This is a genomic window from Amycolatopsis vastitatis (assembly GCF_002234595.1).
Classification (GTDB): Bacteria; Actinomycetota; Actinomycetes; order Mycobacteriales; family Pseudonocardiaceae; genus Amycolatopsis; species Amycolatopsis vastitatis.
This window is the reverse complement of sequence record NZ_NMUL01000005.1, coordinates 168,799-281,036: the sequence shown is the minus strand read 5'-3', so window position 1 is coordinate 281,036 and position 112,238 is coordinate 168,799. Positions and strand designations below refer to the sequence as shown.

At 70.7% G+C, this 112,238-nt stretch carries 110 protein-coding genes, 2 tRNA genes and 1 other RNA gene (2 of these 113 only partly in view); 42 read left to right on the top strand and 71 right to left on the bottom strand.

Annotated elements, in window-relative coordinates; all coding sequences use genetic code 11:
* Window positions 1-971, bottom strand: the 5' portion of a protein-coding gene (locus CF165_RS04955) for an RtcB family protein (RefSeq protein WP_093946201.1). Its footprint begins 220 nt before the window's first position; only the first 971 of its 1,191 coding nucleotides appear in the window; the start codon lies at window positions 969-971; its stop codon lies beyond the left edge, outside the window.
* A gap of 468 nt (window positions 972-1,439) precedes the next feature.
* Between CF165_RS04955 and CF165_RS04950 the strand changes: the two genes are divergently transcribed.
* Window positions 1,440-2,918, top strand: coding sequence for a M48 family metalloprotease (locus CF165_RS04950; protein ID WP_093946200.1), 1,479 nt, complete (start codon window positions 1,440-1,442; stop codon window positions 2,916-2,918).
* A 9-nt stretch (window positions 2,919-2,927) separates the two neighbouring features.
* Window positions 2,928-4,025 carry a DUF4034 domain-containing protein gene (locus tag CF165_RS04945; RefSeq protein WP_093946199.1) on the top strand — a complete coding sequence of 366 codons (1,098 nt, stop codon included), beginning with the start codon at window positions 2,928-2,930 and terminating at the stop codon, window positions 4,023-4,025.
* A gap of 50 nt (window positions 4,026-4,075) precedes the next feature.
* Here the strand turns inward: CF165_RS04945 and CF165_RS04940 are convergent, their stop codons facing one another.
* Complete coding sequence (locus CF165_RS04940) at window positions 4,076-5,116, bottom strand: aspartate-semialdehyde dehydrogenase (RefSeq protein WP_093946198.1); 1,041 nt, start codon at window positions 5,114-5,116, stop codon at window positions 4,076-4,078.
* Window positions 5,116-6,381 carry an aspartate kinase gene (locus CF165_RS04935; protein WP_093946197.1) on the bottom strand — a complete coding sequence of 422 codons (1,266 nt, stop codon included), beginning with the start codon at window positions 6,379-6,381 and terminating at the stop codon, window positions 5,116-5,118. The genes CF165_RS04940 and CF165_RS04935 overlap by 1 nt, the downstream gene beginning before the upstream one ends.
* Before the next feature lie 228 nt (window positions 6,382-6,609).
* Between CF165_RS04935 and CF165_RS04930 the strand changes: the two genes are divergently transcribed.
* Window positions 6,610-7,200: a nitroreductase family protein gene (locus CF165_RS04930; RefSeq protein WP_240521454.1), complete on the top strand. Its 591-nt coding sequence runs from the start codon at window positions 6,610-6,612 to the stop codon at window positions 7,198-7,200.
* On the opposite strand, the gene CF165_RS04925 is transcribed toward CF165_RS04930, so the two are convergent.
* A complete protein-coding gene (locus tag CF165_RS04925; RefSeq protein ID WP_093946195.1) occupies window positions 7,195-7,572 on the bottom strand; it encodes a hypothetical protein in 378 nt (125 codons plus the stop codon). The genes CF165_RS04930 and CF165_RS04925 overlap by 6 nt on opposite strands.
* A gap of 236 nt (window positions 7,573-7,808) precedes the next feature.
* Here CF165_RS04925 and leuA point away from each other — a divergent pair, with 236 nt between their 5' ends.
* Window positions 7,809-9,572 carry a 2-isopropylmalate synthase gene (gene leuA, locus CF165_RS04920; protein WP_167441356.1) on the top strand — a complete coding sequence of 588 codons (1,764 nt, stop codon included), beginning with the start codon at window positions 7,809-7,811 and terminating at the stop codon, window positions 9,570-9,572.
* A complete protein-coding gene (locus CF165_RS04915; protein WP_093946194.1) occupies window positions 9,569-10,540 on the top strand; it encodes a helix-turn-helix transcriptional regulator in 972 nt (323 codons plus the stop codon). Before leuA ends, CF165_RS04915 begins: the two co-directional genes overlap by 4 nt.
* A 142-nt stretch (window positions 10,541-10,682) precedes the next feature.
* Here CF165_RS04915 and CF165_RS04910 read toward each other — a convergent pair whose 3' ends face one another.
* Window positions 10,683-11,585 carry an SDR family oxidoreductase gene (locus tag CF165_RS04910; RefSeq protein WP_093946193.1) on the bottom strand — a complete coding sequence of 301 codons (903 nt, stop codon included), beginning with the start codon at window positions 11,583-11,585 and terminating at the stop codon, window positions 10,683-10,685.
* 128 nt (window positions 11,586-11,713) lie between these two features.
* On the opposite strand from CF165_RS04910, the gene CF165_RS04905 reads away from it, so the two are divergent.
* Complete coding sequence (locus CF165_RS04905) at window positions 11,714-12,265, top strand: DedA family protein (protein WP_093946192.1); 552 nt, start codon at window positions 11,714-11,716, stop codon at window positions 12,263-12,265.
* On the opposite strand, the gene CF165_RS04900 is transcribed toward CF165_RS04905, so the two are convergent.
* The gene (locus tag CF165_RS04900; protein WP_093946191.1) at window positions 12,252-12,893 is read right to left on the bottom strand and encodes a peroxiredoxin-like family protein; all 642 of its coding nucleotides are present in this window, start codon (window positions 12,891-12,893) and stop codon (window positions 12,252-12,254) included. The two genes, CF165_RS04905 and CF165_RS04900, sit on opposite strands and share 14 nt — an antisense overlap.
* Window positions 12,894-12,953: 60 nt before the next feature.
* Here CF165_RS04900 and CF165_RS04895 point away from each other — a divergent pair, with 60 nt between their 5' ends.
* Entirely contained in the window at window positions 12,954-13,559 is a 606-nt protein-coding gene (locus CF165_RS04895; RefSeq protein WP_093946190.1) for a TetR/AcrR family transcriptional regulator, read from the top strand.
* On the opposite strand, the gene CF165_RS04890 is transcribed toward CF165_RS04895, so the two are convergent.
* Complete coding sequence (locus CF165_RS04890; protein ID WP_093946189.1) at window positions 13,549-14,454, bottom strand: LysR family transcriptional regulator; 906 nt, start codon at window positions 14,452-14,454, stop codon at window positions 13,549-13,551. The two genes, CF165_RS04895 and CF165_RS04890, sit on opposite strands and share 11 nt — an antisense overlap.
* Before the next feature lie 86 nt (window positions 14,455-14,540).
* Here CF165_RS04890 and CF165_RS04885 point away from each other — a divergent pair, with 86 nt between their 5' ends.
* On the top strand, window positions 14,541-15,431 hold the full coding sequence (locus CF165_RS04885) for an EamA family transporter (RefSeq protein WP_093946188.1): 891 nt from the start codon (window positions 14,541-14,543) through the stop codon (window positions 15,429-15,431).
* Here CF165_RS04885 and CF165_RS04880 read toward each other — a convergent pair.
* The 3 genes from CF165_RS04880 to CF165_RS04870 all read right to left on the bottom strand — a co-directional run bounded on the left by CF165_RS04880 (window position 15,428) and on the right by CF165_RS04870 (window position 18,186).
* Window positions 15,428-16,075 carry a DedA family protein gene (locus tag CF165_RS04880; RefSeq protein WP_093946187.1) on the bottom strand — a complete coding sequence of 216 codons (648 nt, stop codon included), beginning with the start codon at window positions 16,073-16,075 and terminating at the stop codon, window positions 15,428-15,430. The genes CF165_RS04885 and CF165_RS04880 overlap by 4 nt on opposite strands.
* A 558-nt stretch (window positions 16,076-16,633) precedes the next feature.
* Window positions 16,634-17,818: an RNA polymerase sigma factor gene (locus CF165_RS04875; RefSeq protein WP_093946186.1), complete on the bottom strand. Its 1,185-nt coding sequence runs from the start codon at window positions 17,816-17,818 to the stop codon at window positions 16,634-16,636.
* Entirely contained in the window at window positions 17,815-18,186 is a 372-nt protein-coding gene (locus CF165_RS04870) for a YciI family protein (RefSeq protein WP_093946185.1), read from the bottom strand. The genes CF165_RS04875 and CF165_RS04870 overlap by 4 nt, the downstream gene beginning before the upstream one ends.
* A gap of 85 nt (window positions 18,187-18,271) precedes the next feature.
* Between CF165_RS04870 and CF165_RS04865 the strand changes: the two genes are divergently transcribed.
* The gene (locus CF165_RS04865; RefSeq protein WP_093946184.1) at window positions 18,272-18,703 is read left to right on the top strand and encodes a YybH family protein; all 432 of its coding nucleotides are present in this window, start codon (window positions 18,272-18,274) and stop codon (window positions 18,701-18,703) included.
* Between the two features lie 65 nt (window positions 18,704-18,768).
* On the opposite strand, the gene CF165_RS04860 is transcribed toward CF165_RS04865, so the two are convergent.
* The 11 genes from CF165_RS04860 to CF165_RS04805 all read right to left on the bottom strand — a co-directional run bounded on the left by CF165_RS04860 (window position 18,769) and on the right by CF165_RS04805 (window position 31,012).
* Entirely contained in the window at window positions 18,769-19,881 is a 1,113-nt protein-coding gene (locus CF165_RS04860; RefSeq protein WP_093946183.1) for an ABC transporter ATP-binding protein, read from the bottom strand.
* Window positions 19,878-20,873, bottom strand: coding sequence for an ABC transporter ATP-binding protein (locus CF165_RS04855; protein WP_093946182.1), 996 nt, complete (start codon window positions 20,871-20,873; stop codon window positions 19,878-19,880). The genes CF165_RS04860 and CF165_RS04855 overlap by 4 nt, the downstream gene beginning before the upstream one ends.
* A 6-nt stretch (window positions 20,874-20,879) precedes the next feature.
* Entirely contained in the window at window positions 20,880-21,803 is a 924-nt protein-coding gene (locus tag CF165_RS04850; protein ID WP_093946181.1) for an ABC transporter permease, read from the bottom strand.
* A complete protein-coding gene (locus tag CF165_RS04845; protein ID WP_093946180.1) occupies window positions 21,800-22,801 on the bottom strand; it encodes an ABC transporter permease in 1,002 nt (333 codons plus the stop codon). The genes CF165_RS04850 and CF165_RS04845 overlap by 4 nt, the downstream gene beginning before the upstream one ends.
* 83 nt (window positions 22,802-22,884) lie before the next feature.
* Entirely contained in the window at window positions 22,885-24,555 is a 1,671-nt protein-coding gene (locus CF165_RS04840; protein WP_240521453.1) for an ABC transporter substrate-binding protein, read from the bottom strand.
* Window positions 24,556-24,884: 329 nt separating this feature from the next.
* A complete protein-coding gene (locus CF165_RS04830; RefSeq protein ID WP_093946178.1) occupies window positions 24,885-25,421 on the bottom strand; it encodes a uridine kinase family protein in 537 nt (178 codons plus the stop codon).
* Window positions 25,422-25,425: 4 nt separating this feature from the next.
* On the bottom strand, window positions 25,426-25,860 hold the full coding sequence (locus CF165_RS04825; protein WP_093946177.1) for a DUF2304 domain-containing protein: 435 nt from the start codon (window positions 25,858-25,860) through the stop codon (window positions 25,426-25,428).
* 13 nt (window positions 25,861-25,873) lie between these two features.
* Window positions 25,874-26,575, bottom strand: a complete 702-nt coding sequence (locus CF165_RS04820) for a glycosyltransferase family 2 protein (RefSeq protein WP_205660777.1) — start codon at window positions 26,573-26,575, stop codon at window positions 25,874-25,876.
* 59 nt (window positions 26,576-26,634) lie between these two features.
* Complete coding sequence (locus CF165_RS04815) at window positions 26,635-28,608, bottom strand: DUF6541 family protein (RefSeq protein WP_093946175.1); 1,974 nt, start codon at window positions 28,606-28,608, stop codon at window positions 26,635-26,637.
* Between the two features lie 83 nt (window positions 28,609-28,691).
* Window positions 28,692-29,996, bottom strand: a complete 1,305-nt coding sequence (locus CF165_RS04810; protein ID WP_093946174.1) for a lipopolysaccharide biosynthesis protein — start codon at window positions 29,994-29,996, stop codon at window positions 28,692-28,694.
* Window positions 29,993-31,012 (bottom strand): glycosyltransferase family 2 protein, encoded by a 1,020-nt coding sequence (locus CF165_RS04805; RefSeq protein WP_093946173.1) that lies wholly within the window; start codon window positions 31,010-31,012, stop codon window positions 29,993-29,995. The genes CF165_RS04810 and CF165_RS04805 overlap by 4 nt, the downstream gene beginning before the upstream one ends.
* A gap of 84 nt (window positions 31,013-31,096) precedes the next feature.
* On the opposite strand from CF165_RS04805, the gene CF165_RS04800 reads away from it, so the two are divergent.
* Window positions 31,097-32,194: a UDP-N-acetylglucosamine 2-epimerase gene (locus CF165_RS04800; protein WP_093946172.1), complete on the top strand. Its 1,098-nt coding sequence runs from the start codon at window positions 31,097-31,099 to the stop codon at window positions 32,192-32,194.
* Window positions 32,195-32,253: 59 nt separating this feature from the next.
* The gene (locus CF165_RS04795; protein ID WP_093946171.1) at window positions 32,254-32,808 is read left to right on the top strand and encodes a glucosaminidase domain-containing protein; all 555 of its coding nucleotides are present in this window, start codon (window positions 32,254-32,256) and stop codon (window positions 32,806-32,808) included.
* Here CF165_RS04795 and recR read toward each other — a convergent pair.
* Window positions 32,805-33,401, bottom strand: coding sequence for a recombination mediator RecR (gene recR, locus CF165_RS04790; RefSeq protein ID WP_093946170.1), 597 nt, complete (start codon window positions 33,399-33,401; stop codon window positions 32,805-32,807). The two genes, CF165_RS04795 and recR, sit on opposite strands and share 4 nt — an antisense overlap.
* Before the next feature lie 5 nt (window positions 33,402-33,406).
* A complete protein-coding gene (locus CF165_RS04785) occupies window positions 33,407-33,766 on the bottom strand; it encodes a YbaB/EbfC family nucleoid-associated protein (RefSeq protein ID WP_093946169.1) in 360 nt (119 codons plus the stop codon).
* Window positions 33,767-33,844: 78 nt separating this feature from the next.
* Here CF165_RS04785 and CF165_RS04780 point away from each other — a divergent pair, with 78 nt between their 5' ends.
* On the top strand, window positions 33,845-34,702 hold the full coding sequence (locus CF165_RS04780) for an N-acetylmuramoyl-L-alanine amidase (RefSeq protein WP_205660767.1): 858 nt from the start codon (window positions 33,845-33,847) through the stop codon (window positions 34,700-34,702).
* 202 nt (window positions 34,703-34,904) lie between these two features.
* On the opposite strand, the gene CF165_RS04775 is transcribed toward CF165_RS04780, so the two are convergent.
* Both CF165_RS04775 and CF165_RS04770 read right to left on the bottom strand, forming a co-directional pair.
* The gene (locus CF165_RS04775; RefSeq protein ID WP_093946168.1) at window positions 34,905-37,004 is read right to left on the bottom strand and encodes a DNA polymerase III subunit gamma and tau; all 2,100 of its coding nucleotides are present in this window, start codon (window positions 37,002-37,004) and stop codon (window positions 34,905-34,907) included.
* Window positions 37,005-37,047: 43 nt separating this feature from the next.
* Window positions 37,048-38,601 (bottom strand): ALF repeat-containing protein, encoded by a 1,554-nt coding sequence (locus CF165_RS04770; RefSeq protein WP_143268442.1) that lies wholly within the window; start codon window positions 38,599-38,601, stop codon window positions 37,048-37,050.
* 55 nt (window positions 38,602-38,656) lie between these two features.
* On the opposite strand from CF165_RS04770, the gene CF165_RS04765 reads away from it, so the two are divergent.
* The gene (locus CF165_RS04765) at window positions 38,657-39,532 is read left to right on the top strand and encodes a spermidine synthase (protein ID WP_143268440.1); all 876 of its coding nucleotides are present in this window, start codon (window positions 38,657-38,659) and stop codon (window positions 39,530-39,532) included.
* A gap of 226 nt (window positions 39,533-39,758) precedes the next feature.
* Here the strand turns inward: CF165_RS04765 and ffs are convergent.
* The 11 genes from ffs to CF165_RS04710 all read right to left on the bottom strand — a co-directional run bounded on the left by ffs (window position 39,759) and on the right by CF165_RS04710 (window position 51,762).
* An RNA gene (ffs, locus tag CF165_RS04760) (signal recognition particle sRNA small type) lies at window positions 39,759-39,853 on the bottom strand.
* Between the two features lie 21 nt (window positions 39,854-39,874).
* On the bottom strand, window positions 39,875-40,474 hold the full coding sequence (locus CF165_RS04755; protein ID WP_020642115.1) for a GTP-binding protein: 600 nt from the start codon (window positions 40,472-40,474) through the stop codon (window positions 39,875-39,877).
* Window positions 40,452-40,805 (bottom strand): DUF742 domain-containing protein, encoded by a 354-nt coding sequence (locus CF165_RS04750; protein WP_013230635.1) that lies wholly within the window; start codon window positions 40,803-40,805, stop codon window positions 40,452-40,454. The genes CF165_RS04755 and CF165_RS04750 overlap by 23 nt, the downstream gene beginning before the upstream one ends.
* 11 nt (window positions 40,806-40,816) lie before the next feature.
* On the bottom strand, window positions 40,817-41,251 hold the full coding sequence (locus CF165_RS04745; RefSeq protein ID WP_093946167.1) for a roadblock/LC7 domain-containing protein: 435 nt from the start codon (window positions 41,249-41,251) through the stop codon (window positions 40,817-40,819).
* Window positions 41,248-44,013, bottom strand: coding sequence for a sensor histidine kinase (locus CF165_RS04740; RefSeq protein ID WP_093946166.1), 2,766 nt, complete (start codon window positions 44,011-44,013; stop codon window positions 41,248-41,250). Before CF165_RS04740 ends, CF165_RS04745 begins: the two co-directional genes overlap by 4 nt.
* 25 nt (window positions 44,014-44,038) lie before the next feature.
* Window positions 44,039-44,827: an ABC transporter ATP-binding protein gene (locus CF165_RS04735; RefSeq protein ID WP_093946406.1), complete on the bottom strand. Its 789-nt coding sequence runs from the start codon at window positions 44,825-44,827 to the stop codon at window positions 44,039-44,041.
* Window positions 44,824-45,771 carry an ABC transporter permease gene (locus tag CF165_RS04730; protein ID WP_093946165.1) on the bottom strand — a complete coding sequence of 316 codons (948 nt, stop codon included), beginning with the start codon at window positions 45,769-45,771 and terminating at the stop codon, window positions 44,824-44,826. The genes CF165_RS04735 and CF165_RS04730 overlap by 4 nt, the downstream gene beginning before the upstream one ends.
* On the bottom strand, window positions 45,768-46,781 hold the full coding sequence (locus CF165_RS04725) for an aliphatic sulfonate ABC transporter substrate-binding protein (protein ID WP_205660766.1): 1,014 nt from the start codon (window positions 46,779-46,781) through the stop codon (window positions 45,768-45,770). Before CF165_RS04725 ends, CF165_RS04730 begins: the two co-directional genes overlap by 4 nt.
* 642 nt (window positions 46,782-47,423) lie before the next feature.
* Window positions 47,424-49,298: a glycosyltransferase family 39 protein gene (locus tag CF165_RS04720; protein ID WP_240521450.1), complete on the bottom strand. Its 1,875-nt coding sequence runs from the start codon at window positions 49,296-49,298 to the stop codon at window positions 47,424-47,426.
* 234 nt (window positions 49,299-49,532) lie between these two features.
* Window positions 49,533-51,035 (bottom strand): sensor histidine kinase, encoded by a 1,503-nt coding sequence (locus tag CF165_RS04715; protein WP_093946164.1) that lies wholly within the window; start codon window positions 51,033-51,035, stop codon window positions 49,533-49,535.
* A complete protein-coding gene (locus tag CF165_RS04710) occupies window positions 51,013-51,762 on the bottom strand; it encodes a response regulator transcription factor (RefSeq protein WP_033261680.1) in 750 nt (249 codons plus the stop codon). Before CF165_RS04710 ends, CF165_RS04715 begins: the two co-directional genes overlap by 23 nt.
* 173 nt (window positions 51,763-51,935) lie before the next feature.
* Between CF165_RS04710 and CF165_RS04705 the strand changes: the two genes are divergently transcribed.
* A complete protein-coding gene (locus tag CF165_RS04705; RefSeq protein ID WP_093946163.1) occupies window positions 51,936-52,574 on the top strand; it encodes a hypothetical protein in 639 nt (212 codons plus the stop codon).
* Between the two features lie 9 nt (window positions 52,575-52,583).
* Here the strand turns inward: CF165_RS04705 and CF165_RS04700 are convergent, their stop codons facing one another.
* The gene (locus tag CF165_RS04700; RefSeq protein WP_093946162.1) at window positions 52,584-53,237 is read right to left on the bottom strand and encodes a response regulator; all 654 of its coding nucleotides are present in this window, start codon (window positions 53,235-53,237) and stop codon (window positions 52,584-52,586) included.
* Window positions 53,234-54,388: a sensor histidine kinase gene (locus CF165_RS04695; protein WP_093946161.1), complete on the bottom strand. Its 1,155-nt coding sequence runs from the start codon at window positions 54,386-54,388 to the stop codon at window positions 53,234-53,236. Before CF165_RS04695 ends, CF165_RS04700 begins: the two co-directional genes overlap by 4 nt.
* Window positions 54,389-54,458: 70 nt before the next feature.
* Between CF165_RS04695 and CF165_RS04690 the strand changes: the two genes are divergently transcribed.
* On the top strand, window positions 54,459-54,653 hold the full coding sequence (locus tag CF165_RS04690; protein ID WP_093946160.1) for a hypothetical protein: 195 nt from the start codon (window positions 54,459-54,461) through the stop codon (window positions 54,651-54,653).
* Here the strand turns inward: CF165_RS04690 and CF165_RS04685 are convergent.
* On the bottom strand, window positions 54,643-55,089 hold the full coding sequence (locus tag CF165_RS04685) for a nitroreductase family deazaflavin-dependent oxidoreductase (RefSeq protein ID WP_093946159.1): 447 nt from the start codon (window positions 55,087-55,089) through the stop codon (window positions 54,643-54,645). The genes CF165_RS04690 and CF165_RS04685 overlap by 11 nt on opposite strands.
* Before the next feature lie 125 nt (window positions 55,090-55,214).
* Here CF165_RS04685 and CF165_RS04680 point away from each other — a divergent pair, with 125 nt between their 5' ends.
* Both CF165_RS04680 and CF165_RS04675 read left to right on the top strand, forming a co-directional pair.
* Window positions 55,215-55,886, top strand: a complete 672-nt coding sequence (locus CF165_RS04680) for a TetR/AcrR family transcriptional regulator (protein ID WP_093946158.1) — start codon at window positions 55,215-55,217, stop codon at window positions 55,884-55,886.
* Between the two features lie 37 nt (window positions 55,887-55,923).
* Window positions 55,924-57,444, top strand: a complete 1,521-nt coding sequence (locus tag CF165_RS04675) for a 3-hydroxyacyl-CoA dehydrogenase (protein ID WP_093946157.1) — start codon at window positions 55,924-55,926, stop codon at window positions 57,442-57,444.
* On the opposite strand, the gene CF165_RS04670 is transcribed toward CF165_RS04675, so the two are convergent.
* The 3 genes from CF165_RS04670 to CF165_RS04660 all read right to left on the bottom strand — a co-directional run bounded on the left by CF165_RS04670 (window position 57,437) and on the right by CF165_RS04660 (window position 61,748).
* Window positions 57,437-58,000: a L,D-transpeptidase gene (locus tag CF165_RS04670; protein ID WP_093946156.1), complete on the bottom strand. Its 564-nt coding sequence runs from the start codon at window positions 57,998-58,000 to the stop codon at window positions 57,437-57,439. The two genes, CF165_RS04675 and CF165_RS04670, sit on opposite strands and share 8 nt — an antisense overlap.
* 142 nt (window positions 58,001-58,142) lie before the next feature.
* Window positions 58,143-60,926: a PQQ-dependent sugar dehydrogenase gene (locus tag CF165_RS04665; RefSeq protein ID WP_240521449.1), complete on the bottom strand. Its 2,784-nt coding sequence runs from the start codon at window positions 60,924-60,926 to the stop codon at window positions 58,143-58,145.
* Between the two features lie 162 nt (window positions 60,927-61,088).
* Window positions 61,089-61,748, bottom strand: a complete 660-nt coding sequence (locus CF165_RS04660; protein ID WP_093946154.1) for a L,D-transpeptidase — start codon at window positions 61,746-61,748, stop codon at window positions 61,089-61,091.
* Between the two features lie 211 nt (window positions 61,749-61,959).
* On the opposite strand from CF165_RS04660, the gene CF165_RS04655 reads away from it, so the two are divergent.
* The gene (locus tag CF165_RS04655; RefSeq protein WP_093946153.1) at window positions 61,960-62,469 is read left to right on the top strand and encodes a hypothetical protein; all 510 of its coding nucleotides are present in this window, start codon (window positions 61,960-61,962) and stop codon (window positions 62,467-62,469) included.
* On the opposite strand, the gene CF165_RS04650 is transcribed toward CF165_RS04655, so the two are convergent.
* Both CF165_RS04650 and CF165_RS04645 read right to left on the bottom strand, forming a co-directional pair.
* The gene (locus CF165_RS04650; RefSeq protein WP_093946152.1) at window positions 62,459-63,349 is read right to left on the bottom strand and encodes a serine/threonine-protein kinase; all 891 of its coding nucleotides are present in this window, start codon (window positions 63,347-63,349) and stop codon (window positions 62,459-62,461) included. The two genes, CF165_RS04655 and CF165_RS04650, sit on opposite strands and share 11 nt — an antisense overlap.
* An 8-nt stretch (window positions 63,350-63,357) precedes the next feature.
* Window positions 63,358-65,049: an HsdM family class I SAM-dependent methyltransferase gene (locus tag CF165_RS04645; RefSeq protein ID WP_093946151.1), complete on the bottom strand. Its 1,692-nt coding sequence runs from the start codon at window positions 65,047-65,049 to the stop codon at window positions 63,358-63,360.
* Between the two features lie 77 nt (window positions 65,050-65,126).
* Between CF165_RS04645 and CF165_RS04640 the strand changes: the two genes are divergently transcribed.
* From CF165_RS04640 to CF165_RS04615, 6 genes are all read left to right on the top strand, one after another.
* On the top strand, window positions 65,127-65,870 hold the full coding sequence (locus CF165_RS04640) for a PP2C family protein-serine/threonine phosphatase (protein WP_093946150.1): 744 nt from the start codon (window positions 65,127-65,129) through the stop codon (window positions 65,868-65,870).
* Window positions 65,871-65,931: 61 nt separating this feature from the next.
* Window positions 65,932-66,016: transfer RNA gene (locus CF165_RS04635), tRNA-Ser, on the top strand.
* 550 nt (window positions 66,017-66,566) lie between these two features.
* On the top strand, window positions 66,567-66,827 hold the full coding sequence (locus tag CF165_RS04630) for a hypothetical protein (protein WP_003056176.1): 261 nt from the start codon (window positions 66,567-66,569) through the stop codon (window positions 66,825-66,827).
* A 4-nt stretch (window positions 66,828-66,831) separates the two neighbouring features.
* Window positions 66,832-67,077: a hypothetical protein gene (locus tag CF165_RS04625; protein ID WP_093946149.1), complete on the top strand. Its 246-nt coding sequence runs from the start codon at window positions 66,832-66,834 to the stop codon at window positions 67,075-67,077.
* A gap of 33 nt (window positions 67,078-67,110) precedes the next feature.
* Window positions 67,111-69,840, top strand: a complete 2,730-nt coding sequence (locus CF165_RS04620; protein ID WP_093946148.1) for an FtsK/SpoIIIE domain-containing protein — start codon at window positions 67,111-67,113, stop codon at window positions 69,838-69,840.
* Window positions 69,837-70,244: a hypothetical protein gene (locus CF165_RS04615; RefSeq protein ID WP_093946147.1), complete on the top strand. Its 408-nt coding sequence runs from the start codon at window positions 69,837-69,839 to the stop codon at window positions 70,242-70,244. Before CF165_RS04620 ends, CF165_RS04615 begins: the two co-directional genes overlap by 4 nt.
* A gap of 1 nt (window position 70,245) precedes the next feature.
* On the opposite strand, the gene CF165_RS04610 is transcribed toward CF165_RS04615, so the two are convergent.
* The 6 genes from CF165_RS04610 to CF165_RS04585 all read right to left on the bottom strand — a co-directional run bounded on the left by CF165_RS04610 (window position 70,246) and on the right by CF165_RS04585 (window position 75,762).
* A complete protein-coding gene (locus CF165_RS04610) occupies window positions 70,246-70,641 on the bottom strand; it encodes a YbaB/EbfC family nucleoid-associated protein (RefSeq protein ID WP_093946146.1) in 396 nt (131 codons plus the stop codon).
* Window positions 70,638-70,949, bottom strand: a complete 312-nt coding sequence (locus CF165_RS04605) for a hypothetical protein (RefSeq protein WP_093946145.1) — start codon at window positions 70,947-70,949, stop codon at window positions 70,638-70,640. Before CF165_RS04605 ends, CF165_RS04610 begins: the two co-directional genes overlap by 4 nt.
* Window positions 70,946-71,524: a hypothetical protein gene (locus tag CF165_RS04600; RefSeq protein WP_240521448.1), complete on the bottom strand. Its 579-nt coding sequence runs from the start codon at window positions 71,522-71,524 to the stop codon at window positions 70,946-70,948. The genes CF165_RS04605 and CF165_RS04600 overlap by 4 nt, the downstream gene beginning before the upstream one ends.
* Window positions 71,524-72,717, bottom strand: a complete 1,194-nt coding sequence (locus tag CF165_RS04595; RefSeq protein WP_093946143.1) for a putative T7SS-secreted protein — start codon at window positions 72,715-72,717, stop codon at window positions 71,524-71,526. Before CF165_RS04595 ends, CF165_RS04600 begins: the two co-directional genes overlap by 1 nt.
* Window positions 72,714-73,160 (bottom strand): hypothetical protein, encoded by a 447-nt coding sequence (locus CF165_RS04590; protein ID WP_093946142.1) that lies wholly within the window; start codon window positions 73,158-73,160, stop codon window positions 72,714-72,716. The genes CF165_RS04595 and CF165_RS04590 overlap by 4 nt, the downstream gene beginning before the upstream one ends.
* Before the next feature lie 133 nt (window positions 73,161-73,293).
* Window positions 73,294-75,762, bottom strand: coding sequence for a DUF8508 domain-containing protein (locus CF165_RS04585; RefSeq protein ID WP_093946141.1), 2,469 nt, complete (start codon window positions 75,760-75,762; stop codon window positions 73,294-73,296).
* Between the two features lie 126 nt (window positions 75,763-75,888).
* On the opposite strand from CF165_RS04585, the gene CF165_RS04580 reads away from it, so the two are divergent.
* A complete protein-coding gene (locus CF165_RS04580; RefSeq protein ID WP_093946140.1) occupies window positions 75,889-76,827 on the top strand; it encodes a CapA family protein in 939 nt (312 codons plus the stop codon).
* Between the two features lie 290 nt (window positions 76,828-77,117).
* Here the strand turns inward: CF165_RS04580 and CF165_RS04575 are convergent, their stop codons facing one another.
* Both CF165_RS04575 and CF165_RS04570 read right to left on the bottom strand, forming a co-directional pair.
* Window positions 77,118-77,564, bottom strand: a complete 447-nt coding sequence (locus tag CF165_RS04575; RefSeq protein WP_205660765.1) for a limonene-1,2-epoxide hydrolase family protein — start codon at window positions 77,562-77,564, stop codon at window positions 77,118-77,120.
* A gap of 16 nt (window positions 77,565-77,580) precedes the next feature.
* Window positions 77,581-78,498, bottom strand: coding sequence for a TauD/TfdA dioxygenase family protein (locus CF165_RS04570; protein WP_093946138.1), 918 nt, complete (start codon window positions 78,496-78,498; stop codon window positions 77,581-77,583).
* Window positions 78,499-78,807: 309 nt separating this feature from the next.
* On the opposite strand from CF165_RS04570, the gene CF165_RS04565 reads away from it, so the two are divergent.
* Window positions 78,808-79,170, top strand: coding sequence for a hypothetical protein (locus CF165_RS04565; RefSeq protein ID WP_240521447.1), 363 nt, complete (start codon window positions 78,808-78,810; stop codon window positions 79,168-79,170).
* Complete coding sequence (locus tag CF165_RS04560) at window positions 79,167-79,739, top strand: hypothetical protein (RefSeq protein ID WP_093946136.1); 573 nt, start codon at window positions 79,167-79,169, stop codon at window positions 79,737-79,739. The genes CF165_RS04565 and CF165_RS04560 overlap by 4 nt, the downstream gene beginning before the upstream one ends.
* On the opposite strand, the gene CF165_RS04555 is transcribed toward CF165_RS04560, so the two are convergent.
* Window positions 79,732-80,517, bottom strand: a complete 786-nt coding sequence (locus CF165_RS04555; protein WP_093946135.1) for an SDR family oxidoreductase — start codon at window positions 80,515-80,517, stop codon at window positions 79,732-79,734. The genes CF165_RS04560 and CF165_RS04555 overlap by 8 nt on opposite strands.
* A 156-nt stretch (window positions 80,518-80,673) precedes the next feature.
* On the opposite strand from CF165_RS04555, the gene CF165_RS04550 reads away from it, so the two are divergent.
* Window positions 80,674-81,621, top strand: a complete 948-nt coding sequence (locus CF165_RS04550; protein ID WP_093946134.1) for a Kelch repeat-containing protein — start codon at window positions 80,674-80,676, stop codon at window positions 81,619-81,621.
* Between the two features lie 49 nt (window positions 81,622-81,670).
* Here CF165_RS04550 and CF165_RS04545 read toward each other — a convergent pair.
* The 4 genes from CF165_RS04545 to CF165_RS04530 form a co-directional block, all read right to left on the bottom strand.
* Window positions 81,671-81,758, bottom strand: a tRNA-Ser gene (locus CF165_RS04545).
* A 33-nt stretch (window positions 81,759-81,791) separates the two neighbouring features.
* Window positions 81,792-82,007 carry a CsbD family protein gene (locus tag CF165_RS04540; protein ID WP_093946133.1) on the bottom strand — a complete coding sequence of 72 codons (216 nt, stop codon included), beginning with the start codon at window positions 82,005-82,007 and terminating at the stop codon, window positions 81,792-81,794.
* Between the two features lie 50 nt (window positions 82,008-82,057).
* A complete protein-coding gene (locus CF165_RS04535) occupies window positions 82,058-82,486 on the bottom strand; it encodes a nucleoside deaminase (RefSeq protein ID WP_093946132.1) in 429 nt (142 codons plus the stop codon).
* A 23-nt stretch (window positions 82,487-82,509) separates the two neighbouring features.
* Window positions 82,510-82,992, bottom strand: coding sequence for a tRNA adenosine deaminase-associated protein (locus CF165_RS04530; RefSeq protein ID WP_205660764.1), 483 nt, complete (start codon window positions 82,990-82,992; stop codon window positions 82,510-82,512).
* A gap of 77 nt (window positions 82,993-83,069) precedes the next feature.
* Here CF165_RS04530 and CF165_RS04525 point away from each other — a divergent pair, with 77 nt between their 5' ends.
* Window positions 83,070-84,299, top strand: a complete 1,230-nt coding sequence (locus CF165_RS04525; RefSeq protein ID WP_093946130.1) for a M20 metallopeptidase family protein — start codon at window positions 83,070-83,072, stop codon at window positions 84,297-84,299.
* Here the strand turns inward: CF165_RS04525 and CF165_RS04520 are convergent.
* On the bottom strand, window positions 84,296-86,248 hold the full coding sequence (locus CF165_RS04520; RefSeq protein WP_093946129.1) for a phosphocholine-specific phospholipase C: 1,953 nt from the start codon (window positions 86,246-86,248) through the stop codon (window positions 84,296-84,298). The two genes, CF165_RS04525 and CF165_RS04520, sit on opposite strands and share 4 nt — an antisense overlap.
* A 79-nt stretch (window positions 86,249-86,327) precedes the next feature.
* Between CF165_RS04520 and CF165_RS04515 the strand changes: the two genes are divergently transcribed.
* From CF165_RS04515 to thrS, 3 genes are all read left to right on the top strand, one after another.
* Window positions 86,328-86,705, top strand: a complete 378-nt coding sequence (locus CF165_RS04515; RefSeq protein ID WP_093946128.1) for a VOC family protein — start codon at window positions 86,328-86,330, stop codon at window positions 86,703-86,705.
* A gap of 25 nt (window positions 86,706-86,730) precedes the next feature.
* A complete protein-coding gene (locus CF165_RS04510; RefSeq protein WP_093946127.1) occupies window positions 86,731-87,201 on the top strand; it encodes a heme-degrading domain-containing protein in 471 nt (156 codons plus the stop codon).
* A gap of 119 nt (window positions 87,202-87,320) precedes the next feature.
* The gene (gene thrS, locus CF165_RS04505; protein WP_276209717.1) at window positions 87,321-88,532 is read left to right on the top strand and encodes a threonine--tRNA ligase; all 1,212 of its coding nucleotides are present in this window, start codon (window positions 87,321-87,323) and stop codon (window positions 88,530-88,532) included.
* On the opposite strand, the gene CF165_RS04500 is transcribed toward thrS, so the two are convergent.
* The 5 genes from CF165_RS04500 to CF165_RS04480 all read right to left on the bottom strand — a co-directional run bounded on the left by CF165_RS04500 (window position 88,519) and on the right by CF165_RS04480 (window position 93,565).
* Complete coding sequence (locus tag CF165_RS04500) at window positions 88,519-89,361, bottom strand: MerR family transcriptional regulator (protein ID WP_093946125.1); 843 nt, start codon at window positions 89,359-89,361, stop codon at window positions 88,519-88,521. The two genes, thrS and CF165_RS04500, sit on opposite strands and share 14 nt — an antisense overlap.
* A 113-nt stretch (window positions 89,362-89,474) precedes the next feature.
* Complete coding sequence (locus CF165_RS04495) at window positions 89,475-90,302, bottom strand: ABC transporter permease (RefSeq protein WP_093946403.1); 828 nt, start codon at window positions 90,300-90,302, stop codon at window positions 89,475-89,477.
* Between the two features lie 26 nt (window positions 90,303-90,328).
* Window positions 90,329-91,222: an ABC transporter permease gene (locus CF165_RS04490; RefSeq protein WP_093946124.1), complete on the bottom strand. Its 894-nt coding sequence runs from the start codon at window positions 91,220-91,222 to the stop codon at window positions 90,329-90,331.
* Between the two features lie 109 nt (window positions 91,223-91,331).
* On the bottom strand, window positions 91,332-92,375 hold the full coding sequence (locus CF165_RS04485) for an ABC transporter ATP-binding protein (RefSeq protein WP_093946123.1): 1,044 nt from the start codon (window positions 92,373-92,375) through the stop codon (window positions 91,332-91,334).
* Window positions 92,372-93,565 (bottom strand): extracellular solute-binding protein, encoded by a 1,194-nt coding sequence (locus CF165_RS04480; RefSeq protein WP_093946122.1) that lies wholly within the window; start codon window positions 93,563-93,565, stop codon window positions 92,372-92,374. The genes CF165_RS04485 and CF165_RS04480 overlap by 4 nt, the downstream gene beginning before the upstream one ends.
* 95 nt (window positions 93,566-93,660) lie before the next feature.
* Here CF165_RS04480 and CF165_RS04475 point away from each other — a divergent pair, with 95 nt between their 5' ends.
* The 5 genes from CF165_RS04475 (at window position 93,661) to lysA (ending at window position 98,376) form a co-directional block, all read left to right on the top strand.
* Window positions 93,661-94,365 carry a GntR family transcriptional regulator gene (locus tag CF165_RS04475; protein ID WP_093946121.1) on the top strand — a complete coding sequence of 235 codons (705 nt, stop codon included), beginning with the start codon at window positions 93,661-93,663 and terminating at the stop codon, window positions 94,363-94,365.
* Complete coding sequence (locus CF165_RS04470; RefSeq protein ID WP_093946120.1) at window positions 94,362-95,264, top strand: dihydrodipicolinate synthase family protein; 903 nt, start codon at window positions 94,362-94,364, stop codon at window positions 95,262-95,264. Before CF165_RS04475 ends, CF165_RS04470 begins: the two co-directional genes overlap by 4 nt.
* 458 nt (window positions 95,265-95,722) lie before the next feature.
* Complete coding sequence (locus CF165_RS04465; RefSeq protein WP_093946119.1) at window positions 95,723-96,763, top strand: fatty acid desaturase family protein; 1,041 nt, start codon at window positions 95,723-95,725, stop codon at window positions 96,761-96,763.
* Window positions 96,760-96,864, top strand: a complete 105-nt coding sequence (locus tag CF165_RS52005; protein WP_240521445.1) for an RGCVC family protein — start codon at window positions 96,760-96,762, stop codon at window positions 96,862-96,864. Before CF165_RS04465 ends, CF165_RS52005 begins: the two co-directional genes overlap by 4 nt.
* A 168-nt stretch (window positions 96,865-97,032) precedes the next feature.
* A complete protein-coding gene (gene lysA, locus CF165_RS04455; RefSeq protein WP_093946118.1) occupies window positions 97,033-98,376 on the top strand; it encodes a diaminopimelate decarboxylase in 1,344 nt (447 codons plus the stop codon).
* Here the strand turns inward: lysA and CF165_RS04450 are convergent.
* Entirely contained in the window at window positions 98,354-98,977 is a 624-nt protein-coding gene (locus CF165_RS04450) for a TetR/AcrR family transcriptional regulator C-terminal domain-containing protein (RefSeq protein WP_093946117.1), read from the bottom strand. The genes lysA and CF165_RS04450 overlap by 23 nt on opposite strands.
* Before the next feature lie 63 nt (window positions 98,978-99,040).
* On the opposite strand from CF165_RS04450, the gene CF165_RS04445 reads away from it, so the two are divergent.
* Both CF165_RS04445 and CF165_RS04440 read left to right on the top strand, forming a co-directional pair.
* Entirely contained in the window at window positions 99,041-100,411 is a 1,371-nt protein-coding gene (locus CF165_RS04445) for an FAD-dependent oxidoreductase (RefSeq protein ID WP_093946116.1), read from the top strand.
* 204 nt (window positions 100,412-100,615) lie between these two features.
* Window positions 100,616-101,092 carry an Lrp/AsnC family transcriptional regulator gene (locus CF165_RS04440; RefSeq protein WP_093946115.1) on the top strand — a complete coding sequence of 159 codons (477 nt, stop codon included), beginning with the start codon at window positions 100,616-100,618 and terminating at the stop codon, window positions 101,090-101,092.
* Between the two features lie 51 nt (window positions 101,093-101,143).
* On the opposite strand, the gene helR is transcribed toward CF165_RS04440, so the two are convergent.
* Window positions 101,144-103,411: an RNA polymerase recycling motor ATPase HelR gene (gene helR, locus CF165_RS04435; protein ID WP_093946114.1), complete on the bottom strand. Its 2,268-nt coding sequence runs from the start codon at window positions 103,409-103,411 to the stop codon at window positions 101,144-101,146.
* Between the two features lie 100 nt (window positions 103,412-103,511).
* Entirely contained in the window at window positions 103,512-105,329 is a 1,818-nt protein-coding gene (locus tag CF165_RS04430) for a laminin G domain-containing metallophosphoesterase family protein (RefSeq protein WP_093946113.1), read from the bottom strand.
* 79 nt (window positions 105,330-105,408) lie between these two features.
* Here CF165_RS04430 and CF165_RS04425 point away from each other — a divergent pair, with 79 nt between their 5' ends.
* Window positions 105,409-105,801, top strand: coding sequence for a VOC family protein (locus tag CF165_RS04425; RefSeq protein ID WP_093946112.1), 393 nt, complete (start codon window positions 105,409-105,411; stop codon window positions 105,799-105,801).
* Here CF165_RS04425 and CF165_RS04420 read toward each other — a convergent pair.
* The 4 genes from CF165_RS04420 to CF165_RS04405 form a co-directional block, all read right to left on the bottom strand.
* The gene (locus CF165_RS04420; RefSeq protein ID WP_167441354.1) at window positions 105,777-106,265 is read right to left on the bottom strand and encodes a DUF6328 family protein; all 489 of its coding nucleotides are present in this window, start codon (window positions 106,263-106,265) and stop codon (window positions 105,777-105,779) included. The two genes, CF165_RS04425 and CF165_RS04420, sit on opposite strands and share 25 nt — an antisense overlap.
* 102 nt (window positions 106,266-106,367) lie before the next feature.
* Window positions 106,368-106,760, bottom strand: coding sequence for a TIGR03667 family PPOX class F420-dependent oxidoreductase (locus CF165_RS04415; protein WP_093946110.1), 393 nt, complete (start codon window positions 106,758-106,760; stop codon window positions 106,368-106,370).
* Between the two features lie 68 nt (window positions 106,761-106,828).
* Window positions 106,829-108,664 carry a DUF2339 domain-containing protein gene (locus CF165_RS04410; protein ID WP_093946109.1) on the bottom strand — a complete coding sequence of 612 codons (1,836 nt, stop codon included), beginning with the start codon at window positions 108,662-108,664 and terminating at the stop codon, window positions 106,829-106,831.
* Between the two features lie 45 nt (window positions 108,665-108,709).
* Entirely contained in the window at window positions 108,710-109,675 is a 966-nt protein-coding gene (locus tag CF165_RS04405; RefSeq protein WP_093946108.1) for a Gfo/Idh/MocA family protein, read from the bottom strand.
* Between the two features lie 56 nt (window positions 109,676-109,731).
* Between CF165_RS04405 and dusB the strand changes: the two genes are divergently transcribed.
* On the top strand, window positions 109,732-110,871 hold the full coding sequence (gene dusB / locus CF165_RS04400; RefSeq protein WP_093946107.1) for a tRNA dihydrouridine synthase DusB: 1,140 nt from the start codon (window positions 109,732-109,734) through the stop codon (window positions 110,869-110,871).
* 303 nt (window positions 110,872-111,174) lie between these two features.
* Window positions 111,175-112,149: a hypothetical protein gene (locus tag CF165_RS04395; RefSeq protein WP_093946106.1), complete on the top strand. Its 975-nt coding sequence runs from the start codon at window positions 111,175-111,177 to the stop codon at window positions 112,147-112,149.
* Here the strand turns inward: CF165_RS04395 and CF165_RS04390 are convergent.
* Window positions 112,106-112,238: the final stretch of a hypothetical protein gene (locus CF165_RS04390; RefSeq protein ID WP_093946105.1), read on the bottom strand. The gene runs 242 nt beyond the window's last position; only the last 133 of its 375 coding nucleotides appear in the window; the start codon falls outside the window, past its right edge; its stop codon occupies window positions 112,106-112,108. The genes CF165_RS04395 and CF165_RS04390 overlap by 44 nt on opposite strands.

Genomic DNA, 112,238 nt, shown 5'->3' with positions numbered 1-112,238 from the left:
GAAGCCGACTGGAACGACGAGTCGTTGCCCAGGCCGCGGACGATGTACGAACCGGTCCCCATGCTGCCCGGGATGATCCCGAGATCACCCGATCCGGCGCGGATCGCGCCCTTCCGGGTGACGAGCAGCTCGACGCCGTCGTAGGTCTCCTCGGCGACGTAGTTGTGGTGGCACGAGATCGCGTCGCCGTAGGTCACCTGCGGCAGCTCGTCGCGGACCGCCTGCTTCAGCAGCGCGACCATCGTGGCGCGGTTGCGCGCCGCGTAGTCCTGCGCCCAGAACAGGTCGCGCCGGTAAGCCGCCATCTCCGGTGTGCCGGCGACGAACACCGCGAGGTCCCGGTCGGGCAAGTCCGCGTTGTGCGGCAGCTTGCGCGCGACGGCCATGTGCCGCTCGGCCAGCTCCTTGCCGATGTTGCGCGAACCCGAGTGCAGCATCAGCCAGACCCGGCCCTCGTCGGCACCGCCCTGCTCGAGGCAGACCTCGATGAAGTGGTTGCCGCCGCCGAGGCTGCCGATCTGCCGCGCGGCCCGGTCGTGCAGCTCCTGGACACCGCTGTGCAGCTCGCCGAAGCCCTTCCAGAACGCGTCCCAGCCGCCGACGCCGTGCACCTTGGCCGGGTTCACGGGCGTCTTGTGCAGCCCGAAACCGACCGGCACGGCGCTTTCGATGCGCCGGCGCAGCTTGCCGAGGTCGTCCGGCAGGTCCTTCGCGGTGAGCGAGGTCCGGACGGCGCTCATCCCGCAGCCGATGTCGACACCGACAGCGGCGGGCGAAACGGCGTCACGCATGGCGATGACGCTGCCGACGGTCGCCCCCTTGCCGTAGTGCACGTCGGGCATCACGGCGACGCCGTGCACCCACGGCAGGTTCGCGACGTTGTGCAGCTGCCGCATGGCCTGGTCTTCGACCGACGCGGGATCCGCCCACATCCGGATCGGGACGCGGGCGCCGTCGACAGCGGTGTACATGGTTTTCCTCCCCTTGTTGCTTGCGGGGCTTAGGATCTCTCTTGGCAGACGATCGGACAAGGCGATTTCCGATCGTCCACTGTGGAGGACCAGCGACGGCAGCTCCACCGCCCTTCCCTGGGGGGGCGTCCCCAAGTCCAGTCTATCGGCGGCTGCCGACGAAGAACCGTTTTCCGGCTTTCGGGCGCCGGGTTGTCCACAACCGGAGGCCGCTGTGGACAACCCGGCGGGGTAGACCGCTCGGGCGAGCTGAAGCACCGGTGCTCGGCGGCCCTGGCCACCACCGAACGCCCGTGGCTGCGCGATTGGCTTGCCGAGCAGGACCGGCACCCAGGCCTGCCGGAAAGCCGGCCGGGCCGTGACGCAACGCGATTTCTTCGTGAGCAAAAAGAAATCCGCCGGGCCGGCACTTCGTGCACAATGGGCCGACCGTCCGGGGAGGGGCGGCTCGGGGAGGATCGATCCATCGTGAAGACGTCTTGGCGCGCGCTCGTCGCCGTCGCTTTGCTGGCCGGGTTCCCGGTGCTCGTGTTCCTGGTCGTCGGCGGCCTCGCCGTGGCCGAGTACTTCTTCTTCCGGCACTCCGGCATCTTGGCGGTCAAGCTCGGCATCGTCGCGGTGCCGGTGTCGTACGCCCTGCTCAAGGCCCTGTTCGCGATCGAGCGGACGCGCGGGGACACCGGGAGCGGCGTGCCGGTGACGCGCGCGGACGAGCCGGCGCTGTGGGCGCTCGTCGAAGAGCTGGCCGCCGCGGTCGGCACCCGGCCGCCGGACACGATCACGCTGGTCAGCGAGGTCAACGCCGGGGTGCGTGAGCGGACCGGGTGGCTCGGCCTGCGCGTGCGGCGGCGCGAGATGTTCATCGGCGCGCAGCTGCTCGCCGGGCTACGGCACGACCAGCTGCGTGCCCTGCTCGGGCACGAACTCGGGCACTACAGCAACAACGACACCCGGCTGGCCGGGCTGACCTACCGCGGCCGCCGCTCGATCGAACGCGCGCTGACCGGCCTCGGCGGCGACGGCTGGTTCGAAGGCCTGGTCCGCAGGCTGTTCGTGCTCTACGCGAAGCTCTACTTCGCGGTCTCCGCCGCGGCCTGCCGCCGTCAGGAGCTCGCCGCCGACGCCGCCGCGGCCCGCGTCGCCGGCACCGCGGCGATGACCAGCGCGCTGCGCGAGATCGAAGCCCTCGACGTCGCCTGGGACTTCTACTTCGACCGCTACGTCCCGATCGGCTGGGACGCCGGCTACCTGCCCGACCGGCTGGCCGGCGGCTTCCGGTCGCTGCTCGCCGACGAAGCCCGCGCCGAGGAGTTCGACCGCATCCGGCAGAACCCACCCGCGGAAGAGACTTCCCGCTACGACACGCACCCGCCGACGGCCGAGCGGATCGCCGCGCTCGAGGCGCTCCCGGAGGTCCCGGTGCGCCAGGACGGCGGCCACCCGGCGAGCGAAGTCCTCCGTGACGCGGCCACGACGCTGGAAGCCGCGATGGTTTCCGACTTTTCGGACAAAGCGAAAGCCAAGCGCCGCATCGGCTGGGACCGGCTGGTGGATCTCGGCGTCCGGCACTCCGTCACCCGCGCGGCGGCCGGGATCCTGGGCGCGGGCGGGACGCTGGCGCAGGCCCTCGACCTCATCGACGCCGGCCGCGCGGCCGAGCTGGCCGACCCGGAGCACAAGCCGCCGGCGTCGGCCGGTCCCCGGGCCCAGCGCGAGTTCGCCGCCCCCTCGGTTCGCGACCGGTTGTCCACTGTGGTCAAGGCGTACCTCGCGGAAGCCGAGGTGGCGCACTGGAAGCTGTCCTGGTCCGGGCCGCCCGAATTCGTCGTCGACGAGCCTTACGGCAGCGAGCTGGCCGCGGCCCTCGACGCCGCGTCGGCCGACCACGACACGGCGCCGCTACGCCGCCTGCTGGTGGCCGCCGGCGCGCTGCCCGTCCGTTCTTGAGGAGAAACTGTGCTGTCGTTGTTCAATTCCCAACGCCGCAAGGCCGCCATCGCGTTGGTGAAGGCCGCGAAGGTCCGCGGGATGAGCGTCGAGGACTACGCGAAGACGCTCTCGCCGGAGGAGCTCGCGCAATACGTCCCCCAGGACGACAAGCCGAAGGTCGAGATGCCGGACGTCGCGCTGTGGGGTCTCCCGCCGGACAAGGAGGTGACGGCGGCGAAGTTCGTCGCCGACGCCCGCGTCGCCGAAGCCGTCACGGCCTACCGCGCCGGTGACTGGCAGCCGGGCGCCGCGTTGCTGGCCGGCCTCGGCACCGACTGGGACCGCCGGGCCTTCGCCGTGCAGCAGCTCGGCGACGCCGCCGCGGACGACGACGCGCCGCTGAAGGAGTGGCAGGCGTCGGGAAGCGCGGACGCCGCCGCCGTCAACGCGCAGGGCCTGGTCGCGCTGGCCTGGCAGATCCGCTCGGGGCTCACCCCCGAACACGTCTCCGAGGAGCAGTGGGCCGGGTTCTTCCGGGTGCTCGAGGACGCCGAAGCGGCGACGCACGCCGCGGTCGAAGCCGCGCCGGAAGATCCCACGCCGTGGTGCACCATGCTCACCGTCGCCCGCGGGCGGCAGTACGGGAACGACGACTTCCGCGCGGTCTGGGCGGAGCTCGTGGCCCGCGACCCGCTCCACCGGCCTGCCCACGAGCAGGCACTGCAGTACTGGTGCGCCAAGTGGTTCGGCTCCCACGAGCAGATGTTCGCGTTCGCCGACGAAGCCCTCGACAAGGCGCCGAAGCTGGCGGGCCTGACCCTCGTCGCCGCGCACGAAGCGGAGGACAAAGGCGTCGAGGCCTGGAAGAGCGACCGGACCAAGCTCGCACTGGACGTCGTCCTGCCCTGGCTGGACGGCGAAGGCCGGGACCACCCGGCGAACCTCCGCGACCGCGCGTACGCGGCCAAGGCGCTGGTGGCGAACGACCGGTGCGACGAGGCCGTCGAGCAGTTCAAGGTGCTCGGCGTGCACGCGGACGCGCTCGTCTGGGCCTACACCGGCCGCCCGGAACGCGAGTTCCTGAAGACGCGGTACCTCGCCTGCTACGGCGCTACCCGGCCGTGAGCAGCCGAAGGCCCCTCACCGCGCTCGGCGAGGGGCCTTCGGGGTGGCCGTCAGAGCTGCTGGGCGACCAGCTCCGCGATCTGGACGGCGTTGAGCGCCGCACCCTTGCGCAGGTTGTCGTTCGAGATGAACAACGCCAGTCCGCGGCCGCCCTCGACACCCTGGTCGGCGCGGATGCGGCCGACGTAGCTCGGGTCGTTGCCCGCCGCCTGCAGCGGGGTCGGGACCTCCGACAGCTCGACGCCCGGCGCGTGCGTCAGCAGCTCCGTCGCGCGTTCGACCGTCAGCGCCCGCTCGAACTCCGCGTTCACCGAGATCGAGTGCCCCGAGAACACCGGCACGCGCACGCACGTGCACGACACGCCGAGCCCCGGGATGCTCAAGATCTTGCGGCTCTCGTTGCGGAACTTCTTCTCTTCGTCGGTCTCGAACTCACCGTCGTCCACAATGGACCCGGCCATCGGCAGGACGTTGAAGGCGATCGGGCGGACGTACTTCTCCGGCTTCGGGAAGTCGATCGCCGCGCCGTCGTGGGTCAGCAGCGACGCGTGCTCGGCCGCCGCCTTCACCTGGCCCGCCAGCTCGTCCACGCCGGCCAGGCCGCTGCCGGACACCGCCTGGTAGGTCGACGCGACCAGCCGGACCAGCCCGGCCTCGTCGTGCAGCGGCTTGAGCACCGGCATCGCGGCCATGGTGGTGCAGTTGGGGTTCGCGATGATCCCCTTGCGCGCTTCCTTGATGGCCTGCGGGTTGACCTCGCTGACGACCAGCGGCACATCCGGGTCCATCCGGAACGCCGAGGAGTTGTCGATCACCGTCACGCCCGCCGCGGCGAACCGCGGCGCCTGTGCCTTCGACGTCGACCCGCCGGCGGAGAACAGCGCGATGTCCAAACCGGACGGATCCGCCGTCGAGGCGTCCTCGATCGTGATTTCGGTGTCGCGCCAGGGAAGCTTCGATCCCGCCGAGCGCGCCGAAGCGAAGTACCGCAGCTCGGCGATGGGGAACTCCCGTTCCGCCAGCAGCTTGCGCATCACCGCGCCGACCTGGCCGGTCGCGCCGACCACCCCGACCCGCAGCCCGTCCGCCATCAGCGACCACTCCCCGCGTAGACGACGGCTTCTTCGTCGCCGCCGAGTTCGAACGCCTCGTGGATCGCGCGCACGGCGTCGTCGAGCTGCGCGTCCCGGATCAGCACCGAGATGCGGATCTCCGAGGTGTTGATGATTTCGATGTTCACACCGGCCTCGGCCAGCGCCTCGCAGAACGTCGCCGTGACACCCGGGTGCGAGCGCATCCCGGCGCCGACCAGCGACACCTTGCCGACGTGGTCGTCGTAGAGGACCGACTCGAAGCCGATCTCCGCCTTGACCTTCTCGAGTTCCTTGACCGCCTTGGCGCCGTTGGCCTTCGACAGCGTGAACGTGATGTCGGTGCGGCCGGAGACGGTGCTGGACACGTTCTGCAGCACCATGTCGATGTCGATCTCGGCGTCGGCGATCACGCGGAAGATCCGGGCCGCGGCACCGGTGTGGTCCGGCACCCCGGTGACCGTGATCTTGGCTTCGGAGCGGTCGTGCGCCACACCGGTGATCAGGGCTTGTTCCACGGGGATCTCCTCGATAGAACCGGTCACCGTCGTGCCCGGCTTGTCACTGTAGGAAGAACGGACTCGGATGGGGACGCCGTAGCGGCGCGCGTACTCCACCGAACGCAGGTGCAGGATCTTCGACCCACTCGCGGCGAGCTCGAGCATCTCTTCGTACGTGACGGTGTCGAGCTTCTTCGCGTCCGGCACCACCCGCGGGTCGGCCGTGTACACACCGTCCACATCGGAGTAGATCTCGCACACGTCGGCGTTCAGCGCGGCGGCCAGCGCGACGGCGGTGGTGTCCGAGCCGCCGCGGCCCAGCGTGGTGATGTCCTTGGTGTCCTGCGCGACGCCCTGGAAGCCCGCGACCAGCGCGATGTAGCCCTGCTCGAGCGCCTCGGTGACCCGGCTCGGCGTGACGTCGATGATGCGCGCGTTGCCGTGCACCGACGTCGTGACGACGCCGGCCTGCGAACCGGTGAACGACCACGCCTCGGCGCCCTGGGCCGCGATCGCCATCGCGACCAGCGAGTTCGAGATGCGCTCACCGGCGGTGAGCAGCATGTCCATCTCCCGCTCCGGCGGCGCCGGGTTGACCTGCTGCGCCAGGTCGAGCAGCTCGTCGGTGGTGTCACCCATCGCCGAGCAGACCACGACGACGTCGTTGCCCGCCTTCTTCGTGGCGACGATCCGCTCCGCGACGCGCTTGATCCGGTCGGCACTTTCCAGCGACGATCCGCCGTACTTCTGGACCACGAGGGCCACGCCCGAACCTCCTCGCGGGCCGGGCGGCTCCCTGGTGGGCACCGGAGAGCCCCCGCGTCCCATGATTTGAACTGGAGCCTACCGGGGCCTGGGCGGCCCGCCACCCTCTTGACGTGGGGCGGACCCGGCCTGCGGGTGTCGCGGAAGTAAATCTTCCGCAACACCAACGAAATGCGCGGAGCCCTTCCTCCCGAGTGACGCACAGCACTCATCGGTAATGTCCTCGGCGTGCGGAAACCAGCTGTGACGAGCGTCCCGATCGCCGGCCTGATGGCGGAACGGTGGAGCCCGCGGGCTTACGACGAGTCGGCCGCGGTCACCCCGGAGCAGGTGCGCGCCCTGCTCGAAGCGGCCCGCTGGGCGCCGTCGTTCGGCAACACCCAGCCGGCCCGCTACCTGGTCGGCGTCCGCGGCACCCCGGCGTTCGACGCGATCCTGGCGACGCTCAATTCGGGCAACCGGGCCTGGGCGCACCGGGCGAGCCTGCTGCTGATCGGCGTGATGGTGACGACGAACGAAAAGGGCGAGGTGCCGTACGCGGAGTACGGGCTCGGCCTGGCTTCGGAGAACCTCGTGCTGCAGGCCGTGGAGCTGGGGTTGGTCGCGCACCAGATGGCGGGCTTCTCGCCCGGCGCCGTGAGCGCGGCGTTCTCCCTGCCGTCCGACGCGGTCCCGAAGGTGGCGATCGCGGTCGGCTCCCCGGCCGCGCCCGACGTCCTGGCGGAGGACTGGCGGATCGAGCGGGAGAAGGCGGAGCGGGCGCGGATCCCCCTGGACGAGTTCGCGTTCAGCGACCAGTGGGGCAAGCCCGCGCTATGACGTCCCGCCCACCCGGCGGATCACCTTGGCGAGGATCCCGGACACCACGAGCCAGAAGATCGCCGCGATCCCGTAGTTCACCAGGACGCGGAGCTTCTCGTCACTGGGCGTGAACAGGTCGCTGAAGCCGAGTGCCAGGCTGTCCGCCCAGGACTTGACGAACGAGACGATGCCGTTGTCCGGGTTGGCCGAGCCGACCGTGAAGATCACGTGGATCACCAGCAGCGCCGCGAAGACCAGGCCGATCCAGCGGACGATCGACGCCACCAGCGAGGCCACCCTGCCCCCGGTCCGGCGCCAATCGACGGCGGCCCGGCGCGAGCGGGAGACGCGGGTCTCCGTCTCCTCCGACGACTCAGCGTGTTCAGCCATGCCCGCAGTTTCGCACGGGACTGGGCCGATTGCTACCCGCTGGTAACACGATCGGCCGACCCGAAGTAACGGTTCCATCGCGGCCCGGCTTCCCTCACGCGGCGTTCCGTGGTTATGGTGGGGTCGTGGCACGTGCTCTCCTGCTTCGCTGCCGCGACGGGGCCTGACCGGACCGGCTCCCCGTCGCGGGGCTTCGTGGTGCCGGTCGCACCCGTCGAGCTGGAGACACCCCTTTCATGAGTTCGCGCATCCGCAAACCCTCTCGCACCGCGCCCGCCGACCAGCCCATCTGGAACACCCAGCGCGGCACGTCCATGCCGGTTCACCGCTACCGCCCCTGGTACGACCTGGTCGAGAACATCGACCTGCCCGACCGCACCTGGCCCGAAAAGCGCATCGACCGCGCGCCGCTGTGGTGCGCCGTCGACCTGCGGGACGGTAACCAAGCCCTGATCGACCCGATGTCACCGGCACGCAAGCGCAAGTTCTTCGACCTGCTGGTCCGCATGGGCTACAAGGAGATCGAGGTCGGCTTCCCGGCGGCGTCGCAGACGGACTTCGACTTCGTCCGCGAAATCATCGACGAAGGCGCCATCCCGGACGACGTCAGCATCCAGGTGCTGTCGCAGTGCCGCCCGGAGCTGATCGAGCGCACGTTCCAGGCCCTGGACGGCGCGCCGCGGGCGATCGTCCACATCTACAACTCGACGTCGATCCTGCAGCGCCGCGTGGTCTTCCGCGAAGAGCGCGAGGGCATCAAGAAGATCGCGACGCAGGGCGCGGAAATGGTCGTCGACCTGGCCGCGAAGCACCCCGACACCGACTTCCGGTTCCAGTACTCGCCGGAGTCCTACACCGGCACCGAGCTGTCCTACGCGCTCGAGGTCTGCAACGCCGTCACCGACATCTGGCAGCCGACGCCCGAGAAGCCGGTGATCCTGAACCTGCCGGCGACCGTCGAGATGGCCACGCCGAACGTCTACGCCGACTCGATCGAGTGGATGAGCCGGAACCTGGCCCGCCGCGACTCGGTGATCCTGTCGCTGCACCCGCACAACGACCGCGGCACCGGGATCGCCGCCGCCGAGCTGGGCTACCAGGCCGGCGCCGACCGGATCGAGGGCTGCCTGTTCGGCAACGGCGAGCGCACCGGCAACGTCGACCTGGTCGCGCTGGGCATGAACCTCTACAGCCAGGGCATCGACCCGCAGATCGACTTCTCCGACATGGACGAGATCAAGCGGACGGTCGAGTACTGCAACCAGCTGCCGGTCGGCGAGCGCTCGCCGTGGGGCGGCGACCTGGTGTTCACCGCGTTCTCCGGCAGCCACCAGGACGCGATCAACAAGGGTCTCGACGCGCTGAAGGACGCCGCCGACAAGGCCGGCGTACCGATTGACGAGTACCCGTGGGAGGTCCCGTACCTGCCGATCGACCCGAAGGACGTCGGCCGCACGTACGAGGCCGTGATCCGGGTGAACTCGCAGTCCGGCAAGGGCGGCGTCGCCTACATCATGAAGGCCGAGCACCAGCTCGACCTGCCGCGCCGGCTGCAGATCGAGTTCTCGAAGGTCATCCAGCGCTACACCGACACCGAGGGCGGCGAGGTCGACCCGACGACCATGTACAACGCCTTCTCGGCCGAGTACCTGGAGCTGAAGACGCCGCTGGAGCTGGTCCGCCAGCACGTCCGCGACAACGGCGACGGCGAGTACGACATCGCCGCGACCGTCCGCGTGGAAGGTGACGAGCACGAGATCACCGGCCGCGGCAACGGCCCGATCGCGGCGTTCTTCGACGCGCTGTCGACGGTGGGCTTCGACCTGCGGCTCTTGGACTACAGCGAGCACACGCTGTCGCCGGGCGACGACGCGCGCGCCGCGTCGTACATCGAGTGCGCGATCTCGGACCGGGTGTTCTGGGGCATCGGCATCGACCCGTCGATCGTCACGGCGTCGCTGCGCGCGGTCGTCTCGGCGGTGAACCGCGCCAACCGGTGAAAGCGGAGCGGTTGGTCGCGCTGTTGTTCACGCTGCAACGGCGACGCAGCGCGACCGCCGCCGAGCTCGCCTCGGAGCTGGGCGTCTCGGAGCGCACGACGCACCGCGACCTGGCGGCGCTGCGCGACGCGGGCGTTCCACTGTGGACAGAGCAGGGCCGCCACGGCGGCTTCCGCCTGGTCGACGGCTGGCGCGCGGGCCTCGACGGCCTCACCGCGCGTGAAGCCGTCGCGCTCTTCGCCCTGGGAGTCCCTTCCGCGCTCGCGGGACTCGGTTTGGACACGGCGGGCAGCGCGGCGCGGGCGAAGGTGGCCGCGGGTATGCCCGCCGAGCTGCGGGAGCACGCGGCGCTGGTCGCCGGCCGCTTCCACCTGGACGCACCGGGCTGGTTCGGCAGCGCCGACGAGCCACCGGCGCTGGCCACGGTGGTCCAGGCGGTCTGGGCACAGCGGCGGCTCTCGGTGAGCTACCACCGCCGCGACAAGGTGGCCTCGCGGGAGCTGGAGCCGTTCGGCCTGGTGCTGAAGGCGGGTGTTTGGTACCTGGTGGCCCGGGTGGTCTCGGACGACGCGCTCCGGACGTACCGGGTGTCGCGGATCTTGACCGCTTCGCCGCTCGACGTCGCGTTCGAGCGGCCGGCGGACTTCGACCTGGCTCGTTGGTGGAGTACGTCGTCGGCGACGTTCGAGCAGGTGGCGCGGCCATTGCGGGTGAAGGCCCGGCTGAACCGCGTCGCCGTCCGCGAGCTGCGCCGCGTATTCGGCGGCGAGCACCTGGCGGAGACGGTGGTGTCGTTGGGCCCGCCCGACGCGGAGGGATGGGCCCCGGCCGAGCTCGCCCTGGAGGGAGACGAGATCGGCCTCGGCCAGCTGGTCGCCTTGAGCCCGGGGGTGGAGGTGCTCGAGCCGGCGGAGCTGCGGGCGGCCCTGGCCGGGATCGGCGCGGAGCTGGCGGCCCGCAACGGTTGATCCACAGGGGCCGGCGGTTGTGGACAACCTGCGGCCACGGCGGTCAGGTGGGCAGTTTTGTCACACCCTGCCGATAGACTGGACTTGGGGACGTCCCCCAGGGAGGGCGGGGAAGTTTCGGGGCGGACGGCTCGCCCCCGGCTCAGCGGTACCCGGTCGTGTCCGCGGGCTTGCCCGCTTCGGCGACCTCCGCCAGGTACCGCCAGGCGTCCGGCCGGCTGCCGTCGACGTCGTCCACTTCGTACTCCTTCGCCAGCTCGCCGCTGCTCACCGTCCGGCCCGACCACCGGTGCCGATCCGGGTCCGCGGCCAGCGCCGCCACCGTCCGGCCGCTGAACGTCGGCGTCTCCGAAATCTCGAAGTGCGGGACTCGCCCGCACGCGTCACGCCAGTTCTCCTCCGTGACGCCATAGCCTTCCAACATCGCCTCCGAACGCAGGTAACCCGGCGTGAACGCGACCGCGGTCGCACCGAAGGAAGCCAGCTCCGCGGCCTCGCCGATCGCCAGCAGGTGCGCCGACGCCTTCGCGAGGTAGAACGGCAGCGAAGTGCCTTCGCGGTACTTCGCGTTGTACTCGGCCGTGCCGTCGGTCAGCTCGACGACCAGGCCGCCCGGTCGCTTGATCAGCAGCGGCAGCAGGAAGTGGCTCGTGATCAGGTGCGCGTCGATGCCGAGCCGGATCATGCGCAGGCCCGCGGCCAGGTCGTGCTCCCACACCGGCTTGTCCCAGCCGAGGTGCTTGTCGCCGCCCCACAGGCCGTCGACCAGGATGTCGAGGGATTCGATCCGCTCGGCCAGCGCCGCGACTTCGTCCGGCACCAGGTGGTCGACGCGGATGGCCTCCGCCTGGCCGCCCGCCTTCTCGATCAGCTCCGCGGTCTCCTCGATCGTCTCGGGACGGTCCACTTCGGACCGTCCGGCGCGCGTCGTCCGGCCGGTCACGTACACGAAGGCGCCCGCGCGGCCCAGTTCGACGGCGATCGCCCGGCTCGCGCCGCGCGTTCCGCCCGCCACCAGTGCGACTTTTCCGGAAAGTGTGTTCATGCGCCCAGCCTCACGGCGAACCATGACAACTCCTGTCATGGTTCCCGAGTCTGTGGACGAGCTGTCGGGTTGCTGTGAGTACCCGGTGATCGGGACTCGAGCGGCCCGGGCGGGCGGTTAATGGAAGTGTGGACGGATCGACGGCGGGGCTGGTGCTGCTGTTCGTCGTCTCGCTGGTGCCGCTGCTGCCCACCGAGGTGACGCTCCTCGGCATGGGCATCGCGGCGGCGCAGGGCGGGACGTCGCTGGCACTGGTGATCGCCGTGGCGAGTGCCGGGTGCCTGGCGTCCGACCAGGCGCTCTACGCCCTCGGCCGGTTCGGCGGCCGGGCGGCGCTGGACCGGCTGAGCCGGCGCAAGAAGTTCGCCGACGGCCTCGGCTGGCTCGACGGACGGCTGCAGCGCCATCCCCGGCCGGTGCTGGTGGTCGCCCGCTGGCTGCCGTCGGGCGGGACGATCGGTGCCCTCCTCGCGGGATCACTCCGGTGGCCGATGGCGGAGTTCTTCCCCGCCTCGGCCGTCGGCGTCACACTCTGGACGTCCTACGTGGCCTTCCTCGGCTACGCGGGCGGCCGGATGGTCACCGAACCCGGGATCAGCCTGCTGCTCTCCCTCGGCGTGGCCCTGATCCTGGGCTCGGTGATCACCTACGGCATGAGGCGCAGCGTTAGAGCGACTTAAGCGCTTCGAGGATCTGCGCCGGTTCCGTGCGGGTCGTGTAGTCCGGGTGGACGTCGGCGAACCGGATCACGTGGTCCCGGTCGACCACGAGGACGGCGGGGTGCGCGAGCTCCCACTCCCCGTTGTGCTTCGTCAGGTCGGCGCCGATCTTGGCCATCGTCGGACGCACGTCCTCGGCCACCGTGAACGTCAGGCCCAGCGAACGCGCGACGGTGTTCCCGACGTCCGAAAGCACCGGGAAGCCGAGTTCGTTGGACTCCTTCACGGCCACCGAGCCGTCCGGGAGCTGTGGACTGACCGCGGCCAGCCGTGCGCCGTGTTTCCCCAGCTCCGGGACCAGTTCGGCCTGGTAGGCGCGCAGGGTCAGGTTGCAGTACGGGCACCACTGCCCGCGGTAGAAGACCAGGACGGCCGGGCCGTCGGCGGTCAGGTCGTCGAGGCTGACGGCGGTGCCGTCGGCGTCCGGCAGCGTGAAACCGCCGACGGTCGCGCCGACCGCGGCGAACTTCGCCGGGTCCGCCGAATCGACGAGGTCCCGCTGGTGGGCGACGAGCACGTCCGCGATCTCGGCGGGCGCCACGTCACGCAGGCTCGCGCGCACGTCGGACAGGGCTTGGTCGAGCGTCATGGATCCCCCTGGCTTGGTTGTACTAATCGGTACAGTGCAGTCGACTGTACTATTCAGTACATGGAGGCGCAAGCGGCAGCCACGACCGCGCGGGGCAAGCGGACGCGTGACGCGATCGTCGACGCGGCGGCCCAGCTGATGTACGTCCACGGCGTCGCGGGCACGAGCGTCGACAAGGTCCTCGCCGCGAGCGGGGCCGGGAAATCGCAGATGTACCACTACTTCAAGAACAAGGAGCAGCTGGTCGCGGCCGTGATCGACCGGTACCTCGAGCGGATCCTCGCCAACCAGCCCGCCATCTTCGAGCTGAGCTCCTGGGCCGATTTCGACACGTGGACCGAGCAGATCCTCGACATCCACCGCCGTCCCGGCGGGCCGGTCGCCTGCCCGCTGGGCAACCTCGCCGGCGAACTGGGCGACAACCCCACGATCGCGCCGCTGGTCGACCGGGCGTACCGGACGTGGGAGTCCTATTTGGAGCGTGGGCTGACCATCCTGCGGGACAAGGGCGAGCTCGCACCCGACGCCGATCCGGCACGGCTGGCCCAGGCGGCGATGACGTCCGTCCAAGGTGGACTCCTGCTGGCCCACGTCCGGCACGACATCACGGCGCTCGAGGACGCCCTGCGGATCGCGCTGACCCACCTCCACAGCTTCAGGCCGTGAGCTGGGCGACCTCCGCGCGCAGCTCTTCGATCACCTTGGCGACGGCCGGGCGCTGCAGCGCGCCCGTGCGGCAGACCGCCTCGACGAGCCGGGCCGCGCGAATGCCCGCGAGCGGCCGTCCGACCAGGCCACTGCCGCGGCGGGTGTTCATCGTGTACCGCGGCAGCAGCGCGATCCCGTGCCCGGCGGCGACCAGCCGCTCGGTGATCCGGAAGTCGTTGATCCGCTGCACCACGACCGGCCGCACCCCGGTGCGGATCGTCAGCGAGCGCAGCACGTCGTCCACCGGGAAGCCGAAGTCGACGCTGATCCAGCGTTCGTCCGCGAGCTCGGCCAGTTCGACGCGGCGGTGACCGGCGAGGCGGTGACCGGCCGGCAGCGCGACGTCGAGCGGCTCCCGCAGCAGCGGCACGACGTCGAGGCGCCCGGAATCGAACTCCGGCGCGTGCTCGTCGCGGTGCGCCACGACGACGTCGTAGTCCGCGACCAGGCCGGGCACCTCCGCCGGCGTCATGTCGACATCGCGGACGTCGACCTCCAGGCCGTCGTACCCGGCGACGCGGGTCAGCAGCCCCGGCAGCAGCATCAGCCCGGCCGACTGGAAGATCGCGATCCGCACCCGCCCGCGCGGCGCGCTGCGGTAGGTGTCCAGTTCGGACTCGGCGCGTTCGAGCGCGGCGAGCACCTCGTCGGCGCGGGCGACCAGCGCGCGGCCGGCGTCGGTCAGCCGCAGGCCGCGGCCGGCCGGTTCGGTGAGCGGCAGGCCGACCTCGCCCTGCAGCGCGCGCAGCTGCTGCGAAACGGCCGACGGCGTGCAGTGCAGCGCCCGCGCGGCCGCCGTCACGCTCCCGCGATCGGCGAACTCCCGCAGCGTGCGCAGGCGACCCAGATCCACGGCACCATCGTACGTTAAGCGCTGCTACAAGGTCACTGAAAATATATTCGCTGGTCCTTCAACGTCGGCGTTGTCAGAGTGAAGACATGCCTCCTCGTGATCGCCTGCTCGCGGTGCTCGTCGCCGTCCTCTGGGGCCTCAACTTCCTCGCCATCCACGCCACGCTCGGCCAGTTCCCGCCGGTGTTCGCGGGTGCGCTGCGGTTCGCCGTCATCGCGGTGCCGACGATCCTGTTCGTGCCGTGGCCGAAGGTGAAGGTGCGGCACCTGCTCGGCTACGGCCTCGGTTTCGGCACCGGCCAGTTCGCGTTCCTGTTCATCGCGATGGACACCGGGATGCCGACCGGCCTCGCGTCGCTGGTGCTGCAGGCGTCGGCGCCGTTCACGGTGCTCCTCGGCGCCGTCTTCCTCCGCGAACGCGTCACGCCGTACCAGCTCGCCGGGATCGCGCTGGCGGTGGCCGGGATGGCCGCGATCGCGTGGCAGCGGTCCGCGCACGCGGCTCTGCTGCCGATGGTCCTGACGTTGCTGGCCGCGCTGAGCTGGGCGTTCGGCAACCTCAGCACGCGGAAGGCGGTCCCGGACAACCCGCTGCACTTCACGCTGTGGATGTCGGTGGTGCCGCCACTGCCGATGTTCGCGCTCTCGCTGGTCATGGAGGGTCCGGCCGCGCAGTGGCGTTCGCTGACGACGCTCTCGACGCCGACGGGGCTGACCGCGCTCGGCGGGCTGGCGTATGTGGTGCTGATCGGCACGGTCGTCGGCTCGGGCCTGTGGACGACGCTGATGCGCCGCAACCCGGCCGGTGTCGTGTCGCCGTTCTCGCTGCTGGTGCCGGTGGTCGGGCTGACGGCGTCGTTCGCACTGCTGGGCGAGCGGCCGAGCGGCCTGGAGATCGGCGCCGCACTCGTCGTGATCGGCGGCGTGCTCCTGGGATCGCTGCGGCCCGCGTCCAAGCGCGAACTCGTCGCGGTCTAGGCGGCGGTCTCTTCCTGCTTCGGGGCTTCCGCGTCGCTCTTGTGCTCGCGGCCGAGGCGCTTCTTCATGACGACGAAGACGACGGCACCGATCACGACGGCTGCCACCAGGCCATACTTGGAGAAGGCACCGAGCCACTTCTCGGCGACCTCGCCGACGTAGTAGATGAGGGCGGTCGTGCCGCCCGCCCAGGCGATGCCGCCGAGAGCGTTGGCGATCAAGAACTTCGGGTAGTGCATGCGCAGCGACCCGGCGAGCGGGCCGGCGAGGATGCGCAGGAACGCGATGAACCGGCCGAAGAACACGGCCCACATGCCGCGTTTGTTGAAGATCCGTTCGGCGTTGGCGATGTGCGTCGGCCCGAAGTGCTTCGGGAATTTCCGGCCGGCCCAGGCGAACAGCCGCTGCCCCCCGGTTTTCCCGATCAGGTAGCCGATGCTGTCGCCGATGATGGCGCCGGCACTGGCCACGACGCCGACCCACAACGGGCTCAGACTGGGGTGGCTCAGGGTGAGCAAGGCGGCGCTGACCAGCACGACCTCGCCGGGAAGCGGAATGCCGAGACTCTCGATCATGATCACGGCGCCGACGATCAGGTACACCGAGAGCGGCGGGATCGCCTCCAGCCATTGGTCGATGTGCACTGCTCGTACCCCCTGGTACCTGACGTCCGGAATCTGCTTTCCGCAGCGTACCGGGGGCCGCACGCTTCGGGCGGCCTACTCAGGTATGGGTCCGGGTCCTCCTTTGGGAGGGGGTCGGGAGTTGTCCACAGGCGTCACCCCCATGTGGACAACTCCTGGGGATGAATGGCTGTTCGGCCGGTTCCGTCGGGGGGCGCCGATAGACTGGACGTGGGCACGCCCCCCAGGGAGGGCGGGTGGTGTTTCCGGGGCGAGTGGGGGCCGCCATGGGGCCGGGCGGGGTCCGGCAAAGTCGTGTCAGTGCAGGTAGCTCCGCGAAGCACTCGTTGGCCCACCACCCCGAAGCCGGATTGTGACTACGGCCGGTAGTACCGCGTCAAGGCGGGAAAGCGTGCCTTGACCCGGTACTGCCGTCCGTGTTCTGGCTTCGTATCGGGGTTGCGGGGAGGGGTCTGGATGGGGGTGCCGGTTGTGTCTTCAGCGTGCCGTTACGCCGACGAGGCACCTGAAAAGAGTGATCCGGGGAGAAGCGGGGTCAGCGGCGCAGGCCAGCGCAGGTCAGCGGTCGGCCAAGGCGGCCGCCCGGGACTGCAGGTACGCCTGCTCCGGCAGGCTCAACGTCCGCCGGGCCGCGGCCGCGTATGCCTCCCGCGCCCCCTCCACGTCGCCCGACGACTCCAGCAGGTGCGCGCGGACCGCGTCCACCCGGTGGTGGGCCGCCAACGCCGGGTCCGCAGCCGCCGCCGCCAGCTCCGCCAGTCCCGCCGAAGGACCGTTGACCTGGGCGAACGCCACCACCCGGTTCAACGTCACCATCGGGCCCGGCGCCACCACCCGCAGCAGGTCGTACAGCGTCAGGATCTCCGCCCAGTCCGTTTCCTCCGCCGTGGGTGCCTCGTCGTGGACCGCCGCGATCGCCGCCTGCAGCTGGTACGGGCCCACCGGGGCCGAGGACAACGCCTTCGTGATCAGCGAAACGCCTTCCAAGATGAACGAGGCGGTCCAGCGGGACCGGTCCTGCCGCGCCAGCGGTACCAGCGCCCCGGTCTCGGAGACCCGGGCCGGGCGGCGGGCTTCCGTCAGGAGCATCAGCGCCAGCAGGCCCGTGACCTCGCCGTCCTCCGGAAGCGAAGCGTGCAGCTGACGGGCGAGGCGGATCGCCTCCGTCGTCAGATCGACGCGGTTCAGCACGTCGCCCGAGCTCGCCGTGTGGCCCTCCGTGAAGATCAGGTACAGCACCTGCAGCACCGAGGACAGGCGGTCCGGCGACGGCGGCACGAACCGCTCGCCGCGTAGCGATCGCTTCGCGCGGCTGATGCGCTGGCCGATCGTGGACTCCGGGACCAGGAACGCCCGGGCGATCTCCCCCGTCGTCAAACCGCCGACCGCGCGCAGCGTCAGCGCCACCTGCGACGGCCGCGTCAGCGACGGGTGGCAGCACAGCAGCAGCAACGTCAGCGTGTCGTCGACCCCGGAGACCGGTGCCGGGTCCGGTTGCGAAGCCACCGCCTCTTCCCGCCGCTGCCGTGCCACGTCGCTGCGCAGCTGCTCGATGCGACGCCGGGACGCCGTCGTGATCAGCCATCCTTTCGGGTGGTCCGGGATCCCCGAAGCCGGCCATTGCTGCGACGCCGCCAGCAGTGCCTCCTGGACGGCGTCCTCGCACGCGTCGAAGTCGCCGTACCGCCTGGCCAGCGCCGCGAGGACCTGGGGTGCGAGCGACCGCAGGAGGTCCGGGATCACAGGTCCGTCCCGTGCAGCCCCATCACCGGGCGCACCTCCACCACCCCGAACGACGCCTCCGGGATCCGCGCCGCGATCTCCACCGCCCGGTCGAAATCCGCGCAGTCCAGCAGGTAGAAGCCGGCGAGGAACTCCTTGGCCTCGGCGAACGGCCCGTCGGTCGTCAGCGGGGCGCCGCCGGAGACGCTGACCCGCTTCGTCAGCTCCGGGAACGCGAGCCGCTCGGAAACGATGCGCTCGCCGGACTCGTCGAGGTCGTCGTTGAGCTGCTGGTAGTAGGCGAGCCCGGCCGCCCGCTGCTCTTCGCTCATCCCCGCCCACGCCTCGCGGGACTCGGGGTTGCCGTAGATCAGGACCACGTATTTCACGATCGTCTCCCGCTGGATGTCGAAATGCGCCTGGCGGCACCTACGTCCCCTGCGAAGGCTCCCACCGACACCTCAGGAGAATGTCATGACCGAGCAGGATGACAAGCGGATCAGCGAACTGATGGCCGCCCGCGCGAAGGCGATGACCGAGCGTGACGCCGAGGCACTCGCAGCGCAGTTCGTGGCGGACGTCGTCGCGTACACCCTGGCCCCGCCGCTCGTCCACCACGGCGAAGACGTGGAAGCCCGCAAGGCCTGGTTCGCCGGCTTCGACGGTCCGATCGAGTACGAAATCCGGGACCTCGAGGTCACCGTCGGCGGCGACGTCGCCTACAGCCACTCCCTCAACCGGCTGTCGACGACGCCGAAGGGCCTGCCGCAGCCGTTCGAGCTGTGGTTCCGCTCCACCGTCTGCTTCCGCAAGGCGGACGACGAATGGCAGATCACCCACGTGCACGACTCGACGCCGTTCTACATGGACGGCTCGATGAGCGCGGCGCTGGACCTGAAGCCCTGAAACGACGTGAATGACTCATTCCTGTCGTCAGACGACAGGAATGAGTCATTCACGTCACCGCGGCCTCAGAGGATCTCGGCGGAGGTGCCGATGTCCGGCGGGCCCAGGTCGGGGTTCAGCGCCCCGGTGAGCTCCACCAGCTCCGGCTCCACCTCGTGCGGCTGGATGCGCCCGTCGCGGATGTCCTCCGCGTAGTGGCACGCCACCCGGTGCCCGCCGCCGATCTCCCGCAGCTGCGGGCGGTCGGTGTCGCACAGGCTCGCCTGCTTCCACGGGCAGCGCGTGTGGAAGCGGCAGCCCGACGGCGGGTTCGCCGGCGAGGGCAGGTCACCGGCGAGCAGGATCTGCTCGCGGGTGTCCTCGACCTGCGGGTCCGGTACCGGGATGGCCGACAGCAGCGCTCGCGTGTACGGGTGCAGCGGGTCCCGGTACAGCGAGTCCGCGTCGGTCTCCTCGACCAGCGCGCCCAGGTACATCACGCCGATGCGGTCGGAGATGTGCCGCACCACCGCGAGGTCGTGCGCGATCACGACGTAGGTCAGCCCGAGCTGGGCCTGCAGGTCTTCCAGCAGGTTCACCACCTGGGCCTGCACCGAAACGTCCAAGGCGGACACCGGCTCGTCGGCGACGATCAGGTCCGGCTCCACGGCCAGCGCCCGCGCGATGCCGATGCGCTGGCGCTGCCCGCCCGAGAACTCGTGCGGGTACTTCCGCAACGACGTCTCGGGCAGGCCGACCGCCGACAGCAGCTGCCGCAGCCGCCGCTGGGTGGCTTCCTTGTCCTTGTCGAGGCCGTGCGCGCGCATACCCTCGAGCAGGATGGACTCGACCGACTGGCGAGGGTCCAAACTGGACAGTGGGTCCTGGAAGATCATCTGCATCCGGCGCCGGGCCTTCCGCAGCTCCTCCCCCTTCAGGGCGGCGACGTCGGTGCCGTCGAACACCACGTGGCCCTCGGTCGGCTCGTTCAGCCGCAGGATCGCGCGGCCCAGCGTGGACTTGCCGCAGCCGGACTCGCCCACCAGGCCGTAGGTCTCGCCGCGGCGGATGGCCAGGTCGACACCGTCGACCGCGAAGACGTGGCCGACCGTCCGGTCGAACACGACACCGCTCTTGATCGGGAAGTGCACCTTGAGGCCGGTGACCTCGAGGAGCACGTCACCACCGGGACGGGTCATCGGGTTCCTCCTCCCGCGGCGACCGCGGGCCGCACGGGGTTGTGACAGCGCAGCAGCCCGCCCTGGTCGGGCACCAGCCGCGGCTGGACCTCGCGGCAGACCGGCAGCGCGTTCGGGCAGCGCGGGGCGAACGCGCACCCGTGGTCCCACGGGATGTTGTCGGCCACCGAACCCCGGATGGGGATCAGCTTCTCGCCGCGGCCCGCGTCCAGGCGCGGGATCGAGGCGAGCAGGCCGTGGGTGTACGGGTGCCGCGGCTCGGCGAACAGCTGGTGCCGCTGTGCCCGCTCGACGATCTTGCCGCCGTAGAGCACGTTGACCTCGTCGCAGAGCCCGGCGACGACGCCGAGGTCGTGCGTGATCATGATCAGCGCGGTGCCGGTGTCCTGCACCAGTTCCCGCAGCAGCGCCAGGATCTGCGCCTGGATGGTGACGTCCAGCGCCGTGGTCGGCTCGTCGGCGATGAGCAGCCGCGGGCGGCACGCCAGCGCGATCGCGATCAGCGCGCGCTGCCGCATCCCGCCGGAAAGCTGGTGCGGGTACTCGGAAAGCCGCCGTGACGGGTCCGGGATGCCGACCTTGCCCAGCAGGTCGACCGCTTCCACGGACGCCGTCTTGCGCGACATCCCGCGGTGGCGCTCCAGCACCTCGGTGATCTGCAGCCCGATCGGGATGACCGGGTTGAGCGACGACAGCGGGTCCTGGAACACCATGCCGAGGTCGCGGCCGCGGCGGTCGCGCATGTCCTTGTCGGACAGCTTGAGCAGGTCTGTGCCTTCGAACCGCACCGAGCCGCTGACCTTGTTGCCGCGCTTGGCGAGCAGCCGCATGATCGCCAGTGACGTCACGGACTTGCCGCAGCCGGACTCGCCGACCAGGCCGACCGTCTGGCCCGGCTCGACGTCGAAGCTGATGCCGTCCACCGCGGTGAACGGCCGCTCGCCACGGCGGACGAAGTCGACCTTCAGGTCGCGGACTTCAAGGAGTGCCATGGGGGATCACCGCCTGTTCTTCGGGTCGAGGGCTTCGCGGAGGGACTCGCCGAGCAGCGTGAACCCGAGCGCGACGATGATGATCGCGATCGCCGGGTAGTACGCGAGCTCCGGGCGGACGTCGAGGAACTGGTGCGAGGCCTTGCCCAGCATCAGCCCCCACTCCGCCCGTGACGGGTCCGGGTCGCCCAGACCGAGGAACGACAGCGCCGCGGCCTCCAGGATGGACGTCGCCAGCGTCAGCGTCGCCTGCACGATCACCGGGCTGAGCGAGTTCGGCAGCATGTGCCGGAACACGATCGTCCCGCGTTTCACCCCGAGCGACGTCGCCGCGAGGACGTGGTCGGCGTCGCGTTGCGAGAGCATGGAACCGCGCAGCAACCGGGCGAAGATCGGCACGCCGATCATCGACACGGCCAGGATCACCGTCCACTGGCTCGGCTTCGCGAACAGCGCCGCGATCGAGATGGCCAGCAGCAGCGACGGGAACGACAGCATGACGTCGACCAGTCGCATGAGGACGGTGTCGACCCAACCGCCGAACGCGCCCGCGACCCCGCCGATGATGACACCGAGCAGCACGCCGACGAGGGTCGCGAGCACACCCACGATCAGCGTCTGCTGGGCGCCGGCGATCAGCCGCGACAGGAAGTCGCGGCCGAAGTCGTCGACGCCAAGCGGGAACCCGGCCTGCGCGCCCGGGATGTAGTTCGGCCGGATCTGGTCGCCGAGGTACTGGACGTTCGGGTCCTTCGGCTCCAGCAGGGGCGCGAAGATCGCGATGATCAGGAACAGGCCGGTGATGACCCCGCCGGTGATCGCGACCGGGCTGCGCAGCATCCGGCGGATCGCTTCGCCGCCGAGGCTGCGCCCGCTCGCCGCGGCGAGCTTGTCGATCGGTTCCTTCTTCTTGTTCAGCAGAGTGTTCATCGCACACGCACCCTCGGGTCGATGATCCCGTACGAGATGTCGACCAGCATGTTCACCACGACGTACACCACCGCGCCGAACAGCAGCAGTGCCTGCAGCCGGGGGTAGTCACGCCGTTCGATGCCTTCGGCCAGCAGGAACCCGAGGCCGCGGAAGTTGAACACCCGCTCGGTCAGCACCGCACCGCCGAGCAGCGCGCCGGTCTGCAGGCCGATGGTGGTGACCACCGGGAGCAGGCCGTTGCGCAGCACGTGCCGTCGGCGCACCACCGGCTGGGTCAGGCCCTTCGAGTTCGCCGTGCGGATGAAGTCCTCGTTGAGGACGTCGAGCACGGACGCGCGGGTGATGCGGGTGATCACCGCGAGCGGGATCGTGGCGAGCGCGAGCGCGGGCAGGACCAGGTGGCGGATCGCGTCCCAGACGGCGTCCCACTCGCTCGTCATGATGCCGTCGAGGATGGCGAAGTTGGTGATGGCCGTGGCGTCGAGGCCCGCGGCCTGCCGTCCCTGCGAAGGCAGGCCCAGCGGGGCCGCCAGGACGTCCTGCATCATGTAGCCGAGGAAGAAGACCGGCACCGCGACGCCGATCAGGCTCAGCACGATGACACCGTTGTCGATCACGCCGCCGCGGTAGCGGGCGGACAGATAACCCGCGGGGATGCCGACCACGATCGCGATGATCATCGCGGTCAGGCCGAGCTCGATGGTGGCGGGCAGGAACGTGACGATTTCGGAGCTGACCGGCTGGGTCGAGACCAGCGAGTTGCCGAAGTCTCCGGTGATCGCCCGGCCGAGGAACTTGAAATACTGCAGGAAGATCGGCTGATCAAGCCCCAGTACGTGGTTGAGGTCGGCGACCTTCTCGGGCGTTGCCTTGTCACCCAGCAGCGCGGTGGCGGGACCGCCGGGCAGGGAACGCAACCATGCGAAGACCAGAATGGACAGGATGAAGAGCGTCGGGATCGCTTGTAGCAGCCGACGCACGATAAATCGGAGCACGTGCAGTCCTTTTTCGCCAGCCCGGGAATCAGGCGCAGGGGGTGGGTGCGGTAGCACCCACCCCCTGCCGGCTGAGAGTCAGATCAGTTGACGGTCACGGTGTTGAAGCGCTCGTCGGTGAGCGGGCTCGCCACCAGACCCTTGACCTTCGGGCCGACCACGATCGCCGGCGTCGGGTACGCGATCGGGATCGCCGGGAGGAAGTCCATGATCTGCTTGTTGACTTCCTGGTACGCCTTGGCGTGCGCGTCGCCGGCGGGCGAGGCGTCCGCGGCGGCGAGGGCCGAGAACAGCTGCGGGTTGGTGAAGCCGAACTCCTTCTTCTCGCGACCGAAGAACGTGCCCACGAAGTTGCCGGCGTCGTTGTAGTCACCGGTCCAGCCGAGCAGGTGCAGGTCCTGCTTGCCGTGCTTCTGCACGTCGTCCTTGTAGCCACCGTTCCACGGCTCGGCGTGCGCCTCGACGTTGATGCCGATCCGCTTCAGGTCCTCGGAGATCGCCGTGAAGGTGTCCGCCGGGTTCGGCATGTACGGCCGGCTGACCTCGGTCGGGTAGTAGAACTTGACGGTCATACCCTCGGCGCCGGCCTGCTTGAGCAGGTCCTTCGCCTTCTGCTGGTCGTACGGGTACTTCGTGACGTCGTCGGTGTAGCCCGAGATGACCTTCGGGACGAACTCGGTCGCGACCTCGGAACCCTCGGCCAGCTTGCTCTTCACGAACTGCTCGCGGTTGATGCCGTAGGCCAGCGCCTGACGGACCCGCAGGTCCTTCAGCTTCGGGTTGTTGGCCTGGTTGATGCCCAGGTACAGCACGTTGAACGAGGGGCGGATGAGCACCTGCTCGTTGTCGGCGCGCAGCAGGCCGTAGTCCGCCGGGCTCGGGTAGTCGAACCCGTGGATGTCGCCGGCCTTCAGCGCCTGCTTGCGGGCGTTCTCGTCCGGGATGACCTTGAAGATCAGCTTGTCGAGCTTCGCCGGGGACGGGCTGGTGTCGTTCTTGACCAGGGTGATCTCACCCTTGGCCTGGTCCCAGCTCTCGAACTTGAACGGGCCGGTGCCGACCGGGTGCTTGTTCGCGTACTCGCTGTAGGTGAACGAGTCGCCGTTCGGGGTCACCGTGTCGCCGTTGTACTGCTTGATCGCGGTCGGGCTCTGGATCGCGAACGAGGGCAGCGTGAACGCGGCCGGGAAGGCGCCCTTGGCCTTGTTCAGGTTGAGGACCGCGGTCGCCGGGTCCTTGGCCTCGCAGCTCTTGTAGACCGGGTCGCCCGTCGCGTCGCCCTCGTTCTTGGCGAAGCCCTCGAAGACGTCGCCGTAGTAGATCATCTGGCTCTGGGCGGCGGCGCCCTTCATGTTGAACCAGCGGTCGAAGTTGGCGCAGACCGCAGCGGCGTCCATCGGGGTGCCGTCGGAGAACTTCACGCCGGACTTGAGCGAGAACGTCCAGGTCTTGCCGTCGTTGCTCGGCTCCCACTTCTCGGCGAGGGAAGGCTCGAGGTCGGCGGTGCCCGGCTTGTTCTGGATCAGCGTGTCGAAGATCTGCCGCGTGATCCGGAAGGTCTCGCCCTCGTCGTTGAACGCGGGGTCGAACAGCTTCGGGTTACCGGCCGCACCGAAGATCATCGTGCCCCCGGAACCACCCCCTGCGCCCTCGTCACGCTTGGATTCCGCACAGGCGGACAGCGAAACCGCGAGCGCGCCGGCGAGCCCGATCAGGGCCACGCGGCGTGTTCGGGTCAGCCGCAATTGCTGCATCTGGCACCCCTTGGGAGATGTTTCGGGTTCAAAGTCACCGTCCGGTCGGTCAGGAACTCGACGGACGATCGGTGTGCTCGCCGACACTAGCGGGAACTCGGCCCGCACTTAAGCACGTGAGGTTACGATCGCGCTACGTGGACGTCGATTTGACCGCAATGTGTCCGTAAATCACGACAGAATGTGACCATTTGCGCCCTATGACCCCAGCTGGCGCCGGATCACTAACTCACATGGCGGTACCCACGTTAGTCCGGTCGTGTCTTCGCGGACAAACTTCTGTATCGATACAGGCCTCCGCGCACACGGAGGGTGAAGGGCCCCGCCTCCTACGAAAGTCGGATTCCGGCGGCCTCGGAAGTGCCGTCGACGGCGAACCAGCCACGCTCGAACCGTTGCCAGCGCCCCAATTCGGCCTGTGCGCGCTCGCCGTCGCGCGCGACGGTCTTGGCCAGCCGCTCGGCCTCCGAGCCGCCGGAGAGCCAGCAGAGGCCGGAAAGCAGGGGTCTTACCGAAGTCCGGCCGCTCGACACGCCCTCCAGCACCAGGACTTCCGGCACGGCCACCCGGACGAGCTCACCCGGCCGGGGCACTCCGGTGGTCCAGTCCATCCGCCGGTAGACGCCGTCCACACCCTCGGCGAGGGGACGCAGGACGCCGTCGACCAGCCGCGGCCACCACGCGACCGGGTCTTCCCAAGTGGCGAAGGCGTCGGTGCTCACCAGGGCCGTCCGGCACCCACGAGCCCGCAGCCCGGCGACCACCTGGGCGGCCAGCGTGGACTTGCCCGCGCCCGAGGGACCGTCGATGGCCAGCACCCGCACCCGACCGAGCCGGGGCGGTGCGGCGAGCAGGGCTTCGATCAGCGCGTCACTTGCTGACGCGCTCGACCTCCGGAAGCCCTTTGACGTCGTCGGGCGCCGCCGTCTTCGCCTCCAGCTCGACGATCCGGCCCGCCAGCTCGCGCTTGGCGTCCTCGAGCTCGCAGCGCAGCAACGCGATCGCCTCGACCGACGTCCGCACCTCTTCCTCCAGGTGCCCGACCTCGGTGGACAGGTGCAGCGACACCAGCGCCAGCACGACGCCGGCGAGGAGGAAGACGAAGTTCGACGGGGTTTCCACCCCGGTCAGCCGGGCCAGGAACTGCGCGGCCGACGGGATCGCGGCCAGCACCACGACGCCGATGGCGACGATCAGCCACACGCCCGCGTACTTCTCACGCAGCTTGCGCCGCCGCATCATCTCGATGACGACGAAGAGCACCAAGCAAGCGATGACGATGCTGAGGATGCGCCAACCGGCCATCTTCCCGAGCTCCTTATGCCGAGTCTGAGGAGTCGACCGCAGGGCGGCGGCGGACCAGCGCGAGCAGCAGCGCGAGCCCGGCCCGGCCCAGGTAGACGGCCGACTTGACGGGCGAGTGGCTGGGCGTGCCGCCCGCGCGCTCGCGCATGATGACCGGGATCTCCTTGATGGTCAGCTTGGCCCGGATGGCCATGACCAGCGATTCCACCGTGTCGCCGAGGTACTCCGCCGGGTAGTAGCCGGCGAACAGCCGGATCGCGCGCGGACCCATCGCCTTGAACCCCGAGGTGACGTCGGTGAGTCGCGTCTTCGCCAGCCGTGAGAACACGAGCGACAGCGCGACCATGGCGTACTTGCGCGGCCCGCTGGCCTTGTACGCGCCCTTGCCGGCGAACCGGGAGCCGATCACGATGTCCGCGTCGTCCAGGCCGCGCAGCAGCGCGTCCAGCTCGTCCGGGTCGTGCTGGCCGTCGGCGTCCACCTGCACGACGACGTCGTAGCCGCGGGCGGCGGCGTACCGGAAACCGGTGCGCATCGCACCCCCGACCCCGAGGTTCACGGCCAGCCTGGCCACCTCGGCCCCGGCGGCGCGGGCCAGCTTGGCGGTGTCGTCGACCGAGCCGTCGTCGACGACCAGCAGATCGCCGTCCGGCAGGGCCCGTTTCACCTGCTCGATGACCGACGCGACGCTCGCCGACTCGTTGAGGGCGGGCATCACGATGAGCACCCGGCGGCTGGTCACGGAGGTCACAGACACGCGATCACTTTAGCCTTTCACTGCCCGTTACCGGGGGTGGACCCAGGAGCCGCCCCGGAGGTGACGACACCCTGCTGCCCCTCGATCTCGTAGATCGAGGCCCCGGAGTTGCGGAAGACCAGCTTGAAGCCCGGGCTGACGTCGAGGTGCTGGAGACCGACGTCGTTCGGCCGGTCCGCGATGACCTTGCCCTTGCCGACGAACGCGTACCGGACCTTCAGGTCGGTGAGTGCCTTGCGGACCCGGGGGTACTTGTCCAGGTCGTTGGCGAAGACGCTCAGGTACTGCTCGTCGGTGTTCGTGGTCTTGTCCGAGCCGTAGAAGCTCCACTGCGTCGGCATCACGCCCGCCAGCGCGTACATCCACACCGAACCGTCGATCCGGTCGTTCAGCACGCGCTCGCCGGGCTTGGTGTGCGCGGCGAGCCAGCCGAACGCGGCCTCTTCGTCCTTGCTGACGGTCGGGCTGTCGTTGTAGGCGTAGTGCACGCGGGCGGCGTTGCGGCCGACGTAGCCGCCGCGGCTGAGCCCGCCGACGACCAGCGCCACCAGCACCACGCCGACCAGGGTCAAGGTGGCGGGCCGGACGTTCGGCAGCCGCGGCCGCACCTTCTCGGCGAACCAGCCGGAAGCGGTGTGCACGAATTCGCCGAAGGCGACGCAGCCCGCCAGCGGCACGAGGGCCGCGACGCGCCAGTTGTCGTTGTAGAACGGGCTGCTCAGCAGGTGCACGATGTCGGTCTCGAGCGACACGGTCGCGGCGAACAACGCGCCCAGCACGATGTACGCGCCGACCATCCACATCATCCGGCGGTGCTTGACCAGCATGAAGACGCCGATGATGGCCGGGATGCCGATCCACCACTGCGGGAACGCCGCCATCGGGGAGAACGTGATCGTCTCGCCGACCGCGCCGGACACGGTGGCTTCGGAGGCCCAGTACGTGCTGGTCACGCCGCCGGCGTTGTAGAGCGAGGGCAGGACGACCGGGATGCCGAACGCGGCGGCCAGCACGAAGGTCGCGACCAGCGACGGCAGCGAACGGCGCCAGGTGATCGGCTCGAAGCGCAGCAGCACCGCGGCGAGGATCATCAGGAAGTACACGATGACGACGAACACGACGCTCGTGTGCAGGCCGGCCAGCCCGGCCACGCCGACGCCGATGCCGACCGGCCCGGCGATCGCGCGGGGTTCTAGGAGGTGCCGGGCGACCGCGAGCATCGCCGGGACCAACGCGACGCCGGCCACGAACGGCCACAGCGGACCACGCCACAGCGAGTCGTACGGGAACACCGTGAAGCAGGCCGACACCGCCGCGGCCGAGGCCACGGCGATCGGCGGCATCCGCCAGGCGTGGCACATCGCGGCGACGCCGATCGGCACCGTGAGGACCACCGTGAGCGCCGCCAGGTTCAGCGTCGGCATCATCGTGAGGCCGCCCTTGCCGAAGACCAGGGCGAGCAGCGCGTGGTAGGTGTCCGGGTAGAAGTAGTTCGTCTGGTTCGGCAGGTTCGCGATCGTGCCGACCGTCGACGGCCGGGCGTCGCCGTGCTCGGCGATCCAGCGGACGAGGTTGGCGTGGAACGGCGCGTCCCAGCCCTGTTGGACGTTGTTCAGGTTCCGGACGCCGCGCAGGAACGTGACGGCGCCGATCCCCAGGCCGGCGGCGACGCCGAGGCCGATCAGGACGTGGTCGCGGACGCTGCGCTCGGGCCGCTCCGGCTCGGTCCAGTCGGGGTGGCGGCGGCGCGTGAACCGCGTCACGGCGAAGGCGAGCGCGAACCCGGCGGCCGAGACCACGAGCGTCCACAGCGCGACGTTGAGCATCGACCAGCGGATGCCGAGCTTGCCGAGGACCGGGATGCCGAGGGCGACGAGGCCGAAGGTGAGCATCGGACCGGCGGCGGCCAGCGTCCAGCCGCGCAACCGGATCGCGGCACCGAACAACAGACCAGGCAGCCAGAACGCGAGCAAAACGAGTAGTACGTTCATCGAATTCGCTGTCCAAACCTTACCGGCGTTTTACGCCGTTTCCCGTCCCCACCGGCGGGTTCGCCACGCACCTTACTGGGCCGCTACGAAGACGTTTCACCGGCGCCCGGGGTTGTCCCGGTAGCGGTTTCCGGCGCCCGCCGCAGGACGAACGCGAGCACCACGGCCAGGCCCAGCGTCGGCGCCGCGGCCAGCGCGACGACCGCGCGGAACACGGTGTCGCCGGGCAGGAGCACCAGCAGCAGGGACGCCGTGCCGGTGACCACGGCCCAGGTGGCCAGCACCAGCTTGGCCTGCGTGCGAGCCACGAGCACCGCCGTGAGCAGCTGCATCGGCACCAGCAGCACCGACGACCAGACCAGCCCGGCGACCGGCCAGCCGTCGATGGCGTACTTCGGGCCGCTGACGAACCGGACCGCCCACGGCCCGAGCCACAGCCCGACCAGCGCGCCGAGCGCGGCCAGCACCAGCGCGGCCGCGGTGCCGAGGGCCAGCACGCGGCGCAGCCGGTGACGGCCCTCCTCGGTGACCGAGAGCCGGACGACGAACGGCACGGCCAGCGACTGCACCGGCCCGATCAGCGTCAGCGGCAGCCGCGCGATGACCAGCGCGGCGAACAGGGCGCCGACGCGGTCGCCGTCACCGCCCGGGGCGAGCAGGCCGACCAGCGCCGGGTAGCCGGTGATGACCGCGGCCGTCAGCGCGGCGCCGGCCAGCAGCATGCCCATCCGGCGGGACGTGACGCCCCAGCCGTCGCCCTCGACGTGGAAGTCGACCAGCCGGCGGGCCGGGCGGGCGAACAGCAGCCAGGCGAACGAGCCGGCGGCGACCGCGATCGCCAGCGAGACGACGTTGTAGGCGACCGAGACGACCAGCACGCCCAGGATGAGCGCCCGGATGGCCGGTTCGGCGACCACGAGCAGTGAGAAGGCCTTCACCTTGTGCTGCCCGATCAGCAGCCCGCGCGTGCCGAACTGGCAGGCGAACGCGACGCCGCCGGCGAGCACGATCACGGCCAGCGACCAGTCGCCGCGGAAGAGCCGTTCGTTGATCGGCGGGATCAGCAGCGCGAGCGAGAACGCGGCCGCGACGACCACGCCGACGGCCACCGCGCGCAGGGCCGGGCGGCCCGCCTTGCCGCCGGTGAGCGCGGCCACCGCGGACTGCCGCGAGAGTTCCTGCTCCAACGGCGAAAGGGTGCTGCCGAGGCCCATCACCAGGCCCCAGAACGTCACGAAGATCGCGTATTCCTGGGGCGGCAGCAGGCGCTGGCAGGCGACCGTGAGCAGGTAGCCGAGGCCGATCGACACGATCAGCGAGCCGCCGAGACTGCCCGCGGTCGTGCGTCCGCTGCTCGCGGTGGCCGGGGTGTCCACTTCGGTGCTCATCGGCGGCGGAGCTTGGTCCGCACGGCCATGGCCAGTCCACGCAGGACACCGGCGCCGAACCCGCCGGCGAACACCGGCAGCAGCTTGGTGACCGCACGGGCCTCCGGGCCGGTCGCCCCGCACTTCTTGACGACTTCGCCCGCCGCGACCGCGCCGAGGACACCGGCGGCCAGCGTCGTCTTCGGCTTCTTCGCGGCGAAGGCCAGGCCGAGGACACCGGCCGCGAGCGCGCCGAACAGGGCGTTGCGGGCCGGGCCGGGCGAAGCGATGTAGGAGTCCACGTACGTGGTGCCGCGGAAGTAGGCCTGCTGCGTGAACTTCTTGAACGAGTCGCGCCCGTTGTAGGTCGCCGACAGCTCGGGGGCCAGCCAGATCCGCTCGTGCTCGGCGATCCACCGCAGCATGCGGGTGTCGTCGCTGGCGAAGCGGATGTCGTCGAAGAGCGACGCGAACGCCGTCACCGAGCCTTCGAGGAGGCCGCGGCGGGCGCAGAAGAACGTCGTCCCCTTCGGGTAGACGTCGAACTCCTCGATGCCGTAGGACATCAGGCGCGGGTTCGCGCAGTACTTGCGCCACGGCACCTTGACCAGGCCCGCCATGAACCCCGCGTACGGGTTGTGCTCGGACGCGACGTTGATGTGCCCGTTCCAGACCGCGCGCTCGGGGTGCTCCACGAGCTGGTCGCGCAGGAACGTCAGGGTGTGCTCGTCGACGATGACGCGGCTGTCGAGCAGCGCGATCCACTCGCCGGACGACTTGGCGATGCCCGCGCTCCTGGCCTCGAACCGGCCCCCGTTGGCCTGGCTGATCACCGTGATCCCGTGGCGTTCGCGCAGGTCGTCGAGCCGTGACGGCGTGGCGTCGGTGCTGCCGTCGTCGACCACGACGACCTCGATCGGCCAGCTCGCCGCCGATGCCGAAGCGAGCAGCGCGCCGACACTGCGTTCGATCCAGTCCTGCTCGTTGTAGACCGGGATCACGACGCTGAGCGAGGGGAGGAGCGGGTTCGCACTCACCGTGCCGAGGCTACCCGGCGGCCCCGGCGCGGGGTCGGCCAGTATCCTTACGCCACCGCACCCGACCGGAAATGGGCTCCTCTGGTGATTTCCTTCATTCTCGGCACCACCGCGGAACTGATCAAGATCGCGCCGGTTTACCACGGGATCCGCGAGCGCGGGATGCGGCCGAAGATCTGGTTCACCGCCCAGCACGTCGACGAGGTCGCCGACGTGCTCGCGGACCTGAACATGCCGGCGCCCGACGTCTGGCTGGTGCCGGAGGACAAGGCCCACAACCTCGAGTCGCCCGCGCAGGTGCCCGGCTGGGCCGCGCAGGTGCTGCGCACCGCGTGGAGCCGCCGTCACGAGCTGCGCGCCGCGCTGACCGAGGACGGCCGCCCGCCGCTGGTGCTCGTGCACGGCGACACGTTCACCACGCCGTACGGCTCGCTGATCGGGAAGCGCATCCTCAAGTCCCGCGTCGGGCACGTCGAGGCGGGCGCGCGGTCGGGCAGCATCCTGTCGCCGCTGCCGGAGGAGCTGAACCGCAAGATCGCGGCGAAGATCGTCGACATCCACTTCGCGCCGAGCATCCGCGAGGTCAACAACCTGCGGCACGCCCGCGGCGTGGTCGTCGACACCGAGGCGAACACGGCGATCGACGCGATGCGCCTCGCCATCAACCAGCCGCTGGACGTGCCGAACCTGCCGGAGAAGTTCGGCCTGGCCACGCTGCACCGCTTCGAACTGGTCTCGCGCCCGGACAAGTACCGCGAGGTGCTGGAGATCCTGCGCGAACAGAGCCGCAAGATGCCGATCCTGTACATGGCCGGGGCGCCGGAGCGCGAGAAGATCCGCGCACTGGGCATCGGGAACATCTTCGACGACCAGTTCATCGTCCAGCCGAAGATGCGGTACCTGAAGTTCCTGCCGCTGGTGGCGCGCGCCGAGTACGTCGTCACCGACTCGGGTGGTCTCTCGGCGGAGTGCTACTACCTCGGCCTGCCCTGCGCGGTGCACCGCGAGCGCACGGAGACGCCGCAGCACCTCGGCGAAACGGTCGTCCTGACGGAAATGCGCGGCGACAAGCTGCAGAACTTCCTCGACACCTACCAGAACCGCCGCGGCGAGTCCTGGATGGACAAGTACCACCCGTCCGAGATCGTCGTGGACACGCTGGCGCAGCTCGGCTACTGCTGAGTCCTTCGTCCGGGTGACCTTCGGTTTCCCGGACGGCGTGGATCGGGCACCGTTCCGGCATGATCCACATCGGACTGGCGGCCGTGCTGCTGGTGACCCCGCCCGTCGACCAGGCCGCAGTTCGTGAGGCTGCGCTGAGCTCCGGCTTCCAGGAGGCGTACGTCGGCGCGGCGGGCCCGATCGCCCGCGCGATCCACGCGGCGTACGACATCCCGGCGTCGGTCACGGTGGCGCAGTCGATCCTGGAGTCGAACTGGGGCCGCAGCAAGCTGTCGGCGAACGAGCGGAACTACTTCGGCTTCAAGTGCGTGACGCCGACGAGCCCGGGCCCCATCGCACTGCGCTGCGCGCGGTACCCGAGCACGGAGTGCGTTCCGGCGCCGTGCCACCCGGTGGACGCGTATTTCCGCTCGTACGCGTCGATCGAGGACTCGTTCCGCGACTACGGCCGGCTGCTGACGACGAGCGCGAACTACGCGGCGGCGCTGCCGGTGCGTTCGGATCCCGACGCGTTCATCCGGGCGGTGGCGCGCAAGTACGCCACCGACCCGGAGTACGCGAACAAGGTCATCAGGCTGATGAACCTGTACGACCTGCGCCGCTTCGACGCTTAGAGCGCCCGGCGGCCCGAGAGCGCGCGGCCCAGGGTCAGCTCGTCGGCGAACTCCAGGTCACCGCCCATCGGCAGCCCCGACGCCAGCCGCGTCACGCTCAGGCCCGGGAAGTTCCGCAGCATGCGGACCAGGTACGTCGCCGTCGCTTCGCCCTCGGTGTTCGGGTCCGTCGCGATGATGATCTCCTGGATGTCGGCCTCGCCGATCCGCTTGAGCAGCTCGCGCATCCGCAGCTGCTCCGGGCCGATGCCCGACAACGGGTCGAGCGCGCCGCCCAGGACGTGGTAGCGGCCCTTGAACTCGCGCGTGCGCTCGACCGCCAGGACGTCCTTCGGCTCCTCGACCACGCAGATGACCGTGAGGTCGCGGCGCTCGTCGCGGCAGATGCGGCAGGTCGGGTGCTCCGAGACGTTGCCGCAGATCTCGCAGAACTGCACGCCCTCCTTGACCTTGCCGAGCACGTCCTGCAGCCGCGCGATGTCGGCCGGGTCGGTGGCCAGCAGGTGGAACGCGATCCGCTGGGCACTCTTCGGCCCGACCCCCGGCAACCGCCCGAGCTCGTCGATCAGGTCCTGGACGACACCCTCGTACAAGGTCGTCAGCTGCCGAAGCCGAGGCTGCCGAGGTCCGGCATGCCGCCACCGCCGCCGAGCCCGTTGGCCAGCGGGCCGAGCTTCTGCTCGGTGAGCTTCTGCGCGTTCGCCGACGCGTCGCGGACCGCCGCGACGACCAGGTCGGACAGCGTCTCGACGTCGTCCGGGTCGACGACCTTCGGGTCGATCTTGAGGCTCTTCAGCTGGCCGTCGCCGGAGACGGTCGCGGCGACCAGCCCGCCGCCCGCCGTGCCGGTGACCTCGGTGTTGGCCAGTTCTTCCTGGGCCTCGACGAGCTTCTGCTGCATCTGCTGCGCCTGCTGCATCAGCTGGGAAAGGTCGAAGCCGCCGCCGGGTTGGGCCATGATCGCACTCGGTCCTCTCTGCACGCCTGTGTCCCCACCAGGGTAGTCGCGCCACGCGGGTGGCCGGGTTGTGGCACCGTGGTCGCCGTGCGACGCGCGACTGTCCCCCTGCTGCTGGCCGGTGCTCTCCTGCTCACCGGCTGCTCCGACGACGCTCCGGCGGCGCCCGCGCCCGCTCCCGTGGTCACGCGGACGGTGACGCCCACGCCGACAACGGCGTCGCCCACGTCCCCACCTCCGCCGTCGCCGTCTTCGTCCGCCGCCGTGACGACGGCGCCGCCCGCGGCCGGGAAGGTCGTCGTGCTGGATCCCGGGCACAACGGCGGGAACGGCAGTCACCCGGCCGAGATCAACCGGCCGGTGCCCGCCGGGCGCGGGCAGACCAAGCCGTGCAACACCACCGGCACTTCCACCAACGCGGGCTACCCCGAGCACGCCTTCACCTTCGACGTCGCCCAGCGGGTCGGGAAAGCGTTGGCGGCCAAGGGAATCCGCGTCGTCTACACGCGACAGGACGACACCGGCGTCGGTCCCTGCGTCGACCAGCGGGCGGCGATCGGCAACGAGGCGCGCGCCGACGCCGTCGTCTCGATCCACGCCGACGGTTCGGACTCGGCAGGCGCGAACGGCTTCCACGTCGCGTATTCGTCACCGCCGCTGAACGCCGCGCAGGGCGAGCCGTCGACGCGGCTGGCGCAGACGCTGCGGGACACGATGCGCACCAGCGGCTTCAGCCCGGCGAACTACATCGGCGCCAACGGCCTTTCGGCGCGCACGGACCTCGCCGGCCTCAACCTTTCGACGCGGCCGGTGGCGCTCGTGGAGTGCGGCAACATGCGGAACGCGGCCGAAGCCGCCCGCATGACGAGCGCGGAGGGGCGGCAGCAGTTCGCGGCGGCCATCACGGCGGCCATCGAGGCCTACCTGGCTTCTTGAGCCGCTGCGACGGCTTCACCGAGGACCACGACGGGCGCACCGAGCGCGGCCTTCCCGACCCGGCGAACTCGCGTACCCGGAGGGTCGGCTCGCGTACCCGAGCAGTCGGCTCGCGCACCTGGAGGGTCGGTTGGTGAGCCGACCGGCTGGGTACGCGAACCGACCGTCCGGGTACGTCAGCCGACCGTCCGGGTACGGCGGGTCAATCCAGGGGGCGGGCGCCGAGGTGGTCGGCCAGGAGTTTGCGGGCCTTTTCGTCCGGGTCCTGGTCCGGCGGGGGCGGGGGTGGCGGCGGGGCCGGGCTGGCGTCCTCGTTGTAGAGGTCCTCGTCGTCCTCGTCGGACGGTTCCGGGGGCAGCGGGATGTCCGGCTCGCTCGTCGTGACCTTCGGGCGCGGCGGCGGAGGCGGGGCCGCCGGGCGGGCGGGTTCGGCCGGGGCCGCCGGCGCGGCCGCCGACTGGCGCGTGAACGACCGCTCCGGCGCCGGTGCCGCCTGCTGCGGCCGGGCGGCGGGCGCGGCGGCCGGGGCGTTGCCGTGGACGCAGCGGACCTGCCAGTCGCCGCCGAGGACGTCGGTCAGCGCGCCGGCGATCTTGCGGGCGTTGTCCTGGTCGGAGAGGCGCCGGGCCAATGGCTCCGACTTGTGGGTGAGTGTCAAGGCGTTGCCCTCGACGCTCGCCACCGCGGCCTGGGTCAGCATCGCCTCGAGGCTGCGGCCGCCGGTGAACTTGCGCAACGCGGTCATCAGCTGCGGCCAGACGTTCCGGATCGCGGCGGCGTCCATCCCGCCCGTCGACGACGCGGCGGCCGGAGCGGCCGGCGCATCGTCCGCCGGAGCGGGGGCAGCCGCGGCCGGAGCGGTGGAGGCAGCCGCCGGAGCGGGCGCACCGCCGCCAGGCGTACGCGTGGCACCCCAACCGCCATCGCCGGACTGAGCCGGGGCGGACGGCGTGCGCGGGGCGCTCGAGCCGTCGTCGGCTGGCCTGGCCGCGGGGGCAGGCTCGGCGGGCGGCTTGACCGGCTCGGGCACCGGCGCCGGGCCCGCGGAAGCCGGGCGTTGCGAAGGCCGGGAGAACTCTCGGTCCGGGGCTGCGCGCACCGGCGGCTCGACACCGCCCTCGGCGGGCGCGCCACCTCCGCCGGCCAGGGTCGCGCGGCGCTCCAGCCGTTCGATCCGGGCCAGCAGCGCCTTCTCCGCCTCGGTCACCGAGGGCAGCAGCATCCGCGCGCACAACAGCTCGAGCACGAGCCGCGGCGACGTCGCGCCCCGCATCTCCAGGAGTCCATTGTGGACAATGTCGGCGTAGCGCGAGAGGGTGCCGAGGCCGATTCGCTCGGCCTGCGCGACCATCCGCGACAGCTCCTCTTCCGGCGCGGACACCAGCCCGCCCGCGGACTCCGGGACCGCGCGCAGCAGCACCAGGTCGCGCAGCCGGTCGAGCAGGTCGGTGGCGAACCGGCGCGGGTCGTGCCCGGCCTCGGTGAGCTTCTCGACCGTGCCGAACACCGTGGCGGCGTCCTCGGTCGCCAGCGCGTCGACCATGTCGTCGATCAGCGCGACGTCGGTGACGCCCAGCAGCGCGACCGCCCGCGAGTACGAGACGCCTTCCGGGCCCGCGCCGGCGAGCAGCTGGTCGAGCACCGACTGCGTGTCCCGCGCCGAGCCGCCGCCCGCCCGGATGACCAGCGGGTACACCGCGGGCTCGACCTCGACGCCCTCGGCCGCGATGTTGCGCTCCAGCAGGCTGCGCATCGAGCCCGGCGGGATCAGCCGGAACGGGTAGTGGTGCGTCCGCGAGCGGATGGTGGTGAGCACCTTGTCCGGCTCGGTCGTCGCGAAGATGAAGATGACGTGCTCGGGCGGCTCTTCCACGATCTTCAGCAGGGCGTTGAAGCCCTGCGTGGTGACCATGTGCGCCTCGTCGATGATGAACACGCGGTAGCGCGACTCGGCCGGGGCGTAGAACGCCTTGTCACGCAGCTCGCGGGCGTCGTCGACACCACCGTGGCTGGCGGCGTCGAGTTCCGTTACGTCGACGCTGCCCGGGCCTTCGGGTGCGAGCGCCTTGCACGAGTTGCACTCGCCGCACGGGTCCGGCGTCGGGCCCTGGGCGCAGTTCAGCGAGCGCGCCATGATGCGCGCGCTCGACGTCTTGCCGCAGCCGCGGGGGCCCGAGAAGAGGTAGGCGTGGTTGATCCGCCCGGCGGACAGCGCCGTGCGGAGGGGTTCGGTCACATGCTCCTGCCCGACGACCTCGGCGAAGGTTGCCGGACGGTACTTGCGGTACAGCGCGAGAGCCACGCCGCGAGACTACCGCCAGGGTCCGACAACCTTCGCCGTGCGGTCAGGGCAGCTGGGCCAGCAGCGCGTTCACCTTGGCGACGTGCGCCGCGGTGAAGGCGTCGCGCGCCCGCGCCCTGGGCAGCTCGTTGTCCAGGTAGGGCTGCAGACCCGAGTCCGGGCCGTCGATGACGCCCTGTGCGACGGCGTCGACCTCCGGGCCGCCGGCCGACATCGACTGGGCCACCTTGACCGACAGGTCGATCGTGTGTGCGACGTACTGGCCGTGGGCCAGGAACTCGCGGACGTCGGCGACAGTGCCGTCGAGCGCCTTCTGGCCCGCCGACTTCGTGCTCGGGCCGCCGGCCGCCATGAGCTGGTTGACCTCGATGCGGTCGTCGGTGTCCCGGCCCGGGTAGTCGCCGGTGCGCAGCAGCGCGGCGACACCGGCGTACGGCCCGGCGAGTGCGTCACGAGCCGCCTGGCGCAGGCCCGGGCGGGCCTTGGGGTCGGCCGCGATGGCCGAGACGGCGTCGCGGTCGTCCGACTCCTGCGCGACGGCGAGACCGCTACGCACGAACGTGACGACGTCGTCGTCGGAACCGCTCAGCGCGGCGCGGGCGGCGTTCTTGACCGCGGCACCGCCGTTGCGCAGCAGGTAGACCGACGCCCGACGGCCGTTCGGCACGGTCAGCGCCGGGTCGGCCGCGTCGGCGAGCAGCTTGTCGTTGTCCGCCTTGGCCTGCGCGGCACGAGCCGCCGCGTCACGGGCCTGCTGCTGCGCGGCGGCTTCGGCGGCCGCCGCGGCACCGGCGTCCTGCCGGCCCTTGGCCCGCTGGGCCGCCAGCCGGTTCGTGTTCGCCGTCCGCGCGTCGTCGGCGATCGTGGTGGCGCGGCTCCTGGCGAGGTTGACGCCGATGGCGCTGTGCCTGGCCGCGGCCGCCTTGGCGAAGGTGACCTCGGACTGGACCGCGGCGATCTCGGCGTCGCCGTCCGCGGCGACCTTCCGCCACAGGGAGAGGAAGTACCGGACGTCGTCCGGGGTGCCGTCGAGCGCCGTCTGCGCGGCGGCCTGGACCTCGGGGCCGCCGGCGGCGAGAGCCTGGTCGGCCGTGATGCGCTCGTCGGTGTCCTTCGCGTGCTGCAGGCCGGTCTCAAGGAACGCCCGGACGTCGGCGGGCGTGCCGTCGAGCGCCTTCTGGGCGGCGGCCTGGACCACCGGGCCACCGCTGCTCATGGCCTGGGCGACGGCGATCCGGTCGTCCGCGATCCGGGCCTGGGCCAGGCCGTGGGCCAGGAACTCGCGAATGTCGGCCTGGGTGCCGTTGAGCGCCTGCTGGGCGGCGCGTTTGGTGGCTGGGCCGCCGGCGGACAGGGCCTGGGCGACGAGGACCCGCTCGTCGTCGTCCTGGGCCCGCTGGCGGCCGGAGGCCAGGAAGGTCTGCAGGTCGTCGGGCGAGCCGAGCAACGCCGCTTCGGCGGCCCTGGCCACGCCGGGACCGCCGGTCTCCAGCAGCGAGACGGCCTGCGCCCGGTCGGGCAGGACATCGGCGGCCGCGGGTGCCGCGAAGACGCCGGCGGCGAGTGCCGCGACGACGATTACTGCGTTTGCACGCAAGGAGAACCCCCTCGATCGATGATCGTTCCGTTGCCTTATCGCGAGGCCGGTCGGAATGTTTCCGATAACCTCGGACTTCGTGAGCCGTACGCGGAAACCCGATCCGGAGCCCGGGCCGTACCCGGTACGGTTCGGGACGGCGGAACTGGTCCGGGACGCCGACCGCGGCAACGCCTGGCTGGTGTCGGTCGACGGGGTCGCGCAGTCGTACGTCGACCTCGACGACCCGGCCCACCTGGAGTTCGACTACGTCCGCCGGTTCGGCGACGTGGTGGACCGGCTGCCGCCGGGTCCGGTGGAGGCGCTGCACATCGGCGGCGCGGCGTGCACGCTGCCGCGCTACGTGGCCGCGACCCGCCCGGGTTCGCGGCAGCTGGTGTTCGACGCCGACGGCGAGCTGGTCGAGCTGGTCCGCGCCCAGCTGGGGCTGCGGGTCCCGGGTCTGCGAGTCAGGGTGACGGACGGCCGCGCGGGCCTGGCGACGCGCCGCGACGAGTCGGCGGACCTGGTGGTGGTCGACGCGTTCGAGCGCGCGACGCTGGCCGGCGGCCTGGCGACGCTGGAGGCGACGAAGGCGATCGCGGGCATCCTGCGCGCGCCGGGCGTCTACCTGGCGAACATCACGGACGGCTCAGGCCTGCCGTTCGCCCGCCGTTTCCTGGCGACGCTGCTCGCGGTCTTCCCGGAAGTCCTGCTGCTGGCGGACCCGGGAGTGCTGCGCGGCCGCCGTTTCGGCAACCTGGTGCTGGCGGCCTCGGCTGCGCAGCTCCCGGCGGCGGAGATCGCGAGCCGCACGGCCTCGGCGGCGTTCCCGGCGAGGTGCGTGTACGGCGCGGAGCTGCGGAAACTGGCGGGCAAGGCGGCACCGATCACGGACGCGGACGCACCACCGCCCCCGAAGCCCCCGGAAGACGTCCTGGGCCTGTTCTGACCCGAGGCCCCAAGCGCCCCAATGTGGCGTTCGGTGCGTTGGACGCACCGAACGCCACATTGGGTGCGTCCAACGCAACCAACGCCACATTGGGGCGCTTTGGAGCCGCGTCAGGCCGCTCCGGCCGCACCGGAGGCACCGTGGGGGTCCGGGGGCTCGGCCCCCGGACAATACGACGAAGAGAAGGCCCGGCGAAGGGGCGAAGCCCCGAGAGCCGGAGCCGAAAAGAAGGGGACCCCGCGCACCCGTCAGAGCCTGCTTATCCTTGCTGCCTTCCGGCCCTGGGGAAGTTCACAGGGTGGACGCCGCGCGGGGTCCGTGGATCAGTGTAGCGGGCGCGCCTCAGGCCCCTGCGCCCGCCTGGGCGCGGGCCTTCTTGAACGTGTTGTGCAGGACCGCCAGCAGCGCGTCCCGCACCGACAGCTTCTGCCGGGCGTCGAAGGTGATCAGCGGGACGTCGTCGCTGACCGCCAGTGCCCAGCGGATGTCCTCCAGGTTGTGGCCCAGCGATCCGTCGAACATGTTCACCGCCACCACGAACGGCAGGCCCGCGTTCTCGAAGTAGTCGACCGCCGGGTAGCAGTCGTCCATGCGGCGGGTGTCCACGATCACCAGCGCGCCCAGCGCGCCGTGGACCAGGTCCTGCCACATGAAGCCGAAGCGGTCCTGGCCGGGCGTGCCGAACAGGTACAGCTTGACCTCTTCGTCGATCGTGATGCAGCCGAAGTCGAGCGCGACCGTCGTCGTGGTCTTGGCCGGGACGTGGCCCGTGCGGTCCACGGACGCCGCCACCGACGTGATCGCGGCCTCGGTCGTGAGCGGCTTGATCTCCGAGATGGACGACACCGCCGTCGTCTTGCCGACGCCGAAGCCGCCCGCGATGACGATCTTGACCGGGGCCGGCGGCCGGGTGCCCGGTTCAGTGAATGGCTTCGAGTCCACGAATGACCCTTTCGATCATGCCGAGGTCGTGCGAATTGTGGGTGCCCGGGCGCCGGACGACGACGTAGCCCAGTTCGGCGAGGTCGGCCACCAGCACCCTGGCCACGCCGATGTGGAGGCCGAGCATGGCGGCCACCTCGGCGACCGACATCGTGTTCCGGCAGAGGGAAACGATTTCCTGACGTTCGAACGTGAGCTTCGGGTGCGACGCCGCGCCGAGGCGGGACGTCATGACCTGCGCCTCGATCTCGAGGCTCTGGTCGACCGGCTGGGCCCGTCCCGAGGTCATCAGGTACGGCCGCAGCAGCGAGATGTCCGGTTCTTCGGTCATCGCGTCGCTCCCTAGCTTCCGACAGAGTTCTTAAGCTCCTCGATGAGCCCCGGGGTAAGGACTTCGGTGGCGCGGTTGGCGAACATCGCCATTTCGTAGGCGATCGTGCCGAGGCTGGCCTGCTTGTTCGCCAGGACGCCGAGCGAGCAGCCGATGCTGATCGTGCAGACGAGCAGGTAGCCGTGCTCCAGCTCGATGATCACCTTGTCGGGTGAACCGAGCGGGTGGCTTTCGGAGACGCCGTGGGCAAGACCGAGCATGGCGGAGGAGATCGCGGCGAGGCGGTCGGCGTTGGAGCGCTCGAGCTCCGTCGACATCGCGATCAGCAGGCCGTCGGCCGAGACCGCGATGGCGGCTATCGCGCCCGCGGTGTGCTGCGCGAAGCGGCTCACCAGCCAGTTGAAGTTCTGGGCTTCGACACTGACGCCAGGTGCGGGGATGCTCATTTCCTGCTCTCTTCTCCTCGTTCCATCACACGACCGGCGACCACGCCTTGGGGCGGGCTGTCTGCCGTAACGACGTCCGCCTTGGCGAGGCCTGCGGCGAACGCGTCGAACGCCGCTCGCTCGGCCGCCGGGTCCCGCCTGGTGCGGTTCGCGACGGCTCGGGCGATCGGCCGCCCCGCGGTCTGCTGACGCAGGCCGGGGGCGAGCTGGGCGCCGGGGACACGGCGGATCAGGCCGTCGCGCGACTGCGCGGCGGCCGTGATCGGGGCCGTGGCCACCGGCGGTGCGCCCACGGGGACGCGGACCGGGAGAGGGGACACGGGTTCGGTCACGACGGTGGGCGGCGCGGCCGGCGGGTCGGACGTCAGCGCGGTGACCTCGGCGGCCTTCGCGAAGGCGCTCGCGAAGCCGTCCATCGCGGCCTTGGTCGCGTCCGGGTCGTGCCGCGGCTTGCCTTCGTCGGCCGCCGGCGCCGACGTGCCCGGGCTGGGCAGCTGGGCGCCGCGGACGCGGCGGCGCAACCCGCCGCGGCTTTCGCCTTCGGTCTCCGGCGAGGTGTCTTCGGCCGGCTTGACGTCGGGTTCGGCGTCCGGCCACACCGGTTCCAGCTCGCGGAACCAGCGGAAGCCGTTGCCGTGGCCGAGCAGCGCCGGGATCGCCGGCGCCGGCAGTTCGTGCTGCAGTTCGGTGGGCCGGTCGCGGACCGGTTCGGGGGCGGGCTCGGCGGCGGGCGGCCGGAACTCGTCCAAAGTGGACACCGCGGCCGGTGCCGCGTGCCGCGGCGAGGCGCTCGCGGGCACGGCCTGCGCGGGGATCACCGGGGCCGGCTCGCTCTTCGGGCGCAGCGCGTGGCGGTGGCTGAACAGCGGCGCCGGGATGGTCAGCCGCGCGGTCACGCCGCCGGTGGTCGGCGTCGCGAGCAGCTCGACACCGAGCTCGTGGCGCCGCGCCAGGCGGCCGACCACGAACAGGCCGAGCACACTGGTCGGCGCGAGCTCCAGGCGTTCGCGCTCGACGAGCCGCCGGTTCTCCTCCGCCAGCTTCTCCGCGGTCATGCCGATGCCGTGGTCGACGATGCTCACCAGGCAGGCGCCGTCGGCGAGGAGCATCGTGTCCACCTCGACCATCGAGCCCGGCGGCGAGAACGACGTCGCGTTCTCGAGTAGCTCGGCGAACACGAGCACCAGGTCGGCACCGAGGGCCGACGACAGCAGGATTTCCGCGACGACGCCGAGCTTGACGCGCTGGTAGTCCTCGATCTCCGCGAGTGCCGAGCGCAGCGCGGTCGACAGCTCGATCGGGCCGGCGATGCGGGTCTCGTCGCGGGTGCCGGACACCACGAGCAGGTTGTCCGCGTTCCGGCGCAGGCGGGTGGAGAGGTGGTCGAGCCGGTAGAGGCTGGCCAGCAGCCGGGTGTCCTGCTCGTTGCGCTCGACCTCGTCGATCAGGGCGAGCTGGCGGCCGACGAGGTTCTGCGTGCGCTTCGCGACGTTCGCGAACATCAGGCTGGTGTTGCGCCGGGTGAGCGCCTGCCGTTCGACCAGCTCGGCCGCGGTGGTCTGGACCCGGTTGAACGCGGCGGCCAGCTGGCCGAGCTCGTCGCCGGAGACGACGTCGATGGTGGCCAGCCGCGGGATCTGCTCCTCGGCCTCCTCGGTGTCGGTCACGCGGACGAGCTCGGTGCCGGCGAGGTCGGCGACCGACGTCGCCGCGGTGGTCAGCTGGCGCAGCGGGCCGGCGATCGAGCGGGAGACCGCGACGGCGAGGAAGGCGACCAGCAGGAACAGCCCGCCCGCGCCGAGACCGACCGTCCACGCCAGCTGGGTCGCGGCGCTCGCCCGGCTGTTCGCCGAGTCGGCGATCTCGCCGATGACCCGTTCCTGAACCAGTTTGCGTTGCCCCGCCTGGCTTTCCGACGCGGCGAGGACGTCGGCGACGTACTGGATGGTGCCTGCCGCGTCTCGCGGGTTGCCGATCCGGGAGGCGAGGTCCTCGATCTTGCGGCCCGCTTCGCTCGCCTCGACGTTGACGACCAGGGCGGCCTGCGAGCTGTCGGTCTCGTCGTCGGCCTGCTGGACGAACCGGTCGGTGAAGATCGGCGCCTGCTGGGTCGCGTCGTCCAGGATGGACCGGCCGGCCTCGGGCGACACCGCGGTCACGATCAACGCCATGCCGCGCAACGAGTTCTCCTCGTTCGCGCGCAGCAGCGCCTCCAGTGCGGACAGCTCCCGGGTGCCCTCGGCGTCGTCGGTGAGCTGCGGGACGAGCCGCAAGGCATCGATTACCGCGCCGATCACAGCGTGGTAGGTGCGGGCGACGCTGTCGAGCGCGACGCCACGACGCTGCGCGTTCTGCCGCAGCTCGGCGAGGGAGCCGATCCGGGTCAGCGCGGCGGACAGCTCGTCCGGCGCGTCGGAGTCGAGCGACTTCCGCACGTCCTCGACCGCCGCGTCGACCGCCCTCTGCTGCTGGAGCATCTGGTCGGGGGCCATCGACGGCGACGCGACGAACGCGCCGGTCAGCAACCGTTCACGCTGCAGCTGCCAGACCAGCCCGCCGAGCTGCTGGGTGTACCGCGCCACGGTCGCCGACTGCGAGGCCGCGCCCGCGCTGTCCGCCTGGGTCAGCACGAACGGCACCGACACCAGTGCCACCGCGATCAGCGGGGGCAGCAGCAGCAGGTTCAGCTTGCCGCGAATGCCGAGCCGGGCGAGAAAGCCCCCGCCGTCCGCCCGTTTCGCGGTCGACCTGCCGTGCCTCATCCCGACACCTTCCCGTCTTCCGTTCTCACTCGACCGCGGCCACCCGGCTGACGTGGCCGCGGTGCTGCTCCCGGACCAGGTCCTCGATCCGGGCGCGCAGCGCGAGGAACCCCGGCTCGCGCTTCACCGCCAGGTCCCGCTCGGCCGGCAGCACCACCTCGACGTCGGCGGCGATCCGGCCGGGGTCGGAGGCGAGCACCACCACCCGGCCGCCAAGGAACACCGCTTCCTCGACGTCGTGGGTGACCATCAGCACCGTGGTACCGGTGTCGGCCCACACCTGGCGGATGAGCACCTGCATGTCCTCTTTGGTCTGGACGTCCAGGGCGCCGAAGGGTTCGTCCAGCAGCAGGACTTCCGGTTCGCAGGCCAGTGCCCGCGCGATCGCGACGCGTTGCTTCTGGCCGCCGGAGAGCTGCTTCGGCAGCGACCGGCGCACGGCGTCGAGGCCGGTCTCGGCCAGGTACCAGTCGACGCGCTTGGCGCGCTCGGCGGCGTCGACCGGCAGCAGCTCGAGTCCGAACGCGACGTTCTTCTCGACGCTGCGCCAGGGGTACAACGCCCCGTGCTGGAAGACGAGCCCGCGGTCGGGGCCGGGCCCGGTGACGGGGACGCCGTCGAGCACGATCTCGCCCTCGGTCGGCCCGCTGAGCCCGGCCACCAGCGACAGCAGCGTCGACTTGCCCGACCCGCTCGCGCCGACGACGCAGACGAACTCGCCGCGCCGCACTTCGAGGTCGACGCCGTCGAGGGCGCGCGTGACCTTGCCGCGGACGGTGTAGTCCTTGGCGACGTTCCGCAGTTCCAGGGTCATGCCGCCCACTTCCCGACCCGCGTGCGCAGCAGGCGCAGCAGGACGTCGATGGCGAGCCCGGCGAGCCCGATGACCACGAGCACCGCGAAGATCTTGTCCGTCTGCAGGAACCGCTGCGCGCGGACGATCCGGTAGCCGAGGCCCGCCGAGGAGTTGATCAGCTCGGCGACGACGACGAAGTTCCACGCCGCGGCGGCGTTGACCCGGATCGCGTCGAGCATGCCCGGCAGCGAGTGCGGCACGACGATCTTGCGCAGCACCTCGCCGCGGCGTGCGCCGAGCGTGTAGGAGACGTCGATGAGCGAGCTCGGCACGGCGCGGACGACATCGGCGGTCATCAGCGTGTTGAAGAACACCGTCCCGATGAACAGGATGGCGATCTTCGACGGCTCGCCGAGGCCGAGCCAGATGATCAGCAGCGGGATGAACGCGCTCGCCGGCAGGTAGCGCAGCAGCCCGATCAGCGGCTCGAAGAACGCCTGCCCGGCGGTGAACGTGCCCATCAGGATGCCGAGCGGCACCGAGACGAGCACGGCGAGGCCGAAGCCTTCGAGCACCCGCTGGGTGGTCGTCCAGAGGTCGTCGAAGAGCTCGCCGGTGCTCGCCATGTCGGCCCCGGCCTTGAGGACCGCGGCCGGGGACGGCAGGAACGTCGAGTCGACGGCGCCGCTGACGCTCAGCGCGACCCACGCGAGGAACGGGACCGCGAACGACAGCACCGCCAGCGTCCAGCGGGCCGACGCGGAAATCGGCGTCCGCAGGGAAAACAGCGGCGAAGCGGACGGCTTCAGCCCGGCCCGCCGGGGCAGCGGCGACCAGTCCGGCCGCGCGCCGCCCCGGGCGGACTCCTGCTGTTCGGCGAGCCGCTGTTCGGCTTCGAGCGCCTCGGCGGCCCGCTCGTCGGCCGCGCTCGCCGGGGTGGTGCGCTGGGTCGGACCGGTCACTGCGGCGCGGCCTTCACGAACTGGTCGTCGAACAACCCGTCGAGCGACGGCCGCTGCTGCGCGAGCCCCGTGCTGGTGATGAAGTCGATGATCTTGTTCGCCTGGAAGTCCAGGTGCTGCGGGGTGACACCCGGGGTGAACGCGTCGAGGTTCTGCTGCCGCGTGAAGATCGTGGTGCCGGCGTCGTAGGACTTGTAGTCCGCTTCGGAGACGCCACCGCGCTTGGCCATGATCTTGACGGCCGCGTCCTTGTTGTTCTTGATCCAGGTCAGCGTCTCGAACCAGGTGTTGACCAGCGCCTGGACGTCCTTCGGGTGGTCCTTGACCAGCTTCTGCGACGTCACGAGGTGGTCCGGGATGGCACCGGGGAACTCGGCCGACGAGGAGATCGCGCGGCTGCCCGCGCGCTCCAGCGCCGTCGAGGTGAACGGCGCGAACGCGGCGACCGCGTCGACCTGGCCGCTCTTGAACGCGGCGGCCGCGGCGTCGGTCGGGAGGTTGACGAGCTGGATGTCCTTTTCGGTCATCTTCGCCGACTGCAGCGCCAGCAGCAGCAGGTAGTGGTCGACCGCGCCCTGCTCGACGGCGACCTTCTTGCCCTTGAGGTCGGCGATGCTGGTGATGCCGTCCCGCGCGATGATCTTGTCGTTGCCGGTGGAGTTGTCGTTCACCAGGACGATCGACAGCTTGGCGCCGCCGGAGACCGACGACAGCGTGTCGTTGAGGGTCTGGCTGTTGGCGTCGATGGCGCCGCTGGAGAGCGCGTTGATGCTGTCGGTGTAGTTGTCGAAGTACTTGAGGTCGACGTTGACGCCGTTCTTGGCGAAGAGACCCTGTTCCTGCGCCACCTGCCAGGGGAACCAGCCCGGCCAGGCGCTGAACCCGATGGTGATCTTGCTGCCGCTGCCCGACGCGGAACTGTCACTGCACCCGGAGAGCGCGGTGACCCCGGCGAGGGTGAGCAAGGTCAGGAGCACCGTCAGCAGACGGGGGCGAGGACGGGAAATCACAACGAGACTCCAGGTTGCGGGGGAAGTGGAGTGGTGCGTGCCGAAGGGGGATTGCGGTGCTCGGGGCTACAGGTCGTCACCACGAGGAGGTGGTTCGGGCCGAGCTGCGCCGCCGCACACGGTCATCGCTGCTCGCTTCCGTTCCCACCTGATCGGGTCATGACGAGAGAACGGGGACAGGGAGCACCTACGTCCAGTGAAAAAGCCAGCGCTCAACGCACCGGATCAGCCACCCCTTGTCCCTCTCCCGGCGGAGAGCCTAGCGACTAGCACAAGATCCCCACAACGCCCCAGTAGTGCATCCGAACGAGTGACCATCAAGTGGGTCAACCAGCAACATCGACGCGTTCCGCAGCTGTTTCCGGTGTTTTCTGTCGGCCGCCCGGCCAAAACTGTGGCTCGTCCGCGTGGTATCGCCGTGCAACTGCACAAGTGACAGTTCCCGGATGTTACGTCGGCAGCGCGGAGTACCGAGATCATCACAGACGGCTATCCGCCATTTCCGAACAATCGTTCGCGAAATGCGGCCGGTCGGAGTAACGTTCGAACACCTGTCCGCATCCGTCGTTAGCGTACAGATCCGGGATTCGGGGAATGATTCCCGGACTGTTAACACGCCCGAAACAAACAGCCCTATTTCGATCAACCGATAGATTTAGTCAGGTCGTAGACGGTCGTGCCGCCGACGGTCGCCGGAGCGAAGCTCTGCTCGACCCAGGCCTCGATCTCGAACGCGGTCCCCCGGCCGCCGCCGAAGCCGCCGCGCCCACCGGCGACGTAGTAGTGGATGTCGCCGTCGGCGACGTACTGCTGGAACTGCTTCAGCGTCGGCGCGGGGTCGCTGCCGCTGAAGCCGCCGATGGCGAGCACCGGCCGTCCGCTCCCCAGCGCCAGCCCGGCCGACTGCATCGCGCCGCTCTGCGCTGCCGCCCACTTCGTCGTCGTGTTCTTCAACAGGTCGATCACCGCGGCGTCGGCCTGTCCCGCGCCGAAGCCCCGCGGGCCGCCGCCGAAGCCGCGTCCACTCGCGACAGCAGGCCCGGACGACGGCGTCCCGCCGGAATGCGCGGTCGACGCCGTGGCGAGCGTGAAGGACGTGGTCCCGAGCAGGGCGCCGCACAGGCCGAGTGCGGCCACGACCGGGCCCAGCCGCCGGAGCCGATCGGCGCCGAAGAGGAGCGCCGCCACCGCGGCCGCGCTCAGCACCAGCAGCGTGTAGCGCACCCACGGCTGCCAGTCCGGCGTCCGCGCGAGGAGCACGAACCCCCAGACCGCGGTCACCGCGAGCATGACGGCCAGCACCGCGCGGGCCGCGAAGTTCGCCCGGCCGCGCCAGAGCTCCCGCGCGGAGATCCCCAGTGTGGCGGCGATCCCGGGGGCCAGCGCGACCGTGTAGTACGGGTGGATGATGCCGCTCATGTAGCTGAACACGAGCGTGGTGACGACCAGCCAGCCGCCCCACAGCAGCAGCGCCGCCCGCGTCCGGTCGGTGCGCGGCGCGCGCCGGGTGAACCAGAGCCCGGCGGCCAGGCCGATCAGCGCCGCTGGCAGCAGCCACGACGCCTCGCCGCCGAACTCGCCGCCGAACAACCGAGTCAGCCCGGTCTGGCCGCCGAACCCCCCGAACCCGCCGCGGGCTCCGGACGGCGGGGCGAACGTCCCGCCTCCGCCGCCGCCGCGGCCTTCGCCGAAGATGCGGCCGAGGCCGTTGTAGCCGAAGGCCAGTTCCAGCACGGTGTTGTCGGTCGACCCGCTGATGTAGGGCCGGTCCGCGACCGGCCACAGCGCGACGGCCACGACCCACCAGCCGGCGGAGACGAGCACCGCGCCCGCCGCGGCGAACAGCTGCCCGATCCGCCGCCCGGGCGACGTCGGCGCCGCGACCGCGTAGGCCAGCACGAACGCGGGCAGGACGACGAACGCCTGCAGCATCTTGTCGAGGAAGCCGAACCCGATCGCGACCCCGGCGAGCACGAGCCACTTCGTGCTCGCGTGCTCCAGCGCGCGCACGACGCAGTACGCGCCGGCGACGAGCAGCAGCACGAGGAACGCGTCGGGGTTGTCGTAGCGGAACATCAGCGCGGCGACCGGCGTGAGCGCGAGCCCGGCCCCGGCCAGCAGCCCGGCGCCCGGCCCGGACAGCCGCCGCACGGCGAGGTAGAGCAGGCCGACCGACGCGACACCGGCGAGCGCGTCCGGCACGAGCAGGCTCCAGCTGGAGAAGCCGAAGATCCGGCCGGACAACCCCATGACCCACAGGGAAAACGGCGGTTTGTCCACGGTGACGACGTTGCCCGGATCGAGCGAGCCGAAGAACAGCGCCTTCCAGCTCCACGTGCCGGCCTGCGCGGCCATCGCGTAGAAGTCGTTGCCCCAGCGGTTTTCCGCCAGGTCCCACAGGTAGAGCAGGCCGGTGCCGAGCAGCAGCGCGGTCACGGAAGGGTTGATCCACCGCGGTTTCCGGGCGGCCTGGGGCGCGGGCTGGGCGTGTTCGGGCGCCGACAGCGTGGTCGTCATGGCCTTCACCGTGTCGGCGCCGCATGTGGTGAACTTGTGCCGAACCTGTGTGCCGGCTGTGCATCCGCCGCTAGTGTCGCGCGTCGCAAGTTGTTTGGCGCTCGGGCCGAGCGCCCCAATGTGGCGTTCGGTGCGTCCAACGCACCGAACGCCACATTGGGTGCGTTGGACGCAACCAACGCCACATTGGGGCGCACCCCCAGGCCGCTGCCAACGAACCTCAGACGCGCGACACTAGGCCGCCGCCGGGAAGGTGATCTCGAACTCCGTGCGGCCCGGACGGCTCTGGACGCCGACGCGGCCGCCGTGCGCTGCGACCACCGCGGCCACGATCGCCAGCCCGAGGCCCGTGCTCCCCGCCGCGCGCGAACGCGAGTTGTCGCCGCGGGCGAAGCGCTCGAAGACGTCCGGGAGGATCTCGGGTGGGATGCCCGGGCCGTCGTCGGCCACGCGGAGCCGGACAATTCCGTCCGAAGTGGACAGTGTGGTCGTCACCGTGGTGCCGGCCGGCGTGTGCGTGCGCGCGTTGGCCAGCACGTTGATCACCACCTGGTGCAGCTGGCCCGCGTCGCCGAGGACGCCGAGCGGCTCGCCGGGGACGTCCATCAGCCACTTGTGGTCCGGGCCCGCGACGTGCGCGTCCGCGACCGCGTCGGCCACCAGCCGGCACAGGTCCACCCACTCGTGCACCACCGGGCGTCCGGAGTCGAGGCGGGCGAGCAGCAGCAGGTCCTCCACCAGCGTCGTCATCCGGCGCGACTCCGACTCGACGCGGCTCATCGCGAAGGCGACGTCCGGGGGCACCTGCTCGCCGCTGCGGCGGGTGAGCTCGGCGTAGCCGCGGATCGCCGCCAGCGGCGTCCGCAGCTCGTGGCTCGCGTCCGCGACGAACTGGCGGACCCGGTTTTCGCTCGCGTGCCGGACGGACAGCGCGTTCGCGACGTGCTGCAACATCCGGTTCAGCGCCGAACCGACCTTGCCGACCTCGGTGCCGGGGTCGGTGTCCGCCTCCGGGACGCGTTCGGACAGCGCCACCTCGCCGCGGTCCAGCGGCAGCTCCGACACGCGCGTCGCGGTCGCGGCCAGCCGGTCGAGCGGCTGCATCGTGCGGCGGATCGTCGCCGCGCCGACCGCGCCCGCCACCAGGATCCCGGCGAGCGCGACGCCGCCGAGGATGAACCCGAGCTGCCAGAGCGTCTCGTTGACGTCCTTCAGCGGCAGGCCGATGACCGTCTTCTCACCGTTGGACGACGTCGTCGAGACGACGCGGTACTCGCCGAGGCTGCCACCCAGGTCGATGCTGCGCTGCTTGCCGTCGGACGGCAGCGCCAGCAGGCGCAGGGCCTGGTCCTGCGGAACGCTCTTGAACGGCGGCCTGCGCTTCGACACCCCGGCCGCGCTGGAGTCGATCACCGCGGCCGAGGCCTTCGAGCCGGTCTGGACGACGGCGAGCGTGCCGTCACCCTGGCCGAGCACGCGCAGCGCGTCCGGCGGTGGCGGCGTCTCGCCGTACTGCCAGGGCGGCGGCCGTTCCCCGCTGTGGCGGGCGCGGTCGCTCGCCGCCGCCAGCCGCTGGTCCTGCTGGCCGACGAGGAACTCGCTCAGCGCGAACTCCGTGACCACGCCGACGACCACGCACACCAGCGCGAGCAGCGCGGCGAGCTGGACGATCAGCCGCCGCCGCAGCGACCACGGACGCCGGGCGCGCTTCGGTTCAGCCTGCGGGCTTGAGGACATACCCGGCGCCCCGCATGGTGTGGATCATCGGCTCGCGGTCGGCGTCGATCTTCTTGCGCAGGTAGGAGATGTAGAGCTCGACGATGTTGGCCTGGCCGCCGAAGTCGTAGCTCCAGACGCGGTCCAGGATCTGGGCCTTCGACAGCACCCGCTTGGGGTTGCGCATGAGGTAGCGCAGCAGCTCGAACTCGGTCGCGGTCAGCGGCACCAGGTCGCCGCCGCGGTGCACCTCGCGGCTGTCCTCGTCCAGGGTGAGGTCGCCGACGACCAGCGTCGACCCGCTCGCCCCGGTCACCCCGCCGGCCCGGCGCAGCAGCGCGCGCAGGCGCAGCGCCACCTCTTCGAGGCTGAACGGCTTGGTGACGTAGTCGTCGCCGCCCGCGGTGAGCCCGGCGATGCGGTCCTCGACCGCGTCCTTCGCCGTCAGGAACAGCACGGGCAGGTTCGGCGCCTCGGACCGCATCCGGCGCAGCACTTCGAGACCGCTGAAGTCGGGGAGCATGACGTCGAGGACGACGGCGTCGGGCCGGAAGTCGCGCGCGATCCGGACGGCCTCCGTGCCGTCGCCCGCGCTGCGCACCTCCCAGCCCTCCATCCGCAGGGCCATCGACACGAGCTCGGCCAGCGTCGCCTCGTCGTCGACGACGAGAACCCGCACGGGGCTCCCGTCGGCGCGGCGCAGGTCGGCCTTGCCAGGGCCTGGTGACGTGGCGTTCATAGCGGTCATAGTGCCATCTTCCCGGCGGGTCTTCAGGACTCACTGTGCGCTCGCTGTGCGTTCCCTGTGAAGGTCCTTCGCCCAGGTAAGGGACACAGCACCCGCTGACGCTCCGCACAGCTCGGACACAGCCACGGCGGCGAACCTGGCCTCATCCAGTGTGGGTACGACCGGAGGACACGATGACGACCCCGAACACCCCGCCCGAGGGCGGACCGGCCCCCGCCGCGAACACCCCGCCGGCCCCGGCGAACTGGGGTGACCCCGCGGCCGCACCACCGAGGAAGGGCTGGTCCGGCAAGAAGACGGCGATCGCGGCGGGCATCGCCGTGGTGATCGCGGCCGGCGGCGGCGCGGCGATCTGGGCGGGCACCAGCAGCGCCGACAACTCGGCCCAGCAGGGTCCGGGCGGCTTCGGCGGTCCGGGCGGCGGCCAGTTCCGCGGCCAGGGAATGCCCGGCGGCGGCTTCGGCGGCGGAATGGCCGCGCTGCGCGACGCCCTGCACGGCGACTTCGTCGTGGCGAACGGCAGCGGCGGCTACACGACCGAGCGCTTGCAGACGGGCGACGTCACCGAGCTGAGCGCCACGTCGGTGACGCTGACCAGCAAGGACGGTTACAAGCAGACGTACACGATCGACTCGTCGACCCAGAAGACGGGCGACGTGAAGACGGGCGACACGAACATCACGGTGGTGGCGAAGGTGGAGGGCCAGACGGCGACGGCGACGTCGCTGGGCAAGGGCTTCGAGCCGGGCCAGCGCCAGCCCGGCCAGCGCCGCAACGGCGGCGGCAACTACTCGGCCCGCCCGACGAGCTGACCCAGGCGGTCACTCCGCCGGGACGAGCTTGTGCCGGTAGGCGTAGACGACGGCGTGCACGCGGTCGGGCAGCCCGAGCTTCGAGAGCACCCGCGACACGTGCGTCTTGACGGTCTCCTCGCCGACGTGCAGCTTCCGCGCGATCTCGGCGTTGCTGCACGCACCCGCCAGGAGCAGCAGGACCTCGCGTTCGCGGGACGTCAGCCGGGCCAGCTCGGGCGGCTCGGCGGCCGGTTCGAGCACCGTCGCGAACTTCGCCACCAGGCGGCGCGTCACCGACGGGTCGATCAGCGCGTCGCCGCGCGCCGCCACCCGCATCGCCGCGACCAGTTCCTCCGGGGCGAGGCTCTTCAGCAGGAACCCGCTCGCCCCCGCGCGCAGCGCGCGGTAGACGTACTCGTCGGCGTCGTAGGTCGTGAGCACGAGAACGCGGGTGTCGTTGCCCGGCGCGGCGAGGATGGCCTCGGTCGCCGCGAGGCCGTCGAGGCGGGGCATCCGGACGTCGAGGACCGCGACGTCCGGGCGCAGGCGCGCGGTCTCGGCGACGGCTTCGCGGCCGTCGGAAGCCTCGCCGACGCACGTGAAGTCGGGCTGGGTGTCCAGCAGCGCGCGCATCCCGGACCGGAACATCGCGTGGTCGTCGGCCAGCAGGACGCGGATCATGTGCTCTCCACCGGGAAAGTCGTGCGCAGCTGCCAGTGCTCGCCGGTCTGGCCGTAGGAGACCTGGCCGCCGAACAGCGTGACGCGCTGGCGGATCCCCGCCAGGCCGCGGTGCACGTGCTCGCTCTGCGGGCCGCGGTCCGGCCGCAGCCCGTTGGTCACCGTGAGCACGACCTCGGTGCGGCCGTGGTTCAGCTCCACCTCGACCGGGCCCTTGCCGTGGCGCAGCGCGTTGGTGAGGGCCTCCTGCGCGATCCGGTACAGCGCGATGTCGAGCGAGCCCGGCAGTTCGCGGGGTTCGCCGCGCAGGGTCAGCCGGATCGGCAGGCCGGCCGCGCGGACGGTCTCGACCAGCTCGTCGAGGTTGTCCAGACCGGGTTGGGCGGCGGTGGTTTCGGCGTGCAGGAGGTCGAGGAGACGGCGCAGGTCGGCCATCGCCGACCGGCTCGCCGATTCGACCGCGCCGAGGGACTTCCGCACCGGCGAGTCGCCGTCGGGCAGGCCGAGGCGGGCCGCGCCGGCGTGCACGCCGATGGCGCTGACGTGGTGGGAGATGACGTCGTGCAGGTCGCGGGCGATCGTCGTGCGCTCCTCGGTGACGGCCCGGCGCACGACCTCCTCTTCGTGCTGACGGCGTTCGTCGGCTTCGCGTTCGAGGTCGGCGATGTAGGCGCGCCGCGCGGTCGTGTACCGGCCGACCAGCCACGGCAGCAGCGCCGACACGCCGACGTTGATCGCGATCAGCCGCCAGTCGGAGGCCGTGCGGCCGCCCCCGGCGATGCAGCCGACGGTGACACCGGCGAGCAGCGCGCCGAGCGCGAGCACGGCGGGTTTCGGCCGCAGCCAGGCGCCGGCCCGGAAACCGGCGATGAGCAGCCCGGAGTTGTTGCCGACGACGTACCCCTGGCAGGTGCAGAGCAGCAGTGGCGCGCCCGCGAAGAGCGCGGCGTGCGCGAGCGCCACCCAGCCGGAGTACCGCGCGGCCCCGGCGAGGGCCGCGTTGACGCCGATCCCGGCCAGCAGCACCACCCACGCACGCCAGCCGAGCTCCCGGAACGGGCTGCGCAGGATGAACAGGGCGGCGTCGCAGACGACGCAGACCAGGGCGACCAGCAGCGACTGCCGCCTCAGTGACCCCCGGATGTCCTGCACGCCCGCAACTCTGCCCTAACCGGCCCGGCGACCGCGACGTCCCCGGCGACCCTGTGCTTAGACTGGGCGCATGAAGCGGTGGATCACCCTCGCGGCCGGGGTCGTGCTCGTGCTCGTCGGCGCCGTCTGGGTGCTGCAGGGCATCGGCGTCATCACCGGCAGCTTCATGACCGGCCAGAAACTGTGGTTCCTCATCGGGCTCGGCGCGTTCCTCGTCGGCGTGGTCCTGGTCGCGGCGACGACCCGGCGCAAACCTACTTCGTGAAGATCTCGAAGATCGGGTAACCGGGCGCGATCTCGCGCAGCTTCTCGTCGGACGCCTTCGCGTCGACGCCGTCGAAGAACACGCCGACCTCGAACTTCCAGCGCTTGAGGTAGGCGCGGAGGATGCCCGGCTTCTCGTCGTGGCCCAGCTCGCGGAAAGTGAACGTCTCGACGCGGCGCCCGACGCGCAGCGTGCCCTGGCCGGCGGCGCGCAGGTTGCGCACCCACTGCGTCTCGCCACGCGGGGCGACGAGGTAGCGGACGCCGTCGACGGTCAGCAGGTTCACCGGAACCGAGCGCGGCTCGCCGCTCTTGCGGCCGACGACGGTCAGCACCCGGCTGCCCCAGACGCTCACCCCCAGCTTGGTCAGCTTCGCGACCACCTCGTTGAAGGCATTGGTCGACTTCTTCGGCTTGATGTAGCGGGTCTCGTTCATGGTGTCCTCCGAAGTTTGGGAGAGCAGTGCTCTCGGTTAAGAGCAGTGAACACCTTCGCGAGCACAGTGTCAAGAGCAGTGCTCTCTGTTTTGTGCACCGCTCTCGTCGTGGCACACTGATCGCCATGACCGCCACCCGCACCGCACGTGAACGTGCCCGCGCCGAACTGACCCAGGAGATCAAGGACGAGGCCCGCCGCCAGCTCGCCGAGGTCGGCGCGCACGGGCTTTCGCTGCGCGCGGTGGCCCGGGAGCTGGGCATGGTGTCGTCCGCGCTGTACCGGTACTTCCCGAGCCGCGACCGGCTGCTGACCGACCTGATCGTCGACGCCTACAACGCGATCGGCGAGGCGGCGGAGAAGGCGGACCCCGGTCAGGGCGCGCCCCGCGACCGGTGGCTGGCGATCTGGCAGGGAACTCGCGACTGGGCCCGCGCGCACCCCCACGAGTACGCGCTGATCTACGGCTCGCCGATCCCCGGGTACGCGGCGCCGCAGGACACCGTCGTACCGGCCGCCCGCGTCGCGCTCGCCCTGGTCAAGGTGCTCACGCACACCGAGCTACGGGCGATCGACGGCGAAGTCGCGCCCGAACTGCGCGCCCAGGCCGAGGCGCTCACGAAGGTCCTCGGGATCATCGCCGGCCCCGAAACCGTGGCCCGGCTGCTCATGGCGTGGACTCAGCTGTTCGGCGCGATCAGCTTCGACCTGTTCGGCCAGTACGTCGGCAGCGTCGACCCGGCCGACGCGTTCTTCGCCCACTCGGCGAGGCGGATGGCGGAGTTCGTCGGCCTCTAGGCTGAGGCGAGAGTCCAACGGCGGAAGGCGGCACGACGTGACGGGGTGGGCCGGGAAGGTCGGCAGGATCCGGGTGATCGGGACCGGGGTGATGGGCCGCGGGATCGGCCAGCTCGCCGCGACCGCGGGCGTGACCGTCGAGCTGGCCGACGTCCAGCCCGAAGCCGTCGCCAAGGCCGTCGAGTTCATCGGCGGGATGATCGACAAGCTCGCCGCCAAGGGCAAGCTCGACGAAGATCCGCAGGTGGTCAAGGGCCGGCTGGTGCCGGTGGACGCGCCCGCCGCGCCCGCGGACGGCGTCGACCTCGTGCTCGAAGCCGTGCGGGAAGACCTCGGGACGAAGCGGGCCCTGTTCGCCGACCTCGAGCGCGTCTGTCCACAGGAGACGATCTTCGCCACGAACACCAGCTCCCTGTCGGTCACCGAGATCGCCGCCGAACTGGCCGACCCCGGCAGGCTCGTCGGCCTGCACTTCTTCAACCCGGTGCCGCTGATGCGCCTGGTCGAGGTGGTGCCCGGCGCCCGCACGCACGACTGGCTGCCCGGCCAGGCGCTCGAACTGGTCCGGAGCTGGGGCCACGAGCCGGTGCTGGCGAAGGACGCGCCCGGTTTCCTGGTCAACCACGCCGGCCGCGGCCTGAACACCGAGGCGCTGCAGATCCTCGCCGAGGCGCTGGCCGGACCCGCCGACGTCGACCGCGTCGCCCGTGACGTGCTCGGGCTGAAGCTCGGCCCGTTCGAGCTGCTGGACCTCACCGGCCTCGACGTGTCGCACGCCGTGCTGGAGAGCATCTGGAGCGGCTTCCACGGCGAGCCGCGGCTGCGGCCGTCGTGGCTGACCCGGCCGCGCGTGGCCGCCGGGCTGTTCGGGCGCAAGAACGGCGAAGGCTTCTACTCCTACGTCGACGGGCAGCAGCGGGTCGACGAGGAGCCCGCGGCGCCGCCGAAGCCGTCGAGCCCGGTGTTCACCGCGGACGAGCACCTCGCGCGGGTGCTGACCGCGGCCGGCGTCCAGGTGGTGTCCGACGCCTACCCGGACGCGGTCCTGCTCGTGCCGCTCTACGGCGAGTCCACAGTGGACGCCGCGGTCCGTGCCGGGCTGCCGCCGGAGCGCGTCGCCGGCGTCGACCCGCTCGGTGGCTACGAACGCCGCCTGACGATGTCCGTGCACGCCGGCCTCGACCCGGCCGCGGGCCGCGCCGCCTGGGGCGCGCTGGCCGCGACCGGCCACCCGGTGACGGTCGTGCGCGACGGGCCCGCCCCGATCGCGCAGCGGCTGCTGGCGTCGATCGTCAACACGGCGTGCTTCATCGCGGGCCAGCACCTGGCGACCCCGGCGGACATCGACACGGCGGTCCGCCTCGGCCTCGGCTACCCACGCGGCCCGCTGGCCTGGGGCGACCTCGTCGGCGGCGACGTCGTGCTGCGCATCCTGCGCGGCCTGGCCGCGGCCACCGGCGACCCGCGCTACCGGCCGAGCCCGTGGCTCACCGAGCGCGTCGCCCTCGGCCTGCCGCTGACGGCGGCCGGGACCACGCCGTCGGACCTGTTCAGCTGACGACCTGGACCTCGTCGCCCTTCTGCAGGGAGGTGTAGAACTTCAGCGACGCCGCGTTCGACAGGTGCACGCAGCCGTTCGAGTACTTGCTGAGGCTGCCTTCGTGGAACGCGACGCCGTTGTAGAAGAACACCGAGTTCGGCATCTCCGCGTTGTCGAACTCGTGGCTCAGGTGCATCTTTTCCTTGTACAGCACCTGCCACGTGCCCAGCGGGGTCGTGCTGCCCTTCTTGCCGGGCATGATCTTCACCGGGCCGTAGACGATCTTTCCGTCGTCGAGCAGCCAAGCCTGCTTGTCCGAAAGGGACACACAGGCCTTCGCCGTGATCTTGCACGGCACCCCGTCCGCCATCACCGGTTTCGCCGGGGCCGCCTTGGTCTTCGCCGGGGCCGGAGCGGACGTGGCCGAAGTGGACGGCGTGGACGTGACCTGAGGCGCCGACGGGGTGTCGGCCGCCAGCCGGACATCGCCGGTCCCGCTCGTCGCCGAGCAGGCGGTCAGCACCGCCGCGGTGACCAAAGTGGACAAACCGATCAGCGCGCGCCGAATACGCATGTGTGTTCCCCCAGAATCCGTGGTTCCTGCTTACTGCCACCCAAGACGTGCGGCCCCACGGGAAGGTTGATCGCTTCGGCGCAAAAACACGGGCCGTCTCCGGAAGTTTCCGGAGACGGCCCGTGCCGGGTTCAGTTCGACGTCACCAAGGGCGGTCGACTGCCCCGCCCGAGAGGGTGAAGGTGATGTAGCCGCCCTCGAAGTCGCTGCGGTACACCCCGTTCGTCACGTACTCGTCGGTCTTCGGGTAGTGCAGGTAGGACGCTTCCCACCCGAGCGCCGCCCACCGCTTCCGGATCTCGCCCTTCACGGCGTGCGCACCGGTCGCCACCGTGTAGTAGATCGAGTGGCCGAGGCTGAAGTGGTTGTAGCGGCCACGGCCGTCCGGCGTCCCGAGCTCGTCGGTGGTCGGGTAGCCGAGACCACGTTCGTAGTCGAGCGCCGCCCACTTCTTCCGGATCTCACCGAAGATGGCGTGCGCACCGGTCGCGGCCGTGTAATAGATCGAACCGACGTTGGTGCCCTTGAGGAAGTGGTTGTAGCGGCCGACGCCGTCCGGCGTGCCACCCTCGTCGGACGTCGGGTAGCCCAGGCCACGTTCGTAGTCGAGCGCCGCCCACTTCTTCCGGATCTCACCGTAGAGCGCGTGCGCACCGGTCGCGGCCGTGTAGTAGATCGAACCGACGTTGCCGTTGTTGACGAAGTGGTTGTACTGCGCCACGCCGTCCGGGGTCGTCGCCGTGTCGCTCGTCGGCGGCCCGAGGACGTTGCTGCCGCCGAAGGCGACGTACTTGTCCAGCACCGGCCCGGTGACGTACTTGGTGCCGCCGACGGCGCTCCAGTACAGCCGTCCGTTCGCGTAGGCCCGGTAGTGGACCGGGCCGTCGGTGACCTCGGGCGCCGTCGGCGCCCCGAGCTTCGCCTGCAACGCCGGGTCGGCGTTGTAGCGCTGGTCGATCGGGGTCGCGTAGTTCGCCGTCAGCGTCATGTCGGTCGTGCCGACGGTGATGACCCACGTGGGGTCCGCCGGACCACCCTGCCAGCCGGTGAACTGCGAGACGCCGTCGATGGCCGTCCCCGCGGCCTTGACGTCGAACGTCGCACCCTCGGTGACCTGCGCCGAGCTGGTGCCGGTACCGCCCTCGATCGCGATCGTCAGCACCGCGGGCTGCGTGCCGACCAGGGTGAGCTGGTGCCGTCGCGGCATGGCCGTGTACGTCTTGGACGTGGTGACACCCGCGCTGTCGGTCACCGAAGCGGTGAACTTCATCCGGGAGTCCGGGTGCGCGGTGAACGGCACCGAGAAGCTCGCCCCGGTCCCGCCCACGTCCGGGTGCAGGTGGCAGGTCCCTTCGGTCGGGCAGTGCTGCACCGCCGAGGTCCAGGTGACCGGCAGCGCGCCGTCTTCGGCGTCGGTCGCGGTGGCGCTCAGGTCGACCTGCTGCTTCACCGCGAACGTCGCCGTGTCGCCCGGCGTGGTGAAGGTGAGCTCCGGGGTGTGGTTGCCGGGCGCGACCGCGATCGTGGTCGCGCCGGTGGCGCCCCACTGGTCCCGGACGGTCAGCGTCGCGGTGAACTTCTCGGTGCCCGCCGCGTAGGCGTGGGACACCTTCGGTCCGGCGTTGGCCGCGACCTGCCCGTCCCCGAAGTCCCAGTCGTAGGTCAGCACGTCGTTGTCGTAGTCGACGGACGTGGAGCCGTCGAACGTCACGGTCCGGGTGTCCGGGTCGGTGGTGGACGTGGCGTTCGCCACCGGGACCGTGTTGCCCGCCGAATAGCTCAGCCGGCGCAGCTTCCCGGCATTGATGTCGGCGTAGACGATGTCCCCGTTCGGCGCCGCGCCGAACTTCACCGGGCCGCCGATGTCGGTGAACGGCGGCGGGCTCTGCGGAGCCTGCGTGAGCTGGCCCTGGTCGTCGTACTTCAACGTCCAGATCTTGTTCTTCGCGTAGTCGCCGAAGAAGTAGACCCCGCGGTAGGCGGCCGGGTAGCTGGATCCGTTGTAGAGGATGCCGCCGGTGACGCTGTTGCCCTGCATGACGCCGTCGCCGTGCTGGTACTCGTAGATCGGCGGCTGGTTCGCCACCCCGGCGCAGCCGGCGAGATCGCTGTAGCCCGGGGTCGGGTGGGTGCCTTCCCAGCACGGCCAGCCCTGGTTGCCGCCGCGCTGGACGACGTCGATCTCTTCCCAGGAGTTGAAGCCGACGTCACCGGCGACCGGCAGGCCGAGGTTCGGGTCGATGCTGAACCGGAACGGGTTGCGGAACCCGCGGGCGAACACCTTGCTCGCGGTCGAGCCGGGGTTGGCCGCGTCGTAGTACGGGTTGGACGGCACGCCGTTGCCGTCGGCCGTGAGGTGGAAGATCTTGCCGTACGGCTGGTTGATGTCCTGGGCCCGCAGCGAAATCGGGTTCACCTTGGTGAAGTCGCCGTTGTCGCCGATCGACAGCCAGAGCGTCCCGTCGGCGGCGGCGATGACCGTGTCGAGGCCGTGGACGTTGAAGTCTCCCGGCACTTCGAACAGCGTCTGCTCGCCGGTCAGGCCGGTCGGCGCGCCGTCCGCGTCGACGGCGACCGTGAACCGCGCGAGCCGCATGACGAACCCGCTGGTGAGGTTGATCGAGCGCGTCAGGTAGATCGAGTGTGACGTCGCGTAGTCCGGCGCGATGGCCAGCCCGATGAGACCGAGGTCCTCGTTGGTGCGGACCGGCAGCGTGGCGATCGTCTTGCCCGTCCCGGTCACCGGCAACCAACGGACGGTGCCGCTCTTGCCGATGACGATGGTCGAGTTGTCCGGCAGGTAGCCGAAGTCGGTGAGTGCGTCGTTCCCCAGACCGGCGCTCGTGTCCTGCAGGACGAACCCCTGCGGGAGTGCTGCCGCCGACGCCACCCCCGTGGACACGGCGGGCAGCAACGCTCCGGTCATGACTGCCGCCACCAAGGCGTGACGGAGTGTGCGAAGTTTTCGCAAGGCCATCTGGCCCCCCTTCCCAAGCGATCACTTATCGCCGGAACAGGGGGGCCAGTTGCACTCGGCCGTGTGAATTTATCTGACCGTGACCTACTGTCAGTGATTGTTTGATGCCGGTTACGGAACGACCTGCACCACGTCACCGACGTGCAGCGTGTTGAAGAACTTCAAGGACGCGCCCGCCGACAGGTGGATGCAGCCGTGCGAGTACACCGAAAGGCTGCCCGTGTGGAAGGCGTCGCCCGGGTAGAAGAACACCGAGTTCGGCATCTCCGCATTGTCGAATTCCTTCGACAGGTGCATCTTTTCCTTCGAAATGACGCTGAACGTGCCGGTCGGCGTCGGGTTGCTCTTGCGGCCCGGCAGCATCGGCACCGGCCCGTAGATCACCTTGCCGCCCTGCAGCAGCCACGCCTTGTGCGCCGAGATGTCGACGCAGGCGGCGGTGCCCGCCGCCGCGGCCGCCGCCGCGCACGGGACACCCGGGTCCGCCGGGGGCTGCGGTTGCGGCTTCGGCTTGGGCTTCGGCTTGGGCGTGGTGCTGGTCGGCGCCGGCTTCGAGGTCGGCGTCGTCGGTGCCGCGGACGTCGGTGTCGGCGTGGTGCTGGACGTCGTCGGCGCGGGAGTGGTGCTGGACGTGGTCGGCGCCCCGCCGCCGGTCCCCGCGGCGACGGCCCCGCCACCCGCGTTCGAGCCGCCGGCCGCACCTCCGCCGGAGCACGCGGCCAGCACGAACGCGGTGGCCAGCGCGGCCGCTCCCGCCAGAAGCCTCTTCACGATCCGGTACCCCCAGCTGTTTCGATCATCGCGTTTGGACACCGGTAAAGACGGCGGTCACCCGTTCGAGGTTCGTCGGGGAAGGTCACGATTTGGGTAGCCGTCCGTCCCCGGGTTGACGCGCGGCTCCACCCGGGACCGATCCCCGCGCCGACGAAACCGGCCCGCCGTTCGCCGAAACTGGGCGGATCGCCGAACCGAGGAGCCCGCAATGCCCAGCGCCGCGAACGTCCTGCTCTACGCCGCCATCGCCGGTCTCGTCCTCTACAAGGTCGTCTACCAGCAGGTCCGCGGCACGCTGCTCGACCGCAAGACGCTGGTGACGATGCCGCTGCTGCTCACCGCGGTGGGCGGCTACCTGACGGTGAAAGCGCTACCCGGCGCGTCCGCGGCCGAACTCGGCCTGCTCGCCGCCGACGTGCTCGTGCTGGCCGCGCTCGGCGTCCTGCGCAGCACCACGACCACCCTCACCGAGCGCGACGGCACGACGTTCCAGAAGGGCTCGGCCGTCACGATCGGGCTGTGGGTGCTGACCGTCGCGGTGCGGATCGGAGTGGTGGCGCTGGGGACCGCGCTCGGCGTCGCGGGCTCGCTGACCTCGGCGTCGATCGCGCTGACCCTCGGCGTGAGCATCGCGGTGCAGAACGCGACGACCTTCCGGCGCGTCCGGCGCCGCGGCCTGCCGCTCGCCGACCGGCGCCCGGCGGCGCTCAGCCGCTGACCTGCCCGAGCATCCGCGCGTACATCCGCCCCGGGCTGGGCACCGACGGCGGCACCAGGAACCCCGGCAGCGGCGGCAGCGCGCCGACGAACGCGCCGAGCCGCTCGTACAGCACCGCGGCGCCGGCGGGCCGGGCCTCGGGGTCTTTCGCGAGCATCTGGGCGAGCAGGGCGTTGAGCTGCTTCGGGACACCCCGGACCGGCGGTGGCTGCTCCTTGACCTGCCGTTCGAACACCGCGTACGCCGTGGGCCCGTCGAAGAGCCGCTGTCCGGTGAGCATCTCGTGCAGCACGCACCCGAGCGCGTAGAGGTCGCTTCGCGGTTCGGCGCCGCCGCGCTGGATCTGCTCGGGCGCCATGTACGACGGCGTCCCCAGCAGCTGCCCGGCGCGCGTGAACTGCGCGGCGTCGGCTTCGCGGAGCACGGCGAGCCCGAAGTCCATGACCTTGACCCCGCCGTCGGGGCCGAGCATCAGGTTGGACGGCTTGAGGTCGCGGTGGCACACGGCGTGCGCGTGGGCGGCGGTCAGCACCGCGCACGCCTGCGCCGCGATCGCCGCGGCCCACGGCACCGGCAGCGGCCCGTGCTCGGCGAGCAGGTCGGCCACGGTCACGCCGTCGACGAACTGCATGACCTGGAACAACCGGTCGTCGTGCGTGCCGTAGTCGTAGAGCGTCGGCACACCGGGGTGGTCGAGCGTCGCCAGGATGCGGGCCTCGCGCGCGAAGCGGGCTTCCAGCTCTTCGTCGCGGCCCGGCAGCCTGAGCAGCTTGATCGCGACCCGCCGGCCCAGCCTGCGGTCGTGCCCGCCGTGCACCGCGCCCATCCCGCCGCGGCCGAGCGGCAGCTCGTCGAGCTCGTAGCGGTCGGCGATCAGCATCCGTTCCCCTAGTGGCCCGGCCTGAGCCGTCCTTCGACAAGTCCAGCGAAGCCTAGCCGGACCAGGTCACGGCCGATTTCCGCCGCCTGGCGCAGGACGTCGTCGAACTCGGCCAGCCGCCGGAAGACCTGGCCGTATTCGCGCTGGGTGGCGAGCGGGACGCGGGGGATCCGCACGCGCCTGCCGTCGATCCGGGTCGAGGCCGACGTGGCGGGCAGGTCCGCCGCGCGCAGGCAGCCGGCCAGGAAGTCCGCGTCCAGCCGGTCCGCGTCGACCCGGTACACGGTCAGGCCGGCCCCCACCGGCCGCGACGGTCCACTGTGGACGTATGCGATCCCGGTCACCGACGCCACGACGTCGCCCGCCTCGGCCACCGGGTGCTCGGCGTCCGCGCGGGCCGCGTGCTTGACCTCGACGACACCCGCCTTGACCAGCTCGCCGATCGTCGTGAACGCCGGTTCGGTGTCCGCCGCTTCGAGCGACGGCAGCTGCGGAACCAGCTCAGCGAACCGGCCCCGCACGGCCTGGAAGGCCTGGCCGGGGTCTTCGTCCCGGGCGCGGCGCCGGGCCGGCGTCAGGTCGACGTCGTCGTCGAGCAGGTCGATGATCCGGACGCCGGATTCCGGCCGCTCCAAGAACTCCCGCCACTGCGTTTCCACTGTGGACAGATCGTCGCCCGCCTCGCCGAGCAGCACGGTGGACGGCGGGCGTTCGCCGGGGACCGGCCGCCGCAGCAGCCAGAGGTCGGGGGCCGCCGGGGTCAGCGTGACGACCGCGCGGACCGCGCCCGCGCGCAACAGGTTGCCCCGGATGCGTTTCCCGCTGCGCCGCCCGGCCGCCGCGCCCGGCATCAGGATCGCGACCGGGCCCCCGGGTTCGACGTGCGCGAGGCAGTGCTGCACCCAGGCGAGCTCGGGCTCGCCGCGCGGGGGCAGGCCGTACTCCCAGCGCTCGTCGCCGACCAGTTCGTCGTGCCCCCAGGCCCGTTCGTTGAACGGCGGATCGCACAGCACCGCTTCGGCGGCCCGGCCGGCGAAGGCGTCTTCGCGCAACGCGTCGACCGCGTAGACCTCGGCCTCGAGGCCGCGCAACCGCAGCCGCAGCGCCGCGATCGACGCCGTCGTCGGGTCGCTGTCCTGCGCCAGCACGGTTTTCGCGCCGCTCGCCAGCGCGAGCGCGCCGAAGCCGCACGCGGGATCGAGGATCGTCGACACGGGACCGACGAGCCGGGCCATCAGTTCGGCGACCGGCTCCGGCGTCGCCGACAACCGCCGCGAATGCGCCTCGAAGTACCTGCGGCACACCAGTTCGAACGCTTCGACCGGTCCCGCCCGGTGCGTCAGCTCGCTGAGCAGGGTGAGCAGCTCGGGGTCGTCGAGCTTGCTGTCGAAGGTGTCGAAGATCCCCGCCTGGAAGGCGAAGAAGGCGCCCGCGCGGCTCACGCGCTCGGGCAGGTCGAGGTCGTCGCCGAGAGCGCGCAGGCGCTGCCACGCGCGTTCGCCGGCACTCAGCTCGAACTTCTTGCCGCGCGCGGCGAACCACGCGGCCACGGCGGACAGGCCGAACAACGGGCTCGACGCCGTACCGCCGACGGGCTGCGGGAAGTCCGGGTAACGGCGGCGCCAGTTGCTCACCGCGGCCCGGCCGACCCCGGCGAGCCGCGCGATGTCGGCCGCGCTGACCGTGGCGTCGTCGTCCATGGCGAAGACTCTATCGGAGGATGCTCCATTCAGTTGTCCTGCTTGTGAACTCAGTCAACCAATGCTTTCATGGGACCATGACACACGATCGGTACGTCCTGCGGTACGCCGCCGGGTCGGACGTCGGCAAGCGACGCCAGGTCAACGAGGACGCGGTCTACGCGAGTTCCCGCCTGCTCGCCGTCGCCGACGGCATCGGCGGCCAGCCGCACGGTGAGGTCGCGAGCGCGACCGCGATCGACGTGCTGCGCGAGCTCGAGATCGACCTGCGCCGCATCGACCTGACGAGTGTCGATCTCGCCGCGACGCTGGCGGGCGTGGTCAAGTCGATCGACGAGCGGCTGGCCGAAGTCGCCTCGAACGAGCCGACGACCGAAGGTATGGGCACGACGCTGACGGCCCTCCTCTTCGACGGAGTCGAGTTCGCGGCGGCCCACATCGGCGACTCCCGCGGATACCTCCTGCGCGACGGCGGCCTGCGCCGGCTGACCCGCGACCACACGCTCGTCCAGGCCCTGGTCGAGGACGGCCGCGTCGCCGCCGAGGACGCCGAGTCCCACCCGCGGCGATCACTGCTGATGAAGGCGTTGCAGACGGCGGGTTCGGGCGACCCCGACATCTGGACGTTCACGGCGCGCGAGGGCGACCGGTACCTGCTGTGCTCGGACGGCTTGAGCGGCCCGGTCTCCGAAGCGACCCTGCGCGACGTGCTGGCAGCCGGCGCGGAGCCGTCCGAGGTGATCCCGGAACTGATCCGCCTGGCCAACGAAGGCGGCGGCCCGGACAACATCACCTGCGTCGTCGCCGACGTCACGCGCTGAAGACCGCCCTGCTCAGACCCACCTTCGCGACCCCGGAAGGCCATCCGGTATCGTCTCCTGCGGAGGATTGGCCGAGCGGCCTAAGGCGCACGCTTGGAAAGCGTGTTGGGTTCACGCCCTCGCAGGTTCGAATCCTGTATCCTCCGCGCTTGAAGCAGACGAGACGCCGGGCAGCCTTTACGGGCCGCCCGGCGTTTTGTCGTCTTCGTCCCGGCTCCGGGTCCTCGGTCGCTTGCGTCCACTCGCGTCCCACTCGGCCTCGCGGCCAACTTTCAGTACGTCCGCGGCGGCTCCGTCCGGCACTTTTGGCCGCGGCGAACGTGAAAACGTCTTCGGTCCTGCGAATTTGCAATCCTGTACTCGGAGTTACGAGCAGGGCTGATCGAAGCGGGTTACTCCGGTCGCGCTAGTCTCAGCCTCACCTCGCCCGCCCCCGTCGAGAAAGGCCAGCAGTGGCACGAAAACCGCTCTGACCTGGGGTAGCGCTGGCCAGCGACTTCAGTGTGCGGTACTGGTGCCGGGACGACCCCCGCACAGACCGTGATCGGCTCGGCCCCGGACGTTCCCACGTCCGGGGCCTTGCTGATTCCGGGCCCGCGATCACTCGGCAAAGTCAGATGATCACGCTGAGTCGCTGGATCTGTTTCAATGGAACCGTCCCCGTACGACACCAAGATTCCGAGGAGTAGAGGCCCGATGGCCGGAGTCGAAGAGATCCGCGCTGGCATCGCGCTCGCCAACGAAAAGGCGTCCGCGAGCATCGCCGCCCTGCAACAGGCAGCGCAGTCTCTCGAAGAAGCCCAGCAGTCGCTCGCACAGGCGACCCAAGGGAGCAGCCAGCACGAAGTGAGCCAGGCACACGGACTGTTGGCGGAAGCCCTGCAAGGCATCAACGGCTTGCAGAGCACCGTCCAAGCCAGCATTTCCTCCGCCGACTCCTACTCGGCGCGTCTCTAGCCGGATGACGCTCGCCGAACTCCACCAGCTGCTCACCGTTGCCGTGACCGGGCTCGCTGAAGCGCGCGCCCACTCCGAGCGGGCCACAAGCCTGCTCGGAGAAGCCCGGCAAGCTCTCGTGGATGCCCAGGCCAAGGCCGATCCCTGGCTTCCTTCGCAGTACGCCCAGGCCGGCGAGGGGCTGGACCAGCTCCTCGTCCGCCTGTCCGCTGCCGAGGATCTGGTGAGCGGATACCGGTCGCGCCTGTAATCCTGCTAGAGACACCTTTTCTTGGGGACGCCGATGGCCAACAGAGCAGCCGAGCAACGCAACCGCGTCGAAACCGCCCTCGACCGGGTCCGTCATCAGATCGGACTGGTGCTGGGGGCGGCGGCCGGTGCGCGCCAGGCCGCGGAGGCCGACCTGGCCAAACTGGAGCTGGAGCGGGACATCGTCCGCGTCGGCATGAACCACGCCGCGCCCGAGCAGCAGAACGAGTGGTCACGCCACCCGGCCGCGCACGAGGTGTTCGGCGCGCTCGGCAGCGTGCGAAGCGCTTTCTACACCGACTGGAGCCAAGGTCCCGCCACCCTGCGGGAACTCGTCGCGCAGAACGCGCCGGGCTCGGCCGGGCTGCCTGCGGGCGACTGGCTCGGCACGGTCGGGCACAACCCGGGCCTCACCTCGCCCGGTCTGTGGCGCGTCGGATCCGCCACGGCCGCGGGCGGTGACGCCACCCGCACGTTCGACGTCGCCGTCCCGTTGCTCGACGAGTCGCACCTGGCGATCACGTCGGCACCCAAGACGCGGCCCGCGATCGACGGCATCGTGCAGAACCTGCTGATCCGCGTGGTCTCGACGTTCGAGCCCGGCGCGGTCCGGGTGCACCTGTGGGACATCGGGCAGCTGACCGCGATCCTGCCCGACCTCTACCCGCTGAGCCAGACCAGCGCGCTCTCGCTGTACGACCCCGGACGGCTCGAGGACCTCCTCGACGAGCTGGCCGGGCACATCCGCCGGATCCACGCCAGCTGCATGTCCGCCGGGTTCACGTCGCTGCGGGAAATGCGGCAGAAGACCGGGCAGCGGGGCGAGCCGTACCGGGTCGTCGTGCTGTACGGCAACGGCGAAACCCTGGAACCCGAACGCGCCCGCGACCTCAAGCGCGTCGCGAGCGGCGCGCTGGCCGCCGGCATCTGCCTGATCATGGTCGACGTGCCGACCGCGGTGAGCGCGCCGGTGGAAACGCTGAGCCTGCTCGACGACCGGCACGCGATCAGCAGCATGACGGGCACCGACCTCGTCGTCGACCTGGATCCGCCGATGCCGTCCGGGCAGGTGATCCGCGCCGTCGACAAGATCGCGAAGGCGCTGATCGCCAAGCAGGGCGGCCCGCGGTCGTTCGACGACCTCCTCCCGACCGAGCTGGGGCACGAAAGCTCGGCGCGGGAACTCCGGGCGCCGGTCGGGTTCTTCGAGGGCGAGCCGGTCGAGGTCGTGATCGGCGACGCGAGCCCGCACGCCCTGATCGGCGGACCGTCCGGTTCGGGCAAGACGAACTTCCTGTACGCGCTGATCGGCAGCCTCGCGGCGCGGTACACCCCGGACGAGCTGGCGCTGTACCTGCTGGACTTCAAGGAAGGCGTCTCCTTCGCCGGGCTGGCGCCGGGCCGGAAGGACGCGAGCTGGCTGCCGCACGCGCGGCTGGTCGGCGTCAACGTCAACACCGACCGCGAGTTCGGCCTGGCGCTGCTGCGGTTCCTGGCCGACGAGCTGCGCCGCCGGTCGGCGGCCGCGAAGGAGCACGAGGTCACGAACCTCGCCGACCTCCGCGAGGCCGACCCGTCCGGGCACTGGCCGCGGATCGTCGCGGTGATCGACGAGTTCCAATACCTGTTCGCGGGCCGCGACCAGGTGACGGCGACGGCGACGCAGCTGCTGGAGGACATCGCGCGGCGCGGCCGGTCGCAGGGCATCCACCTGGTGCTGGCCAGCCAGGACGTCGCCGGCATCGAGGCGTTCTGGGGCAAGCCGGCGGTGTTCGAGCAGTGCACGCTGCGGATCGCGATGCCGAAGGCGCGCCGCGTGCTGGCCGAGACGAACAACGCGGCGGTGTCGGCGCCGAAGTGGCACGCGGTGATCAACCACGACTCCGGCGTCGCGCACGGCAACCAGCTGGCCCACATCCCGGACGCGAGCAGCAAGAACGTGTTCGTCAGCCTGCAGCACCGGCTGTGGGAGGAGTACGCGGGCCGGTTCCCGCGGCCGCGCCTGTTCGACGGCGCGCATTCGCCGATCCTGGAACAGTTCCCGGCGTACCTCGACCTGAAGCCGAACTCGAAGCCGCGGGCGCTGCTCGGCCAGTCGATCGACGTCACGGAGACGGCGTGCGGCGTCGACCTGCCGCGGGCGCCGGGCCGCAACGTCGCGGTGCTCGGGTCCGCCACCGCCGAAGCACTGTCCATCATGGACTCCGCGGCGCGGTCGCTGTCCAGGCAGTACGAGCCGGGCGAGGCCGAGTTCGTGTTGAGCTGCCCGATCGAGGCGTGCGCCGACGCGGCGATGGAGCTGGCCTTGCGGCTGCGTGACGACGGCCACGCGGCGTCCCTCGTGGAGGATCTGTCCGGGGTGCTCGAGTCGATGACGGGCTCGCTGAGCAGCGGCGCGAAGATCCTGCTCCTGTACGGAGTCGACGCGGCCCTGCCGTCACTCGAAGCGAAGGCGGTGGGCCAGCTGAAGAGCGGGCTCGACCACCTGCGGGTGGTCCTGAAGCAGGGCCCCGGCCACGGCATCCACACGATCGGCTGGTGGCGCAGCATCGCCCGGCTGAAGGACACGCTGGGTTTCGGGGGCACGGACGACATCGGCACGTGGGCGGCCCTCGACGTCCAGGGCAACGAGCTCTCGCCGTTCGCGGCGGGCCAGGTGGTGCACTGGTCACCGCGGCCGGGCCGCGCGTTGTTCTTCGACCGCACGACCCACGGCGCCCCCGAAGTGATCATCCCGTTCCAGCGTCCGGAGAACGCGCTATGACCGACGACGGCGCCACCGCGGCCATGCGGTACAAGGAGATCATCGCCCTGTCCCGGGGTTCGGCGGAGAACCTGCGCGAGTGGGAGCTGGCCCGTGCCAAAGCCCTCGAAGCGGAGATCGAGGAAGCCCAGAACGCCATCGAGGTCGCAAAAGAGCGCGAAGCGGGGGCGGCCAAACGCGCGACGCGCTGGTGGAAGATGGCCCTGCACAACATCCAGGGCTTGACGTGGCTCGCACCGGGCGACGACCCGCGCCCCGTCCCCACGGCCCGGGCGGCCTACCTGGAGCGGTACCTCGAAGAGGTCAAGCCGAGTTACCAGGAGCTGGTGCAGGCGGTGCTGGGGCTGGGCTGGCGGGCCAAGCGGGCGGCGGCGAAGCGGGGAGAGCAGCCGCCGCCGGTGTAGCTCAGACGTCGAAGACGGTGTCGTAGGGCTCATCGTCGTCCGCCGAGGTCGGCCGCCGTCGTGGTGGGGGCGGTGGTTGCGGCCGCGGCGACTGGGGTTGGGGCGGCTGGGATTGTTGTGCCAGCCGTCCCCCGGCGGCAACGGCGTCCCGGATGGCGGCGGTGATGGTCCGGCTCAGCGTGACGGCGTCGAACCGCATGGCTTCGGGCGCGAGCCGCACCTCGCTGACGACCCCGCCGGGCCCGGCGAGCACTGTGACGCTCCGATCCGGCGAGACGACCGTCGTGTGGTTGCCGCCGGCGATGCCCGCGAGGAGGCGCTGGTTTTCGGCCTTGCGGTCTTCGATCTGCTTGAGCTGCCAGCGCATTTCCTCGATCAGCTGCGCGTTGTCGCTCACGCGAATCCCCCCGGACGATGTGGCGTGTAGATGAACTCGTAGTAGCCGCCGAGCTGGTGATAGGCCATGGAGTAGCCCCGGCTCCGCGCGACCCAGAGGAGGTCGGCCTGCGACACACCGAACTCCACTGTCCGGATGATGACCTTGTTCCGGCCGTCCAGCCGTGCGGCCAGGCGAGCCAGCTGCTGTTCGCGCGGTTGCCCTCGCCGCTTCAATCGGACGATGATCAACGTCACGACGAGGGCGAAGCCGCTCCCGCAAAGCAGGATCCCGAGCAAGGCAACCCAGGGCGGGACCGAGTTGCTCATCGCGCCACCTCGCCGCCACGAAGGCTCCACGCCACCTTCGCCGTCGCGTCGGCGATCGCAGGCCAGGCGTCCTCCGAATCCGCCACCACCGAGAGGATCACCACGGACCGCCTGTCGGGCAGCGGGATCTGGTACTCCGCCTTGATCTGCGTACGGACGTCCTGTCCGGGAAGGTGGAACTCACCACCGCTGATCGCAACGACGGCCGGCCCGATCGGAAGCCGGACCGGTTGCACGACCGCGCGCTTGTGCCGCCCGCGGTACTGCTCGGCCAGGGCCGCCACCACGGCGTCACGGCTGCCGGGCGCGGTGTCCGGCCACTGCGCCACGCCGAGCGTCAGGGTCGCGACGTCCCCCTCCCGCGGGCCGACGGCGAACTTGCCGAACACCCGGATGCCGTTGGCCTGCATCGTCGGCACCAGAGCCATCAGGTAGCTGCCGAACTCCTCGACGCTCTTCCCGGCGCCGGCCGCCACGTTTTCGGCGACCATCCAGGCGCGGCTCCGGTTCATCTTGTCGTCGCTGCCCACCGGCATTCCGGCGAAGCCGGGCGGCAGGTCGATCTGCAACGGCATCAGTTCCACACCTCGTCTTCCGCCCGTGCGCGGGCCCGCTGAGGTGCGTCGTCGGCTTGTATCCCCGCCTCGGCGGCGTTCCAAAACGCCACACCTGACGGCGCGAACACGGCGGCAGCGGCCTGGTTCACGTCCTTCGGCAGCCAGTAGTTCTTGAAGTCGTCGATCGGGCCCTCGAAGTTCAATCCCGCCACCTCGGTGAGGGCATCTGTCTGGAACTGGGCTCCCACCAGGCCCAGGCCGAGGGCCTTCACCGCGATCCCGGCACCTCCCGGAAGAGCCTCGCCGAGGATGGTGGTCGCCGCGCCGGTCAGGTCGAACGCAAGTGTCTCGGGTGCCACGTCCGCCCCGGCGGCACCCGCGGCGAGGTGGCCGGCCGTCGCGGCCAAGCTGAATCCGACAGCCACGCTTCCGACGATCTCCTTGACGGGATCGGGGAGGACTTCGCTGACCACACCGAGAACGTTGCCGACGTCACCGCTCACATCCGAGAGCTTCGAGAGCAGCTCCGCGTGGTCCTGGACGAAGTTCACGGCCTCGTCCACGCCGTCGGCGAGGGTGTTCGTCAGGTCGCCGAGTGCCCCGCCGACGGCGTCGGTCAGCTTGTCGAGGACGTCCGGCTCGTCCGGAGCCAGCTCCTTCGCCTTCCGCAGCGCCTCCGCGACGCGGCCCGCGGCCTCCGTGTGCTCCTGCTGGAGCTGCTTCGCCGCGTCCTGGATGTTCTGGCAGCCGTCGATCGCCGTCTGGAGCTGCTGGCCCGCGTTGTCCAGCAGGCGTTGCGCGATCTGCAGGGACGGCTGGTCCGGGAACGTCCGGTTGGCCAGCGCGAAGTCCGGGTTCGCGCGTGCCTCCTCCGCCGCCTTCGCCGCCGCTTCCGCGCGCGCTTCCAGCTCGGCAGCGCGTCTCTGCAGGTCACCGAGGTCGCGGGACCAGCCTTCGAGCGCGTCCGCGGCCTCACCCATCGACCGGGCCGCACCCTCGAGGTACTGCGGCAGCGGACCGACGCGCCGCGCGAAGGCCTCGCTCGCCTCGCCCTGCCAGATGCCCTGCTTCCGGACGATCCGCCGGATCGAGTCGTCGGCTTGGGTCAGGTCGGTGCTCACCGCGCGGTACTTGCCGGCCAGGTCGGTGATCCCGTCCAGCTCACCCGGCGCCGGGTCGAAGCCCAGGGCCGGGAACTCGCGGGCGCTCACCGGTCACCGCCGTTCAGGATGTCGGCGATGCCCGCGCCCGGCGGGCGGTCACCGGCCAAGTCGTCGATGCCCGGCACACCACCGGTCACCCCGCCGCCGACCTTGCCGTCACCGTCGCCGACCGGGGCGCCACCCTCGCCCAGCACCGCCGCGCCGAACTTGGACAGCTGGTCGCCGAACTGCGCCTCGATCTGCTCGTACTTCTGCTTCGCCTGCTTCAGACGCTCCGTGACGTCCGAAGCCGCTTCGCCGAGGCGGCCGATCCCGTAGCCCCACGCCTCTTCGAACTCGACGCCCGCCTTGCCCAGCTCCGCTGTCCCGAGCGAGCCGAACGCTCCGCCGCCGCCGAGCTTCTTGTTGGCGTCGGCCATCTTTTCCGCCGCCGTGCCCAGGTCGTCGATGAGCTTGCCCAGCTCGTCGACCTTCACCGCATACCCGTCCACGCCACCTCCCCTGTGGTCCCGTCAACCGTAAGACGGCTGTCAACGCTCCGCGGTTTCGTCGTCACCCGAAGGAGTTAGCACCAAAAAAGCCACCGCCGGGCGCAGTGCCCGGCGGTGGCTTTCCGTCAGCGGACTAATGCCTGTTCAGCAGCTGTTCCAGGCAGTCGAGCAGGTCGTAGATCCCGTCCTCGAACGCGTTGCCCGCGCTCGGCCGGAACCGGATCACCTGCGGGTCGTGGTCGCTGGCCTGGTCGGCGAACTCCGCGTTGATGTGGACGACGTCGTAGTCCACCCCGCGCGGCGCCTTCGACGCCAGGATGTGGTCCAGCACCTGCGACTGGCCCTCGAACACGTAGCTGTACCGCTCGGCCTCCGGTACCGACGCGATCAGGTCCTTCAGCGCACCACCGGCGGTCAGCGTCTGGACCGCGGGCGAGAACGGGTAGTCGTTCAGGTCGCCCGCCACGACGATGTTGGCGTTGCGGTCCGCCGCCAGGAGCTGGTCGACGAAGCCGCGAAGCACCGTCGCCTGCTTCGCCCGCTGTACCTCGGAACTGCGCGCCGGCGGCTGGAACCGGCCGTGCGTCGGCTGGTCACCGCCCTTGGAGTTGAAGTGGTTGGCGATGACGAACACCGTGCGGCCCTTGAAGACGAACTCGCCCGCGAGGGGCTTGCGGCTGGTCGTCCAGGCTTCGTTGGCCGGGTCGACGCGACCCGGCGAAAACGTCAGGTGCGCCTTGCCGTGGTTGCCGGTCACGCCGACCGCCGTGGTCGGCGTCCCACCCGGACGGTCCACAAAGGATACCCGGGCCGGGTTGAACAGGAACGCCACACGGATGTTTCCGCCCGGCTGACCGCCGTCCTGGTCGTTCACCGGGTCGATCGAGCGCCACTGGTAGCGCGGGCCACCCTTGGCGACGATGGCGTCGGTGAACTTCTGCAACGTCTGGTCCGCCGCGACCGTGCCGTCGTCGGTCGCGCCCGTGTTGTCCTGGATCTCCTCCAGGTTCACGATGTCCGGCGTCGCCAGGTGCGTCACGATCGCCTCGCCGAGCCGGTCGTACTTCGCCTGCGGGTCACCCGGCGCCAGGTTCTCGACGTTGTACGTCGCGACCGCGAGCTCGCCGGAACGCTGCTTGCGCGTGGTCTCGCCCTGCAGCCCGTTGTCCTTCTCGGTGCCGAGCACGCTGGCGAACAGCGTGTAGCCGCCGAAGTTGCTGTACTCGACCGGACCCGACGTGGTGCCGGTCAGCACGTCACCGACGTTGAGCTTCGGGAACGGCCGCTCGGCGAACGGGATCAGCGACGAAACCTTCATGACCCCGCTGTTGAGCTGGTCGTACCCCAGGTAGACGCTGCCACCGCGCACGGACTCGTGCTGGTCGGGCTTCGACGTCACGTACAGCTCGTTGAACGAGTTCGTCGGGCCGACGACACGCGCGTCGGTGACCGAAACGATCTCGCTCTCGTGCGCCTCCCAGAAGTCGAGCGCGTACTTCGACGGCTCCAGGGTGAGCGGCTCGATGTTCCCGCCGGGCGACGGCGCGTACGTCGTCGGCACGGTGTCCGGGTTCAGCACCGTTGGCGCCGGAAGGGCGTTCCCGTGGGTGTCGACCGTCCACTGTGCACTGCTCAGCTCGGTCAGCGACTGGTAGTTCGACGTCGCGGGCGCGTCCGGGTAGAACTCGCGGACGGTGCCGGTGGCGGTCACCGCGTCGCCGACCGCGACGGCCGGGCTCGTCGAGCCGGTGAAGACGAACAGGCCCTCGCTGGTGCGCGCGTCCGTGTCCGGATGGGGGTCGGTGACCCAGAAACCGCGCGACGAACCGAACGTCCGGGTCGCGGTGACGACACCGGTGACGTCGCTGACCTTCTTGTCCTTGAAGGGCGAAATCCGCGTGGTGCCCTGGATGTCGTGGATCTTCGCCGGGGCCGGCGCCGGGCCGGGGTCCCCGCCGGTCGACTCACCCGCGGTGTTGGTCGGCGTCGGCTCGCCGACGGTGAAGTCGGCGGCGTTGTCGTCGGTGTCGGCGAGCGCCGTGCCGCGCGCGACGGACGTCGTGTTCGACGGCGCCGCGGTCGGGTTGCCCTCGCGCACGGTCGCCATGCCGAACCCGACGAGGTCCTTGATCCGCGCGTCGGCGGCGCAGTCGGCCGCGGTCTTGCAGGTCAGCGCGGTGGTGCCGGAGACGAGGGCGATCGTGCCGGCGGTGGCCGACATCGCGATCGCGCCGGTCGCGTCCGGCGTGGGCAGCGCGACGGTGCCGCCGGAGCCCTTGCCCTCGGCCACGAGGTAGCGGCCACCCGGCGCGACGCTGCCGGCCAGCGGCGTCACCTGCCAGGTGCTCGACGGGCTCGCCGAACCGGGCAGGTACTGGACGCTGAAGCCGGCCAGGCTCGCGGCCGCCGCACCGTGGTTGGCGAGCTCGACGAAGTCGCTGGTCAACGTGGCGCCGGAGTTGCCACCACCGCCGTAGACCTCGGCGATGACCGCGTCGGCGCTCGGTGTGGCGAGCGCCGACGGTGCCGCCACGCCGCCGAGCACCAGGCCCGACGCGACGGCCACCGTGAAGGCGGCCTTGGATCTGTGGGTCTTGGTCACCCTGAGTCCCCTTTGTGCTTGAACAGTCGTGGCATAGTCCCCCGAACAGATGAGGAGGAGGAAGACAAAGATGCAACGATTCGTAACAACTACTTTCGTCGTCACTCATTCGGCAGAGCAGGTTTCGTGATCACGCTCGTCCTCGGCGGAGACGTCGACATCCAGGCCCGCGCGACGCCGTCGGCCGCCTTCGACCGGCTCGAGCCGCTGCTCAAGGGCGCCGACCTGCGGTTCGTGAACCTCGAAGGACCCGTCGACGCCGCGGCGGCCGAAGCGCTGAAGTCGATCGGCGTCGACGTCGTCTCGGTCGCCAATGACGCCACCCACCCGCAGGCCGCCGCGATGGCGAGCCTCACGGTCCTCGATCACGCCGGGATCGCGCACTGCGGCGCCGGCCCGAACCTCGACGCCGCGCACGCGCCCGCGGTGGTCGAGCGATCCGGCGAAAAGGTCGCATTCCTCGCGTACACCTCACTTCGCCGCCTCTTCGGCCCAGCCGCGCAGGAGTTCCCCGGCATCGCGCAAGCGTTTGCGACGACGGCGTACCAGCCGGATCCGCACGTGACGGAGATCCCGGGCCGGCCGCCACTCGTCCGCACCACGCCGGTGCCCGAACACCTGGACCGGCTGGTCTCCGACATCAAGCGGGCCAAAAGCGGCAACACGCACGTCGTCGTCTCGATGCACTGGGGCCTGCCGGGCGCGGAACTCGCCGAGTACCAGGTCACCTACGGGCGCGCCGCGATCGACGCCGGCGCCGACCTGGTCGCCGGGCACGGATCGCACACCATCCAGGCCGTCGAGGTGTACCGCGGCCGCCCGATCCTCTACGGCCTCGGCAACCTCGTGTCCGACCGGCCGGACGGGCTCCTGGCCGGGTGCATGTTCGGCGACGAACCCCGCCTCGAACTCATCCCGGTGCGGCGGAACGCCGAAAACGAGTGCGAGCCGCTCGCCGGGGACGAAGCCGGCAAGGTGCTGCGGTACGTCGCGGAGATCTCGGCCCTGCGCTCCACGACGGTGTCCGTACGGGACGGGATCGCGTCGGTACTCGTTGGTACGTAACGGATCGCGCGCGTTCTGTGACAACTCGGCACCGGCTTGTCACCCATCCGGCGCATCTGCCTTAAATGCAGCTCAAGGACCGGAACAACCGGCGTCAAGCGGCGGTACGGTCTGCGTGAGCCGCCGGAAAAGTGGCACAGACCACTCCCGACAGCTCACGATCGGCACGACGCGGGGGGAGGGAGAACGATCATGTGGGGGCTGATTGTTCTCAGCTGCGTGTTCGTGCTGGTGCTGGGGATAGCCGCGGTCGTGGACCTCCGGGACCACGACCGCGGCGAGCACCGGGTCTAGCGCACCGACTGCCTGCCCTTGTAGCGGCCGAGAAGCGTGCGCGCCCCGGCCAGCGCCACTCGCCCCGCGCCTTTCGCGCTCGCGGCGAGGACCGTCGTCCAGTCGAAGTAGTCACGCCAGAGCACGATGCGGCCCGCCTCGACCTCGAACGTGCCGCACACCCAGAACTCCGCTTCCCACGCGCCGCGGCGCAGGACGTCGGTGCGTTCGGTGAGCACGACGTTGCCGTCCACGGCGATGTGGTGCGTCCGCGCCTCGAACCCGGAGCCGTACTTGGCCATTACGCGCAGCTGTTTTTCGACCGCCGCGACGCCGCGGGCGGGCGGCAACGGCACGTTCTGGTACACGATGTCGCTCGCCGCGAACGTCAGCGCCCGGTCGACGTCGAGGTCTTCGAGAGCCTTGAGGAAACCGGTCACCACTACCCGGGGTTCGTCGGTCATGACCCCAGGCTACGGCTCAGAACGGCCGGTCGCCCGCGATGGCGACGCGCTCCGCGATCCGGACGTGCGGGTGGTAGTCGTTGACCGCGTAGTGCTGCGTCGCGCGGTTGTCCCAGAACGCCACCGAATTGGGCCGCCAGCTGAACCGGACCTGGAATTCGGGCGTGTGAGCCTGCAGGAACAGGTACCGCAGCAGCCGGTCGCTCTCGGCCCGGTCCAGTCCGGCGATGTGCGTGGTGAACGCCTGGTTGACGAACAGGGTGCGCCGCCCGGTCTCCGGGTGCGTCCGGACCACCGGGTGCTCGACCGGCGGGAAGCGGTCCTGCCACCGCGCGAGGAGCGCGGGATCGGAGAACCGGGCGAAGCCGGGGAGGTAGTCGTGCACCGCGGTGAGCCCGTCGATGCGGGCGCGGACGTCTTCGGGCAGGTTGTCGTAGGCGGCGGCCATGTCGGCCCAGATCGTGTCGCCGCCGAGCGGCGGGACCTCGATCAGCCGCAGCACCGAGCCGAGGGCGGGGTTCGGCCGCCAGGTGACGTCGGTGTGCCAGATGTTCTCGTAGCCGGGCATGGCGGCCGTCCGCTCGAAGCGCGTGACGGCGTCGTCGTCGCCCTTCGGGATGAACGGGTTGGTCTCCAGCTCGCCCCAGTTCGCGGCGAACGCGCGCTGCTGCGCCGAGGTGATCCGCTGGTCGCGGAAGAAGAGCACCTTCCACTCGAGCAGGGCGCGGTTGAGTTCCTCGCGCAGCGCGGGCGTGAGCGGCTCGGCGAGGTCGACGCCGTCGACTTCGGCGCCGATCACCCGGCCCAGCGGGCGGACGGTGAACAGCTCGTACCTCTCCTGCGGTTCCCGCAGGAGACGGGGACCTTCGACGATGCCATCCGCGGGCGGGACGGCCTCGCGCAGCTGAATCCGGGCAGGAAGATCTACGGACATGGTTGTGCTCCAAGGGTTTCGGGAAATTTCGGACGCCGCGCTCGCGTCAGGCAGGAGGCGAGCCCAGGCGGCCGCGGCGCAGCAGCAGCTCCGCGACGCCTTCCCCGATCGACCACTCGATGGCCCGGATCAGCGTGCTTTCCGAGGTGACGGGCATGTGTTCATGGTCGCTTTCGTCCCGGCTCGCGGTCAAGCCGTCCACTGGGTGGAACGTCGGCAACGCCGCAGGTCACCGCGATGCGAGCCGCGGAGGAGCATGAGGCAAGATCTTCCACGATCAGGTGAGCGCCCTTGACGACGGAGGTCCCCATGCCGGAAGGCAGAGGCTCGCGGATCGGCAGTGACAACCCGGAGCTCGGGGGTTTCGCCACCCGGAACCCCGCGAAGAAGCCTGACCGGCTGCGCGCCGCGGCCGACCTGCTGGACCAGGCGGCGGCCGCCGACGACAAGGCGGCAGGCCGGTACGCCGAAGCCCGCGTCGATTCGACGCCGTTCGGCATCTCCCCGCAGGCCCGCGAGCTGGCGGCCCGCTGGACGTCCGCCCTCGCCGCGCGCGAAGCGGACGCGCGCGTCCTCGGCGACGCGACGTCGGACCTGGCGGGCCGGCTGCGCATGACGGCCGGGAGCCCGCGGAGCACCGGCTTCCGGGGGCGGATCGCGGTGGCGCCGTGACCTCGGAAGTCTTCGAACACCCGGCGCTGACGTCGGCGGCTTCACAGCTGTCCGCGTTGCGCGCGGCGGCCGGGCGGCTCGGTGTCCCCGACCCGGTCGCGGCCCTGCGGCACCTCGACTGCTCACCGGCCTCGATCCGCACGTCCGCCTCGGCGGTCGACACCGGCGCGCTGGTGGTGGCCTCCGCGCAGGCGGAGTTCCGCGCCGGCGTCGACCGCGCGGAAAACGGCGGCAGTACCGAGACTTTCGGCATGTGGGCGGACACAGTGGACGGTCAGTACGCGGCGGCGGCCCGCGCGGCCGCGTCGACGGCCGCGGTGGGCGTCCGGATCGCCGAGCGGCTGGACGAGCTGGCCGGTTCGGTGTCGTCGGAGGTGTCCCTGATCGCCGCCTCCGCCGAGTCTTCGGTGGCGGCGGTGCTGACGGGCGACCGGTCCGCCGAGGTGGTGAGCGAGGTCAGCGCCGCGTGCACCGCCGTGATCCGTGCGGTGCAGGAGAAACTCGCGGCGCTGACCGAACTCGCGGCGGAGCTGGAGCCGTTGACGGCCCCCGCCGTCCAGCTCAGCTGAAGTGCTCCCGGGCCCACTCCGCGAAGGGCCGCGCGGGATGCCCGGTGACCCGGGCGACGTCCGGTGAGACGGGTTCCGGTTCCTCGACGAGCGACGCCCAGTGGTTCAGCGCGCTTTCCGCGAATTCCTCGCCCATGTAAGGAGCCAGCTGCGTTTTCGCTTCGTCCCGGGGCTGTTCTTCCCAGCGGACGGGCTTCCCGAGCGCTTCCCCGACGAGCCGGGCCTGTTCGGCCTGGGTGAGGGACTCCGGGCCGGTGACGAGGTAGCGCCGCTTGGCGTGGCCGTGCTCGGTGAGCGCGTTGACGGCCATGTCGGCGACATCGCGTTCGTGGACGAGAGACCGCTTCGCCTGGCCATACGCTCCTCGGACGACGCCGGTGCGCGCTTGCCCGGCCCAGCCGAGCGCGTTGGTGGCGAGCCCGGTGACGCGGAGGAAGGTCCAGTCGCCCGTGACCTCTTCGACCGCGGCCTCGACGTCTCCCCAGACTCCTCCGGCTTCGGCGGACATCGCGGAAAGGTAGACGATTCTCTTGCCCTTGAAGGGTTCCACGGCCTTCTTGATGCCTTCGGCGGTGAAGAAGGGCCAGAGGAGGTAGACGGCGTCGACGCCCTCAGCCGCTTCTGCGGGATCAGTGATGTCGCCCTGGACGACGTCGACGCCCGCAGGCGCCTTCGCCGGATCCCGGACGAGAACTCTCGTCGCGACGCCCGCGGCTTTCAGGCCGGCGACGACGTGGCGTCCGGAGTGGCCGGTGGCCCCGGTGACGAGAACGGTCATGGTGCGCTCCTCGTGATCAGCTTGTGCCGACCACGGTCACACTTCAAGAGCCCTTCAAGTCAAGCCCGGGACGCGATTCGGTATCGGCGCGCACGAATCCGCAACAGGCGGCGGCACGGCCGAGACTTTGCCCTTACCCCCACAAAACGGGCGGGAATGAATCACCGAATTACGAAAGCGGGCGATATGAGCGAACAATGGAAACCGCGGCCACCACTCCCCACCGGGCGGTTCGCCCACGATGTGGCGACGACGCACGGGCACATTTACGTCATAGGCGGTGTGCCCGCGACAGGAGACCCTCGTACTGTCGAAGCCCGGCGAATTCACGGGAACGGCGAGTGGCACGAAGTCGCTCCGATGCCGACATTCCGGGGCAACCACGGGGTAGGCGTCGTGAACGGAATGATCTACGCGGTCGGCGGCATCGTCGAGGGCGACCACGGCACCGATGTGGTCGAGCGCTACGACCCCGGCGCCGACCAGTGGACAGCGGCCCCACCCCTGCCGACCACGCGCGCGGCGACTTCGGCCGCCGGCCTGGACGGACGACTCTACGTGGCAGGCGGCCTCCTCGACGAGGACACCGACGAACACGCCACCGACTCCGTCATCGCCTTCGACCCGCGCGAGGAAAGATGGTCACCGGTCGCCTCGATGCTGAACCCGAGAGCCCGGCACAGACTCGTGGCCACGGGCGGCCACCTGTATGCGATCGGCGGTTTGCGAAGCTTTTTCCAGGAAGCGTTCGCGACGGTGGAGCGCTATTCCCCGAAATCCGACACGTGGGAACCGGTGCGGTCGATGCACCAACCGCGGTCGTTGCCGGGCGCCACCGTCTTGGCCGACGGCCGCATCGTCGTTGTCGGCGGCGGACCCGGGCCGTTCCAGGATCGCCTGTCCCGCCACCGCACGACCGAGATCTACGACCCCCGTACCCGAAGGTGGCGCTTGCTGAGCACGCTCCTTCCCACGGGTCGCTCATCGCTGGCCTGCGCACCGGAATCCGAAGACCGGGTCCTGGCTATCAGCGGTAGCACGGTCGTCGACCGCGCCCCGACGGTCGACCCGGGTGTGCTGGCACTGAAAGTCCCGGCGGCGTGAACACGAACGAACCCCCGGCCAGCTGAACTGACCGGGGGTTCGGATCGAGCGGTGGCGGTGGGATTTGAACCCACGGACGGGGATTAGCCGTCACACGATTTCGAGTCGTGCTCCTTCGGCCGCTCGGACACGCCACCGCCGAGAACAATACCGGAGGGCCTGCCGGCGCCTCACAAGGGGTCGACCGGACGGCGGGGACGCCGCCTGGCCTGAGTGTCGCGGACCAAGCCGCGTGCCTTCGTGCGCAGGTCGTGGGCCACCTCGGTCACCTGGGCGCGGCGGCGCTGCATGCGGCCCGACGCCTGGAGACGCCGGTTGCCCGTCACCGAGCCGACCTTCTCGCGGGCGCCGCCGACCACCTGCTGGACCTTGTCCTTCATCGTCATGACGTACCTCCCTTCCCGAAGAAGGGGGTACCCACGAGCCCCGGCGTGAATCAGCGTCGCATGGCGAAGTACGTCTCCAGCAGCGACGCGCACTCCGTCGCCAGGACGCCTCCGTGCACCTCGGGGCGGTGGTTGAGACGGCGGTCACGGACGACGTCCCAGAGGGAACCCACCGCGCCCGTCTTGGGCTCCCACGCGCCGAACACCAGGCGGGAGATCCGCGCCAGCACCAGCGCGCCCGCGCACATCGTGCACGGCTCCAGCGTCACCGCCAGCGTGCAGCCTTCGAGCCGCCAGCCGTCGCCCACCACCTGGGCGGCCGAGCGCAACGCCAGGATCTCCGCGTGGGCCGTCGGGTCGCCCAGCTCGACGCGCGCGTTGCGGGCCGCGGCCAGGGGGGTGCCGTCGGGGCCGAACACGACAGCCCCGATCGGCACGTCCGCGCCGGGGGCGCGCGCCGCTTCCAGCGCGGCCTCCACGGCCTCGGTGTCGGACGGGCGTCTCAGAGCTCGTCCAGGAGCTTGGCGAACTCGTTGCCGAACCCGCAGCGCTGCGCGACCATCTGCAGCTGCTCGTCCGGGTAGAGGTCGACCTCGCCGACGATGACCTCCAGCTCCGGCCCGGGCAGCCCGAGATCCGCCAGGATCTCCAGGTCGCCCTCGGGCCAGACCGAGTCGTCCTCTTCGTCCGGTGGGTCGACGCGCAGGACGTCGAGGACGTCCGCCGCGATGTCGTAGTCCAGTGCCGCCGCCGCGTCCGAGAGCAGCAACGACGGCCCCCGCGGGCTCGGCCGGACGATCACGAAGAACTCGTCGTCGACCGCCAGCAGCCCGAAGCTCGCGCCGGTGGAACGTAGTTTGCCCAGTTCAGTGATCGCTGCGTCCAGCTCGGTCAACGCCCCCGGGTCGAGCGCACTGCACCGCCACCGACCGTCTTCCCGGACCACAGCCACCGCGAAGCCCGTGACCGGCTCTTCCACCGCCATGCGCACACCGTATTCCGCCGGTCGATCCGGCGCACGCACGGTGCGCCCGAACCGCCGCATGCGGCACTATCGGGACCATGACCGGCCCCACTGACCTGCCCACCTTGCCCGGCACGCCGTTCGCCGGGCTTCTCGACGACGCGCGGGCGCTCCAGGACCGCACGGTCGCCCTCCGGCGGGCCGTGCACCGCCACCCGGAACAGGGCCTCCACCTGCCGCGCACGCAGGCGGCGATCCGGGAGGCCCTCGACGGCCTGCCGCTGGAGATCACCGAGGGCAAGGCCACGACGTCGCTGACCGCCGTCCTGCGGGGCTCGCGGCCGGGCCCGTCGGTGCTGCTGCGCGGGGACATGGACGCGCTGCCGCTGACCGAGGAGACCGGGCTCGACTTCGCGTCCGAAGACCCGGAGTCGATGCACGCGTGCGGGCACGACACGCACGTCGCGATGCTGGCGTCGGCGGCCCGGCTGCTCGCCGAACGCCGGGACCAGCTCGCCGGGTCGGTCGTGTTCATGTTCCAGCCGGGTGAGGAAGGTCACCACGGCGCCCGGTTCATGATCCACGAGGGCGTGCTCGACGCCGCCGGGACGCGGGTCGAGCGCGCGTTCGGCGTGCACATCCTCGCCAACGCGCCCAGCGGGCTGCTGCAGCTGCGGCCGGGCCCGTTGATGGCGTCGGCGGACTCGTTCCACGTGCGCGTCACCGGCAAGGGCGGCCACGGCTCCGCGCCGCAGCACACGATCGACCCGGTGCCCGCGGCCGCGGCGATGGTCGGGGCACTGCACACGATGATCACGCGCCGGGTCAGCGTGTTCGACCCCGCGGTGCTCTCGGTGACCCGGATCCAGGCCGGCACGACGACCAACATCATCCCGGAGACCGCAGAACTGGAGGGCACGATCCGCACGCTGTCCGAGCAGACGCGCGCGCTGGTCCGCGCCGAGCTGCCGAAGGTGTGCGAACAGGTCGGCGCGGCCTACGGCTGCCGCGTGGTCGCCGACGTCGAGCCGGGTTACCCGGTGACCGTCAACGACGACCGGATCGCCGCCGAGGTGCTGCGGCTCGGCGCGGCCGTGCTCGGGCCGGAGAACGTCGAGCTGCTCGCCGACCCGCTGATGGGTGCCGAGGACTTCTCCTACGTCCTGCAACGCGTTCCGGGTGCCTACGCGTTCCTCGGGGCGTGCCCGCCCGGCGTCGACCCGGCCGAAGCGGCGGCGAACCATTCCAACCGCGTGCTCTTCGACGAGGACGCGATGCCGAGCGGTGTCGCGATGCTCGCCGCCTTCGCGCTGGACGCCCTGCGTTAAGGCGCGGTGCGCGACGGGCGGCCGTTCTCGAGGTGGCCGGCGAACCGGCGACGCCACCCCGGCGTCTCGAACGTGACGTCGTACCAGCCGTTCTCCGCCGGCACCGGGAAGTCGTGCGAGCCGCCCGGCGGGACGGTGACGTCGTTCAGCGTGACCGGCGACGGCCCGCTGTTGGTCACCGTCACCCGCAGCGCGGGCGTGTTCACGAACGTGACGGCGGCGTCGAGGCCCGGGCCACCCGAGGCCTCGACGACGAAGCCGTTCGGGCCGTGGATGGCCACGTCGTACGTCCCGCCGTACCCGACTTCGCTGGTCGTATCGCTCTTCGGGCCGACGTCGAAGCGTTGTGACATCCCGCCCGCGTGGTAGGCGTGCGCGGCCAGCTGCAGCGCCTGCGTGCCGTGGTTGGCCAGGTGCAGCTTCAGGACGTCCGCCTCGGCCGTGACCCAGGCGACCGGCTGGTACGGCAGCGGACGCGCCTTCGCCGTGCCGGGCTCCTGCCACAGCGCGCCGGGCCCCAGCCCGGGCTTGGGGAGCCGTTTCTGCGTCCGGTCGGCTTCGGCGCGCAACGCGTCCGCGTCCGGGAGCAGCGGGATCGTCGTGTCATGGGTGCGGAAGTCGAAACAGCTGGTCAGGTCGCCACAGATGGCGCGGCGCCACGCCGAGATGTTCGGCTCGCGCACGCCGGTCCACGTCTCCAGGAACCGCAGCACCGACGTGTGGTCGAAGACCTGCGAGTTCACCCAGCCGCCGCGGCTCCACGGCGAGACGACCGTCATCGGCACGCGGGGCCCCAGCCCGATCGGGACGGGCGCCCCGGACGGACGGCCCTTCTCCGGCCGGTTCCCCGGCAGGTACTCGCCGGGTGTGCCGGGCGGCGGCGTCGGCGGGACGACGTGGTCGAAGAAGCCGTCGTTCTCGTCGTAGTTGACGAAGACGACGGTCGACGCCCACAGGTCCGGCTTGTCCCACAACGCTTTCAGCATCCGCTGGAGGTACGCGGCGCCGTCGACCGGCCGGGCGGCGGGGTGCTCGCAGTAGCCGTACGGGGCGACGACCCACGACACCGCGGGCAGCGTCCCGGCCGCGCAGTCGCCGAGGAACTCGGCCAGCACGTGGTCGAGGTCCTTGCCCTTCCCGGAGTCGGGCTTGAGCTTCGTGCGCAGGTTCGCGCGCTCGGCCAGCCGCCGCTTCACCGGGTCCATCGAGTGCAGCGCGTCGTGGAAGTTCTGGAACAGCCACAGCGGGTTGTCGCCGTAGTCGCCGACGAAGTGCTCGGGGACGCCGCGCTCCTCGTCGTTCGCGTAGATCCGCCACGAGATGCCCGCCGCCTCCAGCCGCTCCGGGTACGTCGTCCAGCGGAAGGAGGGCTCGTAGTCGGGCGCGTTGTGCGTCGCGGGACCGCCGGCGACGCCGTCCGGGTCGATCGTGCCGGTCCAGTGGTACAGCCGGTTCGGGTGGGTCGGGCCCTGGATCGAGCAGAAGTAGTGGTCGCACAGCGTGAACGCACTCGCCAGCGCGTGCTGGAACGGGATGTCGTCGCGCGTGAAGTACCCCATCGTCATGGGGCTCTTCGCCGCGATCCAGCCGTCGTACGCGCCGCCGTTCCACGCGCGGTGCGTGCTGTTCCAGTCGTGCGGCAGCTCGCCGAGGTCCTGACCGTCCACAACGGACGTGTCGATCCGGAACGGCAGCACCGGCGCGCCACCCGCCTTGGCCGGCTGGCGGAAGACGTCACGCAGTGCGGCACGGTCGCCGAACCCGCGCACGCCCGCCATGGTGCCGTAGTAGTGGTCGAACGACCGGTTCTCCTGCATCAGCACCACGACGTGGCGGACGTCGTCGATCGTGCCCTTCCGCGACGCCGGAGCGCACGCGGCGGACAGCGCGCCGGCGACGGTGGCCGCGGCCGCGCCACCGAGCACCGTGCGCCGCCGGATCCGGCCCATGCCCACCTCCTCGGGCGAGCTTTCCCCACGTCAACGGCCCGGGCAAGGGAGTACCTTCACCGCTGAGAGAGGTGGAGCCATGCTCAGCTCAGCGGAACTGGTCGCCTTCGCACCTTCGACCGACCTGGAGCGCTCACGTGCCTTCTACACGGACGTCGCCGGGCTCGAGTTCATCGAGCAAACCCCCTTCGCGTGTGTGTTCCGCAGTGGCGCGACCATGCTGCGCGTCACCGCCGTGGCCGAGTTGACGCCGCAGCCGTTCACGGTGCTCGGCTGGGCGGTCGCCGACATCCGGGAAGCAGTGGCCGAGCTGCGTGGCCGTGGCGTGGAGTTCCTCACGTTCGACACGCTGCCACAGGACACCGACAAAATCTGGACCACGCCCGGTGCCCGGATCGCCTGGTTCACCGATCCGGATGACAACGTGCTGTCCCTGACCGAGTTCACTGGCGATTAAACAACAGCGTTGATTTAATAGTGGCATGACCGACGCCGATCTCCTCGCCCAGCTCGCCGACCAGGAGGAACGCCTCCAGTTCGCGAAGTTCGACAACGAGACCGCGCTCGCGCTCGGCCAGCAGCTGCTGGCGGCCGCGCGGGACCGCGGCCTGCCGGTGACGGTCTCCGTCCGCCGCAACGGCCAGCGGCTCTTCCACGCCGCGCTGCCCGGCACGTCCGCCGACAACGACGCGTGGATCGACCGCAAGAGCCGCGTCGTCGACCGCTACGGGCACAGCTCCTTCCTGGTCGGCACGCAGTTCCGCGCGGAGGGCAGCTCGTTCGAGGATGCCTCCCGCCTGGACCCGGACGAGTACGCGGCCCACGGCGGCGTGTTCCCGGTGCTCGTCCGCGGGGTCGGCCCGGTCGGCACGGTCGGCGTGTCCGGGCTCCCGCAGGCCGACGACCACGCGTTCGTCGTCGAGCAGCTGGAGCTGTTCCTGACCGGGAAATGAGCTGGCGCGCGCTGCTACCGTCGAAGACATGAAGCGCGCTGTTTCCACGACGACGCCGGAGAGTGTCCCGGCGCGCTGAACGATGTCTCCAGCCCGGGGCGGTCGCCCCGGGCTTCGTCTTGTGGTCTTCCGCCTCGCCGTCCACGAGGGAGTCCACAATGCACGACCACCGCAAGCTCGGCCGCGAACTCGGCCTCTTCGGCACCGACCCGCTGATCGGCGCGGGCCTGCCCTACTGGCTGCCCGACGGCGCGATCGTCCGCCACAGCATCGAGGAGTACGTCCGCGGTCTCGAACGGCGGGCGGGCTACCGGCACGTCCATTCGCCGGTGCTCGGCAAACGCGAGCTGTACGAGATCTCGGGGCACTGGGCGCACTACCGCGACGACATGTACCCGCCGATGGACGTCGGCGGCGAGCAGCTCGTGCTGCGGCCGAGCCTGTGCCCGCACCACGCGCTGATCTACCGTTCGCGCGGGCGCAGCTACCGTGAGCTGCCACTGCGGATCGCCGAGCTCGGCGGGATGTACCGCAGCGAGCTGTCCGGAGTGCTCGGGGGGCTGAACCGCGTCCGCGCGATCCAGCTCAACGACGCGCACATCTTCTGCACCCTCGACCAGGTCGAAGCCGAGGCGGCCGCCGCGCTGGGGATGATCCGGCGGGCCTACGACGCGCTCGGCATCAGCCCGGCGCGGTACCGGCTTTCGCTCCCGGGCGCCGGCGGGAAGTACGTGGCCGGGAACTGGGACCGGTCGGCGGAAATCCTGCGGTCCGTCCTCGACGGGCTTCCGTACGACGCCGTCGAGGGCGAAGCGGCCTTCTACGGGCCGAAGATCGACGTCCAGATCGCCGACAGCGCGGGCCGCGAGTCGACCCTCTCCACCGTCCAGGTCGACTTCCACCAGCCGGAGCGGTTCGGGCTGGAGTACGTCGGCGCGGACGCGGCGAAGCACCGGCCGGTCATGGTGCACCGCAGCGTCATCGGCAGCGTGGAGCGCGCGGTGGCGCACCTCGTCGAGGTCCACGGTGGCGCGTTCCCGGCTTGGCTCGCGCCGGTCCAGCTGCGGTTGCTTCCGTTGTCGTCTGCCGAACTGCCCTACGCGCAGTCGGTTCTGGACCGGTGCGGGGACCTGCGGGCGGAGATCGTCTCGCAGGGCAGCCTCGGCGCGCGGATCCGCGAGGGACGGCTGGCGCCCTACCAGGCCGTGATCGGTCCGGAGGAGGTCGCGGCGGGCCGGCTTTCGCTGCGGCTGCGCGACGGGCGCCGTCTCGACGCGCGACCGGCCGAGGACGCGATTGCGTCCATCCGGGAGGTGGTCAGGCTGCCATAGCCTCGGCCAGCCAGTCGAAGGCGGAAGCCAGGCTTTCCGGTGCCGCCCAGCCGTTGATCACCCCCAACAGCTCCAGGTAGCGCTCGCGGCGCGGATCGTTGACGACGTCGAGCCACTCCCGCAGCTCGCCGGGATCCCGCCCCAGGCCGTCGACGATCGCCTTCGCCGCCGGGGACTTCGGCACGATCCCGGCTGCGAGGGCCGGCGTGACGGCGTCCCGCACCTCGGCCGCCAGGTCACGGCGCAAGCCGGCTTGGTGGCCGTCCGCGAGCCGGCGCAGGTTCGCGCGGAACTCCGTGTCCCGCATCAGCGCGGCCAGCTCGATCCACGCCTCAGCCTGTTCGGGGCTGGGGTCCCCGGGCAGGTCCGGGGTCAAGGTACGGGCGATCCCCGCCAGCTCGGAACGATCACCCAAGGCATCGGCGAGGAAGTCGCCGACCAGGCACTGCCGCTCCACTTCGGACAGCAGGGCCTGCTGGTGCACGAGCCTCGCCGCCCCGGGAGGCGAACCGCGGTCCGCCACTGCCTTCAGCACCGCACTTCGCCGGCGCAGCACGCCGATCTGCACCTCCACCGCCGCGACGTGCTCTGCCGCGACCTCCGCGACGGTGGTCTCGCCGTCGATCACCCGCCGGATCGTGGCGAGGTCGATGCCGAGGTCGCGGAGGACCCGGATGACGTCGAGCCGGGCGAGCGCGGCGTCGTCGTAACGGCGCTGGCCCGCGGTGTTGCGCCCGGACGGCGGCACGAGGCCGCGATCCGAGTAGAACCGGACGGCCTTGACCGTCAGCCCGGTCCGGTGGGCGAGTTCGCCGATCGAATACTGCATGGCGCAAGCGTGGCAGCTCCCCTCGGGGGAGGCGCAAGACCTGCGACTTCGCTCGATCGTGTCGATCACATGTTCGATGATCCGCGGTAAAGTCGATCACATGAGCGAACGAACTAGGTCTCCTCCCGGATCCGGGTCACCAGCTGGGTCGGGTTCACGAACCGCAACGCGACGAGAAGGAGCACGAGCATGGACGCGGTGTAGATGGTCGCCATGGCGTCGACCGACTGGTTGGCCCGGATGCCCGCGGCGAACACGGAGTTGTAGAGCGCCACGACGAGGGTCGTCGAGTCCGGGCCCGCGGTGAGGAACGTCAGCTCGAACATGCCGACCGTCCGCACCAGCACGAGGATCGACGCGGCCAGGATCCCCGGCAGCAGCAGCGGGCCGAGGATGCGGGTGAACACCGAGACGGTCCGCGCGCCGGACATGCGGGCCGCGGCTTCGATCTTGGGGTCGATCTGCTCGATGAACGGCGTCATCGTCAGCACGACGAACGGCACTGACGGCACCAGGTTGGCCAGGATGACGCCGGTGATCGTGCCGGCGAGGTGGAACTTGTACAGCACGGTGGCCAGCGGGATGCCGTAGGTGATGGGAGGGATCAGGATCGGCAGGACGAACAGCAGCATCACCAGGCGCTTGCCGGGGAACGAGCGGCGGGCCAGCGCGTAGGCGGCCGGGACGCCGACCGCCACCGACACGGCGATCACCACGAGGGCGACGATCGCCGTAGTGAGGAGGACGTCCGACAGGCCGAACTCGCGCCAGGCGTCGGCGTACCAGTGGGTGGTGAAGCCGTCCGGGAGCCAGCTTCCGAACCACTGCGTGCCGAACGAGTCGACGACCACCGAGAGCACCACGCCCGCGAGGTTGACGAAGAAGAACACGACCACGGCCCAGACGACCCAACGTCCGGGACGCGCGACCCAACCGGTCACCCCGTTCGTGGTCATACCTTTCGTGGTCAACCCTTGCCTCCGGTCGCTCCGCGGTACAGCGTGCCGCGCCACGCCATGACCAGGCCGATCACGATCAGCATGATCACCGCCATGAGCATCGCGACGGCCGAGCCCATCGAGTAGTCGTACTCCTCGAAGGCGGCGTGGTAGGCCGCGATCGAGATGACACGGGTCTCGTTCGCGGGGTCGCCGACGAGCTGCGCCGAAGGGAACACCGAGAACGCCATGACGAACGAGAGACAGAAGGTGATCGCCAGGCCGGGCGCCAGCAGGGGCAGCGTGATCCGCCGGAAGCGCTGGACGCCGTTCGCGCCGAGCGTCGCGGCCGCCTTCTCCAGGGAGGGGTCGATGCCCGACAGATAGGACAACGTGAGCAGGAAGGAGAACGGGAAGCCGGTGATCACGAGCGACAGGAGCACGCCGGTGTAGTTGTGGATCAGCGGCAGCGGCTGGTCGGTGATACCGAGGACGGTGAGCACCTTGTTCAGCCAGCCCGCCGGCCCGCCGTACATGATCAGGCCCTGCGCGGTGAGCACCGTGCCGAGCGTGATCGGCACGACCAGGATCGTCGTCAGGAGGCGTTTGCCGCGGACGCGGCCGCGCATCACGTACGCGATCGGGATGCTGGCGAGGACGTTGATGAACGTCGCGGGCAGCGCGATGCCCAGCGTCGTCCAGATCGTGTCGCGCAGGTACGGGTCGCCGAAGAACCGCGCGTAGTTCGCGAAGACCCCGCCCTTGCGCGGGGCGAACGACAACTGGAGGCCGTAGAGGAAGGGGTACAGGAACAGGCAGGCGGTGACCAGCAGGCCGGGCACCAGGAGCAGCAGGGTGCGGTCGACACCGCGTTCGGCCAGGCGGTGACGCAGTGCGGGCCGGGCGCTCGCGACGGCGGTCATGACTCGACCACCAGGACTCGCGCAGGCAGGACCCGCGCGGGCAGGACCGCGGCGGGCATGGCGGAAACACCGACGACCACCGCGCGGTCGGTCACGGCGGCTGCGGCGGTCACGGTGCGAACACCAGGACCCGCTCGGCCGGGACACCGATCTTCGCCGTGTCGCCGGGGGCCAGGCGCTTGTCCGTCCGGAAGTAGACCGGCACCCCGGTCGCCAGCCGGGCGGAGACCGACAACTCGCGGCCGTGGTACTCGACGATCTCGACCGTCACGTCGAGGGCGTTCTCCGTGCCGTCGCCGACCACGAAGTCCTCCGGGCGGATCGCCGCCTTCGCCGGGCCCTCCGTGAGCGAGCCGCGGCCGGTCAGACGGACTCCCGCGCCCTCGACGGTGACCGACGAGCCCGCGGCGCCGGTGACCGTCACGTCCAAGAGGTTGCGGTAACCCATGAAGGAGGCGACATAGCTGTTCACCGGCTGGGCGTAGACCTCCTCGGGGGTGCCGATCTGCTGGACCGCGCCGTCGCGCAGCACCACCAGGCGGTCGGCCAGCGACAGGGCCTCCTCCTGGTCGTGGGTGACGTACACCGTGGTGAGGCCGAGCGTCTGGTGGAGGCGGCGGATCTCCATCCGCATCTCCAGACGGAGCTTGGCGTCCAAATTGGACAGTGGCTCGTCCATCAGGACCACCGGCGGCTCCAGCACCACGGCGCGGGCGATGGCGACGCGCTGCTGCTGGCCGCCGGACAGCTGGGCAGGGAACTTCGCCGCGTGCTCGGTGAGCTGCACCAGGCGCAGGGCTTCGTCGACGCGGCGGCGGGCCTCGGCACGGCCGACCTTGCGCATCTTGAGGCCGAACCCGACGTTCGCGCGGACGGACATGTGCGGGAACAGCGCGTAGTTCTGGAAGACCATGCCGAACCCGCGCTGCTCCGGCGGCTGCCCGTCGATCCGGGCGTCGTCGAGCCAGATGCTGCCGCCGGTCAGCGGCAGCAGGCCGGCCAGGCAGTTGAGCGCGGTCGACTTGCCGCAGCCGGACGGGCCGAGGAGGGCCACGAACTCGCCGCGTGCGATGGCGAGGTCGAGGCCGCTCAGGGCGTTCGCGGTGCCGAAGCTGCGCGAAACTCCGTCCAGCCGCAGCTGCTGGAACGTCACTTCTTGCCGACCTTCGAGCCGCCGACCAGCTGGTTCCACTTGTCGAACGCCTTGACCTGCTGCTCGGCAGGCAGCGAGGTCTCCTTGGGGTACTGCGCGATCCACTGCTCGTACTCCGGGCGCCCGAACTGCCGGATGGTGTCCTGGCTCTTCTGCGGCGCCATCTGCAGCGTGACGTCCTTGACCGCAGGGCCGGGGTAGAAGTAGCCGTCGTCGTAGGCGATGGCCTGCTGGTCCGGCTTGAGCATCCACGCGATCAGCTGCAGGATCGCCGACTCCTGGTCGGGCGAGAGGCCCTTCGGGATCAGGGCGTACTGGGCGTCGGTGACCCAGTGCATCGGCTGCATGATCGCGGTCTTGACCGTGTTGGGCACCGTGCCGAGCTTGCGCGGGTTGATGTCCCAGCCAGTCGTCGACATGATCATGTCCACCGAACCCGACGCGAGGTTCTTCATCGTCTCCGTGGTGCCGGACGGGTAGTACTTCACGTACTTGCCCAGCTCCTGCAGGAACGCCCAGGTCTTGTCCCAGCCCTTGTCCGGGTCCTTCGGGTCCTTGTCGCCGAGCAGGTACGGCAACCCCATCAGGAACGTGCGGCCCGGGCCGGAGTTCGACGGCTGGGCGTACTGGAACTTCTCCGGGTGCGCCTTGGCCCAGTCGAGCAGCTCCTGCGGGGACGCCGGGGCGGCGGGCACCTTGCCGGGGTTGAACTCCAGCAGCGGGCCGGACGGGTAGTAGACGACCTCGACGCCGTAGCCGTTGGTCAGCTCCTGCATCTTCGCCGCGGGTTCCTGGTAGTTCTGCATCAGGTTCGGGAACCGGCCGGCGAAGTCCGGGAGGACCTTGGCCAGGGTGCCGTTCGCGATGCCGGCCGAGAGGCCGTCGGTGCCGCTGAGGACCAGGTGCGTCTGGGCGACGCCGCCGTCCTGCTCGGCCTTGAGCTTGCCCGCCATGCTCGGCGCGGGCGCCGTCGAATAGGTGACCTTCGAGAGCACTTCCGGGTGCGCGGCCTTGAAGTTCTCGATCATCTGCTTGGTGAGCTGCAGGTTGCCCGCGACGTCGAGGATGTTGAGCTCGACCGGCTTGCTCGGCTTGTCCGGCACGGCCTGGGGGTTCGCCGCCTGACCGCCGTCACCGCCGGGCGCGCCGCAGGCCGCCAGACCGGCGGCGAGGCCTGCCGCCAGCAACACTCGTCGGAATCGGAAGCCAGTGCAACGCTGCATGGCCGCTCCCTCGGTCCGTGATAATGTTGTATGTCGCATCGTATATCAGATCGGACATGCCAGTGGCGAGCACTTCTTCGGCCAGGAGGCCGCCGCCGCCCGTTTCGCGCACCGATTTCGTCCGTGACGCGATCAAGGAAGCGATCTTGAGCGGCGAGTTCGGGCCGGGCGAAACGCTCGTCGAAGCCGAGGTGGGCGCGCTGCTCGGGGTGTCGAAGACTCCGGTGCGCGAGGCACTGCGGATCCTGGCCGGTTCCGGTTTGGTCACGATGAGCACGTACAAGGGGGCGGCGGTCCGGGTCATGGACGCCGAGAGCGCGTACGCGGTGTACGACCTGCGCGCGCTCCTCGAGCCCGAAGCCGTCCGGCGCGCGGTCGAGCAGGGTGCGGACTTCGGCGAGGCGCGTCAGGTGCTGGCCGAGGTCGAGACCGGCGCCGCGGCCACCGACCGCGCGAAGGCCAGCCTGACCAACCGGCTGTTCCACCGCGCGCTCTACTCCGGGTGCGGGAACCCGCTGCTGGTCGAGGTCCTGGACGGCCTGCGCGACCAGGCGGCACTGATCACCGTCACCGGCTGGGGCATCAGCCCGACCTGGCAGGGCGAAGCGGCCGAACACCGGGCGATCCTGAACGCCGCCGAGAGCGGCAACGCCCGGCAGACCGAACACCTGCTGCGCAAGCACATCACCGATTTCATCGACCGGGTCGCCTTCGGGCTCCCCGGCGACCGCACCACCGAAACCGGCGATCCGAAGGGGGCCCGATGACGTTCGAGGAGCAGAAGCGGCGGCTTTCCGGGGTGGTGGCCATCCCGGTGACGCCGTTCGACGCCGAGGGCGCCGTCGACGGCGAGACGTACGCGAAGCTGGTGGACCGGCTGATCACCGGTGGCATCGAGGTCGTGACGCCGAACGGGAACACCGGTGAGTTCTACGCGCTCGACGCGGGCGAGGCGCGCCACTGCCTGGAGATCACCGTCGAGGCCGCGGCCGGCCGGGCGAGCGTGCTCGCCGGGATCGGCCACGACGTCGCGTCGGCGACGCGGGCCGCGCAGCACGCGCGGAACACCGGCGCCGACATGATCATGATCCACCAGCCGGTGCACCCGTACATCTCGGGTGACGGCTGGGTCGAGTACCACGCCGCGATCGCTGCGGCCGTGCCGGAACTGGGTGTCGTGCTCTACGTCCGCAACCCGGCGATCTCCGGCGAGCAGCTACGAGCGCTGGGCGAGGCGGCGCCGAACGTCATCGGCGTGAAGTACGCGGTGCCGGACCCGGTGCGGTTCGGCTCGGTCGCGCGGGACGCCGGCTTCGAGCGGTTCGTGTGGATCGCGGGGCTGGCTGAACTTTCGGCGCCCGGCTACTTCGCCGTCGGCGCCACCGGCTTCACGTCCGGGCTGGTGAACGTCGACCCGGCGATCTCGCTGGAGATGTTCCGCGCACTGTCCACAGGGGACTTCCCGGCCGCGATGACGGTCTGGGAACGGATCCGGCCGTTCGAAGAGCTGCGGGCCGCCAACGGGAACGCCAACAACGTCAGCGTGGTCAAGGACGCGCTCGGCCAGCTCGGTCTGTGCCGCCCCGACGTCCGGCCGCCGAGCCGGTTGCTGACGGCCGCCGAGCGGGAGCGAGTGGCCGGGGTGTTGTCGTCCTGGGGGTCCTGACGACGGTCCGTCGGCGATCCGCGGCGGAACCGCGGCTCGCCGACGGATCGACGGGGAACAGGAATTCATCGAAACGACATCATCGACACAACCCTGTTGGGCGCCTCGGGCTGTCACTCTGCGCGACTGCGGGCGGCTGCTCGTCGGCCGATCGGCCGACCTGGCTGCGGTTCGATGGGACGCTGGGACGGGACTCCTGCCCGGTCGGGGGTTGGCCCGGCCCGTAGATGACGGGGTGGACCGGCTTCGAACCGATCGTCCCTGTGTCGCTGACTGTACACCCTTTGCCCGCTGCACGACGGAATTGCCAATCCCGCCCCGGAGTGGGAGGCTGGTGGCAGGACGCGGTACCACCGCGACCAGGCCCCAGTGCCCTTTCCCGAACCGGACCCAGACCCTGTCAGGGCTGGAAACCGTTGCTGGACAAGCCTTTAAGACTTTCCCAGAGCGGTGCGTTGATGACTTCCACGCAAGTTGCGGACACTTCGGCGACGGCAGGCAGCGATTTCGCCGAGCTGTCGCGGCTGATCAAGGCGGCCGGGCTCATGCGTCGACGGCGGCGGTACTACGCCGCACGGATCGGGCTCAACCTCGCCGCATTCGGCGGGGGCTGGGTCGCCTTCGTCTTCCTCGGCGACTCGTGGTGGCAGCTGTTCCTCGCCGCGTTCTTCGCGATGGTGTTCGCGCAGCTGTCGTTCATCGGCCACGACGCCGGGCACAAGCAGATCTTCCGCAGCCGCAAGGCGAACGACGCGACCGGGCTCGTCCACGGTGGACTCACCGGGCTGAGCTACGGCTGGTGGATCGGCACGCACGCGCGGCACCACGCCAATCCCAACCACGAGGACGAGGACCCCGACGTCGACATCGCGGCGCTCGCGTTCAGCAAGGCGCAGAGCTCGCGAAAGCGGGGGTTCCTGCGCTGGATGGCGAAGTACCAGGCGTTCCTGTTCTTCCCGCTGCTGCTCCTCGAAGGCCTGAACCTGCACGTGTCGAGTGTGAAGGCCGTGTGGCGCAAGGACGTCCGCCGGCACAAGCTCGAGTCCGCGTTGCTGATCGCGCACCTGGCCGCCTACCTCGCCGCGGTGTTCATCGTGCTCTCGCCGCTGACCGGGATCATCTTCATCCTCGTGCACCAGTTCCTGTGGGGGCTGTACATGGGCTGCTCGTTCGCGCCCAACCACAAGGGCATGGAGATGCTGGCGACCGGACACCAGCTCGACTTCCTGCGCAAGCAGGTGCTGACCTCGCGCAACGTCCGCGGCGGCCCGCTGACCGACTTCGCCCTCGGCGGGCTGAACTACCAGATCGAGCACCACCTGTTCCCGAGCATGGCGCGGCCGAACCTCAAGCACGCGCAGGTGATCGTCCGGGACTTCTGCGCCCGGCACTCCATCTCCTACGCCCAGTGCGGCTGGCTCCGCTCGTACGGCTACGTGCTGCAGCACCTGCACGAGGCGAGCGAACCGCTGCGGCGACCGGCGACGGTGACGGCGTGACGGCCCCGGCGCCGGACACGCCCGAGGTCGCCCGCTCCGGCAGGGAATGCCCCAGCTGCCCGCACCCGGTCGGCGCGCACGACGCCGTCGCCCTCCGCTGAGTCGGTCCGGCCGGAACTGACCGGTCGGCGTGTGGCCGAGATTACTCACGCGTCAAAAACGAGTAAGCGAGCGGAGATCACCCGTCAGGACGGCATTCACGGGTGATCTCCTGCCGCGTTGACGGGGGTGTCCTGGCGGAATCCGATCCGCCGACACCGGAGGCACCCGTGACGCTCAGCGAGCTTCTTCCCAGCCTCGGCTGCGAAGCCGCCGATCACCTCGAGCCAGGAGTCTGGCCGCGAAGCGCCCGGCTCGGTGAAGACGGCGAACTCCTCTTCGCCGGCGCGCGCGTCAGCCATCTAGCAGCGCGCTTCGGGACGCCGTCGTACCTCCTCGACGAGCAACAGGTCCGCGACACCGCCCGCGAGTACCGCGAAGCGCTGCCGGACGTCGAAGTCGCGTACGCGAGCAAGGCGTTGTGTACGCGGGCTGTACTGCGTTGGGTCGCCGAAGAGGGGTTGTCGCTCGACACGTGCTCCGCTGGCGAGATCGCCGTCGCCCGCGCAGTCGGCTTCCCCGCGGAGCGCATGTTGCTGCACGGCAACGCGAAGACGCCCGAAGACGTGAAGGCCGCACTCGGATACGGCGTCCGGCGGATCGTGGTCGACTCGCTCGACGAGATCGAGCAGCTCGGCGCGCTCGCCCACGGCGCCCAGCAGGTGATGATCCGGGTGACGCCGGGCGTCGCGGCCGGGGCGCACGCGGCCGTCAGCACCGGCACTGAAGGCCAGAAGTTCGGCTTCTCGCTCCTCGGCGGCGTACGCGACAACGTCGACGCCGCCGTCGAAGCAGTGCGAGCGCAACCCGGGTTGCGGCTCGCCGGACTGCACTGCCACATCGGCTCGCAGGTCCGCGGGGTCGACCGGTACGAGGCCGCCGCGCGGCGGATGGCCGAGGTGCTCGTCCGGATCCGCGACACGGACGGCGTCACGCTGCGGGAGCTCGACCTCGGCGGCGGGCACGCGGTGCCGTACACCGGCGGCGAGCCCGCGTTCGACCTAGGCGGCTACTCGCGACGCCTGCGCGTCGCCCTGGCCTACGAGTGCGCCGCGCACGGCTTTCCGTTGCCCCGCTTGACGATCGAGCCGGGCCGGGCGATCGTCGGGCCCGCCGGGATCACGGTGTACCGCGTGTGCGCCGTCAAGCGCGGGAGCCGCACGTTCGTCGCGGTCGACGGCGGCATGAGCGACAACGCCCGCCCATCCCTGTACGGCGCGCGCTACACGACGCGCCTGGTCGGACGCCGCTCCACGGCGAAGCGCACGCCGATGACGGTCGTCGGACGGCACTGCGAATCCGGCGACGTCCTCGCCGACGGCGTCTGCCTGCCCGGCGACCTCCACGCCGGCGACCTGCTGGCCGTGCCGTGCACCGGCGCGTACCACCACTCGCTGGCGTCGAACTACAACCAGGTCGGCCGGCCGCCGCTGGTCGGCGTCAAGAACGGCGTCGCGACGCTGCTGGTGCGCCGCGAGACCGAGGAAGACCTCAGCCGCCGCGATTTGGGCTGACGGCGGCCTCCAGCCCGGCCAGGAGCACCCCGAGCGCGTACCGGAAGTCGTCCTCGACCGTCGAGCCGGCGCGTTCGCGCAGGCCCCGGGCCATCAGCGGAAACGGGAACGAGCCGAGCGCGATCGCCGCGGCCTCTTCGTCCGGCGGCAGCCGCGTCTGGTCCTCGACGGCCCGGCCGAGCACGAAGTGCACCAGCACTCCGGCCGCGCGGGTCGCGTCGCCGAGAGGGAAGCCCGCGTCGTGCAGCACGCCCACCGCGCGCTCGGCGAACTCCCCGAGCGCGCGGGCCACGCGCAGGTCCGCCCCCAAGGCGACGCGGGCGCCGTCTCGGTGCGCGAGCAACGCCGTGTGCAGCGCCAACCCCGCCTCTTCGAGCCACTTCAGCCACGGACCGCTCTCGGCCAGCCCGGCGACGACCGGCGCCACGATGGCGTCCGTCAGGTGGTCGAGCAGCGCGCGCTTGTTGCGGAAGTGCCAGTACAACGCGGGCGCCTTGACGCCCAGTTCGGCGGCGAGCCGCCGGACGGTCAGCTTGTCCAGGCCGTCGTCTTCGAGCAGGCGAAGCGCGACGCGCACCGCGTCGGCAACCTCCAGCGGCATGATCCTCCTTGACGCCTTAACTTGTTAAGGAGATTCTACCCCTTAACAAGTTAAGGAGAAAGCATGGATACCGACGTGATCGTCGTGGGCGCGGGTCCGGTGGGCCTGTTCCTCGCCGCGGAGCTCGAGCTGGCCGGCGCCGACACCCTGGTGCTCGAACGCCGCGAGACACCGTCCGAAGAGAGCAAGGCGCGTGGCCTGGGCGCCCTGGCGACCGAGGCGCTCCGGCGACGCGGCCTCGGCGACCAGCTCGCCGAAGCGGATGTCGAAGGCACGAAGGAACTCGCCCGCGACCACGGCAGCACGCTCGGCCACTTCGCGAGCATCCACAAGATCGCCCCGGACCCCGGCCGGCCGCGCACCAACATCTGGCAGCCCGAGCTGGAACGCGTGCTCGCGAAGCACGCCGAAGGCGTCCGGGTACTGCGCGGCCACGAGGTCACCACCCTGCAGTCCGATGTGGACGGTGTGACCGTCACCGCGGGAGGACGGGAGTGGCGCGCGAAGTACCTCGTCGGGTGCGACGGCGGCCGCAGCACCGTCCGGAAACTCGCCGGGTTCGCCTTCCCCGGCACCCCCGCACTTCTCCACACGATCGCCGGGCGCGTCCGGTTCGCGGGCGAAGTCCCCCCGGGCGGCCGTTACGCCACCGGCGCGTTCATGTACGGCGGCAGCATGGCCGGCGTCACCGAACCCGCCGGTCCCGAGCGCGACGAACCGCTGACCCCGGACGAGCTTTCCGCGGCGATCCGCCGCGTCACCGGCGCGGACGTCGTCGTCGAGGAGGTTCGCGACGGACGGCGGTTCGGCGACCAGGCTCGCCAGGCCGCCACGTACCGCCTCGGCCGCGTCTTCCTCGCCGGTGACGCCGCGCACGTGCACTCGCCGAGCGGCGGCCAGGGCCTGAACCTCGGCATCCCGGACGCGGCCAACCTGGGCTGGAAGCTCGGTGCCGTCCTTCGCGGCGACAAGCCCGAAGCGTTCCTCGACACGTACACGCACGAAAGGCACCCGGCGGGCGAAGCGGTGTTACGCAACACGCGCGCGCAGTCGGCGTTGCTGGCCCCTGGCCCGCACGTCGACGCGCTGCGGGAGATCGTCGCCGAACTGATGGACCTGCCCGAGGCGAACCGGTACTTCGCGGACCTCCTGTCGGGGACCGGTCACCGCTACGACTTCCCTTACCCCGCCCCGAAGCCGGTCGGCGAGCACTGCCCGGACCTCGGACTCGTCCACGACGACGGCCGCGAGTCGACGCTGTTCGAGCACACGCGCACCGGCCGCGGGCTCCTGCTGACCACCGGACACCCGGGCGACTCGCGCGTCGACGTCATCCCGGTGACGAACACCGGCCCGCTGCTGCTCCGGCCCGACGGCGTGATCGCCTGGGCGGGCGAAGGCTCGCTGGACATCGCGCTGGACACCTGGTTCTAGACCGGCTCGATAACGTCGCGCTGCACGGGCAGACAAACCGCCTCGGAAAGCCTTGTCTTTTTCGTCCCCCGCCACCGATTCCTCGGCTGAGAGCGGCACGTACGCCGGATCACGCGAAGCTGGCGCCGGGGGCTCGCTTTCTGGTCAGGTCTCGATACGCTGCGCACTTGACAAATCACATGCCGAAACACAGGGAGGGACGGCATGGGTGACGAAACACGTGCGCGCGCGCTGGACAATACGGACAGATCGTTGATCGCTCTGCTTCAGCAGGATGGCAGAGCTTCGTTCACCGCGCTCGCCAAAGCGGTCGGGCTTTCGGAGGGAGCCGTCCGCCAGCGCGTGCAGCGGCTGCTGCGCGACGACCTGATGCAGATCGTCGCGGTGACCGACCCCGCCAACGTCGACCTGACGCGGCAGGCCATGGTCGGGATCAGCGTCGACGGAGCGGATCCCCGCGAGGTCGCGGACAAGCTGTCCGAGCTGCCGAACGTGCACTACGTGGTGCTCTGCGCCGGGCGGTACGACCTGCTCGCCGAACTCGTCTGCCGGGACGACGACCACATGCTCGAGGTGCTCGGCGAAGAGGTCCGGAAGATCCCGGGCGTGTCCGGGACCGAGCTGTTCGTGTACCTGAAGCTGGCCAAGCAGAACTACTCCTGGGGCCGGCTCACGGCGTAGCGGTCGTGAGTGAGAAACAGGGTTGGAACACTGTTTCTCACTCACGAGGCACTACAGGAGCCGCCGGTGCCCGGCCCGCGCGGGGGCCCCGGCTTCGGCGAGCCCCGTCAGCGCCGCCGGGAGCGGATCCCGGTGCAGCACCCCGAGGCGCTGCGTGGCGCGGGTGAGCGCGACGTACAGCTCGGCCGCGCCACGCGGTCCGCCGGCCAGGATCCGCGCCGGGTCGACGACGAGGACGGCGTCGAACTCCAGGCCCTTGGCCGCCGACGGCGGGATCCATGGGTTTCGGGGGTTCCGGGTGGCGAAGCCCCCGGCCCGGGGCGCAGCCCCGGTTGTCACCGTGCCCGGCACGCCCGGCGGGCCGATCACGACGCTGGTGCCTTCGCGGCCGGCCTCGTCGCGGACGAAGTCGTCGATGGCGCCGGGCAGTTCGCCGTCCGCGACGCGTCTGGACCACGGCCGGACGCCGCACGCGCGTACCGATTCCGGCGGCCGCACGTCCGGTGCGAACTGCGCGAGCAGGGCCCCGGCGACGGTCATGATCTCCGCCGGGGTGCGGTAGTTCACGGTCAGCTCCCGGTACTGCCAGCGGTCGCCGACGTACGGCGCCAGCACCGGGCCCCACGCCGTCGCGCCGGCGGCACTCCGGCGCTGGGCGAGGTCGCCGACGATCGTGAAGGAGCGGCTCGGGCACCGCCGCATCAGCGCCCGCCAGTCCATTTCGGACAGTTCCTGCGCCTCGTCGACGACGACGTGCCCGTAGGTCCAGTCGCGGTCCGCGGCCGCGCGCTCGGCGAGGTCGCGCGTGTCGCGCTCGACGAACCGTTCGGCCAGGTCTTCGGCGTGGAGCAGGTTCTCGGCGACCAGCATGACGTCTTCGTCCAGCTCCTCGCGGTCCAGCTTCATGACGTCCATGACGCCGGCGGCGTACTCGGCCTCCTCTTCCGCCCGCCGCCGGGCGGCTACCCGTTCGGCGGAGTCGTCCCGGCCGAGCAGGCCGGCCAGCTCGTCGAGCAGCGGCACGTCCGACACCGTCCAGGCGGAGCCGTCCGCGCGGAACAGCGCCGGGTCGGCACCGGCGGCTTCGAGGCGGCGCGGCGACATGTACAGCGGCCCCAGCAACGTCTCCGGCGTCAGCTCCGGCCACAGCGCGTCGAGCGTGGCATCGAGCTCTTCGTGCTCCCGCAGCTCGTCGAGGACGTCGGCGCGGAGGTCGGCCCACGCCCCGCGGTCCTCGCGGGTCAGCCAGCCCTCGCCGATCTTCGCGACGGCTCGCTCCGCGACGAGCGCCAGGACGTGCTTGCGGAAGATCGGGCGCGCCTCGTTGTGCGGCAGTCCCGACCGGCGCGCCTCGCGCCGTGCCTCGTCCGCCAGGCCGGCGTCGAGTTCCACGGTGACGTCCCCCAGCTCGACCGGCACGGGTTCGCCGGGCACCCGCTGGCGGTCGGCGACCGCCGCGTCCAGCACGTCGAGGATCTTCAGCGAGCCCTTGAGCCGCGCCACTTCCGGCGGATCTTCGGCGGTGACGGACAGCCCCGGCACGAGGTCGCCGGTGGTCAGGAAGACGACGTCCGACTCGCCGAGCGAAGGCAGCACGCGGCCGATGTGGTCGAGGAACAGCGGGCTCGGCCCGACGACGAGCACGCCGGTCCGCGACATCCGCTCGCGGTGGGTGTAGAGCAGGTACGCCACCCGGTGCAGCGCGACGGCGGTCTTGCCGGTACCGGGCCCGCCCTCGACCACCAGTACCCCCGAGTGGCCGAGGCGGATGATCTCGTCCTGCTCGGCCTGGATCGTCGCGACGATGTCCCGCATGCCCTCGCCGCGCGGCGCGTTGACGGCCGCGAGCAGCGCCGCGTCGCCACGCCCGGCGTCGCCCGGACGGCCCAAAACCTCATCGGTGAAATCGAGGACCCGGCGGCCCATGGTGTGGAACTGACGGCGGCGGCGCATGTTTTCCGGCGTCGCCGCGGTGGCGACGTAGAACGGCCGCGCCGCCGGCGCCCGCCAATCCAGCAGGAACGGTTCGTAGTCGTTTTCCGCGTCGAAGAGCCCGATCCGGCCGATGTAGCTGGTTTCGCCCGAAAGGGCGTCCAACCGGCCGAAACAAAGCCCGTTGTCGGCGAAGTCCAGCCGGGCCGCCTCCCGCGACCGGCACCGGACGTCGGTCTCCCGTTCCCCCGGTGTCAGCGCGGTTTGCCCGAGCGCGCCGTGGTAACGGGCCTGCGCCACCGCGCGCTCGCGGTCGAGCCGCTCGTACAGCGCGGCGACGTAGGCCCGTTCTTCCCGCAATTCCTCGTCGTACCCCTGATTTGACAAGTTCCCCTCACAGCGGTTAGACTCCTATCAGGTTCGGCGAGTTCTCCTGTCATCTCGGAGGACACGCCGATTTTTTATTGTCCACCCGCTGTCAAGGGCCTCAGCCCAGCATGAATTCGCGCGGGTTCAGCGGCCGGTCGACCACCCGCACGTCACCCAGCAGCCCCGCGAAACTGCGGTCGACCTTCCCGTCGTAGGACGAGGCACCGACCAGCCACGGCCCACCCGGGTCGGCCAGCCCGACCGCCGGCGTGGCCGGGTTCCGGACCACCGGGCAGCCGTCCACGTACACCGTCGTGCGCCTGCCGTCGTTGACCACGGCGACGTGCCACCACTTCTCGACCGGCAGCTCGTGGCCCCAGTTCGTCGACGTCCGGTCCTGGTTCAGCGGGTACACCGCCCACTGCAGCTCGCCACCGTCCGAAAGGGACAGTGTGGCGGCCGATTCCTTCGGGTCGTCCCCCGTCTTGCCCGCGGCCGCGCCGCTGCCCTGCCGGGCGAACAGCCCGCACCAGCCGTGGTGGCCGTCCTTGAAGTTCGCGGGCAGCCAGAAGAACGCTTCGACGGTGTACCCGCGCTCGAACTTCAGGCGGTTCATCGGCGCCGCTTCGACGGTGCGCAGGTACGCGCCGCGGCTGGGGTCGCGGCCACCGTCGAACCGCAGGCTCGCCCGCGACGGCTGCCGCGGCGAAAACGCGCTCGCGTACTTCAGCGCGTCCGGCCCGCTGCCGGGCGCGGTGACGCGGGTGAGGTCGTTGCCGCGCCCGGTCTGGTCGCGCACGACGACGTCGTCCGGCACCGGCTTGCCGTCCTGCCCGCCTTCGAAGCGCCAGTAGGCGACCGTGCCCGGCACCAGGAGCTGCTTCGCCGGCCGTGCCGGCGGGACCGGCGCCGGCGCGAAGCCGCCGAAGCGCTCGGCGAAGTCGATCTCCAGGCTGAAGTAGTCGGCCTTGCCGGAGCGCTCGACCTCGACCTGCTGCATTTCGGTCAGGTGGTCCTGCGCGGCGAGCCACGGCGAGAACGTCCGGACGTCGATCACCCCGCGCGCCAGGTCGAACTGGTAGAGCCGGATCATCGCGCTGCCGCCGTAGTAGCGGTCCTGGTAGTTGGTGATGTGGACGTGCACGTCGTGGCCGGCGGCGTTCTTCCGGACGGTGCGCCCGGTCGGCCAGTAGTGGCCGTTGAGCGTCAGGAAGATCTGGTCGTTGCCCTCGACGAGGTCCTTCCAGACGTGTTCGCCGAACGTCGAGAACTGCGCCTGGGCGTCGTCGTCGGCCCAGACCAGCTCGTGGATGGTGAGGATCGCGGGCAGCGTCGGGTGCTGCGCGAGGACCTGTTTCGCCCAGTTCAGGCCGCCCGCCGAGGGCCGCCAGTCGAGGGCGAGCAGCAGCCACTCGCGGCCGCCGCCGCGGAAGACGTGGTAGCTGTTGTAGCCGTCCTTCGTGGCGCCCCGGAACGTCGGCGAGTTGCGCTGGCGCTGCGGGCCGAAGGCGTCGAGGTACGGCGAAGGACCGCGCTGGTCGTCCTTCGAACCGTCGATGTCGTGGTTGCCGGCGAGGGTGCTGTAGGGGAAGCGACAGCGGTCGAGCGCCTGGAACGAGCGGCTGACGCGGGCGAACTCGTCCGCCCGGCCGTTCTGGGTGAGATCACCGAGGTGAGCGAGGAAGACAACGTTGTCGTCCGCCTCTTCGAGGACGTACCGCAGCGAGGCGTCCAACGGGGCCGCGTCACCGCGGTCCTCGTCGAACAGGTACTGCGTGTCCGGCATGACCACGAGCGTGAAGCGCGGGTCCTCGGCGTCCGGGCGGTGCCGGCCGGTGGCTTCGGCGGCCGGCGCGCCGAGGACGTTCGGCAGGGTCGCCGCGACGGCGACGGCCGGGGCGCCGAGGAGGAAGGTCCGGCGAGAAGTGTCAGTCACGGGCCGGAAGCTACGGGCGTCTTCCGACCACCCCGGCAACTGCTGCCGAACACAGGATGAACAGCGGTACTGTGCCCGCATGAGCGGCCCACGGGTGTTCCGGCTGATCCAGCCCGTCGACGACATCGAGGTCGCCGTCGCGTTCTACGCGGCCGTCTTCGGCGACCCCGGCGAGCGGATATCCGTCAACCGGCACTACTTCACCTGCGGCGGCGTGGTGCTCGCCTGCGTCGAAGCCCCGCTCGAACACCGTGAGCCGCGGCCGCGGAAGGACCCGCGGATCGTCTACCTCGCGGTCGAGGACGTCGAGGAGACGTTCGAGCGGGTGCGTGCCGCCCAGCCGCGCTGGCTCGACGACGCCATCGAGACCCAGTTCTGGGGCGAACGCTCCTTTTACGCCGACGACCCGTTCGGCAACCCGCTGTGCTTCGTCCAGGAGGACACGCTCTACTTGGGCGGCCCCGTCGGCTGAGTGCCGTCGTCCGGGTGCAGCCGCATCGGCATGACGAACCAGAGGACGCCGAAGAGCAGCACGCACAGCACGCCCATGACGAACATGGCGATCCCGCCGTAGACCACCTTGGCGATCAGCGCGACGGTCGACGTGATCGCCAGCGCCAGGCAGACCAGCCCGACCAGCACGAGCCGGTTGCCGACGGTCAGGATCCGCTCCCGGCTGCCCGTGCGGAACAGCAGCCGGTGCCACGCCGCGGGCGCGGTCAGCAGGGCCGTGGCCGCCACCGCGAGGGCCACCGCGGACAGGTGCAGCGACTTCTCGAACCCGCTGGCGTCGTGGAACCGGTCGGTGAACACGACGGACAGCAGGAAGCCGAAGAGGATCTGCACCCCGGCCTGGGCGACACGCAGCTCTTGCAGCAGCTCGCCGACGTTGCGGGTGAGCTGCTCGTTGCGGGTTTCGCCGGTGTGTTCGGGCACGAATGCACAATAACCGGACGCGGGACGGTCCACCGGCCGGGAAATCCGTGACTTTCCCACGGCCCGGCCCGCCACTGTCCGAAATGGACTAGACCTCTTCCGTCAGAACCCCCAGGAGCGCTCGGGCACCACGCGGATGCGGACGGAGTACGCGGCGTCGAACGCCTCTGGGGTCTCGAAGCCGATCGCCGCGTAGCTGGAGCCGTACTTGCCGAGGTACCCGGGCGCGTCCGAGGCCTTCCCCGCCTCGACGTGCGCCTTCCCGGTGACGACGAGGATCGAGCCGCCGTGCTCGTCGCTGTTGAGGTGGAAGCTCACCTCGGGATTCGCTTCGATGTGCCGGAGCTTCGCGGTGCCGGGCCGGCTGAACAGCACGATGTCGTCGCCGTCGAGGACGAACCACACGGGCCGCGGCGCGGGCCGCCCCTTCGGCGTGACTGTTGTCAGCCAGGCGATCGGTTCGGCCGCCCGGCCGGCGAGGTTCGGTTCTGCCATGTCGGTACCCCCTTGGTCGTCGGTGTGTGACCCAGACAACCACGGGGCACCGACATTTTCTTCCCGCGTCAGCGCGACGCCACCCGCCGGGCGTACCGCGTCCCGGCCGCCAGCAGCACCAGCCCGGCGCCGAGGAACGCGCCGACCCTGGCCAGGCCATCGAGGGCCGACAGGTCGAACAGCACCAGCTTGAGGACCGCGGCGCCGACCAGGACCAGCCCGGTCACCCGCAGCCCGGCGACGTCGATCCCGCGCAGCAGCAGCACGAGGGCGGCGATCGTCCAGGAGACGGTGATCAGCGCGTGGCCGAGGAGGAACCCCGCCCGGTCCGGCACCGCCAGCAGCGACCCGCACAGCACCACCCCGGCCGCGCCGTACAGCGCCGAAACGCCGGCGAGGAGCCACACCGGCAGGTCGTGGGCCGGCCCCCGGAAGACCTCGAGACGAGCCGCCGCCCACGGCAGCGCGACCGACACGGCGAGGATGAGCGCGGCGACCGCGAGCGCGCCGGCCAGCTCGGCGACCGGCCGGGCCCGCGGGACGACCAGGAGTGCGGGCGTGACGTCGAAGAACACGCCGATCAGCCCGCCGACGGACGCGAACCCGAGCGCGGCGGCCAAGGCGACCCGGTTGCGGCCGGCCACCGCGGCCACGACCAGCAGCAGCGCCTCGCCGAGCAGCACCCCGGCGCGGGCCGGGCCGTCGAACTGCGTGACCGTCGCCTGCAGGATCGCCAGCGCCCCGGCCGGCCCGGCCAGGTGCCCGGCGAGCCCCGGCCACCAGCGCCGCGCCGCCCAGACGGCGAGCAGGACGACCCCGGCCCCGGCCGTGATCGGCACCGACTGGGCCTTCGGCAGCAGCAGCGCGGCGACCAGCGTCGGGACGACCGCCGTCGCGAGCAGCGAGAGCGCGGCGGGGTCGTTCTCGCGGCGGCGCAGCACGATCAGGGCGAGCGTGACGCCGGCGACCCCGGCACCCGCGGCCGCGGCGGTGTTGGCCCAGCTGCCGCCCCCGCCCAGCACCGCCGTGCTGATCACGGACGCGAACAGCGGCGGGACGCCGGCGGCGAGCGTCAGCGACGGCCAGTCGCGGCGCAGCTGCACCGGCGTCGTCGCGAGCTGGACCATCAGCAGGAAGGTGACCAGTTCGGGGGTGAACCCGCGGACGATCATCGGCGCGCACACGACGCAGCCGACGACGACGGCGGAGGCCAGCAGCGACGACTCCCAGCGCACGGCCACGAGCAGTCCGGCGGCGGCGACGGCCAGCCCGGCAGCGAGCCCGGCGAGCACCGGCAGGAACTCGTACAGCGTGGTCGCGGCGACGACGTCGAGGTAGAGCGTCGCGATGCCGGTGGCGGCCAGCGCGAAGGCCCCGGTGCGGCCGGCGGGCTTGCGGTGCAGCCACAGGCCGGTGCCGGTCAGCGCCAGGCCGAAGCCGGCCCCGACGAGAACCCGGGGAAGCGGCCCCAGCCAGCCCCGCTGGACCGCCAGCACGAGCAGCAGGACGACACCGAGCAGCGTCACGGCACCGCCCACCCAGGCGAGCACGCGGCTGCCCGCGCCCTCCTTGCCGAGCTTCGCGCCCAGCGTCTCCCGCGGAACGGGCAGGGAGGGCGGCGGGAAGTACTGCGGCTGGGGCGGCGGAGCGTACTGCGGGGGCGGCGGCTGCCACTGGTACTGCGGGAAGGGGATCGACTCGGGCCGCATCGGCCGAGGCTGCGGTTGCGGTTGAGGTTGAGGTGCTTGCTCCGGCTGTTCAGCAGGCTTGGGCGGTTCGGCCTGCCCCACCCGGACGGTCCGCAGTTCGGAACCCACCAGGGCGAGACGACGCCCCAGGTCGTCGATCTCGCCGGCGAGCCGGAGGAGCACCTCTGCTTCGGTGGTCATAGCGGACAGGGTCATGCACCGGCGTCCACCTGCGGATCCGTAGCACTACTCAAACCCGGGTCACGTCCTGGTCGCGGCCAGCACCTCGTCCATGGTCGTCATGATCGAGACGGTCTCGCCGAGCGGCATGAGCGAGCTTTCGGTCTCCCCAGCGGCCAGCAGCCGCGCCACCTCGTCGGCCTGGTGCCGCAGGCCACGGCCTTCATCCCGGTATTCGTGACGGCTCGGCTCGCCTTCGCGCGGAACGAACGTGAAGGACGCGGGAGCGTAGAACGGCCCGTCGATCTCGATGCGCCCGTCCGTGCCGACGATCGACGCCGTGGTCGGCGAAAGCGCGCTCAACGTGCAGGTCAGCACGGCCTGCGCGCCACCCGGGTAGCCGAACAGCATCGACATCTGCGCGTCGACACCGGTGAAGGCGGGCGTCGCCATGGCGGCGACGCGGTCGGGTGTGCCGAGCACCATCGACGCGAAAGACACCGGATAGATCCCCAGGTCGAGCAGGGCGCCACCACCCAGCTCAGGAGCGAAGAGCCGGAAGGCGGCATCCTCGGCGAACCACTGCCCGTGATCGGCGGCGACGGTGACCATCCGGCCGAGGCTCGGCAGCAGTTCCCGGACGTGCCGGATGTGCGGCAGGAACCGCGTCCACATGGCTTCCATGAGGAAGAGGTTCTTGCCGCGCGCCAGGTCGACGAGGTCACGCGCCTCCTCGGCGTTCATCGTGAACGGCTTCTCGACCAGCACGGGCTTGCCGGCCTCGAGCGCGAGCCGCGCGTTGCCGTGGTGCAGGGGATGCGGTGTGGCGACGTAGACGATGTCGACGTCCGGATCGTTCGCCAGGGCTTCGTAGCTGCCGTGACGCGTGGGAACGCGGTGCTGGTCCGCGAACCGTTCGGCGCTTTCGGCAGCGCGTGACCCGACGGCGGTGACGACGCCGGAATCGGTGAGCTTCAGGTCTTCCGCGAAGGCACCGGCGATGAGGCCGGTGCCCATGATTCCCCAGCGCAGGGGCTTGTCGGTCATGCCGGAACCCTAGGCGCGCCGCACCCCGATCGGCGTGATCGACACCACAGGCGACAATGGAGGACGTGACCGCCACCTTGAGCAAGCCCGCCCTGAAGATCGGCCCCTACCAGGTCGATCCCCCAGTGGTGCTCGCCCCGATGGCCGGCATCACCAACGTCGCCTTCCGGCAGCTGTGCGCCGAGTACGGCGCCGGCATCTACGTGTGCGAGATGATCACCGCCCGCGCCGTCGTCGAACGGCACCCCGGGACCATGCACATGATGACCTTCGGCGCGAACGAAAAGCCCAGGTCGATGCAGCTTTACGGGGTGGACCCGAAGACCATGGCCGAAGCCGTGCGGATCATCGTCGGCGAAGGGCTCGCCGACCACGTCGACTCCAACTTCGGCTGCCCGGTCGCGAAGGTGACGCGCAAGGGCGGCGGGGCGGCGCTGCCGTTCAAGCGGAAGCTGTTCGAAGCCATCGTCCGCGAGTCCGCCAAGGCCGCGGGCGACGTGCCGTTCACGGTGAAGTTCCGCATCGGCATCGACGACGACCACCGCACCTTCCTCGACGCCGGCCGCATCGCCGAGGCCGAGGGCGCCGCCGCCGTCAGCCTGCACGCGCGCACCGCCGCCCAGCGCTACTCCGGCCAGGCCGACTGGACCAAGATCGCCGCGTTGAAGGAAGCGGTGACCAGCATCCCGGTCCTCGGCAACGGCGACATCTTCAGCGCGGACGACGCGCTGCGCATGGTGGCGGAGACGGGCTGCGACGGCGTCGTCGTCGGCCGCGGCTGCCTCGGCCGGCCCTGGCTGTTCGGCGAGCTGGAAGCCGCCTTCGCCGGCCGTCCCCTGCCGACCCCGCCCAACCTCGGCGAAGTCGCTCGGGTACTGCGTCGCCACACGGAGCTGCTCGTCGAGCACGACGGCCACGACAAGGCCATGCGCGACATCCGCAAGCACATGGCCTGGTACCTGATGGGCTTCCCGGTCGGCTCCGAACTCCGCCGCGGCTTCGCGATGCTGTCCTCGATGCAGCAGCTGGACGACCTGATCGCCCAGCTCGATCACGACGCCCCCTTCCCCGAAGCCGCCACGGGGCCGCGCGGACGGCAGGGCTCCCCGGGCAAGGTCACGCTCCCGCACGGCTGGCTCGACGACCCGGACGACGACTGCGTCCCCGAAGCCGAGGACATGCACTCCGGCGGCTGAGGCGACCTGACATCGAGTGTCCGAGTATTGACAAGGTGACACAAGGTGGACACCATGATGTCATGGAGACCCACTAGTTTTGTCGTCGATCAACGGCATGATCGACGCATTCCGTGACGGGTCGCAGAGACCTCGGAGAAGGGGCACCTCATGGGTGCGGTCGGGACATATGCCCTTGCGGCCTGCACGGTGCTCGTCGCCCTCCGCATGATCGCCCGGCTCGTGGGCCTGTTGATCGTTCTTCGCGGGAGTGAACCGAAAGATCGTGTCCCGCTCATGCGCGAATACTTCCGGAAATAAATCATGAGCCCCGCACCTTCCGAGGCCGACAGCGAAATCGACGAAACAGTTCGTGAACTGAGCGAGCTTCGTCGGGGTCGCGGGATCTTCGCCACGGACATCGAGCAGCGCACCGGCCGGATCCTCCGGGAATCCTGTGCGATCCAGGCGACCGACACGGAACGCCAGATCAGGGAGAAACTGATCCAGGCGATCACGAGCCTGGCGACGATGCTGCCCGACGACCTGCAGCTGGCGGCGCTGACCGCCTTCGGCATGGAGGAGAGCACTTCGGGCGAGTTCCTCGACCAGCGCTTGAAGTGGCTCGCGGAGGCGCTCGGCCGGGATCCGCGAACCGCACGCAGGCGCGTCGACCTGGCCTTCCGGCGGATGGCCGAAGAACTGATCGAAAAGAAACGGTCCCCTTCGGACGATTACTCCGCCGAGCAGTGGCACACCGAATCAGTACGCGGCATATTCCGGCTCGACCTCGAGTTTCCCGTGCTGACCGAAATCCGCCGGATAGTGTCGTCGGTGAACGGACTGAACGAAATCCAGCTTCCCGCGACGGCGCCGCGGCGGACGCCGAGCCAGAAGGACCACGTCCGCGCCGATTTCGTGTACGGCGGAAGAATCCTCGAACACCGGCAGGCCTCTCCGAGCCACATGATCTTGACCGTCCAGCTCGCCAAAACTCTCCACATCGGCGAGCGCTACGAGTACTGCATCCAGTACACGGTCCTGTCTCCCGAACTGATGCACTCGTACTACTTCCTGACCCCGCTGCGGAAAACGAGCCACTTCAGCGCCCGCGTGAAGTTCGCCCGGGACCGGCTGCCCCGCCAGGTGTGGGCGGTCCACGGCATACCTCCGCGAGCGGCCGAAGAGATCAATTCCGAAGACGTCCCCGTGACGATCGATCGGATCGGCGAGGTGACGGCCGAGTTCGAAACGCTCAGGCAAGGCCTGACCTACGGACTGCGCTGGTCGGATTCCTGACCTGCGCGAGCCGCAGCAGGCTGATCCCGAACAGCAGCACACCCAGTGGGACGTGCACGGTCTTCACGTGCGCGATCCCCAGCGCGACC

What these genes read in the sequence shown, in the direction of transcription:
- CF165_RS04940 (WP_093946198.1), bottom strand. Translation starts at nt 5,116, where the DNA reads ATGGCGGACGGGCTGCGGGTCGGGGTGGTCGGCGCGACCGGCCAGGTC.
- CF165_RS04925 (WP_093946195.1), bottom strand. Translation starts at nt 7,572, where the DNA reads ATGGCTGAACACGCTGAGTCGTCGGAGGAGACGGAGACCCGCGTCTCC.
- leuA (WP_167441356.1), top strand. Translation starts at nt 7,809, where the DNA reads ATGAGTTCGCGCATCCGCAAACCCTCTCGCACCGCGCCCGCCGACCAG.
- CF165_RS04910 (WP_093946193.1), bottom strand. Translation starts at nt 11,585, where the DNA reads ATGAACACACTTTCCGGAAAAGTCGCACTGGTGGCGGGCGGAACGCGC.
- CF165_RS04900 (WP_093946191.1), bottom strand. Translation starts at nt 12,893, where the DNA reads ATGACGCTCGACCAAGCCCTGTCCGACGTGCGCGCGAGCCTGCGTGAC.
- CF165_RS04895 (WP_093946190.1), top strand. Translation starts at nt 12,954, where the DNA reads ATGGAGGCGCAAGCGGCAGCCACGACCGCGCGGGGCAAGCGGACGCGT.
- CF165_RS04885 (WP_093946188.1), top strand. Translation starts at nt 14,541, where the DNA reads ATGCCTCCTCGTGATCGCCTGCTCGCGGTGCTCGTCGCCGTCCTCTGG.
- CF165_RS04865 (WP_093946184.1), top strand. Translation starts at nt 18,272, where the DNA reads ATGACCGAGCAGGATGACAAGCGGATCAGCGAACTGATGGCCGCCCGC.
- CF165_RS04860 (WP_093946183.1), bottom strand. Translation starts at nt 19,881, where the DNA reads ATGACCCGTCCCGGTGGTGACGTGCTCCTCGAGGTCACCGGCCTCAAG.
- CF165_RS04855 (WP_093946182.1), bottom strand. Translation starts at nt 20,873, where the DNA reads ATGGCACTCCTTGAAGTCCGCGACCTGAAGGTCGACTTCGTCCGCCGT.
- CF165_RS04850 (WP_093946181.1), bottom strand. Translation starts at nt 21,803, where the DNA reads ATGAACACTCTGCTGAACAAGAAGAAGGAACCGATCGACAAGCTCGCC.
- CF165_RS04840 (WP_240521453.1), bottom strand. Translation starts at nt 24,555, where the DNA reads ATGCAGCAATTGCGGCTGACCCGAACACGCCGCGTGGCCCTGATCGGG.
- CF165_RS04825 (WP_093946177.1), bottom strand. Translation starts at nt 25,860, where the DNA reads ATGGCCGGTTGGCGCATCCTCAGCATCGTCATCGCTTGCTTGGTGCTC.
- CF165_RS04820 (WP_205660777.1), bottom strand. Translation starts at nt 26,575, where the DNA reads ATGCCCGCCCTCAACGAGTCGGCGAGCGTCGCGTCGGTCATCGAGCAG.
- CF165_RS04815 (WP_093946175.1), bottom strand. Translation starts at nt 28,608, where the DNA reads ATGAACGTACTACTCGTTTTGCTCGCGTTCTGGCTGCCTGGTCTGTTG.
- CF165_RS04810 (WP_093946174.1), bottom strand. Translation starts at nt 29,996, where the DNA reads ATGAGCACCGAAGTGGACACCCCGGCCACCGCGAGCAGCGGACGCACG.
- CF165_RS04795 (WP_093946171.1), top strand. Translation starts at nt 32,254, where the DNA reads ATGATCCACATCGGACTGGCGGCCGTGCTGCTGGTGACCCCGCCCGTC.
- CF165_RS04785 (WP_093946169.1), bottom strand. Translation starts at nt 33,766, where the DNA reads ATGGCCCAACCCGGCGGCGGCTTCGACCTTTCCCAGCTGATGCAGCAG.
- CF165_RS04765 (WP_143268440.1), top strand. Translation starts at nt 38,657, where the DNA reads ATGTTTCCGATAACCTCGGACTTCGTGAGCCGTACGCGGAAACCCGAT.
- CF165_RS04750 (WP_013230635.1), bottom strand. Translation starts at nt 40,805, where the DNA reads ATGACCGAAGAACCGGACATCTCGCTGCTGCGGCCGTACCTGATGACC.
- CF165_RS04745 (WP_093946167.1), bottom strand. Translation starts at nt 41,251, where the DNA reads ATGAGCATCCCCGCACCTGGCGTCAGTGTCGAAGCCCAGAACTTCAAC.
- CF165_RS04740 (WP_093946166.1), bottom strand. Translation starts at nt 44,013, where the DNA reads ATGAGGCACGGCAGGTCGACCGCGAAACGGGCGGACGGCGGGGGCTTT.
- CF165_RS04735 (WP_093946406.1), bottom strand. Translation starts at nt 44,827, where the DNA reads ATGACCCTGGAACTGCGGAACGTCGCCAAGGACTACACCGTCCGCGGC.
- CF165_RS04720 (WP_240521450.1), bottom strand. Translation starts at nt 49,298, where the DNA reads ATGACGACCACGCTGTCGGCGCCCGAACACGCCCAGCCCGCGCCCCAG.
- CF165_RS04715 (WP_093946164.1), bottom strand. Translation starts at nt 51,035, where the DNA reads ATGTCCTCAAGCCCGCAGGCTGAACCGAAGCGCGCCCGGCGTCCGTGG.
- CF165_RS04710 (WP_033261680.1), bottom strand. Translation starts at nt 51,762, where the DNA reads ATGACCGCTATGAACGCCACGTCACCAGGCCCTGGCAAGGCCGACCTG.
- CF165_RS04705 (WP_093946163.1), top strand. Translation starts at nt 51,936, where the DNA reads ATGACGACCCCGAACACCCCGCCCGAGGGCGGACCGGCCCCCGCCGCG.
- CF165_RS04700 (WP_093946162.1), bottom strand. Translation starts at nt 53,237, where the DNA reads ATGATCCGCGTCCTGCTGGCCGACGACCACGCGATGTTCCGGTCCGGG.
- CF165_RS04690 (WP_093946160.1), top strand. Translation starts at nt 54,459, where the DNA reads ATGAAGCGGTGGATCACCCTCGCGGCCGGGGTCGTGCTCGTGCTCGTC.
- CF165_RS04685 (WP_093946159.1), bottom strand. Translation starts at nt 55,089, where the DNA reads ATGAACGAGACCCGCTACATCAAGCCGAAGAAGTCGACCAATGCCTTC.
- CF165_RS04680 (WP_093946158.1), top strand. Translation starts at nt 55,215, where the DNA reads ATGACCGCCACCCGCACCGCACGTGAACGTGCCCGCGCCGAACTGACC.
- CF165_RS04670 (WP_093946156.1), bottom strand. Translation starts at nt 58,000, where the DNA reads ATGCGTATTCGGCGCGCGCTGATCGGTTTGTCCACTTTGGTCACCGCG.
- CF165_RS04665 (WP_240521449.1), bottom strand. Translation starts at nt 60,926, where the DNA reads ATGACCGGAGCGTTGCTGCCCGCCGTGTCCACGGGGGTGGCGTCGGCG.
- CF165_RS04655 (WP_093946153.1), top strand. Translation starts at nt 61,960, where the DNA reads ATGCCCAGCGCCGCGAACGTCCTGCTCTACGCCGCCATCGCCGGTCTC.
- CF165_RS04650 (WP_093946152.1), bottom strand. Translation starts at nt 63,349, where the DNA reads ATGCTGATCGCCGACCGCTACGAGCTCGACGAGCTGCCGCTCGGCCGC.
- CF165_RS04645 (WP_093946151.1), bottom strand. Translation starts at nt 65,049, where the DNA reads ATGGACGACGACGCCACGGTCAGCGCGGCCGACATCGCGCGGCTCGCC.
- CF165_RS04640 (WP_093946150.1), top strand. Translation starts at nt 65,127, where the DNA reads ATGACACACGATCGGTACGTCCTGCGGTACGCCGCCGGGTCGGACGTC.
- CF165_RS04630 (WP_003056176.1), top strand. Translation starts at nt 66,567, where the DNA reads ATGGCCGGAGTCGAAGAGATCCGCGCTGGCATCGCGCTCGCCAACGAA.
- CF165_RS04625 (WP_093946149.1), top strand. Translation starts at nt 66,832, where the DNA reads ATGACGCTCGCCGAACTCCACCAGCTGCTCACCGTTGCCGTGACCGGG.
- CF165_RS04620 (WP_093946148.1), top strand. Translation starts at nt 67,111, where the DNA reads ATGGCCAACAGAGCAGCCGAGCAACGCAACCGCGTCGAAACCGCCCTC.
- CF165_RS04615 (WP_093946147.1), top strand. Translation starts at nt 69,837, where the DNA reads ATGACCGACGACGGCGCCACCGCGGCCATGCGGTACAAGGAGATCATC.
- CF165_RS04605 (WP_093946145.1), bottom strand. Translation starts at nt 70,949, where the DNA reads ATGAGCAACTCGGTCCCGCCCTGGGTTGCCTTGCTCGGGATCCTGCTT.
- CF165_RS04600 (WP_240521448.1), bottom strand. Translation starts at nt 71,524, where the DNA reads ATGCCGTTGCAGATCGACCTGCCGCCCGGCTTCGCCGGAATGCCGGTG.
- CF165_RS04575 (WP_205660765.1), bottom strand. Translation starts at nt 77,564, where the DNA reads ATGACCGACGAACCCCGGGTAGTGGTGACCGGTTTCCTCAAGGCTCTC.
- CF165_RS04570 (WP_093946138.1), bottom strand. Translation starts at nt 78,498, where the DNA reads ATGTCCGTAGATCTTCCTGCCCGGATTCAGCTGCGCGAGGCCGTCCCG.
- CF165_RS04565 (WP_240521447.1), top strand. Translation starts at nt 78,808, where the DNA reads ATGCCGGAAGGCAGAGGCTCGCGGATCGGCAGTGACAACCCGGAGCTC.
- CF165_RS04555 (WP_093946135.1), bottom strand. Translation starts at nt 80,517, where the DNA reads ATGACCGTTCTCGTCACCGGGGCCACCGGCCACTCCGGACGCCACGTC.
- CF165_RS04550 (WP_093946134.1), top strand. Translation starts at nt 80,674, where the DNA reads ATGAATCACCGAATTACGAAAGCGGGCGATATGAGCGAACAATGGAAA.
- CF165_RS04540 (WP_093946133.1), bottom strand. Translation starts at nt 82,007, where the DNA reads ATGACGATGAAGGACAAGGTCCAGCAGGTGGTCGGCGGCGCCCGCGAG.
- CF165_RS04530 (WP_205660764.1), bottom strand. Translation starts at nt 82,992, where the DNA reads ATGGCGGTGGAAGAGCCGGTCACGGGCTTCGCGGTGGCTGTGGTCCGG.
- CF165_RS04525 (WP_093946130.1), top strand. Translation starts at nt 83,070, where the DNA reads ATGACCGGCCCCACTGACCTGCCCACCTTGCCCGGCACGCCGTTCGCC.
- CF165_RS04520 (WP_093946129.1), bottom strand. Translation starts at nt 86,248, where the DNA reads ATGGGCCGGATCCGGCGGCGCACGGTGCTCGGTGGCGCGGCCGCGGCC.
- CF165_RS04515 (WP_093946128.1), top strand. Translation starts at nt 86,328, where the DNA reads ATGCTCAGCTCAGCGGAACTGGTCGCCTTCGCACCTTCGACCGACCTG.
- CF165_RS04510 (WP_093946127.1), top strand. Translation starts at nt 86,731, where the DNA reads ATGACCGACGCCGATCTCCTCGCCCAGCTCGCCGACCAGGAGGAACGC.
- CF165_RS04500 (WP_093946125.1), bottom strand. Translation starts at nt 89,361, where the DNA reads ATGCAGTATTCGATCGGCGAACTCGCCCACCGGACCGGGCTGACGGTC.
- CF165_RS04490 (WP_093946124.1), bottom strand. Translation starts at nt 91,222, where the DNA reads ATGACCGCCGTCGCGAGCGCCCGGCCCGCACTGCGTCACCGCCTGGCC.
- CF165_RS04470 (WP_093946120.1), top strand. Translation starts at nt 94,362, where the DNA reads ATGACGTTCGAGGAGCAGAAGCGGCGGCTTTCCGGGGTGGTGGCCATC.
- CF165_RS04465 (WP_093946119.1), top strand. Translation starts at nt 95,723, where the DNA reads ATGACTTCCACGCAAGTTGCGGACACTTCGGCGACGGCAGGCAGCGAT.
- CF165_RS04450 (WP_093946117.1), bottom strand. Translation starts at nt 98,977, where the DNA reads ATGCCGCTGGAGGTTGCCGACGCGGTGCGCGTCGCGCTTCGCCTGCTC.
- CF165_RS04445 (WP_093946116.1), top strand. Translation starts at nt 99,041, where the DNA reads ATGGATACCGACGTGATCGTCGTGGGCGCGGGTCCGGTGGGCCTGTTC.
- CF165_RS04440 (WP_093946115.1), top strand. Translation starts at nt 100,616, where the DNA reads ATGGGTGACGAAACACGTGCGCGCGCGCTGGACAATACGGACAGATCG.
- CF165_RS04425 (WP_093946112.1), top strand. Translation starts at nt 105,409, where the DNA reads ATGAGCGGCCCACGGGTGTTCCGGCTGATCCAGCCCGTCGACGACATC.
- CF165_RS04415 (WP_093946110.1), bottom strand. Translation starts at nt 106,760, where the DNA reads ATGGCAGAACCGAACCTCGCCGGCCGGGCGGCCGAACCGATCGCCTGG.
- CF165_RS04410 (WP_093946109.1), bottom strand. Translation starts at nt 108,664, where the DNA reads ATGACCCTGTCCGCTATGACCACCGAAGCAGAGGTGCTCCTCCGGCTC.
- CF165_RS04405 (WP_093946108.1), bottom strand. Translation starts at nt 109,675, where the DNA reads ATGACCGACAAGCCCCTGCGCTGGGGAATCATGGGCACCGGCCTCATC.
- dusB (WP_093946107.1), top strand. Translation starts at nt 109,732, where the DNA reads ATGGAGGACGTGACCGCCACCTTGAGCAAGCCCGCCCTGAAGATCGGC.
- CF165_RS04395 (WP_093946106.1), top strand. Translation starts at nt 111,175, where the DNA reads ATGAGCCCCGCACCTTCCGAGGCCGACAGCGAAATCGACGAAACAGTT.